The 112955-nt window shown below is 58.5% G+C and carries 113 protein-coding genes and 1 pseudogene; 42 read left to right on the top strand and 72 right to left on the bottom strand.

Going from position 1 to position 112955, the window contains the following annotated elements:
* On the top strand, positions 1-1390 hold a 1390-nt coding region (locus HA46_RS04380; protein ID WP_143807581.1), incomplete at its 5' end, for an EAL domain-containing protein.
* 284 nt (positions 1391-1674) lie between these two features.
* On the opposite strand, the gene HA46_RS04385 is transcribed toward HA46_RS04380, so the two are convergent.
* Positions 1675-3243 (bottom strand): TerC family protein, encoded by a 1569-nt coding sequence (locus HA46_RS04385; protein WP_084882291.1) that lies wholly within the window; start codon positions 3241-3243, stop codon positions 1675-1677.
* A 506-nt stretch (positions 3244-3749) separates the two neighbouring features.
* Here HA46_RS04385 and manX point away from each other — a divergent pair.
* The 4 genes from manX to HA46_RS04405 all read left to right on the top strand — a co-directional run bounded on the left by manX (position 3750) and on the right by HA46_RS04405 (position 6968).
* Positions 3750-4718: a PTS mannose transporter subunit IIAB gene (gene manX, locus HA46_RS04390; RefSeq protein WP_033791238.1), complete on the top strand. Its 969-nt coding sequence runs from the start codon at positions 3750-3752 to the stop codon at positions 4716-4718.
* Positions 4719-4778: 60 nt separating this feature from the next.
* Positions 4779-5579, top strand: coding sequence for a PTS mannose/fructose/sorbose transporter subunit IIC (locus tag HA46_RS04395; protein WP_033791404.1), 801 nt, complete (start codon positions 4779-4781; stop codon positions 5577-5579).
* Positions 5580-5594: 15 nt separating this feature from the next.
* Entirely contained in the window at positions 5595-6440 is an 846-nt protein-coding gene (locus tag HA46_RS04400; RefSeq protein ID WP_084882292.1) for a PTS mannose transporter subunit IID, read from the top strand.
* A 69-nt stretch (positions 6441-6509) separates the two neighbouring features.
* Entirely contained in the window at positions 6510-6968 is a 459-nt protein-coding gene (locus HA46_RS04405) for a DUF986 family protein (protein WP_084882293.1), read from the top strand.
* Here the strand turns inward: HA46_RS04405 and rlmA are convergent.
* From rlmA to HA46_RS04425, 5 genes and pseudogenes are all read right to left on the bottom strand, one after another.
* The gene (gene rlmA / locus HA46_RS04410; protein ID WP_084882294.1) at positions 6965-7762 is read right to left on the bottom strand and encodes a 23S rRNA (guanine(745)-N(1))-methyltransferase; all 798 of its coding nucleotides are present in this window, start codon (positions 7760-7762) and stop codon (positions 6965-6967) included. The genes HA46_RS04405 and rlmA overlap by 4 nt on opposite strands.
* Positions 7763-7900: 138 nt before the next feature.
* On the bottom strand, positions 7901-8110 hold the full coding sequence (gene cspE, locus HA46_RS04415) for a transcription antiterminator/RNA stability regulator CspE (RefSeq protein WP_003852684.1): 210 nt from the start codon (positions 8108-8110) through the stop codon (positions 7901-7903).
* 21 nt (positions 8111-8131) lie between these two features.
* Positions 8132-8265: pseudogene (locus HA46_RS20690) on the bottom strand (DUF2627 domain-containing protein).
* 522 nt (positions 8266-8787) lie between these two features.
* Positions 8788-9798 carry an MBL fold metallo-hydrolase gene (locus HA46_RS04420; protein WP_084882295.1) on the bottom strand — a complete coding sequence of 337 codons (1011 nt, stop codon included), beginning with the start codon at positions 9796-9798 and terminating at the stop codon, positions 8788-8790.
* A 27-nt stretch (positions 9799-9825) separates the two neighbouring features.
* On the bottom strand, positions 9826-10092 hold the full coding sequence (locus tag HA46_RS04425) for a YebO family protein (protein WP_033791243.1): 267 nt from the start codon (positions 10090-10092) through the stop codon (positions 9826-9828).
* Between the two features lie 209 nt (positions 10093-10301).
* On the opposite strand from HA46_RS04425, the gene HA46_RS04430 reads away from it, so the two are divergent.
* Positions 10302-10538, top strand: a complete 237-nt coding sequence (locus HA46_RS04430) for a YobH family protein (protein WP_033746584.1) — start codon at positions 10302-10304, stop codon at positions 10536-10538.
* 72 nt (positions 10539-10610) lie between these two features.
* Here HA46_RS04430 and kdgR read toward each other — a convergent pair whose 3' ends face one another.
* Entirely contained in the window at positions 10611-11402 is a 792-nt protein-coding gene (gene kdgR / locus HA46_RS04435; protein ID WP_033791244.1) for a DNA-binding transcriptional regulator KdgR, read from the bottom strand.
* 179 nt (positions 11403-11581) lie between these two features.
* Between kdgR and HA46_RS04440 the strand changes: the two genes are divergently transcribed.
* Positions 11582-12961, top strand: coding sequence for an MFS transporter (locus HA46_RS04440; RefSeq protein ID WP_033791245.1), 1380 nt, complete (start codon positions 11582-11584; stop codon positions 12959-12961).
* 51 nt (positions 12962-13012) lie between these two features.
* Here the strand turns inward: HA46_RS04440 and htpX are convergent, their stop codons facing one another.
* The 4 genes from htpX to HA46_RS04460 form a co-directional block, all read right to left on the bottom strand.
* Positions 13013-13894 carry a protease HtpX gene (gene htpX / locus HA46_RS04445; protein ID WP_033746579.1) on the bottom strand — a complete coding sequence of 294 codons (882 nt, stop codon included), beginning with the start codon at positions 13892-13894 and terminating at the stop codon, positions 13013-13015.
* A gap of 219 nt (positions 13895-14113) precedes the next feature.
* Positions 14114-16159 (bottom strand): carboxy terminal-processing peptidase, encoded by a 2046-nt coding sequence (gene prc / locus HA46_RS04450; RefSeq protein WP_033791246.1) that lies wholly within the window; start codon positions 16157-16159, stop codon positions 14114-14116.
* 19 nt (positions 16160-16178) lie between these two features.
* A complete protein-coding gene (proQ, locus tag HA46_RS04455; RefSeq protein WP_084882296.1) occupies positions 16179-16865 on the bottom strand; it encodes an RNA chaperone ProQ in 687 nt (228 codons plus the stop codon).
* 96 nt (positions 16866-16961) lie between these two features.
* Complete coding sequence (locus tag HA46_RS04460) at positions 16962-17462, bottom strand: GAF domain-containing protein (RefSeq protein WP_033791247.1); 501 nt, start codon at positions 17460-17462, stop codon at positions 16962-16964.
* A 233-nt stretch (positions 17463-17695) separates the two neighbouring features.
* On the opposite strand from HA46_RS04460, the gene yebS reads away from it, so the two are divergent.
* The 3 genes from yebS (at position 17696) to rsmF (ending at position 23108) form a co-directional block, all read left to right on the top strand.
* On the top strand, positions 17696-18940 hold the full coding sequence (gene yebS / locus HA46_RS04465) for a membrane integrity lipid transport subunit YebS (protein WP_033791248.1): 1245 nt from the start codon (positions 17696-17698) through the stop codon (positions 18938-18940).
* Positions 18909-21545, top strand: a complete 2637-nt coding sequence (locus tag HA46_RS04470; RefSeq protein WP_033791249.1) for a PqiB family protein — start codon at positions 18909-18911, stop codon at positions 21543-21545. The genes yebS and HA46_RS04470 overlap by 32 nt, the downstream gene beginning before the upstream one ends.
* Before the next feature lie 144 nt (positions 21546-21689).
* Positions 21690-23108, top strand: a complete 1419-nt coding sequence (gene rsmF, locus HA46_RS04475; protein WP_143807582.1) for a 16S rRNA (cytosine(1407)-C(5))-methyltransferase RsmF — start codon at positions 21690-21692, stop codon at positions 23106-23108.
* Between the two features lie 3 nt (positions 23109-23111).
* Here rsmF and HA46_RS04480 read toward each other — a convergent pair whose 3' ends face one another.
* Positions 23112-23759 (bottom strand): metallophosphoesterase, encoded by a 648-nt coding sequence (locus HA46_RS04480; protein WP_084882297.1) that lies wholly within the window; start codon positions 23757-23759, stop codon positions 23112-23114.
* A 395-nt stretch (positions 23760-24154) separates the two neighbouring features.
* Between HA46_RS04480 and HA46_RS04485 the strand changes: the two genes are divergently transcribed.
* Positions 24155-24361: a hypothetical protein gene (locus HA46_RS04485; protein WP_033746561.1), complete on the top strand. Its 207-nt coding sequence runs from the start codon at positions 24155-24157 to the stop codon at positions 24359-24361.
* A gap of 236 nt (positions 24362-24597) precedes the next feature.
* On the opposite strand, the gene HA46_RS04490 is transcribed toward HA46_RS04485, so the two are convergent.
* The 5 genes from HA46_RS04490 to copC all read right to left on the bottom strand — a co-directional run bounded on the left by HA46_RS04490 (position 24598) and on the right by copC (position 28918).
* Positions 24598-25455 carry a manganese catalase family protein gene (locus HA46_RS04490; RefSeq protein ID WP_033746559.1) on the bottom strand — a complete coding sequence of 286 codons (858 nt, stop codon included), beginning with the start codon at positions 25453-25455 and terminating at the stop codon, positions 24598-24600.
* A gap of 337 nt (positions 25456-25792) precedes the next feature.
* A complete protein-coding gene (locus tag HA46_RS04495; RefSeq protein WP_084882298.1) occupies positions 25793-26683 on the bottom strand; it encodes a glycosyltransferase family 17 protein in 891 nt (296 codons plus the stop codon).
* Between the two features lie 607 nt (positions 26684-27290).
* Positions 27291-27638 carry a YebY family protein gene (locus HA46_RS04500; RefSeq protein ID WP_033791264.1) on the bottom strand — a complete coding sequence of 116 codons (348 nt, stop codon included), beginning with the start codon at positions 27636-27638 and terminating at the stop codon, positions 27291-27293.
* A gap of 35 nt (positions 27639-27673) precedes the next feature.
* Positions 27674-28549, bottom strand: coding sequence for a copper homeostasis membrane protein CopD (gene copD, locus HA46_RS04505; protein ID WP_143807583.1), 876 nt, complete (start codon positions 28547-28549; stop codon positions 27674-27676).
* Positions 28550-28552: 3 nt separating this feature from the next.
* Positions 28553-28918: a copper homeostasis periplasmic binding protein CopC gene (gene copC, locus HA46_RS04510; RefSeq protein WP_084882299.1), complete on the bottom strand. Its 366-nt coding sequence runs from the start codon at positions 28916-28918 to the stop codon at positions 28553-28555.
* Positions 28919-29069: 151 nt separating this feature from the next.
* Here copC and HA46_RS04515 point away from each other — a divergent pair, with 151 nt between their 5' ends.
* Positions 29070-29300 carry a DNA polymerase III subunit theta gene (locus tag HA46_RS04515; protein ID WP_033791267.1) on the top strand — a complete coding sequence of 77 codons (231 nt, stop codon included), beginning with the start codon at positions 29070-29072 and terminating at the stop codon, positions 29298-29300.
* A gap of 3 nt (positions 29301-29303) precedes the next feature.
* Entirely contained in the window at positions 29304-29972 is a 669-nt protein-coding gene (exoX, locus tag HA46_RS04520) for an exodeoxyribonuclease X (protein ID WP_084882300.1), read from the top strand.
* On the opposite strand, the gene HA46_RS04525 is transcribed toward exoX, so the two are convergent.
* Together HA46_RS04525 and HA46_RS04530 are read right to left on the bottom strand one after the other, a co-directional pair.
* Entirely contained in the window at positions 29966-32029 is a 2064-nt protein-coding gene (locus HA46_RS04525; protein ID WP_084882301.1) for a prolyl oligopeptidase family serine peptidase, read from the bottom strand. The genes exoX and HA46_RS04525 overlap by 7 nt on opposite strands.
* 113 nt (positions 32030-32142) lie before the next feature.
* On the bottom strand, positions 32143-32796 hold the full coding sequence (locus tag HA46_RS04530) for a tellurite resistance TerB family protein (RefSeq protein ID WP_084882304.1): 654 nt from the start codon (positions 32794-32796) through the stop codon (positions 32143-32145).
* Positions 32797-32947: 151 nt separating this feature from the next.
* On the opposite strand from HA46_RS04530, the gene purT reads away from it, so the two are divergent.
* On the top strand, positions 32948-34126 hold the full coding sequence (gene purT, locus HA46_RS04535) for a formate-dependent phosphoribosylglycinamide formyltransferase (RefSeq protein ID WP_033791273.1): 1179 nt from the start codon (positions 32948-32950) through the stop codon (positions 34124-34126).
* A gap of 52 nt (positions 34127-34178) precedes the next feature.
* Here purT and HA46_RS04540 read toward each other — a convergent pair whose 3' ends face one another.
* Positions 34179-34817: a bifunctional 4-hydroxy-2-oxoglutarate aldolase/2-dehydro-3-deoxy-phosphogluconate aldolase gene (locus HA46_RS04540; protein WP_033747926.1), complete on the bottom strand. Its 639-nt coding sequence runs from the start codon at positions 34815-34817 to the stop codon at positions 34179-34181.
* A 176-nt stretch (positions 34818-34993) separates the two neighbouring features.
* Complete coding sequence (gene zwf / locus HA46_RS04545) at positions 34994-36469, bottom strand: glucose-6-phosphate dehydrogenase (RefSeq protein ID WP_033746536.1); 1476 nt, start codon at positions 36467-36469, stop codon at positions 34994-34996.
* Positions 36470-36838: 369 nt separating this feature from the next.
* Here zwf and hexR point away from each other — a divergent pair, with 369 nt between their 5' ends.
* The 3 genes from hexR (at position 36839) to HA46_RS04560 (ending at position 40581) form a co-directional block, all read left to right on the top strand.
* On the top strand, positions 36839-37717 hold the full coding sequence (gene hexR / locus HA46_RS04550; protein WP_084882485.1) for a transcriptional regulator HexR: 879 nt from the start codon (positions 36839-36841) through the stop codon (positions 37715-37717).
* Positions 37718-37823: 106 nt separating this feature from the next.
* Complete coding sequence (gene pyk / locus HA46_RS04555) at positions 37824-39266, top strand: pyruvate kinase (protein WP_033791280.1); 1443 nt, start codon at positions 37824-37826, stop codon at positions 39264-39266.
* Between the two features lie 79 nt (positions 39267-39345).
* The gene (locus tag HA46_RS04560; protein WP_084882307.1) at positions 39346-40581 is read left to right on the top strand and encodes an MFS transporter; all 1236 of its coding nucleotides are present in this window, start codon (positions 39346-39348) and stop codon (positions 40579-40581) included.
* Positions 40582-40773: 192 nt separating this feature from the next.
* Here the strand turns inward: HA46_RS04560 and lpxM are convergent, their stop codons facing one another.
* From lpxM to znuA, 3 genes are all read right to left on the bottom strand, one after another.
* Positions 40774-41760, bottom strand: coding sequence for a lauroyl-Kdo(2)-lipid IV(A) myristoyltransferase (gene lpxM / locus HA46_RS04565; RefSeq protein WP_084882310.1), 987 nt, complete (start codon positions 41758-41760; stop codon positions 40774-40776).
* Between the two features lie 106 nt (positions 41761-41866).
* The gene (mepM, locus tag HA46_RS04570; protein ID WP_084882312.1) at positions 41867-43198 is read right to left on the bottom strand and encodes a murein DD-endopeptidase MepM; all 1332 of its coding nucleotides are present in this window, start codon (positions 43196-43198) and stop codon (positions 41867-41869) included.
* Between the two features lie 13 nt (positions 43199-43211).
* Positions 43212-44171: a zinc ABC transporter substrate-binding protein ZnuA gene (gene znuA / locus HA46_RS04575; RefSeq protein ID WP_084882315.1), complete on the bottom strand. Its 960-nt coding sequence runs from the start codon at positions 44169-44171 to the stop codon at positions 43212-43214.
* A 77-nt stretch (positions 44172-44248) separates the two neighbouring features.
* Between znuA and znuC the strand changes: the two genes are divergently transcribed.
* Both znuC and znuB read left to right on the top strand, forming a co-directional pair.
* A complete protein-coding gene (gene znuC, locus HA46_RS04580; protein ID WP_033791287.1) occupies positions 44249-45004 on the top strand; it encodes a zinc ABC transporter ATP-binding protein ZnuC in 756 nt (251 codons plus the stop codon).
* Positions 45001-45786, top strand: a complete 786-nt coding sequence (znuB, locus tag HA46_RS04585) for a zinc ABC transporter permease subunit ZnuB (RefSeq protein WP_033746516.1) — start codon at positions 45001-45003, stop codon at positions 45784-45786. Before znuC ends, znuB begins: the two co-directional genes overlap by 4 nt.
* Here the strand turns inward: znuB and ruvB are convergent, their stop codons facing one another.
* The 6 genes from ruvB to aspS form a co-directional block, all read right to left on the bottom strand.
* Entirely contained in the window at positions 45787-46791 is a 1005-nt protein-coding gene (gene ruvB, locus HA46_RS04590; RefSeq protein ID WP_033791290.1) for a Holliday junction branch migration DNA helicase RuvB, read from the bottom strand.
* An 8-nt stretch (positions 46792-46799) separates the two neighbouring features.
* Entirely contained in the window at positions 46800-47414 is a 615-nt protein-coding gene (ruvA, locus tag HA46_RS04595) for a Holliday junction branch migration protein RuvA (RefSeq protein WP_033746510.1), read from the bottom strand.
* 94 nt (positions 47415-47508) lie between these two features.
* Positions 47509-48036: a crossover junction endodeoxyribonuclease RuvC gene (ruvC, locus tag HA46_RS04600; RefSeq protein ID WP_033746508.1), complete on the bottom strand. Its 528-nt coding sequence runs from the start codon at positions 48034-48036 to the stop codon at positions 47509-47511.
* Between the two features lie 37 nt (positions 48037-48073).
* Positions 48074-48817: a YebC/PmpR family DNA-binding transcriptional regulator gene (locus HA46_RS04605; RefSeq protein ID WP_033746507.1), complete on the bottom strand. Its 744-nt coding sequence runs from the start codon at positions 48815-48817 to the stop codon at positions 48074-48076.
* 231 nt (positions 48818-49048) lie between these two features.
* Positions 49049-49480: a dihydroneopterin triphosphate diphosphatase gene (gene nudB, locus HA46_RS04610; protein WP_084882318.1), complete on the bottom strand. Its 432-nt coding sequence runs from the start codon at positions 49478-49480 to the stop codon at positions 49049-49051.
* Positions 49477-51258: an aspartate--tRNA ligase gene (gene aspS / locus HA46_RS04615; RefSeq protein ID WP_084882321.1), complete on the bottom strand. Its 1782-nt coding sequence runs from the start codon at positions 51256-51258 to the stop codon at positions 49477-49479. The genes nudB and aspS overlap by 4 nt, the downstream gene beginning before the upstream one ends.
* 209 nt (positions 51259-51467) lie before the next feature.
* Here aspS and HA46_RS04620 point away from each other — a divergent pair, with 209 nt between their 5' ends.
* The 4 genes from HA46_RS04620 to cmoB all read left to right on the top strand — a co-directional run bounded on the left by HA46_RS04620 (position 51468) and on the right by cmoB (position 54481).
* Positions 51468-52289 carry a DUF72 domain-containing protein gene (locus HA46_RS04620; RefSeq protein WP_033791295.1) on the top strand — a complete coding sequence of 274 codons (822 nt, stop codon included), beginning with the start codon at positions 51468-51470 and terminating at the stop codon, positions 52287-52289.
* A 22-nt stretch (positions 52290-52311) separates the two neighbouring features.
* Positions 52312-52707 (top strand): MAPEG family protein, encoded by a 396-nt coding sequence (locus tag HA46_RS04625; RefSeq protein WP_084882323.1) that lies wholly within the window; start codon positions 52312-52314, stop codon positions 52705-52707.
* Positions 52708-52787: 80 nt separating this feature from the next.
* Positions 52788-53516 (top strand): carboxy-S-adenosyl-L-methionine synthase CmoA, encoded by a 729-nt coding sequence (gene cmoA, locus HA46_RS04630; protein WP_084882326.1) that lies wholly within the window; start codon positions 52788-52790, stop codon positions 53514-53516.
* Complete coding sequence (gene cmoB, locus HA46_RS04635) at positions 53513-54481, top strand: tRNA 5-methoxyuridine(34)/uridine 5-oxyacetic acid(34) synthase CmoB (protein ID WP_084882328.1); 969 nt, start codon at positions 53513-53515, stop codon at positions 54479-54481. The genes cmoA and cmoB overlap by 4 nt, the downstream gene beginning before the upstream one ends.
* 3 nt (positions 54482-54484) lie before the next feature.
* Here the strand turns inward: cmoB and HA46_RS04640 are convergent, their stop codons facing one another.
* From HA46_RS04640 to cutC, 3 genes are all read right to left on the bottom strand, one after another.
* Positions 54485-55111, bottom strand: a complete 627-nt coding sequence (locus HA46_RS04640) for a LysE family translocator (protein WP_084882330.1) — start codon at positions 55109-55111, stop codon at positions 54485-54487.
* 68 nt (positions 55112-55179) lie between these two features.
* A complete protein-coding gene (locus tag HA46_RS04645; RefSeq protein ID WP_033791303.1) occupies positions 55180-56025 on the bottom strand; it encodes an aliphatic sulfonate ABC transporter substrate-binding protein in 846 nt (281 codons plus the stop codon).
* 167 nt (positions 56026-56192) lie between these two features.
* Positions 56193-56945, bottom strand: coding sequence for a copper homeostasis protein CutC (gene cutC, locus HA46_RS04650; protein WP_033749711.1), 753 nt, complete (start codon positions 56943-56945; stop codon positions 56193-56195).
* Between the two features lie 85 nt (positions 56946-57030).
* Here cutC and HA46_RS04655 point away from each other — a divergent pair, with 85 nt between their 5' ends.
* A complete protein-coding gene (locus HA46_RS04655; RefSeq protein WP_084882333.1) occupies positions 57031-58176 on the top strand; it encodes a MalY/PatB family protein in 1146 nt (381 codons plus the stop codon).
* 5 nt (positions 58177-58181) lie between these two features.
* Here HA46_RS04655 and HA46_RS04660 read toward each other — a convergent pair whose 3' ends face one another.
* On the bottom strand, positions 58182-58748 hold the full coding sequence (locus tag HA46_RS04660; RefSeq protein ID WP_084882336.1) for a VOC family protein: 567 nt from the start codon (positions 58746-58748) through the stop codon (positions 58182-58184).
* Between the two features lie 308 nt (positions 58749-59056).
* On the opposite strand from HA46_RS04660, the gene HA46_RS21420 reads away from it, so the two are divergent.
* Entirely contained in the window at positions 59057-59179 is a 123-nt protein-coding gene (locus HA46_RS21420) for a hypothetical protein (protein ID WP_255351572.1), read from the top strand.
* Between the two features lie 199 nt (positions 59180-59378).
* Entirely contained in the window at positions 59379-61109 is a 1731-nt protein-coding gene (gene argS, locus HA46_RS04665; protein WP_033791307.1) for an arginine--tRNA ligase, read from the top strand.
* A gap of 133 nt (positions 61110-61242) precedes the next feature.
* Here the strand turns inward: argS and flhE are convergent, their stop codons facing one another.
* The 18 genes from flhE to otsB form a co-directional block, all read right to left on the bottom strand.
* Positions 61243-61647: a flagellar protein FlhE gene (gene flhE, locus HA46_RS04670; protein WP_033791308.1), complete on the bottom strand. Its 405-nt coding sequence runs from the start codon at positions 61645-61647 to the stop codon at positions 61243-61245.
* Entirely contained in the window at positions 61647-63740 is a 2094-nt protein-coding gene (flhA, locus tag HA46_RS04675; RefSeq protein WP_084882338.1) for a flagellar biosynthesis protein FlhA, read from the bottom strand. The genes flhE and flhA overlap by 1 nt, the downstream gene beginning before the upstream one ends.
* Positions 63733-64884 carry a flagellar biosynthesis protein FlhB gene (flhB, locus tag HA46_RS04680; protein WP_084882340.1) on the bottom strand — a complete coding sequence of 384 codons (1152 nt, stop codon included), beginning with the start codon at positions 64882-64884 and terminating at the stop codon, positions 63733-63735. Before flhB ends, flhA begins: the two co-directional genes overlap by 8 nt.
* A gap of 185 nt (positions 64885-65069) precedes the next feature.
* The gene (cheZ, locus tag HA46_RS04685; RefSeq protein ID WP_033791314.1) at positions 65070-65711 is read right to left on the bottom strand and encodes a protein phosphatase CheZ; all 642 of its coding nucleotides are present in this window, start codon (positions 65709-65711) and stop codon (positions 65070-65072) included.
* Positions 65712-65720: 9 nt separating this feature from the next.
* Entirely contained in the window at positions 65721-66110 is a 390-nt protein-coding gene (gene cheY / locus HA46_RS04690) for a chemotaxis response regulator CheY (protein WP_033749727.1), read from the bottom strand.
* Positions 66111-66149: 39 nt separating this feature from the next.
* Positions 66150-67199 (bottom strand): protein-glutamate methylesterase/protein-glutamine glutaminase, encoded by a 1050-nt coding sequence (locus HA46_RS04695; protein ID WP_033791315.1) that lies wholly within the window; start codon positions 67197-67199, stop codon positions 66150-66152.
* On the bottom strand, positions 67199-68071 hold the full coding sequence (cheR, locus tag HA46_RS04700) for a protein-glutamate O-methyltransferase CheR (RefSeq protein ID WP_084882343.1): 873 nt from the start codon (positions 68069-68071) through the stop codon (positions 67199-67201). The genes HA46_RS04695 and cheR overlap by 1 nt, the downstream gene beginning before the upstream one ends.
* A gap of 84 nt (positions 68072-68155) precedes the next feature.
* A complete protein-coding gene (locus HA46_RS04705) occupies positions 68156-69832 on the bottom strand; it encodes a methyl-accepting chemotaxis protein (protein ID WP_033791316.1) in 1677 nt (558 codons plus the stop codon).
* A 170-nt stretch (positions 69833-70002) separates the two neighbouring features.
* The gene (locus HA46_RS04710) at positions 70003-71661 is read right to left on the bottom strand and encodes a methyl-accepting chemotaxis protein (protein WP_084882346.1); all 1659 of its coding nucleotides are present in this window, start codon (positions 71659-71661) and stop codon (positions 70003-70005) included.
* A 169-nt stretch (positions 71662-71830) separates the two neighbouring features.
* A complete protein-coding gene (locus HA46_RS04715; RefSeq protein ID WP_084882348.1) occupies positions 71831-73510 on the bottom strand; it encodes a methyl-accepting chemotaxis protein in 1680 nt (559 codons plus the stop codon).
* Between the two features lie 156 nt (positions 73511-73666).
* On the bottom strand, positions 73667-74164 hold the full coding sequence (gene cheW / locus HA46_RS04720) for a chemotaxis protein CheW (RefSeq protein ID WP_033749739.1): 498 nt from the start codon (positions 74162-74164) through the stop codon (positions 73667-73669).
* A 22-nt stretch (positions 74165-74186) separates the two neighbouring features.
* A complete protein-coding gene (gene cheA / locus HA46_RS04725; protein ID WP_179944760.1) occupies positions 74187-76175 on the bottom strand; it encodes a chemotaxis protein CheA in 1989 nt (662 codons plus the stop codon).
* 10 nt (positions 76176-76185) lie between these two features.
* A complete protein-coding gene (gene motB, locus HA46_RS04730; protein WP_033791322.1) occupies positions 76186-77133 on the bottom strand; it encodes a flagellar motor protein MotB in 948 nt (315 codons plus the stop codon).
* Complete coding sequence (motA, locus tag HA46_RS04735) at positions 77130-78017, bottom strand: flagellar motor stator protein MotA (protein WP_033791324.1); 888 nt, start codon at positions 78015-78017, stop codon at positions 77130-77132. Before motA ends, motB begins: the two co-directional genes overlap by 4 nt.
* Before the next feature lie 133 nt (positions 78018-78150).
* The gene (gene flhC / locus HA46_RS04740) at positions 78151-78729 is read right to left on the bottom strand and encodes a flagellar transcriptional regulator FlhC (RefSeq protein WP_033791326.1); all 579 of its coding nucleotides are present in this window, start codon (positions 78727-78729) and stop codon (positions 78151-78153) included.
* Positions 78730-79080, bottom strand: coding sequence for a flagellar transcriptional regulator FlhD (gene flhD / locus HA46_RS04745; protein ID WP_033749748.1), 351 nt, complete (start codon positions 79078-79080; stop codon positions 78730-78732).
* Positions 79081-80049: 969 nt separating this feature from the next.
* Entirely contained in the window at positions 80050-81486 is a 1437-nt protein-coding gene (gene otsA / locus HA46_RS04750; RefSeq protein ID WP_084882351.1) for an alpha,alpha-trehalose-phosphate synthase, read from the bottom strand.
* Between the two features lie 5 nt (positions 81487-81491).
* A complete protein-coding gene (gene otsB, locus HA46_RS04755) occupies positions 81492-82271 on the bottom strand; it encodes a trehalose-phosphatase (RefSeq protein ID WP_033791328.1) in 780 nt (259 codons plus the stop codon).
* 470 nt (positions 82272-82741) lie between these two features.
* Between otsB and pdxK the strand changes: the two genes are divergently transcribed.
* Both pdxK and HA46_RS04765 read left to right on the top strand, forming a co-directional pair.
* A complete protein-coding gene (gene pdxK / locus HA46_RS04760; RefSeq protein WP_084882354.1) occupies positions 82742-83584 on the top strand; it encodes a pyridoxine/pyridoxal/pyridoxamine kinase in 843 nt (280 codons plus the stop codon).
* A gap of 60 nt (positions 83585-83644) precedes the next feature.
* Positions 83645-84463, top strand: a complete 819-nt coding sequence (locus tag HA46_RS04765; protein ID WP_084882356.1) for a substrate-binding domain-containing protein — start codon at positions 83645-83647, stop codon at positions 84461-84463.
* A 66-nt stretch (positions 84464-84529) separates the two neighbouring features.
* Here HA46_RS04765 and HA46_RS04770 read toward each other — a convergent pair whose 3' ends face one another.
* Both HA46_RS04770 and HA46_RS04775 read right to left on the bottom strand, forming a co-directional pair.
* Complete coding sequence (locus HA46_RS04770) at positions 84530-85090, bottom strand: NlpC/P60 family protein (RefSeq protein ID WP_033791411.1); 561 nt, start codon at positions 85088-85090, stop codon at positions 84530-84532.
* Between the two features lie 169 nt (positions 85091-85259).
* Complete coding sequence (locus tag HA46_RS04775) at positions 85260-86171, bottom strand: LysR family transcriptional regulator (RefSeq protein WP_033791331.1); 912 nt, start codon at positions 86169-86171, stop codon at positions 85260-85262.
* Between the two features lie 115 nt (positions 86172-86286).
* On the opposite strand from HA46_RS04775, the gene hpxD reads away from it, so the two are divergent.
* The 4 genes from hpxD to msrA all read left to right on the top strand — a co-directional run bounded on the left by hpxD (position 86287) and on the right by msrA (position 89531).
* Positions 86287-87318: a molybdenum cofactor-independent xanthine hydroxylase subunit HpxD gene (gene hpxD / locus HA46_RS04780; RefSeq protein WP_084882358.1), complete on the top strand. Its 1032-nt coding sequence runs from the start codon at positions 86287-86289 to the stop codon at positions 87316-87318.
* Between the two features lie 13 nt (positions 87319-87331).
* The gene (locus tag HA46_RS04785; RefSeq protein ID WP_084882361.1) at positions 87332-88297 is read left to right on the top strand and encodes a PDR/VanB family oxidoreductase; all 966 of its coding nucleotides are present in this window, start codon (positions 87332-87334) and stop codon (positions 88295-88297) included.
* A 41-nt stretch (positions 88298-88338) separates the two neighbouring features.
* Entirely contained in the window at positions 88339-88905 is a 567-nt protein-coding gene (locus HA46_RS04790; protein WP_033791335.1) for a flavin reductase family protein, read from the top strand.
* A gap of 92 nt (positions 88906-88997) precedes the next feature.
* Positions 88998-89531 carry a peptide-methionine (S)-S-oxide reductase MsrA gene (msrA, locus tag HA46_RS04795; RefSeq protein WP_084882364.1) on the top strand — a complete coding sequence of 178 codons (534 nt, stop codon included), beginning with the start codon at positions 88998-89000 and terminating at the stop codon, positions 89529-89531.
* A 65-nt stretch (positions 89532-89596) separates the two neighbouring features.
* Here msrA and HA46_RS04800 read toward each other — a convergent pair whose 3' ends face one another.
* The 10 genes from HA46_RS04800 to HA46_RS04845 form a co-directional block, all read right to left on the bottom strand.
* Entirely contained in the window at positions 89597-90679 is a 1083-nt protein-coding gene (locus HA46_RS04800) for an acyltransferase family protein (protein WP_033791337.1), read from the bottom strand.
* A 452-nt stretch (positions 90680-91131) separates the two neighbouring features.
* The gene (gene tcyN, locus HA46_RS04805; RefSeq protein WP_033791338.1) at positions 91132-91884 is read right to left on the bottom strand and encodes an L-cystine ABC transporter ATP-binding protein TcyN; all 753 of its coding nucleotides are present in this window, start codon (positions 91882-91884) and stop codon (positions 91132-91134) included.
* Positions 91881-92549: a cystine ABC transporter permease gene (gene tcyL / locus HA46_RS04810; protein ID WP_033749769.1), complete on the bottom strand. Its 669-nt coding sequence runs from the start codon at positions 92547-92549 to the stop codon at positions 91881-91883. Before tcyL ends, tcyN begins: the two co-directional genes overlap by 4 nt.
* Positions 92549-93349: a cystine ABC transporter substrate-binding protein gene (gene tcyJ / locus HA46_RS04815; RefSeq protein ID WP_033791339.1), complete on the bottom strand. Its 801-nt coding sequence runs from the start codon at positions 93347-93349 to the stop codon at positions 92549-92551. The genes tcyL and tcyJ overlap by 1 nt, the downstream gene beginning before the upstream one ends.
* A gap of 109 nt (positions 93350-93458) precedes the next feature.
* The gene (locus HA46_RS04820) at positions 93459-94445 is read right to left on the bottom strand and encodes a D-cysteine desulfhydrase (RefSeq protein WP_084882490.1); all 987 of its coding nucleotides are present in this window, start codon (positions 94443-94445) and stop codon (positions 93459-93461) included.
* A 265-nt stretch (positions 94446-94710) separates the two neighbouring features.
* On the bottom strand, positions 94711-95214 hold the full coding sequence (gene fliZ / locus HA46_RS04825; protein ID WP_033749773.1) for a flagella biosynthesis regulatory protein FliZ: 504 nt from the start codon (positions 95212-95214) through the stop codon (positions 94711-94713).
* Between the two features lie 49 nt (positions 95215-95263).
* Complete coding sequence (locus HA46_RS04830; protein WP_033749775.1) at positions 95264-95986, bottom strand: RNA polymerase sigma factor FliA; 723 nt, start codon at positions 95984-95986, stop codon at positions 95264-95266.
* A gap of 143 nt (positions 95987-96129) precedes the next feature.
* Positions 96130-97098: an HNH endonuclease signature motif containing protein gene (locus HA46_RS04835; protein WP_084882366.1), complete on the bottom strand. Its 969-nt coding sequence runs from the start codon at positions 97096-97098 to the stop codon at positions 96130-96132.
* A 164-nt stretch (positions 97099-97262) separates the two neighbouring features.
* Positions 97263-98465 (bottom strand): flagellin lysine-N-methylase, encoded by a 1203-nt coding sequence (gene fliB, locus HA46_RS04840; protein WP_084882368.1) that lies wholly within the window; start codon positions 98463-98465, stop codon positions 97263-97265.
* A gap of 168 nt (positions 98466-98633) precedes the next feature.
* The gene (locus tag HA46_RS04845; RefSeq protein WP_084882371.1) at positions 98634-99860 is read right to left on the bottom strand and encodes a FliC/FljB family flagellin; all 1227 of its coding nucleotides are present in this window, start codon (positions 99858-99860) and stop codon (positions 98634-98636) included.
* A gap of 338 nt (positions 99861-100198) precedes the next feature.
* Here HA46_RS04845 and fliD point away from each other — a divergent pair, with 338 nt between their 5' ends.
* The 4 genes from fliD (at position 100199) to amyA (ending at position 103999) form a co-directional block, all read left to right on the top strand.
* On the top strand, positions 100199-101620 hold the full coding sequence (gene fliD, locus HA46_RS04850) for a flagellar filament capping protein FliD (RefSeq protein ID WP_084882374.1): 1422 nt from the start codon (positions 100199-100201) through the stop codon (positions 101618-101620).
* Between the two features lie 18 nt (positions 101621-101638).
* Positions 101639-102049 carry a flagellar export chaperone FliS gene (gene fliS / locus HA46_RS04855; protein ID WP_084882376.1) on the top strand — a complete coding sequence of 137 codons (411 nt, stop codon included), beginning with the start codon at positions 101639-101641 and terminating at the stop codon, positions 102047-102049.
* Complete coding sequence (gene fliT / locus HA46_RS04860) at positions 102049-102417, top strand: flagella biosynthesis regulatory protein FliT (protein WP_084882379.1); 369 nt, start codon at positions 102049-102051, stop codon at positions 102415-102417. Before fliS ends, fliT begins: the two co-directional genes overlap by 1 nt.
* A gap of 100 nt (positions 102418-102517) precedes the next feature.
* The gene (gene amyA, locus HA46_RS04865) at positions 102518-103999 is read left to right on the top strand and encodes an alpha-amylase (protein ID WP_033791346.1); all 1482 of its coding nucleotides are present in this window, start codon (positions 102518-102520) and stop codon (positions 103997-103999) included.
* A gap of 49 nt (positions 104000-104048) precedes the next feature.
* Here amyA and yedD read toward each other — a convergent pair whose 3' ends face one another.
* The gene (gene yedD, locus HA46_RS04870) at positions 104049-104528 is read right to left on the bottom strand and encodes a lipoprotein YedD (RefSeq protein ID WP_033791347.1); all 480 of its coding nucleotides are present in this window, start codon (positions 104526-104528) and stop codon (positions 104049-104051) included.
* Positions 104529-104723: 195 nt separating this feature from the next.
* Here yedD and HA46_RS04875 point away from each other — a divergent pair, with 195 nt between their 5' ends.
* Together HA46_RS04875 and HA46_RS04880 are read left to right on the top strand one after the other, a co-directional pair.
* Complete coding sequence (locus HA46_RS04875; protein ID WP_033749791.1) at positions 104724-105047, top strand: DUF6388 family protein; 324 nt, start codon at positions 104724-104726, stop codon at positions 105045-105047.
* Between the two features lie 348 nt (positions 105048-105395).
* Positions 105396-105635 (top strand): DinI-like family protein, encoded by a 240-nt coding sequence (locus HA46_RS04880; protein WP_033749793.1) that lies wholly within the window; start codon positions 105396-105398, stop codon positions 105633-105635.
* 24 nt (positions 105636-105659) lie between these two features.
* On the opposite strand, the gene HA46_RS04885 is transcribed toward HA46_RS04880, so the two are convergent.
* The 4 genes from HA46_RS04885 to HA46_RS04900 form a co-directional block, all read right to left on the bottom strand.
* On the bottom strand, positions 105660-105926 hold the full coding sequence (locus tag HA46_RS04885) for a hypothetical protein (protein WP_033791348.1): 267 nt from the start codon (positions 105924-105926) through the stop codon (positions 105660-105662).
* 226 nt (positions 105927-106152) lie between these two features.
* Complete coding sequence (locus HA46_RS04890; RefSeq protein WP_143807584.1) at positions 106153-106884, bottom strand: hypothetical protein; 732 nt, start codon at positions 106882-106884, stop codon at positions 106153-106155.
* An 84-nt stretch (positions 106885-106968) separates the two neighbouring features.
* Positions 106969-107283 carry a hypothetical protein gene (locus tag HA46_RS04895; RefSeq protein WP_033791349.1) on the bottom strand — a complete coding sequence of 105 codons (315 nt, stop codon included), beginning with the start codon at positions 107281-107283 and terminating at the stop codon, positions 106969-106971.
* Positions 107264-107653, bottom strand: coding sequence for a hypothetical protein (locus tag HA46_RS04900; RefSeq protein WP_084882384.1), 390 nt, complete (start codon positions 107651-107653; stop codon positions 107264-107266). Before HA46_RS04900 ends, HA46_RS04895 begins: the two co-directional genes overlap by 20 nt.
* Positions 107654-107793: 140 nt before the next feature.
* On the opposite strand from HA46_RS04900, the gene HA46_RS04905 reads away from it, so the two are divergent.
* Positions 107794-108420: a helix-turn-helix domain-containing protein gene (locus tag HA46_RS04905; RefSeq protein WP_084882386.1), complete on the top strand. Its 627-nt coding sequence runs from the start codon at positions 107794-107796 to the stop codon at positions 108418-108420.
* 310 nt (positions 108421-108730) lie between these two features.
* On the opposite strand, the gene HA46_RS21125 is transcribed toward HA46_RS04905, so the two are convergent.
* The 3 genes from HA46_RS21125 to HA46_RS04920 all read right to left on the bottom strand — a co-directional run bounded on the left by HA46_RS21125 (position 108731) and on the right by HA46_RS04920 (position 110524).
* On the bottom strand, positions 108731-108895 hold the full coding sequence (locus tag HA46_RS21125) for a hypothetical protein (protein ID WP_167626698.1): 165 nt from the start codon (positions 108893-108895) through the stop codon (positions 108731-108733).
* 545 nt (positions 108896-109440) lie between these two features.
* Complete coding sequence (gene zinT / locus HA46_RS04915; RefSeq protein ID WP_084882392.1) at positions 109441-110085, bottom strand: metal-binding protein ZinT; 645 nt, start codon at positions 110083-110085, stop codon at positions 109441-109443.
* Between the two features lie 79 nt (positions 110086-110164).
* A complete protein-coding gene (locus HA46_RS04920; RefSeq protein WP_084882394.1) occupies positions 110165-110524 on the bottom strand; it encodes a hypothetical protein in 360 nt (119 codons plus the stop codon).
* Between the two features lie 371 nt (positions 110525-110895).
* Here HA46_RS04920 and HA46_RS04925 point away from each other — a divergent pair, with 371 nt between their 5' ends.
* From HA46_RS04925 to HA46_RS20695, 3 genes are all read left to right on the top strand, one after another.
* The gene (locus HA46_RS04925) at positions 110896-111255 is read left to right on the top strand and encodes a GtrA family protein (protein WP_084882493.1); all 360 of its coding nucleotides are present in this window, start codon (positions 110896-110898) and stop codon (positions 111253-111255) included.
* Positions 111252-112187, top strand: coding sequence for a glycosyltransferase family 2 protein (locus HA46_RS04930; RefSeq protein ID WP_084882396.1), 936 nt, complete (start codon positions 111252-111254; stop codon positions 112185-112187). The genes HA46_RS04925 and HA46_RS04930 overlap by 4 nt, the downstream gene beginning before the upstream one ends.
* A gap of 211 nt (positions 112188-112398) precedes the next feature.
* Positions 112399-112902, top strand: coding sequence for a hypothetical protein (locus tag HA46_RS20695; RefSeq protein WP_208857392.1), 504 nt, complete (start codon positions 112399-112401; stop codon positions 112900-112902).
* Positions 112903-112955: the final 53 nt, after the last annotated feature.

A 112955-nucleotide genomic window follows, 5' to 3' on the forward strand; every position in this document is an offset into this window, starting at 1 on the left:
CCGCATGTTTTCGCCGCTCGACGTTTCGGCGAACAATACGCTGGGGCTGGTCGGCGTGCCCTGCCAGGATGTGCGCTTTCCGCTTATTGAGAAAATTTCCGCGCTGCAGACCGTACGCGCCATTCTGCTGGTGGAAAACGACACCATCTACTGCTCCAGCATCTACGGCCCGCGCGCCATTCCTTTTAGCCAGACCTATCCCGAGCTGGCGATTAATAATCAGCGCATGATGCTGACCACCGACAACTACCTGCTTAAGGGCTCACCGATCCTGCTGCTGTGGACGCCTAAGTCCCTCGATAACCGCTCCGGCATTTTGCAGGCGATCAATATCGAGCTGATGAGCACCTATCTGCTGGAGCCGCAGCTTCCCTGGGTAGAGCGCGCCATCTTCAGCGTCGGCGGCGAGAGTCTGGAGTACGGCAATCCGCTGATTGAGCCGGCGATGCCATCAGAAGATGAGGTCAGCTACGATCAGGGTTCCCTGCGCTATCCTTTCGCCATTACGCTCTACGGTCCTTCGCCGGCACGCCTGGCGATGATGTCGCTGCCGTCGCAGCTGCCGCTGGCGCTGCTGCTGAGCCTGCTGATCGGCTATATCGTCTGGCTGGCGACGGCGAATCGCATGAGCCTGAGCTGGCAGATCAGCTACGGCATTACCGCGAATGAATTTATGGTCTACTGCCAGCCGCTGATTAACGCCCAGAGCGGCGAGTGCGACGGCATCGAGCTGCTGCTGCGCTGGCATAACGCGCGTCAGGGCTGGATCCCGCCGGACGTGTTTATTCCGCTGGCCGAGCGGCAGAATCTTATCGCGCCGCTAACGCGCTTCGTGATCGATAAAGCGGTGGCGCAGCTGCCGAATCTGCCGCGCTGTCCGTCGTTTCATATCGCCATTAACGTGGCCGCCAGCCACTTTCGCGATCGCGCCATCGTCGACGATCTGCAACAGCTGTGGTGGCCGGCGAATCCGCTGCCGAAGCTGGTGGTGGAGCTGACGGAACGCGACGCATTGCCGGTGGTGGATCAGAAGGTGATTTCGCAGCTGCACAGCATCGGCGTACGCCTGGCCATCGACGACTTTGGCACCGGACACAGCTCGCTCTCCTATCTGAAGGATTTGCAGCCGGACGTGCTGAAGATCGACAAGATTTTCACCGCGGCGATCGGCACCGATGCCATTAACGCCACGGTGACCGATATGGTGATTTCGCTGGCGCAGCGGTTGAATATCAGCCTGGTGGCCGAGGGGGTCGAAACCGCCGAGCAGGCCGCCTATCTGCGCGAGCGCGGCGTCGATCTGCTGCAGGGTTATTACTACGCGCGGCCGATGCCGATTGAGGATTTTCCCGCCTGGCTGACGCAGCATCAGGCGCAGCTGAGCCCGTAAAAAACGGCGCATATGCGCCGTTTAGCTTGCCTGTAAGAGCGGATGCCTGCGTGGATGAGAGGGCCCGATCGCAAAGTCGCTTTACGCATCCTTGCTCGCTCGGCCCGCAGATACGCACCTCTTCCCTGAGGTGCGCCCGTAAACGGGCCAACGCACCGCGTTGTTCAAAAACGCTCCCGGCGTTTTTGTCCCTGTTGCGGGACGCTTTGCTCTTCGGCCCCTCTCACCCACGCGTTGAACAGCATCATCGTCTGTTCGATAAACTCGCTACAGATTTAGATTGATTACGGCGCCTCTTCCTCATCCTCGTGCGGCTTATCTTTGGTGACGCGCACCAGATCGACGCGGTAGTCGGTCGCCTGAAGGATAGTAAAGTGCAGCGGCGGCAAATCGATCACCTCGCCCGGCAGCGGCAGCTGGCCTTTCTGACCAATCAGCAGACCCGCCAGCGAGGCGTGATCTTCATCCGGGTTAACCAGGTCGTTGACGTCGAACAGCTGCTGAAGCGAATGCAGGTCGGTGCCGCCTTTAACAATCCAGCCGTCGCCGTCGGCGATAATGTCCGGCGTTTCATCCTCGTCGGGGAATTCGCCGGCGATCGCTTCCAGCACGTCCAGCGGGGTTATCAGACCCTGCACGACGCCGAACTCGTTGGTGACGATAACGAAACTGCCTTTGGCGCGGCGCAGCACGCCCAGCAGATTAATCGGGTCCAGCGTTTCCGGCACGACGATAGCAGGTGACGCGGCGGCAAAGGTTGCCACATCCATCCCGTGTTCGATCGCCACCAGCAGCTCTTTGGCGCGCACCACGCCGATAATTTCATCCAGCTCGCCGCGGCACACCGGGAACAAACTGTGTGGCGTGTCGAGCAGCTGAATACGGATCTCGTCCATTGGACGCTCGGCGTCAACCCAGGAGATTTCGCCGCGCGGCGTCATTATGCTGCGGATAGAGCGCGACGCCAGCGTCAGCACGCCGTTGATCATATAGCGCTCTTCATCCTTAAAGGCCTCCTGCGGCATCGCCTGCGTCAGAGGCGACTCTTCGTTAACCGCAGGCTGGGCCGGACGCTGACGGCCGCCCATCAGGCGCAAAATCGCCTCGGCGGTGCGCTCGCGCATGGGGCGATGCGCCTGATGGCGCATAAAGTTGCGGCGCGCAATCTGGTTAAACAGCTCGATCAGAATAGAGAAGCCGATCGCCGCGTAGAGATACCCTTTCGGGATATGGAAGCCGAAACCTTCCGCCACCAGCGACAGGCCGATCATCAGCAGGAAGCTCAGGCAGAGCACCACCACGGTAGGATGCGCGTTGACGAAGTTGGTGAGCGGCTTCGAGGCCAGCAGCATTACGCCCATGGCGATCACTACCGCCGTCATCATAATCGGCAGATGGTTCACCATGCCGACTGCCGTGATCACCGCATCCAGCGAGAAGACCGCGTCCAGCACCACAATCTGCGTCACCACCGCCCAGAAGCTGGCGTAGCTGCGGTTCCCCTGATGCTCAAGCTGACGGTTCTCCAGCCGCTCATGCAGCTCCATCGTCGCTTTGAACAAGAGAAAGACCCCGCCCACCAGCAGAATCAAATCACGTCCTGCAAAGCTAAACTCGCCTACGCTAAATAACGGGCGCGTCAGCGTGACCATCCAGGAGATCAGCGACAGCAGGCCCAGACGCATCACCAGCGCCAGCGACAGGCCGATCAGACGCGCCTTATCGCGCTGCTTCGGCGGCAGCTTGTCGGCAAGAATGGCGATAAACACCAGGTTATCAATACCAAGCACGATTTCCAGTACGACAAGCGTGAGCAAACCGGCCCAGATTGAGGGGTCGAAGAGAAATTCCATCATTGACTCCTGAACGAGAGACAGACTGAACGATATCGTGCCAGCGTCGTGTGGTGACGTGACAGAAAGACAATCGGGTGAACTGCAGGTACGCCGTCAGGCGTGAAGGAAAGCGCGGATGCGCGCATCAAAGTGGTTAAGCGACGTCGGTGACGATCCATAAAGGTGGGCTGAAACCCGTTACTCCTGAGTAATAAACAGATCGTTAATGTAACAGGCCAGTAATTTACGTCAAAAAATTTTCTTTCATTTACAAATGATTCAGCGGTGATTCGCAGAAAAACATGGTTTAAGGCGAGTTCAGCCGTCTGATTACTGACGACCGTCACATAAATTATTTTTTCGCGCACTAAAATAAATCGCGACTCACCGACTCATTCAGGACGCCCGGAGAATGATGCATTAATTCAGATATTTTGACTACGTTTGTCGCCAGATAACCGTAGCGATAACTCATAACGATTCGTCGACTCCAGACGAATTTCTTTAGCGAACGGAGGTAGCAAGTGACCATTGCGATAGTAATTGGTACACACGGCTGGGCAGCCGAGCAACTGCTGAAAACCGCAGAGATGCTGTTAGGCGAACAGGAGAACGTCGGATGGATCGACTTTGTGCCCGGCGAAAATGCAGAAACGCTTATTGAAAAATATCAGGCGCAGCTGGCAAAGCTGGATACGTCGAAAGGGGCGCTGTTTTTAGTGGATACCTGGGGCGGAAGTCCCTTCAACGCCGCCAGCCGCGTGGTGCTGGATAAAGAAAATTACGATGTCATCGCCGGCGTCAATATTCCGATGCTGGTGGAAACGCTGATGGCGCGCGACGACGATCCCAGCTTTGCCGAACTGGTTGGCATCGCGGTAGAAACGGGTCGCGAAGGCGTTAAGGCGCAGAAAACCGAGCTTGCCGCGCCGCCTGCCCCAGCCGCCGCCCCTGCCGCTAAAGCGCCGCCTGCCCCAGCGCAGCCGCTGGCACCGGGCGAACATATGAAAATCGGGCTGGCGCGCATCGACGACCGCCTGATCCACGGTCAGGTGGCGACGCGCTGGACCAAAGAGACCAATGTCTCGCGCATTATCGTGGTTAGCGACGAAGTCGCAAAAGATCACGTCCGCAAAACCTTGCTGACGCAGGTGGCGCCGCCCGGCGTGACCGCGCACGTGGTGGACGTCGACAAGATGGTGCGCGTCTGGAATAACCCGAAATATGGTCGCGACCGCGTGATGCTGCTGTTTACTAATCCCACCGACGTGCTGCGCGTGGTCGAGCAAGGCGTGGAGATTAAGTCGGTCAATATCGGCGGCATGGCGTTTCGCCAGGGTAAAACTCAGGTCAATAACGCCGTCTCGGTCGATGACAAAGATATCGCCGCGTTCCGTAAGCTCAATGAACGCAATATCGAGCTGGAAGTCCGTAAGGTCTCCAGCGATCAAAAACTGAAAATGATGGACCTGATTGCGAAGGTCAATGCGTAAAACGCCGCCAGCTGCGCCTGCGGGCCAGTTAACGCTATCCTCCTGAGGAGAAGGGATATGATGGAAATAACCTCGCTACAAATCATCCTGATATTTGTCGTGGCCTGTATTGCGGGTATGGGTTCGATTCTGGATGAGTTTCAGTTTCACCGTCCGCTGGTGGCCTGTACCCTGATTGGGGCGGTGCTCGGCGATATGAAAACCGGCATTATCATCGGCGGCACGCTGGAGATGATCGCGCTGGGCTGGATGAACATCGGCGCCGCCGTGGCGCCCGATGCGGCTCTCGCCTCAATTATCTCCACCATTCTGGTTATCGCCGGCGGTCAGAGCGTCGGCGCGGGCATTGCGCTGGCGATTCCGCTGGCAGCGGCGGGCCAGGTGCTGACGATTATCGTGCGCACCATCACCGTGGCCTTCCAGCACGCGGCCGATAAGGCGGCGGAGAAAGGCAACCTGACGGCGATTTCGTGGATCCACGTTTCGGCGCTGGTGTTGCAGGCAATGCGTATCGCCATTCCGGCGCTGATCGTGGCGATTTCCGTCGGCACCAGCGCGGTTCACTCCCTGCTTAGCTCGATCCCTGAAGTGGTCACCAACGGCCTGAACATCGCCGGCGGCATGATCGTGGTGGTCGGTTACGCGATGGTCATCAATATGATGCGCGCAGGCTATCTGATGCCCTTCTTCTACCTCGGCTTCGTCACCGCGGCCTTCACCAGCTTCAACCTGGTCGCGCTGGGCGTCATCGGCGTGGTCATGGCAGTGCTCTATATCCAGCTGGCGCCGAAATATAACCGCGTGGCGGGCGCGCCTGCGGCGGGTCCGGCAAACAACGATCTCGATAACGAACTTGACTAAGGAACAGGTGACAACATGGTAGATACAACTACAACGCAAAAGAAACTCACCCCAGGCGACATCCGCGGCGTGTTTTTGCGGTCGAACCTGTTCCAGGGGTCGTGGAACTTCGAGCGTATGCAGGCGCTGGGCTTCTGTTTCTCGATGGTGCCGGTGATCCGCCGCCTCTATCCGGAAAATAACGAGGCGCGCCGTCAGGCGATCAAGCGCCATCTGGAGTTCTTCAACACCCATCCTTACGTCGCCGCGCCGGTATTGGGCGTGACCATGGCAATGGAAGAGCAGCGCGCAAACGGCGCAGCCATCGACGACGCCGCCATCAACGGCATTAAAGTCGGCCTGATGGGCCCGCTGGCGGGCGTCGGCGACCCGATTTTCTGGGGCACCGTGCGACCGGTCTTCGCCGCGCTCGGCGCAGGCATCGCCATGAGCGGCAGCCTGCTGGGCCCGCTGCTTTTCTTCGTGCTGTTCAATCTGGCGCGTCTGCTGACCCGCTATTACGGCGTGGCGTACGGCTACCGCAAAGGGATCGATATCGTCAGCGACATGGGCGGCGGTTTCCTGCAGAAGCTCACGGAGGGGGCGTCGATTCTCGGCCTGTTTGTCATGGGCGCGCTGGTGAACAAGTGGACGCACGTTAATATTCCGCTGGTGGTGTCGCGCGTTACCGACCAGACCGGAAAGACGACCGTCACCACGGTTCAGACCATCCTCGATCAGCTGATGCCGGGGATCGTGCCGCTGCTGCTGACCTTCGCCTGTATGTGGCTGCTGCGCCGCAAGGTCAACGCGCTGTGGATTATCGTCGGCTTCTTCGTTATCGGGATTTTCGGCTACTGGATCGGCCTGCTTGGCCTGTAGTACTCTCGCCGGGCGCGCCGCGCCCGGCCTCTTCCCCGCTTTTCCGCCGTATCGCCTCAGGAGAATGTGATGACACTAACGGACGGCCTCATCGCGCTCTGCATCGCCGCGCTGCTGCTTTTTTCTCTCTACAACGACCTTATTCTGCCGCGCCGCAAAGGCCCGACGCGCCTGAGCGTGGCGCTGCGGCGCAGGCACAAGATCGACAGCCTGATATTTATCGGGCTGCTGGCGATTTTACTCTGGAATAATGTGACGCATCAGGGGCCGCAGCTCACCACCACTCTGCTGATGGTGCTCCTCTTTCTCGCCTTCTGGCTCTTCTGGCTGCGCCGCCCAGCGCTGCTGATGAAACGCGACGGGCTGTTTTATGGCGGCCTCTGGATAGCCTATGAACGCATCCAGAGCATTAATCTCTCCGAAGACGGCATTCTGGTGATGCAGCTGGAGCAGCGTCGCCTGCTGATTGCCGTGCAGCAGCTCGACGATCTGGAACGCATCTACCATACGCTGGTGGAGGCGCGCTAATCGCGCCGCCATAGCGTCAGACGGAAGTCGGCGTCGCATTCGAAGGTTTTCGACGCCTGCAGTTCACCCCACACCGACGGCTTCGCGCGCCAGGCGAAAGGCGTCATCTGCAGCAGCGTGGCCGCCGCGTCGCCGCTCAGGTGCATCGCGTAGCGCAGCGACTGCTGGCTCTCTTCGCTAAAGCCGCTGTAGCACTTCTCTTCGGGCGCATGGAGCTGCACTTCGCGATAGATCAGCGCCTTGAACTGTTGCAGATGATGCGCCCCGGGCGTAACGGTCAGCAGCACGCCGCCAGGCCTGACGACTCGCGTCAGCTCCGCCTCGTTGCAGGGCGCGTAGATACGCACGACGCCATCCAGCGAAGCGTCGGCGAAGGGCAGACGCTGGCTAGAAGCGACGCAGAACTGCACGTCAGGGTAGCGCTTCGCCGCCAGACGAATGGCGTTTTTGGCGATATCCAGCCCGTATACCTTGCCGCCCAGCGCGCTGAGCGCGGAGGTGTAATAGCCTTCTCCGCAGCCGATGTCGAGCAGCGCGCCCGCGTCCTGCAGCTTTTCGCGCAGCAGCGCCACCACGCCGTCGCGCAGCGGCTGATAGTAGCCCGCCTGCAGAAACTCGCGCCGCGCCTGCATCATCTCCGGGCTGTCGCCAGGCTCGCGCGAGCCTTTATGCTGAACGGGCAGCAAATTGAGGTAGCCCTCTTTCGCCTGGTCGAACTGATGGCGGTTTTCACAGCGCCAGCTGCGGTTTTCAGGCTGCAAAGGGAGATGACAGAGGGGGCAAATCAGCAACATACGAACTCCATTAACAAGAGCGCCGCAGTGTACTCTGTTCGCTGGCGTATCGAAAGCGCAAAGAAAAAGCCCCGGCCAGATGGCCAGGGCTTTACAGGATTCGTTTTCAGTGGTGCATGGCACCGAGCTGGCACGAAATCAGATAGCGGTTACGTTGACTGCAGCCGGGCCTTTCTGGCCGTCCTGAATTTCGAACTCAACGCTTTGGCCTTCAGCCAGGGTTTTAAAACCGTTGCCCTGGATAGCGGAGAAGTGTACGAACACGTCTTTGCTACCGTCAGCAGGAGTAATAAAACCAAAACCTTTAGACTCGTTGAACCACTTAACCTGACCTTTAATCTTTGCCATTTTGCAAATTCCTTAGAGTGTTTATTTTGCCCGAAGGCAGACCTACAGAGAAACCAGAGACGTTACTGAATGAGGCACTAATAAGGTTCGGCAAGGAAGCGGTATTCAACGTCAACGTTTTTACTCGTAACTTCTTTACTGAAGATGCCATACATAAACAGAACTGTACCTCGTTTGACCCAAGAATTGTTATCACATATCCGCAAATTAATGGCAAGGCATTTTTAATCGACCGTGGACGCGTCGCACAAAATTTGCAAAGCAGCGACTCGCTTTGTTCATTTTGGTACATAACTCATCCAGAGGTAGCTGAAAAAGCGCTATCCATCAACCCGCCGAAGATGCGAATAACTTTAGCGGACAACCGCGTCTTCGTCCAACCTTGTTCACCGTAACGGATTAATTTACGGATAGATTATTGCAGTATTATGGCATTCGTTCTTCTTAAGCGAAACCGTAAAACTAAAATGCGCCGCCTTTTTCGTCTTTAACGATAGCGGGCTCTCATTTTTGCTGGCGCAGATAATAAATGCTTTTGCACCAAAATCAGGAAAATAAAAATGAGCGCTGCCCCAATAAAAAGCAGAGCACCACTTATTTCTTATTACCATTTATTCTTTGATCCTGAATAATTCTTCTCTTGAACCCAATACCCGCATGGGGATAAACGTCGTTATTTAGGAATTTTCCTGGTTTATATTTTCCAGGCTGCGGCTCTCCCCTATTCTCCACGGTGCAAAGCGGCCATTATCCTCTCCGCTGCGCTGAATGGCGCGCAGTAATTCCGCCGGAGGCTCATCCAGCGATTCGTCAGCCAGTTCAAAGACGCCCCAGTGGATCGGCAGGGCCAGCGGCTCACCCGTTAGCCGCCATAATGAAACCGCCTGATCGGGATCCATATGGCTGCTCTGCATGAACCATTTCGGTGCATAGGCGCCGACCGGCAACGCTGCCAGATTAAAAGGACCGAGCCGTCGCGGGATTTCCGCCAGATGCTCAGAAAAACCGCTGTCGCCGGAAAACCAGAAATTAAGCGTCTTGCTGCGCACGACCCAGCCACACCAGAGCGAGCGGTTGCGATCGTAGGGCGTGCGCATGCTCCAGTGACGCGCCGGCACGGCGGTCAGAGTAAGATCCTCTTCCTGACGGCTCTGCCACCAGTCGAGCTGGCGCACGTGGCGCGCGCCGCGCCGTTTAAACCAGCCTTCCAGCCCCAGCGGCATCAGAAAGGTGGCCTCAGGGAAACGGCGGAGAATGCGCCTGATGGTGGCAGAGTCGAGATGATCGTAGTGATTGTGGGATATCAGCACGTAGTCGAGGCGCGGCAGATCCTGAATGCGCAGCGGCGGCGGGGTTTTGCGTTTCGGTCCGGCAAAGGGCAGCGGCGAGGCGCGCGTCGAGAGCGCCGGATCGATCAGCAGATAGCGCTGATTAAGGCGCAGCAACATCGCCGCGTGGCCTAACCACCAGACGCGATCGTCCTCCCCAGCGAGATCGGCGGGCTGCCACCAGCGCATTCTGAACTGGTCATAGCCCGCCTGCGGGGGCAATGGCAGTCCTGCCGCCTTGCGCTCTTTGCGCCAGCGATCAAGATCGCCAGGCTGGCGCGGATCCGGCTCGGGATTGCGGAAGCCTTCAGGCGTATGGTGCGCTTTGCTGGCGTCGTACCAGGGATTTTGCCAGGGCATTTCGCCTCCTTGCCAGATTCAGGAACCTTAGCGTTCCGGGATCATGCGGATAAATTCGCGCGGCTCTTCCGTCTCCGGCTTTTCCTGCTCCACGCGCTGACTTTCCACCAGGCGCCGTAGCAGCGCATTCTGTTTTTTCTGCTCTTCCAGCAGCTGGCTCAGCAGCTGGATCTGTTCGCTGGCGCGCACGCTGGCCCGGTTAACGAAAAACCAGGCAATAAACGCCACAATGATAGTGACCGCCAGTACGCCATAGCTAAACAGCGGATCGGTGGTTGCGCCTAATTCGTTCATAACTGCCTCAAAAACGGAAAAATATCGATGACGCCGATTCTACCTGCTGCGCGCGCAGCTGACCAGGCTATGCGCCTTAATGCAGAATTGCCTGACGCCTCGCTTTCAGCAATCTCCGATCGCTTCGGCAGACAAAGCGAGGCAAGCTGTTAATATTACGGGCGGCGGCGCAAGGTGGACAGCTGCCTTATGTATCACAAGGAGAAAAAATGAAACTCTTTATTCGGGCGATCGTTCTGCTCGCCGTTATCTGGGTCGCCATGCTGTTTACCGGCTATGGCGTGCTGACCGGCAGCGCTAAAAACGCAGCGGGTCTGGGCCTGCAGTGCAACTACCTTACCGCGCGCGGTCTGATTACCGCCCAGTATCTGCATACCGATAGCGGCGTTATCGGCGTAAGCGACTGCCCGCTGCTGAAAAAGAGCGGAGAGGTGATCGACAATTAAGCGGCACGCGGCCAGCTGAGCCGCGCTGACTATTCACTGGAAGATCAAGCGGGCGTTCGCCCGCTTTTTTTATCAGAAATCGTAGTGGTGATAGCCCATCTCGGCGGAGAGCGTGCGCGCCGCGCGGTGCAGCATGGCGACATAGTCGCTTTTCGCCTCTTCCGAGAAGCGGATCGTCGGGAAAGAGATGCTCAGACCGGCGATAACCACGCCGAAACGGTCGAAAACCGGCACGGCGATACAGCGCAGCCCTTCTTCCTGCTCCTCGTTATCTTCGCCGAAGCCCTGCGCCTTCACCTGATCGAGCACTTCGAGCAGCGCTTCGCGCGTGACGATGGTGTTGGCGGTGCTGCGCTTGAACTCCACCTCTTTCAGGATCTCGTTTACTTCGGCGCGGTCGCGCCATGCGAGCAGCACTTTGCCGATCGCCGTGGTGTGCAGCGGATTGCGCCGTCCAATGCGCGAATACATACGCAAATTATAAAGCGAGTCGATTTTATGGATGTAGACGATGCTGTCCTCTTCCAGCGCCCCAAGATGAATTGTCTCTTTGGTCAGTCGAGAAAGCTCGCGCATTTGCACATCTGCGCTGCGGATAAGATCGACATTCTGCAACGCCTTCGCGCCCAGTTCGAACAGTTTCAGCGTCAGAGAATATTTTTCGCTCTCGCCTTCCTGCGTCACATAACCCAGCGTCTTCATGGTCTGCAGGAAGCGGTAAACGGTGCTCTTCGACATCATCACGCGCTGCGCCAGTTCGGTAATGCCGTGATCGCGCTCTTCGCCCAGCGCCTGCAGGATGCCAAACACCTTCATAACGGAGGAAACGGCGTCGGGTTGTTTATCGTTTTCACTGGCGGCCATCGCGCATCCTTTTTTAAAATTGTTTTAATAAAATCGGAACAGATGACCAATATAGCGCGCCACTCCCCCACCTGTCACCGCACGACATAGCATAACCCCGCTTTTTGCGCTAAAGACGGTGCGTTTCAGCAGCAAATTCATTAGCATGATGATATTCACCCACTTCATTTTTTTACTCTATGTCCCCGACACCTTTTCAGGATGGCCTGCCCGCTCCACAGCGGTACGGCGCTATTTTTACTATTGCGCTGGGTATTATGATGGCGGTGCTGGATGGCGCTATCGCCAACGTGGCGCTGCCGACCATCGCGCGCGACCTGCACGCCAGCCCGGCGCAGTCGGTCTGGATCGTCAACGCCTATCAAATCGCTATCGTCGCCTCGCTGCTGTCGCTCTCTTTTCTCGGCGATATGCTGGGCTATCGCCGGGTCTATCAGGTCGGGCTCGGCCTGTTTATCCTGACCTCGGCCTTCTGCGCCCTCTCCTCGTCGCTTTCGATGCTGACGCTGGCGCGCGTGCTGCAGGGCTTTGGCGGCGCGGCGCTGATGAGCGTCAACACCGCGCTGATCCGCATTATCTATCCGCAGCGTCACCTGGGTCGCGGCATGGCGATCAACTCGCTGGTGGTTGCGGTCTCCAGCGCTGCCGGGCCGACGGTGGCGGCGGCAATCCTGTCGTTCGCCAGCTGGAAGTGGCTGTTCCTGATTAACGTGCCGCTGGGCGTGATTGCGCTGTGGCTGGCGCTACGCTTCCTGCCGGAGAACGCCCAGAAAGCGAAGGCGCAGAAATTCGACGTGCCGAGCGCGCTGATGAACGCGCTGTTTTTCGGCCTTCTCATCTATGCGCTGACCGGTTTCGCCCAGGGCGGCAACCGGGCGCTGGCGCTGGTTGAGGTGGCGGTGCTGGCGGTGCTCGGCTGGTTCTTCGTGCGTCGGCAGCAGCGTCTGACAGTGCCACTGCTGCCGGTGGATCTGCTGCGCATTCCGCTGTTCAGCCTCTCAATATGCACCTCTGTCTGCTCTTTCTGCGCTCAGATGCTGGCGATGGTATCGCTGCCTTTTTTCCTGCAGAACGTGCTGGGACGCGACGAGGTCGCAACCGGCCTGCTGCTGACGCCCTGGCCGCTGGCGACTATGGTGCTGGCGCCGATTGCCGGACGCCTGATTGAGCATATTCACGCCGGGCTGCTGGGGGGCATCGGCCTGGCGCTGTTCGCGGCGGGATTGTTTCTGCTGGCGCTGCTGCCTGCGCAGCCGCAGGACTGGGATATTATCTGGCGTATGGCGCTGTGCGGCGCAGGTTTCGGCCTGTTCCAGTCGCCGAATAACCACACCATTATCTCTTCCGCTCCGCGCAACCGCAGCGGCGGCGCCAGCGGCATGCTGGGCACCGCGCGTCTGTTGGGTCAGAGCAGCGGCGCAGCGCTAGTGGCGCTGATGTTCACCCTGTTCGATCAGGGCGGCACGCACGCTTCGCTGATCCTCGCCGGGTTCTTCTCCAGCGTCGCTGCGCTCTTCAGCCTGTCGCGACTGTCGCAAAAGCGTGCCGCGGCGCAGTGACGTCCATAAAAAAGGCGACTCCAGGGAGTCGCCTTTTTATTACATGAGCGGTTACTTCAGATACTGACCGCTGCGCAGCGCTTCGATACGCTTATCCAGCGGCGGGTGCGACATAAAGAGCTCGCTCAGCGACTTGTTTTTGCCGTTAATGCAGAACGCCATCATGCTGCTCGGCTCCTGCGGTTCGTAGCTGGTTTTCAGACGCTGCAGCGCGGCGATCATTTTCTCGCGCCCTACCAGCTTCGCAGAACCGGCATCGGCGTGAAATTCGCGGTGGCGCGAGAACCACATGGTGATGATGCTGGCCAGAATGCCGAACACCAGCTCCAGCACCGTCGCCACGGCAAAGTAGACCAGCGGATTGCCGTTGCTGCTCTCTTCGCCGTCACGGTTGCCGGAGAGGAAGCCCGACGCCACCTGCGCGATAATGCGCGAGATGAAGATCACGAAGGTGTTCACGATGCCCTGAATCAGCGTCATGGTCACCATGTCGCCGTTGGCGATATGCGCGATCTCGTGCGCCAGCACCGCTTCCGCTTCGTCGCGGCTCATGTTCTGCAACAGTCCGGTCGAGACGGCGACCAGCGAGGCGTCGCGGCGCGCGCCGGTGGCGAATGCGTTGATGTCGGGCGCGTGGTAGATAGCGACCTGCGGCATCGCGATGCCCGCCTGCTGCGCCTGACGCCCAACGGTCTGCATCAGCCAGCGCTCCGTTTCGTTCCGGGGTTGTTCAATCACCTCACCGCCGACCGAACGCAACGCCATCCACTTCGACATCAGCAGTGAAACAAACGCACCGCCAAAGCCAAACAGGCCTGCCATAATCATCAGGCCCTGAACACTGCTTGACTGGATCCCTGTAAGGCTGAGGATCAGCCCAAAGACCAACATCACAGCTAAGTTGGTCACCAGGAAAAGAGCAATACGCATCATAAAAGTTAATCTTCCTCAGTTGTTCATGCGCTGACTGCGCGGATCCTTATCCTAGGGTCATCGCAGCGCATTTCAAGCGACCTTAACCTTTAAGTGCCTAAAAAGACATAACTTTACATTTAGTCACGCTTTCGCCGCATGGCCGGGTTTGCGCGGGTCGTTCCCTGTTTCCAGGCAAAAAAAAAGCACCGCTACGCGGTGCTTTTCACTACCCTGCGCTTACTGCGCGGCGGGGGTCGACGAGGCGGGCTGGGACTTATCCAGCTGCGCCAGGTCGTTGGCGATTCTTACCGTCTCGTCGAGATAAGGATCGGGCTCTTTATAATCTTTCGGCAGATCGTCCAGGCTCTTCAGCGGCTTTTTGCCTTCCGCCTGATAGCGCGCGTTAATCCTCTCCAGACGCAGCGCATCCTCTTCATGGTTCTCTTTTTCGCGCTGGGCGAGATTGAGCGACACGATATTGCGCTTGTCCTTCATCGCATTGAAGCGGGCGATATCTTTCATGATGTACTGGAACTCGCGATCCTCGGCGATACGCGCTTCGTGCTGTTTGGTCAGCTGCGCCACCAGCGGCTTGACGTCGCCGGTTTTGGTGTAGGTCGCCGCGTTGATGCTGTCCCACGGCAGCGCGTTATCTTCAAACTTCTCGCCGGTTTCCGCCGCTTCCACGCCGGTCGGCATCAGCAGATCCGGCGTGACGCCTTTACGCTGGGTGCTGCCGCCGTTGATGCGGTAGAACTTCTGGATGGTGTACTGCACGGAACCGAGCGCAGGCCACTCCGGACGCAGCATCTGATCGTAGATGCGGTTCAGCGAGCGATACTGCTGCACGGTGCCTTTTCCGAAGGTCGGTTCGCCGACGATCAGCGCACGACCGTAGTCCTGCATCGCCGCCGCGAAGATTTCCGACGCCGAGGCGCTGAAGCGGTCCACCAGCACCACCAGCGGGCCTTTGTAGTAGACGACGCCGTCGTTGTCGCTGTCTTCACGCACGCGGCCGTTGTTGTCGCGCACCTGCACCACCGGACCGCTGGGGATAAACAGACCGGAAAGCGAAACCGCTTCGGTGAGCGCGCCGCCGCCGTTGGTGCGCAGATCGATCACCACGCTGTCGACGTTCTGCTTCTGCAGTTTCTGCAGCTGCACCTTCACGTCGTCGGTCAGACCGACATAGAAGCCCGGAATATCCAGCACGCCGACTTTCTGTTTGCCGACGTTGTGCACGCTCATCTTCACCGCGCGATCTTCAAGGCGGATCTTCTCGCGCGTCAGGGTCACGGTGCGGGTTTTGGTGCCCTTGCCTGCAGGCAGCACTTCAAGACGCACTTTGCTGCCTTTCGGCCCCTTGATTTTTGCTACCACGTCGTCGAGACGCCAGCCGATCACATCTTCCATCGGCTTGCCCGGCTGACCGACGCCGACGATGCGGTCGCCGACGCTGATCGCTTTGCTCTTCGCCGCAGGACCGCCCGCGACCATCGAGTTGATCACCGTGTAGTCGTCATCCATTTGCAGCACCGCGCCGATGCCTTCCAGCGACAGGCTCATTTCGGTGTTGAACTGTTCGGTATTGCGCGGCGACAAATAGTTGGTGTGCGGATCGATTTCGTGCGCGAAGGCGTTCATCGCCAGCTGGAACACATCTTCGCTGTTGCTCTGCGCCAGGCGGCGAATAGCGAAGTTATAGCGTTTGGTCAGCACATCGCGAATTTCTTTTTCATCTTTGCCAGTCAGCTTCAGGCTGAGCTGGTCATACTTTACCTTGGCATCCCATAACGCGTTCAGCTCCGCCTGATCTTTCGGCCAGGGCGCTTTAGCGCGATCGATATCGATGGTGTCGTTGCCGGTAAAGTTCATCGGGCGCTTCAGCACGTCGAGCGCGTACTGATAGCGCTCGAAGCGGCGTTTCTGCGCCAGATTATAGAGATCGTAGAAGACATCCAGCTTGCCGCTGCGCAGCTCGTCGCCGAGCGTGCTTTTCTTGTCGGCGAACTGCGCCACGTCCGAAGCCAGCAACACGTTGTGGTTGTAGTCGAGCATGTTCAGGTAGCGGTCGAAAATCTTCGCCGAAAAGGCCTGATCGAGATCGAACTGGCGATAGTGAGAGCGGGTAAAGCGCGAGGTCACTCGTTCACTGACGGTAGGATCCTGCGGATCTTCGTGAAGCTGGGGGATCTGATCGACGCGGGTAATATTCTCGGCGCCAAATGAAGGGCCTGCCAGTAGCAGGCCCGCAATCATACCGATTTTTAACAGGGTGTTCATGCCGGGGTCAGCCTCCGTTTCAGAACTGCAAGTGTTCTGCGCGCACAATCATTGCCATGCCGGAAGCGAGCTGTACCCGAACGCCGTCTTTTGACACTTCGAGAACGGTGGCGTCCATCGCACTTTTGCCTGCTTTGACTTTGATATTCTGGCCAGGTTGCAAAGTTGAGGTATCGGTGATGGGTTTCGCCTGCGCTGCAGGGCGCTGAGCCGGTTTGCGATCCTGAGCGGCCGGACGCGGCGACTGAGGACGCGCTTTACGCGGCGCTTCGCCTTCGGCTGGCTTGCGTGCGGCCGGACGACGCGGACGACGGGGTTCTGCGCCCTCTTCGCCTGCTTCGCGCTTCGCGGCTTTCTGCTGCTCGCGCTGCGCCTGAACGCGCGCTTTCGCCTCTTCCAGCTGCTGACGCGCATGCTGCACGTGCTGCTCGTCCAGCACGCCGCAGGCGTTGCCGTCGAGATCGACGCGCGTCGCGCCGGCTTTGATGCCGTAGAGATAACGCCAGCTGGAGGTATAGAGACGCAGCGCCGAACGCAGCTGAGTCTTGCTCAGACCCATTTCGCCCTGAACGCGCTCGACCAGATCCTGAAAGATGCCGATTTTGAGCGGACGCGCCTCACCTTCGGCGCTAAAGCAGTTTGGAAAACGTTCCGCCAGAAAGGCGATCACTTCTTTACTGCTATTCAACTTAGGTTGATTTTCCATGAAATTTCCTGATTACAACGGATTTGCCGACCAGAGCAGGCATGAACAGGCGACATTATAATGACAACATCGCCAAATACCATGCGATCCAGTCGATTAGCTACGCGTCAGCTGCAAAAATTTTTCGATATCGCTGTCCGCCAGCACGTCGCAAAGCCCATCAGTCAGTGCAACCAGCCCTGTCTCATCCTCGCTGTCGAAGCGATTGAACACCGTGCTGTCGATATCCAGAACGCCTACCAGCGCGCCGTTTACTTTCAGAGGAATCACGATCTCGGCGTTGCTGGCGGCGTCGCAGGCGATATGGCCGGGAAAGGCGTGCACGTCGTCGACGCGCTGCACTTTATCCTGCGCTACCGCCGTGCCGCAGACGCCTTTGCCTACCGGGATGCGCACGCAGGCGATTTTGCCCTGGAAAGGCCCCAGCACCAGCGTGTCGGCTTCCGTCAGCAGGTAGAAGCCCGCCCAGTTGACGCCCTCAAGGCGTTCATACAGCAGCGCGCTGAAATTGCCCAGCGCGGCGAGAAACGATCTCTCCCCCGCAAGCAACGCGCGCATGTCGCGATTCAAGTCATCGTAAAAGGCAGTTTTGTTCATTCTTTAACCATTAACATTAACAACAGAGCGGCTTTAATTAACCGCCCGTTAAAATAAGCACTAAATATCCACCGCCACAAGGTGAATCATAGCGTTAGTTGCTATAACCTTAGATTTTTGTGGATCGAAACGTGGGCCCCTTGCGGGGATGCCGGAAACGTAAAAACGTTTTTTTGCCCCACGACCGCATCCGGTCACAGCGACAAATATCTGGGCGAAACCTGCATCACCCTATGAAAATTCACGCTATCAGCCAGCCATTGCCCCACGCACGTTATCAGCGTTGTCCGCAATGCGATACCCTTTTTTCCTTACCGGATGTGAAATCGCATCAGTCTGCCTATTGTCCACGCTGCCATGCGCAAATTATCAGCGGGCGCGACTGGTCGATGACGCGGCTGACGGTCATGGCCGCGATGATTATGGTGCTGATGCCTTTCGCCTTTACCCTGCCGCTGGTGGATATCCGCCTGCTCGGCATGCGCATTAACGCCAGCCTGCTAGGCGGCGTAATCCAGATGGCGGAACAGGGGAACGTGCTGACGGCCTCGATGGTGGCGTTCTGCACCATCGGCGCGCCGGTCGCGCTGGTGGCCGGCATCGGCTATCTGACCCTCGGCCATCGTCTGGGGATGAACCTGCGTCCGGTATTGCTGATGCTGGAGAAAGTGAAAGAGTGGGTGATGCTCGACATCTACCTGGTGGGTATCGCGGTGGCGTCGATTAAAGTGCAGGACTACGCCTCGCTGGAGGTCGGCTACGGGCTGGCCGCCTACCTGACGCTGACGCTGCTGAGCCTGCTGACCCTGATCCACCTTAACGTCGAGCAGCTGTGGGAACATTTCTATCCGCAGAAGCAGAATACGATCGCACGCGACAGGCTGCAGGTCTGCCTCAACTGCCACAATACCGGTGAGCCGGACGCGCGCGGCCGCTGCCCGCGCTGCCATACGCCGCTCGACTTCCGGCGTCGCCACAGCCTGCAAAAATCCTGGGCGGCGCTGATCGCCTCGATCGTGCTGCTGATCCCCGCCAACCTGTTGCCGATCTCTGTGGTCTACCTGAACGGTTCGCGGCGCGAGGACACCATCTTTTCCGGCATCCTCGGCCTGGCCTCCGGCAATATTCCGGTCGCGGCGGTGGTGTTTATCGCCAGTATCCTGGTGCCTTTCACCAAAGTGCTGGTGATGCTGACGCTGTTGCTCAGCATTCACTTCCGCTGCGAACAGGGACTGAAAACCCGCATTCGCCTGCTGCGGGTCGTCACCTGGGTAGGCCGCTGGTCCATGCTGGACCTCTTTGTGATTTCATTAACCATGTCGCTGGTCAATCGCGATCAGCTGCTGGCTTTTACCATGGGACCCGCCGCGTTTTACTTCGGCGCGGCGGTGATCCTGACCATTATGGCCGTTGAGTGGCTCGACAGCCGCCTGCTTTGGGATGCACATGCAACAGGAAACGCCGACTACATCGACTAACGCGACGCTGCGCAGCAAACGTAAGGTTTCTCCATTCTGGCTTCTGCCGATCATCGCCATGCTGATCGCCGGCTGGCTGCTCTGGACCAACTATGAAGAGCGCGGCACGGTGATCACCATTAACTTCCAGTCGGCGGACGGCATCGTGCCGGGCCGCACGCCTATTCGCTATCAGGGCGTGGAGGTCGGCACCGTGCAGGGCATCAATCTGAGCGACGACTACCGCACCATCCAGATTAAGGCGAGCATCAAGAGCGACATGAAAGAGGCGCTGCGCGAAAATACCCAGTTCTGGCTGGTGACGCCGAAAGCGTCGCTGGCGGGCGTCTCGGGCCTCGACGCGCTGGTGGGCGGCAACTATATCGGCATGATGCCGGGCAGCGGCAAGCCGCGCGAAAACTTCGTCGCGCAGGATACCCAGCCGAAGTATCGCGTGAACACCGGCGAGCTGCTGGTCCATCTGCACGCGCCCGATCTCGGCGCGCTCAACTCAGGATCGCTGGTTTACTACCGCAAGATCCCGGTGGGCCGCGTCTATGACTACAGCATCAACAGCAAGACGGATGGCGTCACCATCGACGTGCTGATCGAACGCCGCTTCAATAATCTGGTCAAGACCAACAGCCGCTTCTGGAACGTGTCAGGGCTGAGCGCCGACGTCAGCCTGAGCGGCGCGAAGGTGGAACTGGAGAGCCTGGCGGCGCTGGTCAACGGCGCTATCGCCTTTGACTCGCCGGAAGATTCGCCGCAGGCGAAAACTGACCAGAACTACAAACTCTACCCCGATCTGGCGCGCAGCCAGCGCGGCGTGGTGGTCACGCTCGATCTGCCCGACGGCAACAACCTGAAAGCGGGCCGCACGCCGCTGATCTATCAGGGGCTGGAGGTCGGCAGCCTGACCAAACTTAACCTGCTGAACGGCGGCAAAGTCACGGGCGAGCTGACCCTCGACCCGTCCGTGGTGAGCCTGATGCGCAGCGGCACGCGCATTGAGATGCGCAGTCCGAAAGTGAGCCTTACCGATACCAACCTCAGCAGCCTGCTGACCGGCAATACGCTGGAGCTGGTGCCGGGCGACGGCGAGCCGCAAAGCCACTTTACCGTGCTGCCCGCCAACGAGTCGCTGCTGCAGAAGCCCGACGTGCTGACGGTGAAGCTCAGCGCGCCGGAGAGTTACGGCATCGACGCCGGTCAGCCGGTAATGCTGCACGGCATGAAGATAGGCCAGGTGATTTCGCGCGAGCTGAATGAGAAAGGCATTCAGTTCGTGGCGGCGATTGAGCCGGCCTATCGCAACCTGGTGCACGGCGACAGCAAGTTTATCGTCAACAGCCGACTCGACGTGAAGTTCGGTCTCGACGGCATGAAGGTACTGGGCGCCAGCGCGCGCGAATGGGTCGACGGCGGCATCCGCCTGGAGCCCGGCAAGCAGGGCGAGGTGAAATCCGCCTATCCGCTGTTTGCCGACGCCGAAAAGGCGGAGGAAGGCATTGTCGGCAATCGCCCTTCGACAACGCTAACGCTAACCGCCAACAGCCTGCCGGACGTGCAGGCCGGTTCGGTGGTGCTTTATCGCAAATATGAAGTGGGCGAAATCGTCGACGTCACGCCGCGCGCCAGCGCCTTCGATATTGCCGTGCATATCAAGCCGGAGTATCGCAAGCTGTTGACCAGCGAGAGCGTGTTCTGGGCGGAAGGCGGCGCCCGCGTCCAGCTTAACGGCAGCGGCCTGACCGTCCAGGCGTCGCCGCTGAACCGCGCGCTGCGCGGTGCCATCAGCTTCGATAATATGAGCGGCGCGGCGAACGCCAGGGGCAGCAAGCGCACGCTCTATCCATCCGAGACGGCTGCGCGTGCGGTCGGCAGCCAGATTACGCTGCATACCTATGACGCCAGCAAGCTGTCGGAAGGCATGCCGATTCGCTATCTGGGCATCAATATCGGCCAGGTCGAGTCGCTGTCGCTCAGCCAGGATAACAACCAGGTGGTAGCGAAGGCGGTGCTCTATCCAGAGTATGTGCAGGACTTCGCGCGCAGCGGCAGTCACTTCTCGGTGGTATCGCCTGAAATCTCTCCGGCTGGCGTCAACCATCTGGAAACGCTGCTGCAGCCTTACGTCAACGTCGATCCCGGCAAGGGGCGTCCGGCGCGGATTTTTGAGCTGCAGGAGAGCACCATTACCGATTCCCGCTACCTGAACGGGCTGACGATTTATGTCGATGCCGCCGAGGCGGGCTCGCTCTCTGTCGGCACGCCGGTGCTGTTCCGCGGCGTCGAGGTGGGCACCGTCACCGGGACCTCGCTGGGCAATATGGCGGATCGCGTGCAGATTGCGCTGCGCATCAGCAAGAAGTATCAGCATCTGGTGCGCAACAACTCGGTGTTCTGGCTGGCGTCAGGCTATAACCTCGACTTCGGACTGATCGGCGGCGTGGTGAAAACCGGCACCTTCCAGCAGTTTATTCGCGGCGGGATTCAGTTCGCTACCCCGCCGACGGTGCCGCTGGCGCCGCAGGCGGGCGCGGACAAGCACTTCCTGCTGCAGGATGAAGCGCCGAAAAACTGGCGCAGCTGGGGGACGGCGATCCCTGAGCCGCAGCCCTGATCTCGTCAGCCGTCTGAAAACCCTTTCAGACGGCTGAAATATCAAAGCGTGGGCGTTACCGACCGACGCGCGAAGCGTCCCGCATTCATTTTCGTGCTACACTGCCGCCCTGTTTTTGACCTCAATGCCTATCTGGAACCTGCCGTGGCCGACCTTTTCCCCTCTGACTTCCTTGATCTGATGCGCGACGCCCTGCCCGACGATGCTGAACTGCAGCGCTTTATCGCCATCAGCCAACAGCCGCTGCGCCGCTCTATCCGCATCAATACGCTTAAAATCAGCGTCGCCGATTTTCTCGCTCAGACGGCGAGCTATGGCTGGCGTCTGGCGCCGGTGCCCTGGTGCGCGGAAGGCTTCTGGATTGAGCGAGACGACGAGAGCCTGCCGCTCGGCAGCGTGGCGGAGCATCTCAGCGGCCTGTTTTACATTCAGGAGGCGAGCTCGATGCTGCCGGTCAGCGCGCTGTTCGATGCCGCGCCTCAGGCGCAAACGGTGATGGATATGGCGGCGGCGCCGGGTTCGAAAACTACGCAGATAGCGGCGCATATGAACAACCGCGGCGCCATCCTCGCTAACGAGTTCTCCTCCAGCCGCGTTAAGGTACTGCACGCCAACGTCAGTCGCTGCGGCGTCAGCAACGTGGCGCTGACGCATTTTGACGCGCGCGTCTTCGGCCCGGCGCTGCCGGAGCGTTTCGACGCCGTGCTGCTGGACGCGCCCTGCTCAGGCGAAGGGGTCATCCGCAAAGATGCCGACGCGCTGAAAAACTGGTCGCTGAGCAGCACCGAGGCTATCGCTGCCACTCAGCGCGACCTGCTGGAGAGCGCGTTTCATGCTCTGAAGCCTGGCGGCACGCTGGTCTATTCCACCTGCACCCTGAACCAGATTGAAAACCAGCAGGTTATTGCCTGGCTGCTGGCGCGCTATCCGCAGGCGGTAGAGGTCGTTCCGCTCGACGCGCTCTTCGCGGACGCCGGGCAGGCGTTGACGCCAGAAGGGTATCTGCACGTTTTTCCGCAGCTGTTCGACAGCGAAGGCTTCTTCGTGGCGCGCCTGCGTAAAACCGACTCGGTGCCGCCGCTGCCGCAGCCCGGTTACAAGCTGGGCAAACTGCCTTTTACGCCGCTGAATAAAAAGGTGGCGGCGGAGGTGACTCAGGCCGCGGCATCGGTTGGCCTGCAGTGGGGCGAGGACCTGACGCTGTGGCAGCGCGACAAAGAGATTTGGCTGTTTCCCGAGGCGATTACGCCGCTGCTCGGCAGCGTTCGCTTCTCTCGCATCGGTATCAAGCTGGCCGAAACCTTTGCCAAAGGCTATCGCTGGCAGCATGAAGCGGTGATCGCACTGGCGCAGCCGGACGCAGATCGGGCGTTTGAGCTGAGCGCCGACGAGGCGCTGGAGTGGTATCGCGGCCGGGATATTTTTCCTGATGCGCCGCCGCAGCGTGATGAAGTGATTGTGACCTACCAGCAGCAGCCGATTGGCCTGGCTAAACGCGTCGGCAGCCGCATTAAGAACAGCTACCCGCGCGAGCTGGTGCGTGACGGCCGCCTGTTCCACTGACCCCTACTGCAGCTGCATCAGCGTCAGCGGGTTACCGAACACCGCACCAGTATCGATATAGTGCAGGTTGCCCGATTCCAGCGGATGCTGCAGCGGCGTATGGCCGAAGTAAAAAGCGTCTGCGCCCGCGATTTGTCCCGCATCGCCCGCTTGCAGTCGGGCGATGCGCTCGCGATTCCATACCACTTTCTCCCAGTCCAGCGGCTGCTCCCACGCGTAGCACTCCGCCGGATAGTCCGCGTGCGCCACGACAACAATGCGATCCGCCAGCTGCAGGTGCAGGATCAGCGGCAGGCTCTCTAGCTTTCTGAGCGCATGACGCGCCGCGATGAGCCTGGCGCCCCTCAGCTTATAGAACCAGTCGCCGCCGTTCATTATCCAGCTAAGTGAATCGTGACACTGTAACGCATGCAGCGCCATCTCTTCATGATTTCCCCGTACGCAGCGGAACCATGGCGCGTCGAGCAGCTCTAAACAGCCAGGACTGTCGGGCCCGCGATCGATGAGATCGCCGACGGAAATCAGCAAATCGTTTCGCTTATCAAACGCTTTTTCCAGCAGCAGAGCGTCCAGCTGACGTCGACAGCCGTGCAGATCGCCGACAATCCAGATATTTTGCCAGTTTTCACCGTTGAGATACTGGTAATGCATCTTGATTCCGCTTGTTAACAACAGGTTTACTTATTGCGGGTTAAAGTATAACCGGTCACATCTTCAGGGAGGCGTGATGAATAGCCGGAAACAATTTATCAGCGTATTAGTGCTTATTTTCCTCGGCAGCCTGCTGCTGCTGGAATCGCTGGCGCGCCTTGTGCATCTGCTGTTTGTCGGCTGACAGGCCGCACGCGATGCTTTCTGCCCTCTACTCAGATTTTCCGTACGCTTCGCCGGTAAAAGCGCCAGCAAATGGCGATTACTGTTCAGATATCAGGATGTTTCCGACAGACGAAACTGCGTTAGTGTGACATCTCAGCCCGTCCACGATGTGGAGCAGATACACACAGCAAAGGAGGGATGGCTGATTACCTCCGGTCAGGAGAATAAGAATGGTCGCTGAAACGCTTGATAACGTAAGTTTTAACCTTGATTCTCTCGAAAACGCAGCACTAGAAATCTGTAAAACCAAAGGAATGCTGGGCATGCTGTTGGCGTCGGTTTCAACCGATATTCAGCAATCCTATTTCCAGCTGTTACGCGAGTCCGGTTTCGATGACGAACTGGTCTGGCTGCAGCAGGTTCTGGATACCAAATAAGTGATTCAGTTAACCCCGGCGCAGGCCGGGGTTTTTTCATTTTTGGCGCCGCGGCGAGCTAAATACGGCTTTTTGAGTGCCGTCGGAAAAAAATATTTTTTGGCGCTCTGATTTAGACTGGTACGAGAGTAGCTGTCGCTGCTGAGACAATAGTTCATTTTTTGGCAAGCATTAGACGGCGCGTCTGACGCGCCGTATCAACCTGATGCCTGTATCCCTCCCTGGACAGCGTGCGGTTAGGGTTTTAACGCTGGTGGAACGGTGCCCGAGAGCTCCTGCTCGCTTTGCGCGCCGGAGCCCGGACGGGCATGGCCCAGCAGAGGCTCATCGCCCAGCAGCTCAGGTTTCTCTTTCGCGGTGAACTGGGCTTTGCCGTCAAATGACGGCCCTTCGCACCAGCGGCCTTTCGGCAGCGGTTTATCCAGCGAGGTGTTGAGCACATAGTAAGAATGCTCGCTGGCTTCTTCGCTTTGCGGGAAGCTGTTCGGTATCGGCAGCGAAGCGTTAAGTCCGCCCATCTCTTCGATCACCGCCAGCCACTGCTGTTGATGCATGGTGTCGCGGGCGATCAGGAAAGAGAGAAAATCCTTCATGCCGGTATCTTCAGTGAGATTATAGAGGCGGGTCGCCAGTACGCGTCCTGTCGCTTCCGCCGTGACGTTGGCCAGCATATCTGCCGCCACGTTGCCAGACGCGTAGATATGGCTCATATCGAAAGGCACGCCGTTGGCGTTGACCGGCAGCGCCGCCAGGCCTGATGAGAGAATATGGCGCGGGTTCATACCGCCCAGTACCGCATTCACCACCGGATCTTTCGCCGACGCTTCCTGATAGGAGAGCGGCGCGCCTTCCAGGTTGAGCGCAACGGCATGCGCCAGCATTTCGATATGCGCCAGCTCTTCGGTTGCGGTAGAGATCAGCAAATCGCGGATTCGCGCATCGCCGCGCGCGCCCATCGCCTGGAAGAAGTACTGCATCGCCACGCGGATCTCCCCTTCCACGCCGCCGATCGCCTGCTGCAACAGCATGGCGAATTCCGGATCTGCTTTGTCGACGCGTACTGGATATTGAAGCTTTGAAGAATGGTGAAACATAATTATCTCCTGGCTTGTTGTAAAGAATAAGCCAGACAAGCCTGGAAGAGGTTGGCGAAAAATGAAAGCGTGCCCGTAAAGATTAGCGGGAAATATAAGCGGCAGACACGCGTAGCCTTGAGGAATATTAGCAAGTTAGAAAAAAGAAAATATTATCGCTCACTTGCCGGTGGGCTTTAGCGCCATGGCAATAAGCCTGTTAACAATAAGGTTAAAAAAATAAATTTAACTGTCTCATAAGCGAGCCTGCAGCTTGTTTCTATATCGACATTTACTTATCGCACTGATAGCTTCACTCGAATAAAGAGTAAAAAACGAGCCGCACAGCGGCGCGCGATTAAACTGATTTAATATAGTCCGCAAAACGATGTTGATTTTCCACCAGCCACGCAGGCATATATTCTTTCGTCATCGGACGGATCACCATCTTACGCGGTCGATTCCAGATATCGACGTTCTGCTCGACGCAACGTCGTATATGATCGGGGTTGTTGAACTCTGGCAAGTTATGCTCGGTATGCGAAATCGTTGCCATTTTCTCGCTAATCCGCGCGTCGTCCATTACCCATGAAAAATGCCATCCGGCATTCTCAACGGTTCGCGTGCGCAGTTTTAGCAGTTTCCAGCGCCACCAGCAGTCCCGGATAGGGGTTCCTTTACGCTTCACGTTGCGCAGCAGTTCTGGCTGCCCACGGAAGAAGCCTTTCAGGTGTTTAAAGGTGGTCATTTTAGGCAGCCTGCATAGCCGCGGTGAGCCATCCTCATTTAATACCTGAACGTTGAATTTGAAGTTATAAAAGTTCTGGTAAAGCGTGGTGCATAAATGCGCGGCGCTAAACTGCCGGAGCGCTTCAGGCCGGGGGATTTCGTCAACATCCGACACCATAATAATATCGCTGTCCTGAGCACCCGTTAAGCCGCGCATAATGGCGTTGCGCGCGATGGTTTCATTTTCCCAGGGGTCCGACTCGCCCGCCTTAACCAGCGAACTGTTAGAGTTAAAGCTATGAGAATAAATTTTCGGAACGGCGTCGTTAACCACGTAAATGATTTTATCCCGAAATGGCGCGAACTTTTCTATATCAAAATTAAGTTTTTCGCGGCGCTTCCCGGTAAAGGTATAGAGGGACTCCACAATGACAAATCTATCAACGTGCTCGTAAAGGGTATTCAGGCGTAATTCCAGAAGCATGTCTTCGTCGTAGTATAAAAAGCAGTCGTATATCATTGAGTTAGCAACCTGAGCTCGTTTCGAACCCGGTTACGTTATCAGATCCGCATCAGCGCAAAAAGTTAAATTGTCACTGAATCTTACTTTTTTTAACGTAAAACAAACTTTTTACAGACTCCGTTCCTTCACTTTTTTAGTGCCAGACAGCGCCGGACCCTGCCCCATGCCGCGCCCCCCTGGTCAGACAAAGAGATAATGGGATCGCTTTTTCGATGCGATGCCTTGGGCAAGAGGTCATAGCGGCATTGTCGCGACTAAAATAATATCGCAGCCTGAAATGGCGAAGCGCTCACCGAAATGAAGTTTGAAGTGAGGGTCTGTCGGGGGTAAGCAGAGGCTGCTTATTTAAATCTGCATTAAAAAATAATCAATAAAAAAAGACCGAACACGATTCCTGTATTCGGTCCAGGGAAATGGCTCTTTGAGAGCCGTGCGCTAAAAGTTGGCATTAATGCAGGCGATGACGCCTTGCAATTTAAGGTTAGCCCACGTCTGTGGAAATGCCAGCGAACGGCCGGACAGAGGAGATCCGCAGGATCAGATTGTGATCCTGACGGCAGAATCGGCGAAACCAGGCGCGAAAAGCACTCGCGCCTCGGCAGGATTATTTATCGCACAGCGCCTGAGTACGCTCGATGATCGGCTGAAGGCTCATCATCTGCCCAGGGTGGGCTTTATCTTCCGCCTGAATCACGGAGATGGGCTGCGCTTTTACCTGCCCGGCCTTCACGCGCGCTTCAGCTTTATCGTTAAGCGGATACTGCATGAGCGTGCTGGGATTAATGGCGAACAGCGAACCATCTTTTTCGCAGCTCAGCATCACCTCTTCACGGCTAAAGGGCCACGCAGCCTTGCCTACCTCGAAACGGCTGACGGTAATAATTTCCGACGCCAGCGCCTGGCCACCGACAGATAACAACAGCATTGCGGGGATCACTTTCTTCAGCAAAATAGCCTACCTTTTCACTCAGTCAAAACGGGTCACACTCAGGCTGGCGCCAGCGTAGCGAAGACGCTGACCAGACCAACCACTGCGCATGCCAGCAGCAGCTCAAGCTGCGTCATGCGAATAAATTTTTGCTGCGCGCCCTTGCCCGCCAGGCGAAAGCGCGGCACCAGCACGTAACGATTGACCAGCGCGATAGCGACCATAAGCGCCACCAGCGCCGCCTTAGCCACTAATAATTCGCTATACAGGCTGCCATGCCACTGGCGAGGCCAGCCGGCGATCAGCAGCCCATTCACTATGCCGGTGCATAATGTTACCGCGACGGCCAGATGTCCGTAGCGCGAAAAGCGCATCATGGCGCGAATGGCGTCGCTGCGGCGATCGATCTGCCGCGCCTCGTCCATCAGGATCAGCAGCGGCAACAAACCGCCCGCCCAGAAAGCCGCGCCGAGAAGGTGCAGCGCGTGGTTTATCTGCTGCAGCGCGCCCGTAACCCCTTCGCGCATCGCTGCATGTCCGATCAACGCCATACAGCCCAGCTGCAGCAAGGCGCCGATCAGCCACGCCTGCTGTCGCGGTCTGTTTCTCAACAGGCTCGCCAGCAGCGTAACGCCAGCCAGCCCGGTTTCCCACTGCCACACCGTGCCGAAACGCGTGCTCAGCACCGCGCGCCAGATCTCAATGTCGGCCAGGTTGCGCCAGTCGCCGCTCATCAGCGCCAGCTGGGTCGCCAGCATCAGCAATGCAGTGACGAACGCCAGCCAGACGCAACCGCGCATCAATGCGTCAAGACGCTGCCCCAGCGCACAGCGATAGCGCGTCGGCGCTAACAGCACGGTGTAAAACGCGCTGCCCGCCAGCAGCATTACCGCGGCGAAGTGAAGCGCGCGCAGCAGGATCCACAACGCGGTCACGACTTACTTCACGCTAAAGCGGTAGCTGCCCTGGGTCTTATGGCCGTCAACCGAAAGCACATGCCAGTTAACCTGATAGTCGCCCGCCGTCAGCGGCCTCTTCAGCGGCAGGATCAGGCGGCTATGCGCCTTCGCATCCTGCTGCACTTTCTCGCCGGCGACAGGCTTTTGGCTGGCGTCAAGCAGGGTTACGCCGCTAAACGCGGGCTCGATATCTTCGGTAAAGCTCAGGGTCAGCGCCTGCGGCGAGGCGGCGAGCACGGCGTCGGCGGCCGGTTGGGACGATTTGAGGTGGGCATGCGCCAGCGCCGCCTGGCTCACCAACAACAGCGAGACGGCAACGCCTGACAAGATCGTTCTTTTCTGCATGAGATCATCCTTTTAGCCATCGCATCAGCGGCAAACGTGGGCAAGGATACGCTGAGGCTTTTCAGGTGTCGAGGGCCAGCAATGCTATCCTTTGCCCTTGATTCAGACCGGGATAAGCATTATTTTTGCCCCCTGTCTTCAGGAGATCCCCATGAGTCAAAACCTCGCCCTGCTTTCTCAGGAAGAGAAAGATAAAGTCAACGTGGAACTGGCCGCAGCGGGCGTGGCGTTCAAAGAGCGCTACAATATGCCGGTCGTGGCCGAAATGGTTGAATATGAGCAGCCGCCTGCGCTGCGCGACTGGTTTCGGCAGCGTCTGATGCACTATCGCCAGGCGTCGCTGAACTTCTCGCGCCTGCCCTACGAACCCAAACTGAAGTAAATCATGTTACGCGTAATTGATACCGAAACCTGCGGGCTTCAGGGCGGCGTAGTGGAAGTGGCGTCGGTCGACGTGATCAACGGAGAGATCGTTAATCCGATGAGCGATCTGATCCTGCCGGATCGCCCCATCAGCCGCCAGGCGATGGCCGTACACCGCATCACCGAAGCGATGGTGATGGGCAAACCCACGATCGAAGAGGCCATTGGCCGCTATCACGGCAGCCCTTTCTATGTCGCCCATAATGCCAGCTTCGATCGCCGCATGCTGCCGGAGATGCACGGCGACTGGATCTGCACCATGACGCTGGCGCGCAAGCTGTGGCCTGGCATTAAGTACGGCAACCAGGCGCTGCGCCATAGCCTTAAGCTGGAGGTGACACCTCCCGCCGATCTGCACGCGCACCGCGCGCTGTACGACTGCTACGTGACCGCCGCGCTGCTGATCCGCATTATGGAGATTTCCGGATGGGATGCCGGGCAGATGGCGCAGCACTGCCAGCCCGTCAGCGTGACGGGTGACGTGCTGCCCTTCGGCAAATATCGCGGCCAGAGCGTCGCCGCTATCGCGCGGAAAGATCCGCGCTATCTGCGCTGGGTGCTGGAAAACGTGCGCGATCTGCGCCCGCCGCTGCGGCAGGCGCTGCGTAAATACCTGAGCGACGATCAGTAATCGCGCTGCGGCGGCAGGCTGCCCTGCGCCAGCGCGATCAGGAACGTCAGCTCCAGCGCGATGCCCTCATAGGATTTATAGCGCCCCGACTTGCCGCCGTGACCGGCATCCATATCCGTACAGAGCATCAGCAGATGGTTGTCGGTCTTCAGCGCGCGCAGTTTCGCCACCCACTTCGCCGGCTCCCAGTACTGCACCTGCGAGTCATGCAGCCCGGTCGTCACCAGCATATGCGGGTAGTCCTTCGCCTCGACATTGTCGTAGGGGCTGTACTGACGCATATAACCATAATAGTCGGCGTCGTTTGGGTTGCCCCACTCGTCATACTCGCCGGTGGTGAGCGGAATCGACTCATCCAGCATCGTGGTGAGCACATCGACAAAGGGCACCTGCGCTACCACGCCGTTGAACAACGCCGGTGCCATATTAATCACTCCGCCCATTAGCAGCCCGCCTGCGCTGCCGCCCATGGCATAGAGCTGTCCAGGCTGGCCGAATCCCTTTTTCACCAGCGCCTGGGTAACGTCGATAAAATCGGTGAAGCTATTCATCTTGTTAAACAGGCGGCCGCCGTCATACCAGCTTTGTCCCAGCTCGCCGCCGCCGCGCACGTTGATCAACGCGTAGACGAAACCGCGATCGAGCAGGCTAAGCCGGCTGACGCTGAAGTCCGCCTCCATATTGCTGCCGTAGGCGCCATAACCGTAAACCAGCAGCGGATTTTTGCCCGGCTGATAGTGTTTGCGGTGATAGACCAGCGACACCGGCACTTCAGTGCCGTCGCGCGCCGTGATCCAGTGGTGCTCGCTTTTGTAGTTGTCGGGATCGAAGTTGCCGACCGCGCTCTGCTTGAGGATGCGCCGCTCGCCGGTGTCCATATCGAGTTCGAACAGCGTGGTCGGCGTGGTCATCGAGCCGTAGCCGTAGCGCAGCTTGCTGGTTTCCGGCGAAGGGTTGAACGCCAGCCAGGTAACATAGGTCGGATCGTCGAAGGCGATGCCGGTCACCTCGCCGGTTTCCCAGTGGATCTGACGCAGGCTGGTCAGGCCGCGCTGCCGCTCCTCAACCACCAGCCAGTCGCGGAACAGCTGAAAATCTTCCATCACCACATGATCGCGCGGCTTAATCAGGGTTTCCCAGCGCGACTCGTCGAGCCAGCGCGTGCGGTAGAGGCCGAAGTTTTTCCCCTCGCGGTTAGAGCGGATATAAAACTGATGATCATAGTGGTCCAGACTGTATTCATGATCTTTGCGGCGCGGCAGGAAGATCTGCGGCGCGGCGTCGGGAAAGCCGGCGTCGATTAGCTGGATCTCGCTGCTGTTGGTGCTGAACAGCGCGATCAGGATAAAGTGATCGGAAGTGGTTTTATGCACGCTGAGATGGTAGGTGTCATCCTGCTCTTCATACACCAGCCGATCGTCGCTTTGCGGCGTGCCGAGCTCATGACGCCAGACCTGATAAGGCAACAGCGTTTGTTCATGCTTGCGCACGTAATAGAGCGTGCGTGAGTCGTTCGCCCAGGCGAAGCTGGAGGAGGCGTTGTTCAGCACCTCCGGATACCAGCTCCCCTTCTCGAGGCAGCGAAAGCGAATGCCATACTGTCGCCGGGAGAGAAAATCTTCCGCCAGCGCCATCACCTTGTTGTCAGGGCTGATGTTGAGCGATCCCATGGTGTAGAACTCGCTGTGCGAGGCGCGCTGATTAGCGTCCAGCAGCAGCGTCCACTCATCGGTCACGGCGCACTCGGCAGGCTGGCGGTAGTAGGCGGCATATTCGTTACCGCTCTCATAGCGACTCTGGTAGCGATAGCCGTTATGCACATAGGGAACGGAATGATCCTGCGGCGGCAGGCGATCGACGATCTCTTTTAAGATACGGTTCTGCAGCGGCTGCTGCGTCGCCATGATCTGCTTGCCGTAGTTGTTTTCGGCGCGCAGATAATCCAGCACCTCTTCATTCTCGCGCTTGTCGTCGCGCAGCCAGTAGTAATCATCCACGCGCGTTTCGCCGTGGAGGGTCATTTCATGAGGAATTTTTTTTGCGATGGGGGCCTGCATGCTCTCTCTCCCTGTTATTAATATCCTTTAAGGGTGGCATCAGGTGGCGGGGAAGCCAAATTTTTGTCGCTAACGCGTTGTTATTGCGGCCGCGCAGCGCGGCCGCAGCGGAGTTATTCTGCCGGGATGCGCGCTTTTTGTTCGCGCAGGTCGTTTTCAATGCCGTCGCGCACGTCCTGCGGGATCTTCAGCGCGTCGCCGAGCGCAGTGAGATAGCTGCGCTCCATAAAGTGATCCACGTCGATAGCGGCGCAGCTGAGGAAGTAGAGCTCCAGCGCTTCATCCTCGTTTTTCACGTCGGCGGCCAGCCAGGCGGGATCGAGCGGCCGATTGATCGCTTTCTGGATTAATGCTTCCGCCTCCTGACCATAGCCCGACTCATGGATGCTGCGTTCGATGGCGGCGCGCTCGCGATTGTCGATATGGCCGTCGCTTTTCGCGGCGAAAACCAGCGCCGTCACCAGGCGCTCGGCGCGCTGATCGGCGGGCGTCTGCAGCTCGCCAAAGCCGGGATCGGCCTGGTGCGTCTCGCGCACGCGCTGTTTATATTTGTTCCACAATACCGCGCCGGCCGCCGCGCCGCCGCCGATAATCAGCGCTTTGCCGCCATACTCGGTTAACAGCTTGCGCGACTTTTTGCTGGCGATCAGCAAGCCCGCCAGGCCGCCCAGCGCGCCGGGCGCCAGCATATCGTTCAAACCTCCGTTGCCGCCGCTGTGCCCTTTCTTTGCCAGCAGCGACTGAAGCTGTTGCAACAGGTTGTTCATCATCCACTCCTTTTCAGCGATAAGGGCTCTACTCTGCCCGACCGGGCGTCAGTTAACGTCAAGGTGAGAAAAGAGAGGCAAAGCAGCGAGAGATGAGAACGCAAACGTTTTCGTTTATACTGCGCGCGCGTTTTGACTCACAGGTGAAATTATGACGACTCTTGGAACTGCGCTGCGTCCGGCTGCGACGCGTGTCATGCTGTTAGGCTCGGGTGAACTGGGTAAAGAAGTGGCGCTGGAGTGCCAGCGACTGGGTGTGGAAGTGATTGCCGTAGATCGCTATGCCGACGCGCCCGCGATGCATGTGGCGCATCGCAGCCACGTGGTGAACATGCTGGACGGCGAGGCGCTGGCCGCGCTGATTGCACAGGAAAAGCCCGATTATGTGGTGCCTGAAATCGAAGCGATCGCCACGGATAAGCTGCTTGAGCTCGAGCAGCAGGGGCAGCGCGTGGTGCCGACCGCGCGCGCCGCGCGCCTGACCATGAACCGCGAAGGTATTCGCCGCCTGGCGGCGGAAGAGCTGTCGCTGCCGACTTCCAGCTACCGTTTCGCCGACAGCCAGGCGAGCTTTGAGGCAGCAGCGGCGGAGATCGGCTTCCCCTGCATCGTCAAGCCCGTGATGAGTTCGTCAGGCAAAGGCCAGAGCTTTATCCGCGAAGCCAGCCAGCTCAGCAGCGCCTGGGAGTACGCGCAGCAGGGCGGACGCGCCGGCGCAGGCCGCGTGATTGTCGAGGGCGTGGTTAAATTCGATTTTGAAATTACGCTGCTGACCGTGAGCGCGGTCGACGGCCTTCACTTCTGCGCGCCTATCGGCCATCGCCAGGAAGATGGCGACTACCGCGAATCCTGGCAGCCGCAGCAGATGAGCGATGTCGCACTACAGCGCGCGCAGGCGATCGCCGGCGACGTGGTGAAAGCGCTGGGCGGCTACGGCCTGTTCGGCGTCGAGCTGTTTGTCTGCGGCGACGAGGTCATCTTCAGCGAAGTGTCGCCGCGCCCGCACGACACCGGCATGGTGACGCTGATTTCGCAGGATCTTTCGGAGTTCGCCCTGCACGTGCGCGCCTTTCTCGGCCTGCCCATCGGCGGCGTGCGCCAGTACGGCCCGTCGGCGTCGGCGGTGATCCTGCCGCAGCTGCACAGCCAGAACGTACGGTTCGTTAACGTGGAAGCGGCGCTGGGCGCGGGTCTGCAGCTGCGCCTGTTCGGCAAGCCGGAAATCGCGGGTTCGCGCCGCCTTGGCGTTGCGCTGGCCAGCGGCGAGAGCGTCGATGACGCCGTCGCGCGGGCGATTGCCAGCGCAGCGGCGGTGAAAGTCGAAGAGTAATAAAACCGCGGGTGGTTCATGATGCGGTGAGCGCCCTGCTCACCGCTAATGCTTATTTCGCGCCTTCCACCGCTTCGCGCGCCAGACGCGTAATGCGATCCCAGTCGCCCGACTCCAGCGCGTCATTCGGCACCAGCCAGGAACCGCCGATGCAGAGCACGCTTTTCAGCGCCAGATAGTCGCGATAGTTGGCTGGCGAAATGCCGCCGGTAGGACAGAAGCGTACCTGCGGAAACGGACCGCCAATCGCCTGCAGCGCCTTAACGCCGCCGTTTGCTTCCGCCGGAAAGAATTTAAACTCGCGCAGGCCGTAATCCATGCCGGTCATTAGTTCGGAAACGGTGCTGATGCCGGGAATCAGCGGCACCGGACCTTCTACTGCGGCCTTCAACAGCGGCTCGGTAATGCCTGGGCTGATAACGAACTGCGCGCCCGCTTCGGTGACTTCCTGCAGCTGCTGAGTGTTGATGACCGTGCCTGCGCCAACGATGGCGTCCGGCACCTCTTTAATCATCAGGCGCAGCGCCTCCATCGCCACCGGCGTGCGCAACGTGACTTCCAGCACCCGAACGCCGCCGGCCACCAGCGCTTTCGCCATCGGCACTGCATGTTCCAGCTTGTTCACTACGATCACCGGCACCACAGGCCCAGTGGTCAGGATCTTTTCCGCACTCGTCTTCCAGTTCTTCATCAGTTCCCCTTGCTTATCCATACCGGCGTCAGCCGCGCGGCGCGCCATCAATGCGTCACTACCATACAGGATCGCGTTCCGCATCGTCTATCCGCCCAACGCTCTTTTTGAAACTGCGGTTCACTTTCCTGCGGCAAGGCACAAAAAAGCCCGCACGCGGCGGGCTACTTTCAGGATTATTCGAACTCGTTCCAGGAACGGCCGTCTCGCGTGATCATCGCCACGGAGGCCACCGGTCCCCAGGTGCCTGCCTGATAGGGCTTGGAAGAGTCGCCGTCGGCGGCCCAGGCGTCGATAATGGAGTCGACGTAGGTCCATGCCGCTTCCACTTCGTCGCGACGCACGAACAGCGCCTGAATGCCGCGCATGCTCTCCAGCAACAGACGCTCGTAGGCGTCAGCCAGGTGCGACTGATTAAAGGTCTCGGAGTAGCTCAGATCCAGCTTCGTGGTCTGCAGCTTGTGCTTGTGATCGAGGCCCGGCACTTTGTTCAGGATCTCGATATCGACGCCCTCATCCGGCTGCAGACGAATAGTGAGCTTGTTCTGCGGCAGCTCCGAGTAGGAATCTTTAAAGAGGTTCATCTCCGGGTTCTTGAAGTAGACCACCACTTCGGAGCATTTGGTCGGCAGACGCTTGCCGGTACGCAGATAGAACGGCACGCCCGCCCAGCGCCAGTTGTCGATATCGACGCGAATGGCGACAAAGGTTTCCGTCGAGCTGGACTTGTTGGCGCCCTCTTCTTCCAGATAGCCCGGCACTTTTTTACCCTGCACGAAGCCAGCGGTATACTGGCCGCGCACCGTTTTTTCGCGCACGTTGGTCTGATCGATACGACGCAGCGAGCGCAGCACCTTAACTTTTTCGTCGCGAATGGCGTCTGCGCTGAGGTCGGACGGCGGCGCCATGGCGATCATGGTCAGTACCTGCAGCAGGTGGTTCTGGATCATGTCGCGCATCTGGCCAGCCTGGTCGAAATAGCCCCAGCGTCCTTCGATGCCTACCTCTTCGGCCACGGTGATCTGCACGTGATCGATGGTGCGGTTGTCCCAGTTGTTGACGAAGATAGAGTTGGCGAAGCGCAGCGCCAGCAGGTTCAGCACCGTCTCTTTGCCGAGGTAATGGTCGATGCGGAACACCTGGCTTTCGTCAAAGAACTCGCCTACCGCGTCGTTGATCTCTTTTGAGGTCTCCAGCGAGGTGCCGAGCGGCTTCTCCATCACCACGCGCGCCGGTTTAGCGTTCAGCTTCGCCGCGCCCAGGCCTTTGCAGATGGCGCCGAAGGTGCTTGGCGGCATCGCGAAATAGTTGATGGTGGTGCGTTTTGCCTGATCGAGCATTTTGCCCAGCTTGGGAAAATGGGTGGTGTCGTTGACGTCGAGGTTGCAGAAGTCGAGACGGCTGCTGAGTTTATCCCACAGCGCTTCGTCGATCTTCTCCTTCATAAAGGTTTCCAGCGCTTCACGCACCACTTTGGTATAGGCTGCTTTGTCCCAGTCAGCGCGTCCCACGCCGATGATGCGGGTTTCCTCGTGGATCTGTCCCGCTTTTTCCAGCTGATACAGTGAAGGCAACAGTTTCCGGCGCGCAAGATCGCCTTTGGCACCGAATATCACCAGATCGCATGCCTGGGCTGTTTGTGTTACCGCCATTTTCCTCTCCTCGTTGCAGGATGATCCCGTTGGCTTTCGCATCCTCGTCCACCGGGTCCATGTTGTAATTTTCTTTCAGCACAATGTACTTATTTCAGGGGGTCAGGTAAACCGACTCTATGCTGGTCCGCAGAGTTCACTCTGAACGGAATAAGGCGTGCCGATGTGATAGTGCGTGCGCTTTAGCCCACTTTAGCGCGGCGGCCGATGGGCGGCAAAATCGACTCCGGGTCAAATTATGACAAAAATTTTCCACGCAGACTTATCCGTACTTGCGCGCAGCCATAGCGAACAGGGTATATTCACGCTTTTATGCCCTCTCTGCCAGCCATTGCTGGCATCGATAAAAGCGATAACGGTCATCAGGTTATGAATACTCTGGAAAAAATCGAGGCGCAGCTGGCGACGCTCAGCAAATCGGAACGCAAAGTCGCCGCGCAGATCCTGGCCGCTCCGCATGAGGCGATCCATTCCAGCATCGCCAGGCTGGCGCGCGCCGCCGAGGTCAGCGAACCCACCGTTAACCGCTTTTGCCATCGTCTCGGCACGCGCGGCTTCCCCGACTTCAAGCTGCAGCTGGCGCAGAGCCTGGCGCAAGGGCCAAGCTGGGTCAGTCACGACGTCAATGAAGGTGACGATACGCGCGGCTACAGCCATAAGATTTTCGACTCGGCGCTGGCCGGGCTGCAGCGCGTGCGCGATCGGCTCGATCTCGCCGTCGTGCAGCAGGCGGTGACGGCGCTATCGCGCGCGCAGAAGGTGGCGTTCTTTGGTTTGGGCGCCTCGGCGGCGGTGGCGCACGACGCCTTTAATAAATTTTTGCGCTTCGATCTCCCGGTGGTCTGGTCAGAGGATATTGTGATCCAGCGCATGAGTTGTATAAATAGTCGCGCGGAGGACGTTTTTGTTTTGATTTCGCATACTGGCCGCACGAAAAATATGGTAGAACTGGCTCGCCTCGCCGGTGTAAACGGTTCCACAGTGATAGCCGTCACGTCTCCCGCTTCGCCGCTGGCAGAGGTCGCCACGCTGGCGCTCACGCTTGATGTACCGGAAGATACCGATGTCTATCTGCCAATGGTTTCCCGCCTGACGCAACTCACCGTTATCGACGTGCTGGCGACCGGATTTATCCTCGAACGCGGCGCCGCGTTTCGGGAAAACCTGAAGCGAGTGAAAGAGGTCTTAAAAGAGTCGCGTTTCGACAAGCCTTTCGCCATGGAAAACGCAGCGCAACAAAAAAATTAACATCACATTCACAATGTGAGTCGTATCACAGGCTCTCCTTCAGTTAGAATAATGATCACGCCCTGTCCACTTTAGGGGATACGCAAATTTGTCAACGGAGTCCTTCATGTCAAGACGTCTCAGAAGAACCAAGATCGTTACAACCCTCGGCCCGGCAACAGACCGCGATAATAATCTGGAAAAGATCATCGCCGCAGGCGCAAACGTTGTGCGACTCAACTTCTCTCACGGCACCCCGGAAGATCATCAGCTACGCGCAAATAAAGTGCGCGAAATTGCCGCGAAGCTGGGTCGTCACGTCGCGATTCTGGGCGACCTGCAGGGACCGAAAATTCGCGTTTCGACTTTTAAAGAGGGCAAAGTATTCCTTAACGTCGGCGACCGCTTCCTGCTCGACGCCAGCCTGAGCAAAGGCGAAGGCGATAAAGAGAAAGTCGGCATCGACTATAAAGGCCTGCCGGAAGATGTGGTGCCGGGCGATATTCTGCTGCTCGACGATGGGCGCGTGCAGCTGAAAGTGCTGGAAGTTCAGGGCATGAAGGTGTTCACCGAAGTTACCGTCGGCGGCCCGCTCTCCAACAACAAAGGCATCAACAAGCTTGGCGGCGGCCTCTCGGCGGAAGCGCTGACCGAGAAAGACAAAGCGGACATTATTACCGCCGCGAAAATCGGCGTCGATTATCTGGCCGTCTCGTTTCCACGCAGCGGCGAGGATATGAACTACGCGCGTCGCCTTGCGCGCGAAGCGGGCTGCGAGGCGCAGCTGGTGGCGAAAGTCGAACGCGCCGAAGCGGTTGCGACGCAGGAGGCGATGGACGATATTATTCTCGCCTCCGACGTGGTGATGGTGGCGCGCGGCGACCTGGGCGTTGAAATCGGCGATCCCGAACTGGTCGGCATTCAGAAAGCGCTGATCCGTCGCGCGCGCCAGCTGAACCGCACCATCATTACCGCGACGCAGATGATGGAGTCGATGATCACCAACCCGATGCCGACGCGTGCCGAAGTGATGGACGTCGCGAACGCCGTGCTCGACGGCACCGACGCCGTGATGCTGTCGGCGGAAACCGCTGCCGGCCAGTATCCTGCTGAAACCGTTTCCGCGATGGCGAAGGTCTGCCTGGGCGCAGAGAAGATCCCAAGCGTCAACGTCTCCAAGCATCGTCTGGAAGTCACCTTCGACAATATCGAAGAGGCGATCGCCATGTCGGCGATGTATGCGGCGAACCACCTGCAGGGCGTCACGGCGATCATTACCATGACCGAGTCCGGCCGTACGCCGCTGATGACCTCGCGCATTACCTCCGGCCTGCCGATTTTCGCTATGTCCCGTCATGAGCGCACCCTGAACCTGACCGCGCTCTATCGCGGCGTGACGCCGGTCTTTTTCAACAGCGACAACGACGGCGTGGTCGCGGCGCACGATGCGATCAATCTGCTGCGCGACAAAGGCTTCCTGGTCTCCGGCGATCTGGTTATCGTCACCCAGGGCGACGTGATGGGCGCGACCGGCACCACCAATACCAGCCGGGTGCTGCGCGTCGACTAACTGCGCGCCCGCTGTAGTAACGCTGTAAACAACGCGACGGCCTGGCTGTCGCGTTTTATTTTTCTTAAAAGGAGTCTGGATGCCCCGCTATCAACCCGTCAGCAAACTGACAGCAGGCTTACTGCTGTTTCCGCTGGCGCTGGTGCTGTTTGAATTCGCCACCTATATCGCGCACGACATGATCCAGCCCGGCATGCTGCTGGTGACGCAGGAGTTCAGCGTCGGCCCGGAGTGGGTCTCGACGTCGCTGACCGCCTATCTGCTGGGCGGCGTGGTGCTGCAATGGCTGCTCGGTCCGCTCTCCGATAAATTCGGACGTCGTCCGGTGATGCTGGGCGGCATTCTCTTTTTTATTCTGGCCTGCGTGCTGACCACCTGGGTCGGCTCGATAAAAGAGTTCGTCGCGCTGCGCTTTATTCAGGGCATTAGCCTCTGCTTTATCGGCGCAGTCAGCTATGCCGCGATTCAGGAAGCTTTTGACGAGGCGCTGGCGGTGCGCGTGATGGCGCTGATGGCGAACGTCGCGCTGCTGGCGCCGCTGGCGGGTCCGCTGGCGGGCGCCGCCTGGCTGACGGTGGCGAGCTGGCGCAGCATGTTCTGGCTGTTCGCCCTGCTGAGCGCCCTCGCCTTTATCATTTTATGGCGCGTGATGCCTGAAACCGCCGGCGACCGCAGCCACTCCATCGCGCTGCCGCAGCTGGCGCGCACCTATCGCAAGCTGGCGCGCGACCGAATGGTGATGCTGGGCTCATTCGCCATCGGTCTGGTGTTTATTCCCATCCTGACCTGGGTAGCGCTCTCGCCGGTTATCCTGATGCATGAGGAGCAGCTGTCGCGCATGCACTATGCGCTGCTGCAGCTGCCGGTATTTCTGGCGATGATCGCCGGAAATATTACGCTGGGCAAGCTGGCCGGACGCGTGCCTATCGAGCAGCCGGTGAAGTTCGCCGCCTGGCCGATTCTCTCCGGTCTGGGCATTGCGCTGCTGGCGAACCTGCTGGACAGCCACAGCTATCTCTTTCTGACCGCCGGGCTAAGCCTTTACGCTTTCGGCGCGGGCATGGTCAACGCCGGGCTCTATCGCCTGACGCTTTACGCCAGCGACGCCGGCAAAGGCAGCGTCGCGGCGATGCTGGGGATGATCAGCATCCTGACGCTGGCGATCGGCATCGAACTGGCGAAAAGCGGCTATTTTAACGGCGGCACGCCCTGGTTTAGCCTGATCAACTTCATCAGCGGCGTGCTCTGGTTTGTGCTGGTGACGCTGTTTCTGCGCGAGCGCAAGCGCCGTGCGCAGGTGACGGCGTTATCCTGAGCATTAAGGTCTTACTCACAAGCTGCTGCGGAAGCTGAAATGCGGGGGCGGTATGGCACGAAGAGCAAAGCGTCCCGCGACAGGAATGTCGCGGGCCGAGCGCGCATGGATGCAATGGACTTTGCGATCGGGCCATACCGTCCCTGCGTCAGCACATTATCAATAAAAAGGGCCGCGATTGTGGCCCTTTTGCTATTTACGCGGATAAAGCTCTTTGCGCTTATAGGGCTCGATATCCCCCTCTTTGCGCGTCTTCAGCAGCTTTAAAATCCAGGTGTACTGCTCGGGGTGGGGACGCACGAACACTTCAACCTCTTCGTTCATGCGGCGCGCCAGCGTGCGATCGTCAGCGTCCAGCAGATCGTCCATCGGCGGACGGACGAAAATCTCCAGCCGGTGCGTCTCGCTGTTGTAGACCGGAAACAGCGGCACCACGCGCGCGCGGCACACCTTCATCAGGCGGCCAAGCGCCGGCAGCGTCGCTTTGTAGGTCGCGAAGAAATCGACAAACTCGCTGTGTTCGGCGCCGTGATCCTGATCGGGCAGATAGTAGCCCCAGTAGCCCTGGCGCACCGAGCTGATAAACGGCTTGATGCCGTCGTTGCGGGCGTGCATCCGGCCGCCGAAGCGACGACGCACGCTGTTCCAGACGTAGTCGAGCAGCGGATCGCTCTGGTTATGAAACATCGCCGCCATCATCTGCCCTTCCGAGGCGAGCAGCATCGCGGGGATATCCACCGCCCAGCCGTGGGGCACGAGGAAAATAACGTTCTGCTTCTCCGCCTGCAGCCGATCGATAATGTCGCGGCCGTGCCAGTCGACGCGCTGGCGCACGCGCGCCGGATCGCGCATGCCCAGTTCGGCCATCATCGCCATCGCCTGCGGCGCGGTGGCGAACATCTCATCGACGATATGGCTGCGCTGCGTTTCGCTCAGCTCAGGCAGGCAGTAGTAAAGATTGATTAGCGCACGGCGGCGAGCGCCTTTAGCCAGTTTCCCCGCCATTCTCCCCAGCCGGCCGAGCAGCGGATCGCGTACTTTCGCCGGCAGCAGCGCCATGCCTGCCAGCGCGCCGATCGCCAGCCAGCTGCCCCAGTATTTTGGTTTCAGGAAAGAACGTTCAAAAACGGGAATAAATTCAATATTCTTTTTTTCGGGGTTTCCATGCGCTCGCCTCAATCAATGACGCGCTAATGATAGTGGCGACAGGTAAATTTGCAATCCCCGGCGCGGCATGAAAAAAAACCGACGCGTAAGGCGTCGGTCTTGTGGCGCGTCGCGCAGATTACTCGAAGCGCAGCAGCGGCAGGTTGGTTTTCACCTGCGCCATATAATCGCTGCGCTCTTTGCCGGTCAACCCTTCCATACGCGGCAGCTTCGCCGTCAGCGGGTTGACAGCCTGGTTATTAATCCAGATTTCAAAGTGCAGATGCGGCCCGGTGGAGCGGCCGGTGTTGCCCGACAGCGCGATGCGATCGCCGCGCTTCACCTTCTCGCCCGGTTTCACCAGCACTTTCTTCAGGTGCATATAGCGCGTCATATACTGGCGACCGTGTCGGATGGCCACATAGTTGCCCGCCGCGCCGCCGTTTTTCGCCATCACCACTTCGCCATCGCCGACCGCCAGCACCGGCGTGCCGACTGGCAGCGCGAAATCGACGCCTTTATGCGGCGCGATGCGGCCCGTTACCGGGTTCAGACGACGCGGATTGAAGTTGGAGGAGACGCGATACTGCTTCACGGTCGGGAAGCGCATAAAGCCGCGCGCCAGACCCGACCCGTTGCGATCGTAGAACTTGCCATCTTCGGCGCGGAACGCGTAGTAGTCCTTACCGCCGGAGCGCAGGCGCACGCCAAGCAGTTGGCTCTGCGCGCTTTTGCCGTCGAGCATTTCGCGCGACATCAGCACGCTAAACTGGTCACCCGCGCGCAGCTTACGGAAATCCATCTGCCACTGCAGCGCTTTGATCACCGCGCTCGCTTCGCTGCCGTTCAGGCCGGCGCGCTGCGCGCTGGCGGCGAAACTGCCGCGCACTTCGCCCTTCAGCACGCGGTTCTGCCACTCGCCCTTTTGCATCTCGGACTGCATGGTGAACGCGCCGTTGTTGCCGCGCTGATAGGTGCGTGTTTCTCGGCGGTTTATCTCCCAGGTGAGAGACTGCAGGCTGCCATCGTCGGTCAGCGTCCAGCTCAGCTGCTGGCCGACCTGCAGGTTGCGTAGCGCTTTATCGCTGTTGACCAGCGCATTGATATCGCCCAGCTCGATGCCGTACTGATTCAGGGCGCTGCTCAGCGTATCGCCGGACGAGACGGTGTATTCATGCGTTCCCGTTGCGTCCGGCACATCGCTGTCGATGTCGTCGGCGGGGAGTTCTTCTTCCGGTTCGGAAGTGGTTTGATCGATGGGTTCGCTGGCCTCTGGCAGCAGCGTACGCAGCTGATTTTTATCGAGTTCGATGCTTTTGACTATCGGCATCGCATCATCGGTGGGATGGTAAACGTAGGGCCGCCAGACGGCGACGGCCAGCGTCACAACGGTTAAAGACCCCAGCATAACGCGGTGGGGGCGCGGCAAATTATTAAATGCGAGGGCGACAGAGCGGGCTATCTGCTGCACTTTTACCTATTCCTCATGCTCCATTCAGGCAGCTCGCATACTGGCCTGACAGCTGTGAAAGGAACTTCACGTAGCTGTCCTGACTAAGGCTGATATTCGTCCCCAGCGGATCCAGTGTGCCTTTACGCACGTTGGTTCCGCGGGCAACCGCATCGATGACGGCTGGCCTGAATTGTGGCTCAGCAAAGACGCAAACGGCCTTCTGCTCAACCAACTGTGTTCGTATTTGATGTAGACGCTGTGCGCCCGGCTGAATTTCAGGGTTTACGGTAAAATGCCCGCTGGGCGAGAGGCCGTAGTGTTTTTCAAAATAGGTGTAAGCGTCATGAAAAACGAAATACCCTTTGTTGCTGACCGGGGCGAGCTGCGCGCTAATGTCCTTGTCGGTAACCGCCAGTTCGCTTTCGAATTGCTGGAGATTAGCGTCAAGTTTGGCTTTGCTTTCGGGCATAAGTTCCAATAATTTTCCGTGGATTGCAACCGCCGCTAGCCTGGAGATTTGCGGCGACAACCACAGATGCATATTAAATTCGCCATGATGGTGATGATGTTCCGCTTCGTCATCTCCGCTATCGCCCTGTTGAGCAGCCTCTTCGCTATGGCGATCGTCGTCGTCTCCGCCCTTCAGCAGCAGGGGTTTAACCGCCTGCATATCGGCAATCTGAAGATTTTTAGCGGCCGGCAATTCAGCCGCTGGCTTCGTCATGAAGGCTTCCATCTCGGGGCCGACCCAAACCACTAAGTCTGCGTTTTTTATACGTTTTACGTCAGACGGACGCAGCGCGTAATCATGCTCCGACGCCCCATCGGGCAGCAGTACATCCACCGGCGTCACGCCGTCGGCGATGGCGGCAGCGATAAAACCGAGCGGCTTCACCGAGGCGACGACATTCGCCTGCGCGGGAAGCGTCAGCGAGGCGGAGAATGCCAGCGCAGAAAGGGTGAAAATAGTACTCTTTTTAATGTGTAACATAATGCATCATTCCATCGTGACCTGGGGATGGGATGTGATATTATAACATTCGAAATTCTGTGCAACCTGTAAATAACATGACCTCACTCGTCACGCTTGAAAATATCTCCGTGCAATTTGCACGACGTCCCGTGCTCTCAGGCATTAGCCTGAAGCTGATGCCTGGACGCATACTTACGCTGCTCGGCCCCAACGGCGCGGGCAAATCCACGCTGGTGCGCGTCGTGCTGGGGCTGCTGGCGCCGGCCTCCGGTCAGATACAACGCGCTCCGGGCTTGCGCATCGGTTACGTGCCGCAAAAACTGCATATCGACCCGACGCTGCCGGTCACCGTCGAGCGTTTTATGCTGCTGACGCGCGGCGCGAAGCACGCCGATGTGCTGCCGGCGCTGAAGCGCGTGCAGGCCGGTCATCTGCTCAACGCGCCGCTGCAGAAGCTTTCGGGCGGCGAAACGCAGCGCGTGCTGCTGGCGCGCGCGCTGCTCAATCAGCCGCAGCTGCTGGTGCTGGACGAACCGACGCAGGGCGTCGACGTGAACGGCCAGGTGGCGCTCTACGATCTGATCGACCAGCTGCGCCACGAGCTTAACTGCGGCGTGCTGATGGTTTCGCACGACCTGCATCTGGTGATGGCGAAAACCGATGAGGTGCTTTGCCTTAATCACCATATCTGCTGCTCCGGCACGCCGGAAGCAGTGTCGCAGCATCCGGAATTTATCGCCATGTTCGGCCCGCGCGGCGCGCAGCAGCTGGCGATCTACCGCCATAACCATAATCATCGTCACGACCTTCAGGGACGTATCGTATTACGCAGAGGACAGGGTCCATCATGATTGAGTTGTTACTACCGGGCTGGTTGGGCGGCGTGATGCTGGCGCTGGCGGCCGGTCCGCTGGGTTCGTTCGTGGTCTGGCGCAAAATGTCCTACTTCGGCGATACGCTGGCGCACGCCTCGCTGCTGGGCGTCGCCTTCGGCCTGCTGCTGAACGTCAATCCTTACTACGCCGTTATTCTGGTCACCGTCTGCCTGGCGCTGGGGCTGGTGTTTCTCGAACGCCGCCCGCATCTGGCGATCGATACCCTGCTGGGCATTATGGCGCACAGCGCGCTGTCGCTCGGTCTGGTGGTGGTCAGCCTGATGTCGGGCGTGCGCGTCGATCTGATGGCCTATCTGTTCGGCGACCTGCTGGCGGTGACGCCAGAGGATTTATGGGTGATGGGCGCGGGCGTGGCGGTGGTGCTGGCGGTGATGGCGTGGCAGTGGCGCGCGCTGCTGTCGATGACCATCAGCCCGGAGCTGGCGCAGGTGGACGGCGTGAATATTCAGCGCACCCGCCTGATCCTGATGCTGGTGACGGCGCTGACCATTGGCGTGGCGATGAAATTCGTCGGCGCGCTGATTATCACCTCGCTGCTGATCATCCCCGCCGCGACGGCGCGCCGCTTTTCCCGTTCGCCGGAGCAGATGGCGAGCCTGGCGGTGGTCGTGGGCATTATCGCCGTCTCTGGCGGCCTGACCTTCTCCGCTTTCTACGATACCCCGGCCGGCCCGTCGGTGGTGCTGTGCGCCGCGCTGCTGTTTATTCTCAGCATGGCGCGCAAGCCCGCCGTCTGATTACTCGTCGCGCGCCATGCCGAAGTGACGATAAGCGTGCTGCGTGGCCATACGGCCGCGCGGCGTGCGCTGAATAAAGCCCTGCTGGATCAGGAAGGGCTCAATCACATCTTCAATGGTTTCCCGCTCTTCGCCGATTGCCGCCGCGAGGTTATCCAGCCCTACCGGCCCGCCGGTGAACTTGTCGATAATCGCCAGCAGCAGCTTGCGATCCATATAGTCAAAGCCTTCGCTGTCGACGTTAAGCATATCCAGCGCGCTGGCCGCGACGTTGCCGCTCATTTCGCCGTTGGCGCGCACCTCTGCGAAGTCGCGCACGCGGCGCAGCAGGCGGTTAGCGATACGCGGCGTGCCGCGCGCGCGCTGCGCGACTTCCCGCGCGCCCTCTTCGCTCAGCGACAGCCCCAGGCAGGCGGCGCTTCGGCTGACGATGTGCTGCAGATCCGCCACGTTATAGAACTCCAGGCGCTGCACGATGCCGAAGCGGTCGCGCAGCGGCGAAGTCAGCGAGCCGGCGCGCGTGGTGGCGCCGATCAGCGTAAACGGCGGCAGGTCGAGCTTGATGGAGCGCGCGGCCGGGCCTTCGCCGATCATAATATCCAGCTGATAATCTTCCATCGCCGGATAGAGCACCTCTTCCACCACCGGCGAGAGACGGTGGATCTCATCGATAAACAGCACGTCGTGCGGTTCGAGATTGGTCAGCATCGCCGCCAGATCGCCCGCCTTCTCCAGCACCGGGCCGGAGGTGGTGCGCAGATTGACGCCCATCTCATTGGCGACGATATTGGCCAGCGTGGTTTTCCCCAGCCCCGGCGGGCCGAAAATCAGCAGGTGGTCCAGCGCATCGCCGCGCAGTTTCGCCGCCTTGATGAAAATTTCCATCTGCTCGCGCACCTGCGGCTGGCCCACATACTCCGAGAGCAGCTTAGGGCGGATAGCGCGGTCGAGATTCTCTTCTTCGTTATAGCTGGCGGAGGAGACCAGACGGTCAGCTTCGATCATGACTTACCTCAAATGGCGGCGCGCAGAGCTTCTCGGATCAGGGTTTCGCAGTCTGCGTCAGGCTTGCCAACCTTGCTTATCATACGGCTGGCTTCCTGCGGTTTATAACCCAGCGATACCAGCGCCGCAACCGCTTCGGCCTCGGCGTCGTTGCTTTCCGGCTCGGCGTGCGGCGCAGTGAGCGTAAAGGCGGATTCGCCGGAGAAGAGGTCGCCATGCAAGCCTTTGAAGCGATCTTTCATCTCCACCACCAGACGCTCGGCCGTTTTCTTGCCGACGCCCGGCAGTTTAATCAGCGCGGCGATCTCCTCTTTCTCCACCGCCGTCACGAACTGCTGCGCCGACATGCCGGAAAGGATCGCCAGCGCCAGCTTAGGTCCGACGCCGTTGGTTTTAATCAGCTCGCGGAACAGCGCGCGCTCTTGTTTGTTGTTGAAGCCGAACAGCAGCTGCGCATCTTCGCGCACCACGAAGTGGGTAAAGATCACCGCTTCGTGGTTCAGTTCAGGCAGCTCATAAAAACAGGTCATTGGCATATGCACTTCATAACCCACGCCGTGCGCTTCAATCAGCACCAGCGGCGGCTGCTTTTCCAGAATATTGCCCCGTAAACGACCTATCACCTGAACGCTTCCTTAATAAACGAATGTGGCGGGATTTATAACATAAAAAAGGCTGGATGAATATCCAGCCTGATACGGAGCGCTGCCCGGACCGCTAGCCTGAACGCAAACGTCCGCGCGTCAGCAGCAGTTTGCTGTCGCTGATGCGCGTCGCGTTCTGACTGACGTGGCAGTGCGTAATGGCGATCGCCAGCGCGTCGGCGGCGTCCGCCTGCGGGTTGGCGGGCAGCTTAAGCAGCGTGCGCACCATATGCTGCACCTGACTCTTCTCCGCGCCGCCGGTGCCGGTGACGGTCTGCTTCACCTGACGGGCAGCGTACTCAAAGACCGGCAGGTCAAGGTTGACGGCTGCGACGATCGCCGCGCCGCGCGCCTGCCCTAGCTTAAGCGCCGAATCAGCGTTCTTCGCCATAAAGACCTGTTCGATGGCGAAGTAGTCCGGCGAAAACTGGGTAATGATTTCAGTCACGCCCGCATAGATCAGCTTCAGCCGCGCCGGCAGCTCGGTGGTATTGGTGCGGATGCAGCCGCTGCCCAGATAGCTGAGCTGGCGGCCGGTTTGACGGATCACACCGTAGCCGGTAATGCGCGAGCCGGGATCGATGCCCAGAATTATCGCCATGCCGACGCTCCGGTGTGCGAGCTATAGAGGAACGCCATTACAGCGTTTCCGCGACCTCATCGGAGATCTCGCCGTTATGGTAGACTTCCTGCACATCGTCGCAATCTTCCAGCATGTCGATCAGGCGCAGCAGCTTCGGCGCCGTTTCAGCATCAAGTTCCGCTTTGGTCGACGGGATCATCGAGACTTCGGCGGTGTCCGCTTTCAGGCCGGTGGCTTCCAGCGCGTCGCGCACTGCGCCCAGCTCTTCCCATGCGGTAAAGACGTCGATCGCGCCGTCGTCGTAGCTCACCACATCTTCCGCGCCCGCTTCCAGAGCCGCTTCCATCACGCTGTCTTCATCCTGGCCCGGCGCGAAGGAGATCACGCCCTTCTTGCTGAACAGGTAAGAAACGGAGCCGTCGGTGCCGAGGTTGCCGCCGGTTTTGGTGAAGGCGTGGCGCACTTCGCCTACGGTGCGGTTGCGGTTGTCGCTCAGGCACTCCACCATCACGGCAGAGCCGCCAGGGCCGTAGCCTTCATAGATGATGGTTTCCATATTGGAATCATCTTCGCCGCCCACGCCGCGCGCGATAGCGCGGTTCATGGTGTCGCGCGTCATGTTGTTGGACAGCGCTTTGTCCATTGCGGCGCGCAGACGCGGGTTGGACGCGGCGTCGCCGCCGCCCAGCTTCGCGGCGGTGACCAGTTCACGAATAATTTTGGTGAAGATTTTACCGCGCTTGGCGTCCTGCGCCGCCTTGCGGTGCTTGGTATTCGCCCATTTACTATGACCAGCCATCTTGCATATTCTCCGATCTTTGACATCGCACGGGCTATCTTGCTGGCGATCTCGCCTTCCGGCAGTGCTCGCAATCCTCACGTACAAGCGTACGCTCCGGTTGCTGCGCGCTGGCGGCAGTCGACCTCGCTGCGCCGATAACGCCCGACGCTTTAAGTTTTGCGGTGCGGTTCTGTGGGAGCCGCACCCATTTTCTTCAATTCAGACTGCCACCAAAACGACGGCGAGCAGCTAAATAAATTCTTCAATCGCCTGGCGATTGCTCCAGGACTTAGTCAACGCTGCGGCGGCGGCGGGATCGAGCCAGCGCGCGGCGAGATGCTCGCTGAGCGTCGGCTGCCGCTCGGCGGGCAGCGCCAGCCGGAACCAGTGTTCTCGGTTGTGCGTCACGCCGGGCGCGTAGCGATGGCGATAGTGCGGAAAGATTTCGAATTCGATCTCTTTGCCGCAGTCCTCCAGCGCCAGCTTCTCGCCCGCGACGTCGATGGCCAGTTCTTCCAGCACTTCGCGCCGCGCCGCCTGAAGCGGGGTTTCGCCCGCTTCCAGGCTGCCGGTGACCGACTGCCAGAAATCGCTGTCGTCGCATCGCTGCAGCATCAACACCCGGCCGGTATCCTGCGCAAAAATCACTACCAGCACCGATACCGGATGTTTATACATTATTTATTCTCTGACTTTTCTTTCTTGGGCGCGATCTGAATGCCGAGATCCGCCAGCGCCGCCGGGTTGGCTTCGCTTGGCGCTTCGGTCATCAGACAGGCCGCCGCGGTGGTTTTCGGGAAGGCGATAACGTCGCGGATATTCTCGGTGCCGGTCAGCAGCATGGTGAGACGATCCAGACCGAAGGCCAGGCCCGCGTGCGGCGGCGTACCATATTTCAGCGCGTCGAGCAGGAAGCCGAATTTCTCACGCTGCTCGTGCTCGTCAATGCCCAGAATAGTGAATACCGCCTGCTGCATTTTACCGCTGTGAATACGCACGGAGCCGCCGCCCACTTCATAGCCGTTGATCACCATATCGTAGGCGTTCGCCACCGCGCTCAGCGGATCGGCCGCCAGCTCTTCCGCCGACATCTCTTTCGGCGCGGTAAACGGATGGTGCATCGCCGCCAGACCGCCTTCGTCGTCCTCTTCAAACATCGGGAAGTCGATCACCCACAGCGGCGCCCAGGCGCTTTCGTTAGTGATCTGCAGATCGCGGCCCACTTTCAGGCGCAGCGCGCCCAGCGCGTCCGCCACCACTTTGGCGCGATCGGCGCCGAAGAAGATCAGGTCGCCGTCGGCAGCGTTAGTACGGCTGAGAATCGCTTCGACAATCTCTTCGTTAAGGAATTTCGCTACCGGGCTCTGTACGCCGCTGAAGCCGTCGGCGCGCGCGTTGACTTTCATCCACGCCAGACCTTTCGCGCCATAAATCTCGACGAACTTGCCGTATTCGTCAATCTGCTTGCGGCTCAACTGTGCGCCGCCCGGCACGCGCAGCGCGGCGACGCGGCCTTTGGCGTCGTTGGCCGGACCGGCGAACACCTGGAACTCGACGTTTTTCAGCAGATCGGCGACGTCCACCAGTTCCATCGGGTTACGCAGGTCGGGCTTGTCGGAGCCATAGCGGCGCATCGCTTCGGCAAAGGTCATCTGCGGGAACTCGCCGAGATCGACGCCCTTCACTTCCTGCCACAGCTGGCGAATCATACGCTCGTTAATCTCGCGCACCTGCGGCGCGGTCAGGAACGACGTTTCGATATCGATCTGGGTAAACTCCGGCTGGCGGTCGGCGCGCAGATCTTCATCGCGGAAACACTTCACGATCTGATAGTAGCGATCGAAGCCGGACATCATCAGCAGCTGTTTGAACAGCTGGGGCGACTGCGGCAGCGCATAGAACTTGCCTTTGTGCACGCGGCTCGGCACCAGATAGTCGCGCGCGCCTTCCGGCGTCGCCTTGGTCAGCATCGGCGTTTCGATATCGAGGAAGCCTTCGCCGTCCATAAAGCGGCGCACGAAGCTGGAGATTTTCGCGCGGGTCTTCAGGCGCTGCGCCATTTCAGGACGGCGCAGGTCGAGATAGCGGTACTTCAGACGCGCTTCCTCGCTGTTGACCTGGTTGGAGTCGAGCGGCAGCGGCTCGGCGCGGTTGATAATGGTCAGCGCCTGCGCGAACACTTCGACTTCGCCCGTGGCCATCTCGGCGTTTTTGTTCTTCTCGTCGCGCGCGCGAACGGTGCCGGTAATCTGGATGCAGAATTCGTTGCGCAGCTCAGACGCCAGCTGGAAAGCCTCCTGACGATCGGGATCGAAGAAGACCTGCACGATGCCTTCGCGGTCGCGCATGTCGATAAAAATCAGGCTCCCCAGATCGCGACGGCGGTTGACCCAGCCGCAAAGAGTGACTTGCTGACCTACATGAGACAGATTGAGCTGTCCGCAATATTCTGTACGCATAACGTATCCTTTTAACTTCGCCGCTGCTGCCTGCAGCATCAGGCCGCGTAACCTTTTGAGATGCTGCCGCAAAAAAGGCGGCCATTATAATGGAAAAAGGCAGGCAGGATAAGTAGAGCCGCGCCAAACCGCGCATTTCATCGCCGGTTTTTCCTCCCCAGGACAACCAGGCTAGTCTATAGGGCAAAACCAGCAGGAAAGGAGAGGCCGTGACGCTTCGTATTGGGCTGCCGCAGTGGCAGCATTCGCACTGGAAACGCTGGGGCATTGAAAGTCTGGCTGATTATGCGCGTCTGTTCCACTGCGTTGAGGGCAACACCACGCTTTATGCGCTACCCGCGCCCGACACCGTTCAGCGCTGGCGCGATATGACACATGACGACTTTCGCTTTTGCTTCAAGTTTCCGCAGACCATCAGTCATCAGGCGCAGCTGCAGCACACCGACGATCTGCTGAGCGATTTTCTGCGGCTGCTCGATCCGCTGGCCGACCGTATCGGACAGTACTGGCTGCAGCTGCCCGCGACTTTTGCGCCTGCGCAGCTCGCCGATCTGTGGCGCTTTCTCGACGGGCTGCCGCGCCGCTTCAGCTATGGCGTCGAAGTGCGCCACGCCGCCTTTTTCGCCAAGGGCGAGGCGGAGCGCGCCCTGAACCAGGGCCTGCAGGCGCGCGGCGTCAACCGGGTGATTTTAGACAGCCGTCCGACGCACGCCTCGACCTCGCAAAGTCCCGCCGCCCTGCACGCGCGCCAGCAAAAGCCGCGCGTGCCGCCTCACGCCGTGCGCACCGGCGAGCGGCCCATGGTGCGCTTTATCGGCAGCGACGACGTAGACGAGAGCGATCGATTTTTTCAGGTCTGGCGCGAAAAACTGGCACAATGGCAGACGGAGAGCGACCCGCTGTTTTTTATTCATACGCCCGATATGGGCGAGGTGTTTCCGCTGGTGCAGCGTTTATGGCCGCAGCTGCAGGCGATCGACGCCGGTATCGGCAGCGGCCCCGCCTGGCCGCAGCAGGCGTCGCTGTTCTGAGGTCTGATGAAAGAGGATAAGCATGGTAAGCGCGTTATATGTGGTACTGGGCGTGTTGATGGTGATGAAGTTCGCGCTGGACGTGGTGCGCTACCGCCGCCACTACCGCGTCGCCTTCGGCGACGGCGGTTTTCACGATCTGCGCGTGGCGATACGCATTCACGGCAACGCGTTCGAAACCATTCCGCTAGCGCTGTTGCTGCTGGTGATGATGGAGATGAACGGCGCCGATATGTGGATGATGCATCTGACCGCCCTGCTTTTTTTCGCCGGCCGGGTGCTGCATGCGCAGGGGATGCGGCGCAGCGCGCTCGCCGGGCGCAAATACGGCATGGTGCTGACGCTGTTCTCCCTGTGCGGCATGGCGGTATTCAACCTTATCTATCTGCCCTGGGAGCTGGTGCTGACGCTGCATTGAGCGGCCGCGGGGGTAAAGGGTGCAGCCCGCCGCACTTTCTGCCAGAATAGCGCCCTTTCCGTTGTCTTTCCGGATTTATTATGTCTGACCGCGATACGCTATTTTCCGCGCCCATCGACAAGCTGGGCGACTGGACCTTTGACGAGCGCGTGGCTGAAGTCTTCCCCGATATGATTCAGCGCTCCGTGCCCGGCTACTCAAATATCATCTCCATGATCGGCATGCTGGCCGAGCGCTTCGTCACGCCCGACAGCCAGGTTTACGATCTGGGCTGCTCCCTTGGCGCCGCCACGCTCTCGGTTCGCCGCAATATCAAGGCGCCCGGCTGCGCGATTATTGCCGTGGATAATTCACCGGCAATGGTCGAACGCTGCCGCCGCCATATCGACGCCTTCCGCGCCGAGACCCCGGTGAACGTCATTGAAGCCGATATACGCGATATCGCCATTGAAAACGCCTCGATGGTGGTGCTGAACTTCACGCTGCAGTTTCTCGATCCCCCTGCGCGGCTGCAGCTGCTGGAGAAGATCTGGCGAGGGCTGAAGCCCGGCGGCGCGCTGGTGCTGTCGGAAAAGTTCAGCTTCGAGGACGCCGAGGTCGGCGAACTGCTGTTCAATATGCACCACGACTTCAAACGCGCTAACGGCTACAGCGAGCTGGAGATCAGCCAGAAACGCAGCATGCTGGAGAATGTGATGCTGACCGACAGCGTTGAGACGCACAAGGCGCGCCTGAAACAGGCGGGCTTTTCTCACGCGGAACTCTGGTTCCAGTGCTTTAACTTTGGTTCGCTGGTGGCGTTGAAATGATTGAGTTTGGCCGTTTTTATCAGCAAATCGCCACCGGTCCGCTCGCCAGCTGGCTGGAGGTGCTGCCGGCGCAGATCGCCGCCTGGCAGAAAGAGAATCTGCATGGCCTGTTTCGCAACTGGGAAAAGTCGGTTGAGCATCTGCCGCTGCTGCAGCCGCAGCAGCTCGACCTGCTGCACAGCGTCAGCGCAGAGCGCGACGATCTCAGCGAGCGTCAGCGTCAGGGCATCGAGAAACTACTGCGCAATCTGATGCCCTGGCGTAAAGGCCCCTACTCGCTCTACGGCACCGATATCGATACCGAATGGCGTTCCGACTGGAAGTGGCAGCGCGTCGCGCCGCATATCTCCTCGCTGGCCGGTCGAACCGTGCTGGACGTGGGCTGCGGCAGCGGCTATCACATGTGGCGCATGGTCGGCGCCGGCGCGCAGCTGGTGGTCGGCATCGATCCCATGCAGCTCTTTCTCTGCCAGTTCGAAGCGGTGCGCAAGCTGCTGGGTGATGACCGACGCGCCCATCTGCTGCCGCTCGGCATCGAACAGCTGCCGACGCTACAGGCGTTCGACACCGTTTTCTCTATGGGCGTGCTTTACCATCGCCGTTCGCCGCTCGATCATCTGCTGCAGCTGAAAAACCAGCTGGTGAGCGGCGGCGAACTGGTGCTGGAAACGCTGGTCATCGAGGGAGATGAACGGGATGTGCTGGTGCCGGGCGAGCGCTACGCGCAGATGCGCAACGTCTATTTTATCCCTTCGGCCGCGGCGCTGAAAAGCTGGCTGGAGAAGTGCGGCTTCGTCGACGTGAAAATTGTCGACTATGCGGTGACCTCTACCGACGAGCAGCGCCGCACCAGCTGGATGACCAGCGAATCGCTGGCCGAGTTTCTCGACCCGCAAGACGCCAGCAAAACGGTGGAAGGCTACCCGGCACCGCTGCGCGCGGTGCTGGTGGCCACCAAACCCTGACGCCTAGCGGCGCGAGAGCGCCAGCTTCGCCGCGAAGCCGATAAACACCATGCCCGTCAGGCGGTCCATCACCTTGAGCACCGCCGGACGGCGCAGGTGCGCGGCGAAATAGTGGCTGCCGCCAATCAGGACGGCGTTCCAGAACAGCCCAATCGCAATATGTATCAGCGCCAGCAGGCTACACCAGAGCGGCACCGACGCCCCCGCCGGAATAAACTGCGGCAGAAAAGTGACGTAAAACACGCCCATTTTGGGATTGAGCAGGTTGCCGAACAGGCCGCGGTTAAAACAGCTCAGATAGCTTTGCGGCGCGATTTCCGCAGCCGATTCATGCAGTGGCTGCGTGCGCGGGCTGAGCAGTAGCCTGACGCCAAGATAGAGCAAATAGGCCGCGCCGACCCACTTCAACAGGTTATAGGCCATTTCCGACGCCATCAGCAGCGCGCCCAGACCAAATCCCACCGCGACGCCCCATACCAGACACCCGAGATTGATGCCCAGCGCCGTCGCGCTGCCGCGTCGCCAGCCCTGCGCGGCGGCGGTGCGCAGCACCAGCGCGGTATCAAAACCGGGCGTCAGCGTCAAAATAGTAATAGCGAATAAAAACGAAAACAGCAGCGTGACGGTCATAACTCTCTCCCTAAAATGGCGCCGCTCACTTTAACAAACTTTTAACGCGGACGCGCTATTTCTGCGCGCTACTCCGTCTCTGCAGGCCGATCCCAGTACTGATATTTATAGGCGGCGCTGAGATGGCGCTCAATAGTGCCTTTATCGAATACTTCGGTTTCGTGCAGATAGCTTAACGTGCAGTTGCCGACCTCGTCCCAGAGCTGGCACTCGTCGACCGAACGCAGCGAACTGACCGGCGTGGTCGCGGTGCCGTGCAGCTGCCATTCGCGAAAATCTTTATCGTAGGTATAGAGATCTTTGCTGCGCGCCGTGATGGCGCTGACCACCTGCCCTTGCGGATTCCAGCGCCAGCTGCTTTCGCCGTTGGTCAGGGCATCGGTGCCGCGCGAGACGCTTTTCGTCAGCCGCAGCTGCGCGTCGTAACGGTAGGTGGTGTCGGTAAAGCCGCTTTTGCCCATGCTGGTGAATTTATCGGAAGCGGTGACGATATTGCCGTGCTGGCCGGTGAGCCAGCTAATGGTGCCCTGACGATTATCGACCACCTGCTCTTTGCCCTCTTTCAGCACCTTCACCAGGTAAGCATACTCCGCTACCCAGCCGCCCTGCACGCGCGCAATATGCTGCTCCATGCTCAGCACGACGTTGTGCTCTTTTTTATCGAAGGTGACGTCAGCCACCTGCAGGATGCCGCAGGGATCGAACTGCCCAAGCACGCGCTTTTGCGAATCGACATCTTTGCCGAACTCGCCGGCAATCACCTGTCGCACTGCGCCTTTTGCGCTGCCGCCCAGCATAATCCAGCTGTTGCTGCTGGCCACGGCTTTACTGTGCGGAGCGCAGGCGGCGGCCCACAGCGCGGGAGAGGCGAACAGCGAACCCAGCGCAAGCGCCGCAGTCAGAGAGCGTTTCATGGTGTAACCCCCAGAGATCTCAATAACCTGAGTGTAACCCTATTGGCGGCATCTGGCGCGGCCGGGTAAAATCCTGCGGATAAAAAGAACCCCAGCAAGATAACTGGGGTTTGGTACTTGCAAACATCACGTCATAAGGCGTGCTGCGCGGCAAAATCTGTGGTGATTCAGGCTACCCTGACGGTATTAAGCTGCATCACGCTTTTCATGGCTTCCACCACATCGCTATCCACGCAGTAACGGCTGAACTCATCCATTTCGGCTTCGGAACACATGGAGACACCGGCTTTACGATAACGCATCGGTGAGGTCACGAGGCGGCTGGCGGAGCTGTGAACCTCGCTAAGTCCGCTGTCCAGGAACTTTTGCAGGTTGCTCAGGCGTACGCCAGCACCAGCCATAATGATTGGACCTTCGCTCTGTTCATTAAGTTCCCTTAATAATGCAATTCCGTTTTCCGCACTCTGCTGCTGGCCGGATGTCAGGATACGCGCCACGCCCAGCGCGGTTAACTCGTCCAGCGCGCGGTTGGGACTGTGGCAAAGATCGAAGGCGCGATGAAAGGTCACCTGCATGCCGTCGCACAGCGCCATAATCTGCCGCATACGCGAGCGGTCGATATGCGCCTCCTCATCCAGCATGCCGATTACCAGGCCGGGAAAACCCATTTCGCGAATTTTCGCCACATCGGACTTCATAATCTCGAATTCGCGCGCGGTGTAGCAGAAGTCGCCGCCCCGCGGCCGGACGATAGGATGAACCGGAATCGATATTTCACGGCGTGCTGCTTCCAGCGAGCCGGACGACGGGGTCAGGCCGCCTTCACGCGGTCCGGCGCACAGCTCAACGCGGTCGGCGCCGGCCTGCTGCGCCGTCATAGCGCAATCCACGCCGTAGCAGCAAATTTCCAGTGTGGTCATCTATTCCTCCTTTACATGACGTCTGGCTCGACACAGTGCGATAAGTTAGTCTGACTACCCAATGAGTTTACGTGGAAACCAGCGCATGGCATTCAATTTTGACCAACGGATAGACCGTCGTCACACCGATAGCCTCAAATGGAACAAATATAGTGACCGCGACGTCCTTCCTTTGTGGGTCGCGGACACCGATTTTCGCTCGCCCGATTGCGTGATCGACGCGATAAAAACCCGCGCCGAGCATGGCGTTTTTGGTTACGGCGACCGCCCGACAGGATTGATTGACGCCGCCATCGCGCGCTTCGAACAGCGCTACCAGTGGAAAGTAGAGCCAGAGTGGATCGTCGTGCTGCCCGGCGTGGTGAGCGGACTCAATCTGGCGGTGCGCGCGCTCACCGCGCCCGACGAGCGCTCAGTCTCTCCTTTACCCATCTATCCCCCTTTCCGCGGCGCGGCGAAGCTGGCGGCGCGCGAGCAGATTACCCTGCCGTTGAGGCTCCAGTCGGGACGCTGGGTAGTCGACCTGAACGAGGCCGCGGCTCTGCTTAGCGGCAAAGAGAAGCTGTTGATGCTCTGCAACCCGCAAAATCCTGGCGGCACCGTCTATCGCCGCGACGAGCTGGAAGCGCAGCTGGCCTTTGCCCGCCAGCACGATTTGATCGTCTGTTCCGATGAGATCCACTGCGATCTGCTGCTCGAGCCTGGCGTTCGGCATATTCCCTTTGCCAGCCTGAGCGAAGATGCCGCCCAGCGCAGCGTCACCCTGATTTCGCCGTCCAAAACTTTCAACATCGCCGGACTCGGCGCGTCGCTGGCGATTATCCCCAACGCGGAGCTGCGGGCGCGCTTTAAGCAGGCGCGCTACGGTATCGTGCCTGAGGTCGATATTCTGGCGCTGGTCGCCGCCGAAGCGGCCTGGCGCGGCGGCGACGCGTGGCTGGAAGGGCTGCTCGCCTATCTGCGCGCCGGCCGCGATCGTCTGCACGCCGCCGTTAACGCGCTGCCGGGCCTGTCGATGGCCAGTCCGGAAGCGACTTACCTGGGCTGGATAGACTGCAGCGGGCTGGATGTCGCCAGCCCGGCACGCTATTTTGAAAATCGTGGATTAGGCTTTTCGCCCGGACGCGATTTCGGCGACGATCGCTTCGTGCGCTTTAATTTCGGCTGCACCCACGCCACGCTGGAAGAGGCGCTCGACCGGCTGCGCGCCGCCGTCGCCGCACGCGCTTAGCGCGCTTAGCCCGCCTCGCTGGCGACGATCTCCTCCAGTCGCCACGGATGAAATTTTATCGTGGTCTGCCCGTCGGTCACTGCCAGCGTCGGATTGGGCAGCCGCTCGTTTGCGCCCTGCGGCGAGCTGGTTTTGAATGAAATGCCCGGCTGCGCCAGCGCGTCGTCGCTGAGCAGCGCCATGGCGCGCACGCCCAGCGTCTGATGATCGCCGCGCAGCACGATTTCCACATGCTCGAAACCCTCATGGCGGTAGCGCTTTTCTCCTGGCCAGGGAAGTTCGATAACGTCCAGCTCCCAGCCGTTGAGCCGCAGAGGCTGATGCAGCTTAAACAGACAGATGGGACGCCCGTTGATGATCGCTTCGGAGAACAGCGTGCCGATTTCCGTCAGTCCCCGCTTCCAGCGCTCTGCCGTGCTGTTCTGATGACAGCGCACCGCGATATGGTCCGCCTCAAGCGCCGCTAAGTTTAATCCGAGGCGATCGGCGAATTGTTGCAACGACGCGCTGAAGCGCGTCAGATCGCTCTCTAAGTCCTCTAATTCAGAGGGAAATATCGGGTCAGAAGTCATAAAACATCTCAGTTAGTTTAAGCTTTTTAATAGATGGAAAGCCCCGCCAGCACTGCTTGAGGCGCGATAAAATGTTAGGAATCATCCGATTTGGCCGCAATTTTGCCGCAAAACCACGTAAATTACCCTTTTAATTCGGATTTATCCCCTCTTCAGGTCCAGCAGTTGCTGGATGAAAGTTAGTTAAAATCATGAAAAATATGGCATTCATTTATACAATAAGATAACTCTTATTTGGCGGCCAAACAATTGCAGCCAAACCGCCTTTCTTATAAATTTGACCTAACACAACTACAAGGAATGGCTCTATGTTCATGCTCATTGTTGTCGCAGTCCTGATCGCACTGATGGGATTTGCAATTTCCCGCCACTGGAAGGTGCGTGAAGACAAAAGCGTCAAAAATCCTCGTCGCCCTCTTCGCCGTCGCTGATCGCTCTATTTCGGGAAACCGGCCTGACGCCGTTTCCCTGCACGCTCTCTTGCGCGGCGGCTGCTGACGCAACGTGACATTTCACGTATACTTCCCCTCTTCTTTTTTCCATTCTGCGCGGCCTGAGGGCGCGTCGGCAGAGTGAGGACAACGGCTCTCTGCGCGGCAGACGAGCCTTTTAGCACATGAAGGTAATGCGGTGAATATTCAGGCTCTTCTTTCCGAAAAAGTCAGTCAGGCGATGATTTTAGCCGGTGCGCCGGCCGACTGCGAACCCCAGGTTCGCCAGTCCGCCAAGGTTCAGTTTGGGGATTATCAGGCGAACGGCATTATGGCCGTCGCGAAAAAACTGGGTCAGGCGCCGCGACAGCTGGCTGAAAGCGTGATTACGCATCTTGACCTGAAAGGTATCGCCAGCAAAGTGGAGATCGCCGGGCCAGGCTTCATCAATATCTTTCTCGATCGTGACTGGCTGGCCGCGCAGGCGAAGCAGGCGCTGACGCAGCCGCGTCTGGGCGTCGCCGCCGTTGAGCCGCAAACCATCGTCGTCGACTACTCCGCGCCGAACGTGGCGAAAGAGATGCATGTCGGCCACGTCCGCTCCACCATTATCGGCGATGCCGCAGTGCGTACCCTGTCGTTTCTGGGTCATAACGTGATCCGCGCCAACCATGTGGGCGACTGGGGCACGCAGTTCGGCATGCTGATCGCCTATCTTGAAAAGCAACAGAACGAGCATCATGAAGCGATCGCGCTCGCCGACCTCGAAGCGTTCTACCGCGAAGCGAAACGCACCTACGACGAAGACGAAGCCTTCGCCGAGCGCGCGCGCGCCTATGTGGTCAAGCTGCAGGGCGGCGACGAATATTGCCGTGCCATGTGGAAGAAGCTGGTCGATATCACCATGGGCCAGAATCAGCTGATTTATGACCGCCTCAACGTGACCCTGACGCGCAAAGATGTGATGGGCGAAAGCCTCTATAACGATATGCTGCCGGGCATCGTCGAAGATTTGCGCGCCAAAGGGCTGGCGGTGACCAGCGAAGGCGCGACCGTCGTCTTCCTCGACGAGTTCAAAAATAAAGAAGGCGAACCGATGGGGGTCATCATTCAGAAGAAAGATGGCGGCTACCTCTACACCACCACCGATATCGCCTGCGCCAAATATCGTTATGAGACGCTGAAGGCCGATCGCGTGCTCTACTACATCGATTCGCGCCAGCATCAGCATCTGCAGCAGGCGTGGACTATCGTGCGCAAAGCGGGCTATGTGCCGGAATCCGTTCCGCTGGAGCATCACGCTTTCGGCATGATGCTGGGCAAAGACGGCCGTCCATTCAAAACCCGCAGCGGCGGCACCATCAAGCTCGCCGATCTGCTGGAAGAGGCGCACGATCGCGCGCTGGCGCTGGTGCGGGAGAAGAACCCGGAGATGAGCGAAGCGGAGCTGCAGCAGCTGGCGGAAGTCGTCGGCATCGGCGCGGTGAAGTATGCCGATCTGTCGAAGAGCCGCACCACCGATTACATTTTCGACTGGGACAATATGCTGGCGTTCGAGGGTAATACGGCGCCCTACATGCAGTACGCTTACACCCGCGTGCTCTCCGTGTTCCGTAAAGCGGGCGTCGACGTCGACAGCATCGACGCGCCGCTGGCGATTACTGAGGATCGCGAAGCGCAGCTGGCGACGCGCCTGCTGCAGTTCGAAGAGACCATTACCCAGGTGGCGCGCGACGGCACGCCGCACGTGATGTGCGCCTATCTCTACGATCTGGCGGGTCTCTTCTCCAGCTTCTATGAGCACTGCCCGATCCTCAGCGCAGAGGACGAGGCGACGCGCCAGAGCCGCCTGCAGCTGGCCGCGCTGACGGCGAAGACGCTCAAGCAGGGGCTGGATACCCTCGGCATCAAAACCGTCGAGCGTATGTAATAAACGGCTAGCGGACGTGACGAGTGGATAGCGCGGGCCGAGCGCGCAGGGATGCCCTGAGCGACTTTGCGATCGGATCACGCTATCCGCGTTTGCACCTTAGCCACAAAAAACCCCGCCGCGGCGGGGTTTTTTAATTCTGGTAATTCACCATCACTTCGCTGCTCAGCACCTGCAAACCCGGCGGTAGCGCTCCCCTGCCCGCCACGCCGAACACCATATAGAGCGTTTCGCTGGCATCCAGCGAGGCCAGCTCGCGCGTCGCGCCGCTGCCGCCCTCCAGCGAAGCGCAGCGCTGCGCGCCGCAGAGCTTCACCTGCAATCCCGACGGCGCCGCCCCGGTGAGCTGATAGCGCCAGTTAATCAGATTCACCGTGCCGGAAACGCCCGGCGGCGCATGCAGCGGCTTTGACTTCACCCAGGCGCCGCGGTTGCTCAGCGGCGGGCCGCTAACGCTGGCGTGCCACGCGCCCGACGCGGCGTAAAGCGGCAGCGCCGTCAGCGACAGCAGCGCCACTCCCCACAGTCCATAACGCATTACTTGCCTCCGATGGTCGCGGTCATACGGATATGGCGATTGTCGGTCAGCTCCATATTGGAGAGCACCACCAGCTGCGGCAAATTGCGGCGCAGGAAACGCGCCAGCAGCGCGCGCAGCGGATGGTTGACCAGCAGCACCGGCGGCGCGCCCAGCATCTCCTGACGCTGGAGCGCGGCCTGCGCCTGCTCCAGCAGTCGGTCGGCCAGGCCCGGCTCCAGCCCGCCGCCGCCCTGCAGCGCCTGCAGCAGCAGACGCTCCAGCGTGGTATCGAGGCCGATCACCTGCACTTCGTCATTTCCTGGGAACCACTGCTGGGTAATGGCGCGGCCCAGCGCCACGCGCACCACGCTGGTCAGCTCCTGCGGATCGTTCTGCACCGGCGCGTGCTCCGCCAGCGTTTCAATAATGGTGCGCATATCGCGAATCGAGACGCGCTCGGTAAGCAGGTTTTGCAGCACCTTGTGCAGCGTTGTCAGGGTGATAACGCCCGGCACCAGATCTTCTGTCAGCTTCGGCATCTCCTGAGTAACGCGATCGAGCAGCTGCTGCGCCTCCTGACGACCAAACAGCTCGCTGGCGTGCTGGCCAATCAGATGGTTCAGATGCGTCGCCACCACGGTGCTCGCTTCCACCACGGTAAAGCCCTGAATCTGCGCCTGCTCTTTCAGCGCGCTGTCGATCCAGATGGCCGCCAGGCCGAACGCCGGATCGATCGTCGCCTCGCCCGGCAGCGTGCCCGCCGCCGTGCCTGGGTTAATCGCCATCCAGCGCCCAGGATAGGCATCGCCGCTGCCGATCTCGACCCCTTTCATCAGAATACGGTAGCGCGCAGGCGGCAGCTCCATGTTGTCGCGGATATGCACCACCGGCGGCAGAAAGCCGACATCCTGCGCCACCTTTTTACGGATGCTGCGGATACGGCCCAGCAGCTCGCCGTTTTGCGTGCTGTCCACCATCGGGATCAGGCGATAGCCGACCTCCATGCCCAGCGTGTCCTCCAGCTGCACGTCGGTCCACGAGGCTTCGGTACTGGCGGGCGTATCGGCCGCTTTCATCACGGCGCTGCTGGCGGCTTCCGGGTTCTTCTTCGCCTCCATCTCGCGGCCGCGCATCCACCAGGCCAGACCGAGCAGCGCGCCGGTAAACAGCAGAAACACGAAGTTCGGCATGCCGGGCACCATGCCAAGCAGGCCGAGCACGCCGGCGCTGAGCAGCATGACGCGCGGGTTATTGAACAGCTGCCCCACCATCTGCTCGCCGACATCCTGATCGGTGCCGACGCGGGTGACGATCACGCCCGCCGCGGTCGAGATCACCAGCGCCGGGATCTGCGCCACCAGGCCGTCGCCGATGGTCAGCAGCGTATAGGTCTCGGCGGCGTGGCCAATGTCCATGCCGTGCTGCACCACGCCGACCAGCAGTCCGCCGATCACGTTAATCACCATAATGAGAATGCCGGCGATGGCGTCGCCGCGCACGAACTTACTGGCGCCGTCCATCGAGCCGTAGAAGTCCGCTTCCTGCGTCACTTCGCTACGGCGCGTTTTCGCCTCCTGTTCGCCGATCAGGCCGGCGTTCAGGTCGGCGTCGATCGCCATCTGTTTGCCCGGCATGCCGTCAAGCACGAAGCGCGCGCCCACTTCCGCGATACGCCCTGCGCCTTTGGTGATAACCATGAAGTTGATCACCACCAGGATAACGAACACCACGATGCCGATGGCGAAGTTGCCGCCGACGAGGAAGTGGCCGAACGCCTCGACCACCCGTCCCGCCGCGCCCGCGCCGGTATGCCCTTCCATCAAAATGATACGCGTCGAGGCGACGTTCAGCGCCAGGCGCAGCAGCGTCGAGAAGAGCAGAATGGTCGGGAAGGCGGCGAACTCCAGCGTACGCTGGGTGAACATCGCCACCAGCAGCACCATAATCGAGAGCGCGATGTTAAAGGTGAACAGCAGATCGAGGATGAAGGCGGGCAACGGCAGTACCATCATCGACAGGATCATCATGATCAACACGGGACCGGCAAGCACCTGCCACTGTGTATCTTTCAGGTTGTTCGGTAAACGCAGTTTTGCGGCCAGGTTAGCCATCGTTTCGCTTCTCTCCTGCAAAGTCCATCTCTGCCGGGACCGGCAGGTTTTTCGGTTTGTTTGGGATCAGGCCGCCTTCGCGCTTCCAGCGACGCAGCTGCCAGACCCAGGCCAGCACTTCCGCCACCGCCGCGTAAAGCGCGCCGGGGATCTGCTGGCCGATTTCAGTGTGCCGGTAGAGGGCGCGCGCCAGCGGCGGCGCCTCCAGCAGCGGAATGCGATGCTCTGCGGCGATTTCCCGGATCTTCAACGCCACCTCGCCTGCGCCTTTCGCCACCACTTTCGGCGCGCTCATCTTGTTCTCGTTGTACTGCAGCGCCACCGAGTAGTGCGTCGGGTTGGTCACGATCACGTCCGCTTTAGGCACATCGGCCATCATGCGGCGGCGCGCGGCGGCGCGCATCGCCTGGCGAATGCGCCCTTTGACGTGCGGGTCGCCCTCCTGCTGTTTGAATTCGTCGCGGATCTCCTGGCGCGACATGCGCAGCTTTTTGTAGTAGCTGTAGAGCTGCCAGAACACGTCGTAGCCCACCATCGGGATAAGGCCGAGGATCACCAGCGCGCAGCAGGCGGCGATCATCCCCAGCCCGTGCATCAGCGCATTGGTGGGGGACTGGCTGATCAGCCGCAGCATCTCCGGCCAGTGCGACCAGATGTACCAGCCGCCGACGCTGCCCACCAGAATCGCCTTCAGGATGCCCTTAAAGAGTTCGGTCCAGGCCTGCGCGGCGAACATACGGGCGAAGCCGGGCAGCGGATTGAGCTTTTTGAAGTCCATCTTGATCGATTTGCCGCTGATCACGATGCCGCCAAGCAGCATCGGCGCGGCGATCGCCACCAGCACCAGCCCGCCCATTAGCGGCAGCAGCGCCATGACCGCCTGGCCGATCAGGCTGCTGATATGGCCGACAATCAGCTTGCTGTCGTTCACCATGCTGTGATCGAAGCGCAGCCCGGAGGCGACCATCGCCGCCAGCTGGCGCGCCATCAGCGTGCCGCCCAGCCAGAGGATCATGAGTCCCGCCAGCAGCATCAGCACCGACGTCAGCTCGCGCGAACGCGGAATCTGCCCCTCTTCACGCGCTTTTTCAAGTCGGTGGGGTGTGGGCGATTCTGTTTTGTCCTCGTCGCTCTCTTCAGCCACGACAAACCTCTGTGGGTAGGAATTCTGAGCATAGAATGCCAAATTTGGCTTTGGTTAAAGCGCAAATAAGACGGGGAAAAGAGGCGTTCTTTGGCGGATGAGTTTGGGAATGAGGAACGGGACCGCCTGGAAGGCGGTCCCGCTTATGGCGAGTCGTGGCCAGTCTGAAAGCTGGCCACGCAGGGTTAAAACCCTAAGCTGTCCAGCAGGTCGTCGACCTGATCCTGGTTCGCCACCACGCCCGGTGCATCGGCGTGGATCTGCGGACCGTTCAGCAGGCTGGTGCCCTCCTGACGCTTCTCGGCGCTGACTTCCGGCATGTTCTCCAGCAGCACCATCAACAGCTGGCGCTCAATCTCCTGGATCACGTCCATCATGCGCTTGATAACCTGACCGGTCAGATCCTGGAAATCCTGCGCCATCATGATTTCAAGCAGCTGCTTGTTGGTAAAGGCGGTATGATCTGGCACTTCACTGAGGAATTCGCGCGTATCCGTCACCAACTCCCGCGCATCGGCCAGTTCAATCGGGTTCTCAAACCATTGGTCCCAACGCCCTTTCAGCTGGGTTGCCCCGGCTTCCATTTTATCCTGATGCGGTTGCGCCGCTTCGACGCAGTTCAGCGCACGGTCGGCGGCCTGCGCCGTCATCTGTACCACATAATCCAGACGATCGCGGGCATCGGGAATGGCTTCAGCCGCATCGGCGATGGCTTTATCCAGCCCCAGCTCGCGCAGACTGTCGCGCAGCATGCGCGTCAGAGAACCGATGCGAGCAATGATGTCGTGTGCCGAGGCATCCTCAGTTGGTTTCGGAAGGTCGCTCATCACATCTCCTTACATGCCCAGTTTTTCGAAGATCTTACCTAACTTCTCTTCCAGCGTAGCGGCGGTAAAAGGCTTCACCACGTAGCCGCTGGCGCCAGCCTGTGCGGCCGCAATAATGTTCTCTTTCTTCGCTTCCGCGGTCACCATCAGCACCGGCAGCTTGCCCAGCGCCGCGTCGGCGCGAATGGTCTGCAGCAGCTGCAGGCCATCCATGTTCGGCATGTTCCAGTCGGAGATCACGAAGTCGAAACCGCCCGCTTTAAGCTTGCCGAGGGCGTCTACGCCATCTTCCGCTTCTTCGACGTTATTGAAGCCAAGCTCTTTCAGCAGGTTACGCACAATACGACGCATCGTGTTGAAGTCGTCCACCACCAAAAAGCGCATGTTTTTATCAGCCATAATTACTCCTGTGTTATCTCGCCCGGCAGGACGGGCCTGTTAAATACGCAGTGCCTGTCCGGCGCTAATTTTTGCCAGCATATGCTGGCTGATGTTGCCTAAATCCACGACTTCGCTTACACCGCCGCTGGCGATGGCTTCTCGCGGCATTCCAAAGACCACGCAGGAGGCTTCGCTCTGCGCGATGGTCCAGGCGCCGGCGCGATGCATTTCCAGCATGCCCGCCGCGCCGTCGTTGCCCATGCCGGTGAGGATGACGCCCACCGCGTTACGTCCGGCGTTGATGGCCACCGATTTGAACAGCACGTCCACAGAAGGTTTGTGCCGGTTCACCGGCGGCCCTTCATTCAGTTTCACTACATAGTTGGCGCCGCTGCGCGCCAGCTCCATATGCATCGCGCCAGGGGCGATATAGGCGTGCCCAGGCAGGATGCGCTCGCCGTCCTCTGCCTCTTTCACGGTGATTTGGCAGAGCTTGTTCAGGCGATCGGCAAACGATTTGGTAAAGCCCGGCGGCATATGCTGGGTGATCATCAGCGCCGGACTGGTCGGCGGCAGCGGCTGCAGCACGTGGCGAATCGCTTCGGTGCCGCCGGTGGAAGAGCCGATGGCGATCAGCTTTTCGCTGCTCAGCAGCGGCCCGGCCTTTAAGGTTATCGGCGCCGGCATCATCGGACGGGCGTGCAGCTGCGCGCGCGCCGCCGCACGGATCTTGTCGGCGATCATCTGGCTGTAGGCCAGCATCCCTTCGCGGATGCCGAGCTGCGGCTTGGTAACGAAATCCACCGCCCCGAGCTCCAGCGCGCGCAGGGTGATCTCCGAGCCTTTGCCGGTCAGCGACGACACCATCACCACCGGCATCGGGCGCAGACGCATCAGCTTCTCGAGAAAGTCGAGGCCGTCCATGCGCGGCATCTCTACGTCCAGCGTCAGCACCTGCGGGTTGTACTGCTTGATTAAATCACGGGCGACCAGCGGATCGGGCGCTGTCGCCACCATCTCCATATCGGGATGACTGTTGATGATTTCGGTCATCAACTGGCGCATCAGCGCGGAGTCGTCCACGCACATTACGGTGATTTTGCTCATCATCTTTCCTTCGTCAGTCCATAGACGGTTTGTCCACGCAGCCAGAACTCTTTGCTGATCTGACTAAAGTTCTCTGAATGACCGGCAAACAGCAGTCCGCCCGGCTTCAGCAGGGGAACAAAACGGCGCAGAATCTTTTCCTGCGTCTCTTTATCGAAATAGATCATTACGTTGCGGCAGAAGATCGCATCGAAAGGCCCCGGCAGCGCCCACTCGTTCGCCAGCAGGTTAAGCTGGGCGAAGTTAACGCTGTTCGCCAGTTCCGGACGCACCCGCACCATGCCGCTATGCGGGCCGGTGCCGCGCAGGAAAAAGCGCTGCATTTGCTGCTGCGACAGCGTGCGCAGCTCTTCCTGCCGATAGACGCCGGAAATCGCCTTCTCCAGCACCTGAGTATCGATATCGCTGGCGTGCACCTGGAACTTGCCCGGACCGGCGCCCAGCGTTTCCGCCAGCGTCATGGCGATCGAGTAAGGCTCTTCGCCGGTCGAGGCGGCGGCGCACCAGACGTTAAAGCTGCCCGCGCGCTTGCGCGCGTGTTCCGCCAGAATGGGGAAGTGGTGCGCCTCGCGGAAAAACGCCGTCAGGTTGGTGGTCAACGCGTTGATGAAAGCCTGCCACTCTGCGCTGTTGACGTCGTTCTCCAGCAGCGCCAGATAGCGGCCGAAGTCGTCGATGTTCAGCGTGCGCAGACGACGCACCAGACGGTTGTAGACCATCTCGCGCTTGTGGTCGGCCAGCACAATGCCAGCGCGCTGATAGATCAGCTGGCTGATACGACGAAAGTGTGTATCCGAAAGCGGCAGGCGCTGCACCATCTGCGAGAGCAGCGTTGTCGCTTCGGTTTGATCCAGTAACGTCGATTTCTTCATTTCAGATCACCTGGCACTGTACTTAATTCATTAAATTCTGCTGCTATGTCGGGCGGCGTTGCCGCCCCCCGACCATCCAGGCGGTTAAAAGGTTTCCCAGTTGTCGTCGCTGCGAACAGCCGGCGCGCGGGAGGCCGCAGCCGGCGCGTCCAGCCGTAAACTTTTCGACGCCGTAGTTCTGTTAACGGCCTGGGCGACAAATTCTTTACCAATATTGAACACAGAAACTGCCTGTTTCAGTCGGCTGGCCTGATCTTCCAGCGAGGCGGCCGCCGAAGCGGACTCTTCCACCAGCGCGGCGTTCTGCTGGGTGACGCGATCCATCTCCGTCACCGCGAGGCCGACCTGATCGATGCCGCGGCTCTGCTCGTCCGACGCCGAGGCGATCTCGCCCATGATGTCGGTGACGCGCGTTACCGCACTGACGATGTCATGCATGGTCTCGCCTGCGCTCTCTACCAGCACCGAGCCGGTATCGACGCGCGCCACCGAGTCCTCGATCAGCGCTTTAATCTCTTTCGCCGCCTGCGCGCTGCGCTGCGCCAGGCTGCGCACTTCGCCCGCCACCACCGCGAAGCCACGGCCCTGCTCGCCCGCGCGCGCCGCTTCCACCGCGGCGTTCAGCGCCAGAATGTTGGTCTGGAAGGCGATGCCGTCGATGACGCTGGTGATATCGGCGATCTTCTTCGAGCTGCCCGCGATGTCGCTCATGGTTTTCACCACGCCGTCCACCACTTTGCCGCCCTTCTGCGCGGTTTCCGAGGCGCTCAGCGCCAGCTGCGACGCCTGACGGGCGTTCTCGGCGTTCTGCTTCACGGTGGCAGTAAGCTGCTCCATGCTGGCCGCGGTCTGCTCCAGCGACGCCGCCTGCTCTTCGGTGCGGGATGAAAGATCGTTATTGCCGATGGCGATTTCGCTGGCGCCGGTATAGATGGCGTCCGCGCCGTCGCGCACGGTGGAGACGGTGCGCGCCAGCTCCTGCTGCATCTCCTGCAGGGCCGCAAGCAGGTCGCCCAGCTCGTTGCGTACGCTACAGGTAATCGGCTGCGTCAGGTCGCCGCGCGCGATATGGCGGATATGCTCGATGCTCAGCTTCAGCGGGCCTATCAGCGCGCTGCGCATAACCGTCCAGACCAGCAGGCTGATCAGCAACGAGGCGATCACCAGGCCGATCGCCATGAGAATGGCGTGATTGTAAGCGGTGTTATTGGCGTCAACGCCCTGCTTCGCCAGCAGCTGGTTATGGCTCTGCCAGGCGTTGTAATCGTTTTCAAACTTATCCTGAAAACCCTGAGTCGGCTGGTCGACAAAGCCCTTAAAGTTACCGGCCGCGAGGAAGCCCGTCAGCTCGGTCAGCGCGTCGCGGTAGGCTTTATAGTTCGCCTGCAGCGTCAGCACGTTCTCGGCGGTTTTACCCTTTTCCGACAGGTTGGCGTTAAAGTCGGCAAAGCCCTGATCGGCAACCTTCAGCTCCTGGTTGGCCAGCGCGACCAGATCCTGCACCGTCGCGCCGGAACCAGCCTGCTGGCTGTCCAGCAGATAGCGGATGCCGGCCCGGTTCAGGGTATTGCGCGCCTGTACCAGGGAAACCCATGAGGTGCCCATCGCCTGCTGTAGCGTCGCGAGACGCTGGTTATAAGCAAAATTCTCTTTGTCGGCTTTTACCGTATTGAAAAAAGCGCTTCCGGAAACCAGCTGGAGCAGAACAAACAGCGCCAGCACACCCAGCAGCCCGGAGATAACGCGTACTCGATTAAACATAAACACCTCATTGGTTGGCGGATCTCACCTGTTATCGGCCTCAGCGTGGGGATCTTTATGCAGTAAGCGCGGGTTGGACCAGCAGGAGTGAAAATGAAAAACGCGCTTCATCGGCGCGGCAACGGGCGGGATTGAAAAAGCCCGCTTCCCTGCGGGCCGTGCGTTGCGGGTTAAAAGGTTTCCCAGTTATCGCCGCCCGCCGGCGCGGCCAGCGCCTTGCGTACCGGCGCAGCCGGCACCGCACGCGATGCCGCGCGAACCGCCTGTGCGGCGCGTGGGATGTTAAACACCGCCACCGACTGGCTGAGACGGCTCGCCTGATCTTCCAGCGAGGCGGCCGCCGAGGCGGACTCCTCGACCAGCGAGGCGTTCTGCTGGGTGACGCGATCCATCTCCGTCACCGCCTGGCCGACCTGGTCGATGCCGCGGCTCTGCTCGTCCGACGCCGAGGCGATCTCGCCCATGATGTCGGTGACGCGCGTTACCGCGCTGACGATCTCGCTCATGGTCTCGCCCGCGGTGCCCACCAGCTGCGAGCCGGTATTAACGCGATTCACCGAGTCTTCGATCAGCGCTTTAATCTCTTTCGCCGCCTGCGCGCTGCGCTGCGCCAGGCTGCGCACTTCGCCCGCCACCACGGCGAAGCCGCGGCCCTGCTCGCCCGCGCGCGCCGCTTCCACCGCGGCGTTCAGCGCCAGGATATTGGTCTGGAAGGCGATGCCGTCGATGACGCCGGTAATGTCGGCGATCTTCTTCGAGCTGCCCGCGATGTCGCTCATGGTTTTCACCACGCCGTCGACTACGCTGCCGCCCTTCTGCGCGGTTTCCGAGGCGCTCAGCGCCAGCTGCGACGCCTGACGGGCATTTTCGGCGTTCTGTTTCACCGTGGCGGTGAGCTGCTCCATGCTGGCCGCGGTCTGCTCCAGCGACGCCGCCTGCTCTTCGGTGCGGGCGGAGAGATCGTTGTTGCCCGCCGCGATTTCGCTGGCGCCGCTCAGAATGGCGTCGGAGCCGTCGCGCACGTTGCTGACGGTGCTGACCAGCGCCTGCTGCATCTCCTGCAGGCCGTTCGCCAGCTGGCTCATCTCGTTACGCCCTTCCACCACGATCGGCTGGGTAAGATCGCCCGCCGCAATGGTACGGATATGGCTCAGCAGCTCGCGCAGCGGCTGGATCAGCACGTGACGCAGCCCGAACCAGCAGGCGACCACCACGCCGATCACCAGCAGCGCTACCGCCGCCAGCAGCCACATCATCTGGGTGAAGGCGCGCTGGTTCTGCTCTGCGCCCTGCGCGGCGAGCGTGGTCTGCTTCGCGCGCCAGTCGCCGTAGGCTTCTTGCATCGTGTTCTGGGTTTGCTCGATATTGAAGCGGAACATGCCCTGCAGATCGCGCGCCTTCAGGCGCTCCAGCATTCCGGCCAGGCCGTCGTGATAGCTGGCATACTGCGCCTCAAGGCGGTCGCGCAGCGCCACTTCAAGGCCCGGCGTCGAAGGGAGATCGTAATAGACTTTGAAGTGGCGATCGGCCTGCGCCAGCTGCTGCTCTGTCTGCTTCACCAGTTCGTCTAACGCCCCGCCGTTCATCTGCGCCGCCGTGCTGCTCTGCAGCCGCAGCATGGCGCGGTTAAGGGTGATGCGCGTCTGGTTCAGCGCGATCCAGGCGTCGGTCATCGCCGTGACGTTGCTGGTGGAGACCTGCGCCAGCGCGAAGGCCTCTTTATCTTTCTGCAGCGCGGACCAGAAGAGTCCGCCCGACGTCAGCTGAAGCAGGCTAAAGATAGCCAGCACGGCAATCAGGCTGGTCACCACTTTGATTCGTTTCAACATATATTTTCCCGGGAGTCATAAAAAAACGTGCAGGCTCTCTATCGGCGCGCGGCCGCCAGATCTGAGCCGGTTTAACGGTTTTTAGAGTTATGTAGGTTTTTAAAGCGCGGTTTGACGCTGGAGGGTGAAAAGCCGGGCGGCTGCCCGGCAGAGTAAAGAGTGAAGCCGATCAGAAGGTTTCCCAGTTGGCGTCGCTGCCTGCCGCGGCCAGCGCCTTGCGCGGCGCGGCGGAGGCCGGGCTGAGCGCAGGCGCCGCGATCTGGGCGTGTCGGGTGCCGACAGCCGCTGCCGCAGCGCGCGGGATCTTGAAGACTGCCACCGACTGGCTCAGACGGCTCGCCTGCGACTCCAGCGAGGCGGCCGCCGCGGCGGACTCCTCGACCAGCGAGGCGTTCTGCTGGGTGACGCGATCCATCTCCGTCACCGCCTGGCCAACCTGGTCGATGCCGCGGCTCTGCTCGTCCGACGCCGAGGCGATTTCGCCCATGATGTCGGTGACGCGCGTCACGGCGTTAACGATATCGCTCATGGTCTCGCCCGCGGTGCCCACCAGCTGCGAGCCGGCATTGACGCGATTCACCGAGTCTTCGATCAGCGCTTTAATCTCTTTCGCCGCCTGCGCGCTGCGCTGCGCCAGGCTGCGCACTTCGCCCGCCACCACGGCAAAGCCGCGTCCCTGTTCGCCCGCGCGCGCCGCTTCCACCGCCGCGTTGAGCGCCAGAATGTTGGTCTGGAAGGCGATGCCGTCGATGACGCTGGTGATATCGGCGATCTTCTTCGAGCTGCCCGCGATGTCGCTCATGGTTTTCACCACGCCGTCGACTACGCTGCCGCCCTTCTGCGCGGTTTCCGAGGCGCTCAGCGCCAGCTGCGACGCCTGGCGGGCGTTTTCGGCGTTCTGTTTCACCGTGGCGGTGAGCTGCTCCATGCTGGCCGCGGTCTGCTCCAGCGACGCCGCCTGCTCTTCGGTGCGGGCGGAGAGGTCGTTGTTGCCTGCGGAGATTTCGCTGGCGCCGGTAAAGATGGCGTCCGAGCCGTCGCGCACGTTGCTGACGGTATGCACCAGCGCCTGCTGCATCTGGTGCAGGCTGGCGGCCAGCTGGCTCATCTCATTGCGCCCTTCCGCGTGGATCCGCTGCGTCAGGTCGCCCTGCGCAATCTGCTGGATGTGGGCGATATTGGCGTTCAGCGGGTTGATCAGCACGCGACGCAGGCCAACCCAGCATAGCGCGATAACCACCACCACCAGCGCCATGATGGTGCCGAGGATCCAGAGCATGCGCGTATAGGCGCTGGCGTTTTTCTCCACGCCCATCTCTGAAAGGTGCGCCTGGTTGGCGCGCCAGTCGGTATAGATCTTCAGGAAGGCGCTCTGGCTCGGCGCCACCGGCGCCTTGCCCGCCTCGGCGAGATTGCTCGACTGCAGCGCGGTTTGCAGCTGGGTCAACGCGGTCGCATAGACGCCATAGGCGTCCATCAGACGGTTGTTGAGCGCGGCGTCCTGTCCCGGGGTGTCCGGCGTGGTTTTAAACAGGTCGAAATTGGTCGCCGCAACCTGCTGGAAATGCTGGCTGTCGGTAAACAGCGAGGCGATATCCGGCGTGCTGCCATCCACTTTGCTGTTCGCAATGCGCAGCTGGATGCGCGTCAGCACGACGCGGCTCTGGTTAAGGCTCATATAGGCGTCGTTAAGCGCCTGCAGATTTTTACTGGCGAGCTGCGATACGTTGAAGCTGGTTTTATCATCGCTCAATGCAGAGAAGAACACTGCCCCTGAAAACGCCTGGAACAGGCCGAACATCAATAACACCAGCAGCAAGCTGGTGACGACACGAATTTTGGTTAGCATAAGGAAGCCCTGGAGAAGTAGGAGATCAAGCAGTAGAGGTATCGGCAGAACACGGGATATATTTAGCGCAAGGGGGGATAAATAAAATACGCTTGTTCTTGTTTTTAAAGGAAATAATAACGAGCCGGGTTAATCCCGGCTCGTGAAAAACAGGGCTTACGCGCTGCGCAGCGTATCCATCAGCGCCATCTCTTCGCTGCTCAGCAGCTTCTCGATGTCCACCAGAATCAGCATGCGCTCGCCGAGCGCGCCGAGACCGGTCAGGTACTCGGTCGACATGGTCACGGCGAATTCCGGCGAAGGACGGATCTGATCCTGCGTCAGCGACAGCACGTCAGAGACGCCGTCCACCACGATGCCGACCACGCGATGCTCCAGATTCAGCACGATCACCACGGTGTTGTCGTTGTACTCGACATCCGGCTGGGAAAACTTCACGCGCAGATCGATAATCGGCACGATGACGCCGCGCAGATTGGTGACGCCCTTGATAAACTCCGGCGTGTTGGCGATGCGCGTGACCTGATCGTAGCCGCGGATCTCCTGCACCTTAAGAATATCGATACCGTACTCTTCGTCTCCCAGCGTAAATACCAGGAACTCCTGGCCGACGGTTTCGCCGGCGATTTTGGTCACGGTTGCCATTCCAGTCATGTTTCTACCCTTTTGTTATCAGTCAGGCGGCCGCGCCGGCCACACGTTTTTCACGGTTGAGCGATTGCAGCGCCGACACGTCAACGATCAGCGCGACGCTGCCGTCGCCGAGGATGGTGGCGGCGGAGATGCCAGGCACCTTGCGATAGTTGCTCTCGAGGTTTTTCACTACCACCTGATGCTGGCCAATGAGCTGATCGACCAGCAGCGCATAGCGTTTGCCCGCGCTCTGCAGGATCACCACGATGCCCTGCGTCGCCTCGGTTTTCGCGCCCTGCACGTCAAACACGTTCCACAGCTCCACCAGCGGCAGGTATTCGCCGCGCACTTCCAGCACGCATTCGCCGCCTGCCAGCGGCTTCAGCTCTTCGCCGCGCGGCTGCAGGGATTCCATTACCGCGTTGAGCGGCAGGATAAAGACTTCGTCCGCCACGCGCACCGACATGCCGTCGAGGATCGCCAGCGTCAGCGGCAGCAGAATACGGATGGTGGTGCCTTTGCCCTGCTTCGAGGCGATCTCCACATGGCCGCCCATCTCCTGGATATTTCGCTTAACCACGTCCATACCGACGCCGCGGCCCGACACGTCGGTGACCTGCTCAGCGGTAGAGAAGCCCGGTGCGAAGATCAGCATGCCGACCTCTTCGTCGCTCATGTTTTCGCTGACCGGCAGGCCGGATGAAAGCGCTTTGGCGAGAATGCGCTCGCGGTTCAGGCCGGCGCCGTCGTCAGAGACTTCGATGCAGATGTTGCCGCCCTGATGTTCCGCCGACAGCGTCAGGTTGCCGGTGGCGACCTTGCCCGCCGCCAGGCGTTTTTCCGGCGCTTCGATGCCGTGATCCAGGCTATTGCGCACCAGATGCGTTAACGGATCGATAATGCGTTCGATCAGGCTCTTGTCGAGTTCGGTAGAGCTGCCGAGCAGCGTCAGCTCCACCTCTTTGCCCAGCTTGCTCGCCAGGTCGCGCACCAGGCGCGGGAAGCGGCTGAAGACATACTCCATCGGCATCATACGGATCGACATCACCGATTCCTGCAGATCGCGCGCGTTGCGCTCAAGCTGGCCCATGCTGTTCAGCAGATCGCCGTGCGCCACCGGATCGAGTTCGCCCGAGCGCTGCGCCAGCATCGACTGGGTAATCACCAGTTCGCCGACCAGGTTGATCAGCTGATCGACCTTCTCTACCGCGACGCGGATGCTGCTGGATTCGCTGGTTTTCGCGGGCGCGGCGGCGCGTTTGCCTTCGCGCTTCGCCACCGGCAGTTCGCTGACGCTGGCGCTCTGCACCGGCGCGGCCTCGGCGACCGGCGCAGGGGCGGCGACCGGCACTGCCTCCGCAACCGGCGCGGCGTCAGCGTCCGGGAAGCGGATCTGCGCCTCTTCGATCACGAAGCAGAGCACCGCCACGATGTCGTCTTTGCTGACGCCGTCGATGCTCGCCTCAAGGAAATCGCTGCCCTTAACCACGTTGCTCAGGCTGCCGAGATTGCCCAGCTCCTCCAGCATCAGATCGACCTCTTTCTCTTTCAGGTCGACCAGCTTCACGCGCAGGCCGCTGCTGGCTGGCGCGCTCTGCACGGCTGGCGCGGCGGCGACCGCGACCGGCGCGGCGACCGGCAGGCCTTTCGCCTCTAACGCCAGCTGGCGCAGCGCTTCGCAGATGTAGTTAAAGCTTTCCGCGTTCGGCTCCTGCGCGGTTTTATAGGCATCGAGCTGTTCCTGCATAATATCTTTGGTTTCCAAAAACAGGTTGATGATGTCGGTGCTGAGCTGCATCTCGCCGCGACGAGCACCATCCAGAATATTTTCCAGAATGTGGGTTGTTTCCTGCAAAACCGTAAAACCAAAGGTTCCGGCTCCGCCTTTTATCGAATGGGCGGCGCGGAAAATGGCATTTAGCTGCTCGGAGTCCGGCTCCTGGGGATCGAGCCCCAGCAGATGCTGCTCCATATCAGCTAACAGCTCATCGGCCTCATCGAAAAACGTCTGGTAAAAATCGCTGATGTCCATGCTCACGGGATCACCTCGGCTGTGAGGGGGCTGTTGTGGTTACCGGGCTGCTGCCTTGCGGCACAGGCGGCGCGGTAATCTTTTCTATGGCCGCCGGATCGCTCACCTGTACGGCGTCGCTCTCGGCGTTCTCTTTTTCAATCGCCGCTTCGGTGTCATGGTTCAACACCAGCAGGCTAATGCGGCGGTTAACGGCATCGTTACCGACGCGATTTTTCAGTTTCATGGTGTCGGCCATGCCGACCACGCGCAGTATTTTGCCGCCGTCGAGTCCGCCCATGACCAGCTCGCGACGCGAGGCGTTGGCGCGATCGGCGGAAAGCTCCCAGTTGCTGTAGCCGCGATCGCCATTCGCGTACTGGAAGTCGTCGGTATGGCCCGCCAGGCTGATGCGGTTTGGAATATCGTTAAGCAGCGGCGCAATGCCGCGCAGGATATCGCGCATATAGGGCTCGACTTCGGCGCTGCCGGTTTTAAACATCGGCCGGTTCTGGCTGTCGATAATCTGGATGCGCAACCCCTCTTCCACCATGTTGATGATCAGATGCGGACGCAGCGTTTTCAGACGCGGATCCGCTTCGATCAGCTGGTCCAGCTTTTCGCGCAGGCGATTCAGGCGAATGTCGTCGAGCTTGCGCTTCTGCTCATCCATATCCACGACCTTTTTCACTTCGCCCTTGATGCGCGTCGCGTCGTCGCCGCCGCCCGGAATCGGGCTTTCGCTGTCGCTGCTGCGTTTGCCGCCGGTCATCGCGACCTTCAGCGGCGTTTTAAAATATTCGGCAATCTGCACCAGCTCCTGCGGGCTGGAGATTGAGATCAGCCACATCACCATAAAAAAGGCCATCATCGCCGTCATAAAGTCGGCATAGGCGATCTTCCAGGAGCCGTGGCCGCCTTCGTGTCCTTTATGCTTGCGCTTTTTGACGACGATGATGGGACGGTTGCTGTTCTTCATGCAGTTTCGTCCGAAGTCTGTTTCGCCGGGTTCTTCGCGTTACGTACGTGCTCCTCCAGTTCGCTGAACGAGGGGCGCTCGGTGGAGTAAAGCGTCTTACGGCCAAACTCCACCGCGATCTGCGGCGCATAGCCGTTCAGGCTGGAGAGCAGCGTGACCTTGATGCACTGCATCATCTTGGTGGTTTCAGAGCACTTCTGGCGCAGCACCGACGCCAGCGGCGAGATAAAGCCGTACGCCAGCAGGATGCCGAGGAAGGTTCCCACCATCGCGTGCGCCACCAGCGCGCCCAGCTCCGCGGCCGGACGGTCCGCTGACGCCAGCGCGTGCACCACGCCCATTACCGCCGCCACGATGCCGAAGGCCGGCAGGCCGTCGCCGACGGCGGATAAACTTTGCGCTGGCACTTCGCATTCATGCTCGTAGGTTTCGATCTCTTCATCCATCAGCGCCTCGATCTCAAAGGCGTTCATGTTGCCGCTGACCATCAGACGCAGATAATCGGTAATAAAATCCACCAGCTGTTTATCGGCGAGAATACGCGGATAATTAGCAAAAATTTCGCTCTGTGCCGGATCTTCAATATCGCGCTCCAGCGACAGCATGCCCTGCTGGCGCGATTTGGCCATCAGGCGATAGAGCAGCGCCATTAAATCCATATAAAGGGCTTTATTATATTTCGAGCCGCGCATCAGCTTCGGCAGCGCTTTCAAGGTTTTTTTAATCGACTTGCCGTTGTTGCCGACGAAAAAAGCGCCAAGGGCGGCGCCGCCGATAATTAACAGCTCTGACGGCTGGTAAAGGGCACCCAGGTGACCCCCCACCAGCGCATATCCGCCCAACACGGATGCGACAACAATGATATAACCCAATAAGATCAGCACTAGAACATCCTTACGTCCGTAACGTGTTGGTGGAAGTTAAGCCAGAGAGCCGCAGGCGTTATTCAAATCGTGGGCAAAAAAAAAGCAGCGGGGGATACCCGCTGCTGGATGACTTTCCACGATGCGAACAAACTTAAACGGCGTGTTTAACCTGTTCATCCAGCAGTTGTGGAAAGGTATCGGCAGAATCTGCAGAAAGTTTACGTCTTTTTACCGCGCGCGACGGCGGCTGGCACAGGCTGCAGACAAAGCTGCCGACCGGCTGATGCGCATGGTTGATGAAACTGCCGCTGCAGCTTTTGCAGTCGGCCAGTTCGAGCATATTACTTTCAACGAATCGCACCAGGGTCCAGGCGCGCGTCAGCGCCAACAGCGGGCCCTCGTCCGATTGCGGACACTGTTCGAGATAGAGGCGGTAAGCTTTGATTACCGCGTCAACGCCGGTCGCCATGCCGGTTTTCAGCATAAACTGCCAGGCGTTGCAGAACATAGAAGCGTGAATATTCTGCTCCCACGTCATAAACCAGTCGGTCGAAAAAGGCAGCATGCCCTTCGGCGGCGGACTGCCGCGCAGCTCTTTATAAAGCTTAATTAAGCGGCCGCGACTTAACTGGGTTTCGCTTTCCAGCATTTGCAAACGTGCGCCGAGCGTAATTAATTCCATCGCGAGTTGAATATCGCGCGCTTCCTGAACAATGCTCTTTTCCGACATTTACATCGCCCTCTTCTTCGCCGGCGTCTCATCTTTAGAAACATTACGCAGTAAACGGCTTGATAATAAAATTCCGGTGTGGATTTGTTGTAAATCATCCACGCGAGATTCTTGCGTCAGGCGATTAATAATAGCGTGATCGTTAAAGCGAAACTGGCAAACCAACTGATTGGTTTCCGCTAACTTTACCATTTCCGGCAGAGTTAATTGCGACAATGCGTTAGCCATCTCTTCATCAATTCCGAGGCGAAACATTGCAGAAGCTTTTTCCTGGTTAATTAATCGCTGTGCAAGCAGTAAATACGACAGATTGATATCATAAATATGTTTTAGTAAATCAGATGTACCCATTTTTTCCATCCTGACAGACGCGACGTGAGAGCATCGCAGAAAAACCCTCTGCGTTACGGGTTGCTGGTTGTTAAATCTAAAGATGGCAAAAATTTACAGCCAAAAACCAAACGTACTCTGAAGCCTGCCTCATGTCCTGAACGACATATTTACAGTGTTAGTCAAAACCCCAGGGCCATTCTTTTTTAAATTATTGCGCTCTTCCGTGACGTCTTTTTACATTTTTTTAAGACTATTCCTAAAACAACGCAAATCTATCCCGTCTGATTTACACATACAACGACAGGACCGTGAAATTTTAGATAAAGTGTGATCTGCGTCACACTTTTAAGGCAAATTTTTTTCCTGAACCTTCAGTGACGCTTTTATTTTGTCTATTTTTTGCACAAAACAGCTTTGTTTCATTTATATTTCGTCCTAACAAAGGGCTTATTCCCCTTATGGACCCGATATATCTTTCATCGCGCATTCCGAGCGATCGATTATTTTTAACATTGCTTTTAACACCCTACAAGGCGCTACCCAAAACCCATAAGCCAGCATAATATGCTAAAAAGGCACATTGTTAATCGCTGGAAAATTAATTACTTAGGGCAAATATTTCCTGGAGTGCGTAAGCGAAGCGTAAAGAGAGATGGCGCGCATTCGTCGCGTTTTAACAACGAATCGTTAACCTTTAACAGTGGGCGTAAAGCAGAGAGAAGCAGATGTAACAATGTGTTACATTAGAAATATGAATGAATTGGGCATTTGACACTTTGATGAGTCACAACTATCGGCATTTCGCTGCCAGACTTTAGGCCTGCGTGCAGAAAAAAAGCGTTTTTCTTCTCGGCTGTGTGTTAAATCGGCAAATCGAATCCGCCGACATGGTCAGGTGATAACCCAAATCTTTAGCGGGACTGGACAGAGGAGAAGTGGAAAGGAACAAGATAAGCGGCGGCCCCTAAAAGCGGGCCGCCGTGAAAATCAGGCGAGTTTCGGGAAGGTCGCCACTTTATTTACCGTGCTGTGATCTTCGCTACGCGGCGGGAGAGCCCACAAATCCTTCAGGAAGCTCTCGCGCCAGTGAGTGATGTCATTCTTGCGCAGCACTGCCATCATGTCGTTGTAGCGCGAAATACGCTCGGTGCGCGGCATGGTCAGCGCCTTATTCAACGCCGCCGCCACTTCGTCGCGATCGTAAGGGTTAACAATCAGCGCCGAGGTCAGCTCGTTGGCGGCGCCCGCAAAGCGCGACAGCACCAGCACGCCCGGATCGTCCGGGTCCTGCGCAGCGATATACTCTTTCGCCACCAGGTTCATGCCGTCCCGCAGCGGCGTCACCAGTCCGACGTCAGTCAGACGGAAGATTTTCATCAGCAGACGGCGGTCAAAATGCTGGTTCAGGTAGTAGAGCGGCGTCCAGCCCAGCGTGCCGTACTTGCCGTTGATGCGGCCAGCTTCGGTTTCAAGCTGATGACGAATATCCTGGTAGGCCTGCACGTCCCCGCGCGAGGTCGGCGCAATCTGCGAATAGCGAATTTTGCCGCGATGCTCGGGGAAGTTTTCCAGCAGCGCTTCATAGGCCAGGAATCGCTCCGGCAGCCCTTTGGAATAGTCGAGGCGCTCGCAGGCGATAATGTTCTTCGCATCGCCCAGCTCGCGTTTCATCGCCGCCATTTTCGGCGGCAGCGGACCTTCAGCCATCTCTTTGATGCTGTCCGGCTCGATGCCGATGGGATAGACCTCGGTCATAAAGGTATTGCCGAACGCACGGTGCTTTTTATCGCCCATGTTCTGCAGCTGCGTAAGCTGGCTGATGCACTCCAGGAAGGCGAGGCGATCCGATTCGGTCTGGAAGCCCAGCAGATCGTATTCGCACAGCATCTCCAGCAGTTCCTGATGCGGCGGCAGCGCGTTGAAAATCTCCGGCGTCGGGAACGGGATATGCAGGAAGAAGCCGATGCGGTTATTAACGCCCTGCTTGCGCAGCTCGGCGGCAAACGGCAGCAGATGATAATCGTGGATCCACAGGGTGTCGTCCGGCTTAATCAGCGGCTTCAGGCGCTGCGCCAGCATCTCGTTGACGCGGCAGTAGCCGTCCCAGGCTTCGCGCTGGAACTGAACCAGATCGAGACGGTAGTGGAACGCGGGCCAGATAACGGTATTAGAGAACTGGCAGTAATACAGATCGTAATCGTTCTGGCTCAGCGGCAGCGCGGCATAGGAGATGCCGTCATGCTCTACCTGTACCAGTTCGTCTTCCTCTTCTCCGGAAAATTCGCTGATCTCCCCGTTCCAGCCAAACCACAGGCCGCCGGTGCTTTTCAGCGCGTCGAGAATGCCGACGGCGAGGCCGCCTGCGCTGGCTTTTTTCCCATCAGGAATGGCGATTCGGTTAGATACGACCACTAAACGACTCATAACCTTTACTCCTTACCGACATTGTCTTGTTTTATTTGTAATAGTAATCGCTCCAGCCACGCGTGAACCGCCTCGACGTCTGGCAGTCGATAGCGCGCCTGACTGGAACCTTGTCCAACCTTAACGGAAATGCCCTGCATGGCGTTTACGGCGATAAATCCTTTCTCATCCGTCAGATCGTCTCCGACAAATACCGGGATACGACCGGCAAAGGGCGCTTCGCGCATAAAGGCGCGCACAGCTTCGCCTTTATCGACTCCCTGCGGTTTGATCTCCACAACGCATTTCCCAGGCTGAAGCGCCAGCGCCGGAAAGCGTTTCACGGCCTGTTCGGCCAGATTAAGCACATCCTGTTCATGCTGCATCGCCTGACGGTAATGCAGCGCAAAGGCCATGCCTTTGGCCTCGAGTAGCGTGCCTGGCCAGCGCGCCATCGCCTCTTGCAGCTGCTGCTGCAATGCTTCGGCGACCGTTGGATCCAGGCGGATAAGATGCTGTTCGCCCTGCGCGTCGCGACGCTCTGCGCCGTGAACGCCCGCAGCGGGCGCGATTAACGGCGCGGCCAGCGCGTCGAGCTGTGAAACAGGTCGCCCCGACACCAGCGCCAGTGCGCCGTGACAGAGAGAGGCAAGCTGTTGCAGCTGCTGACGTACCTTTTCCGGGATGAAAACGGCGTCGGGCTGCGGTTGAATAGCGGCAAGGGTGCCGTCTACGTCAAAAAAGAAGGCATAAAGACCGCCGCTTAGCGCAGGAAGCGAGGCATGTTCATTCGCCGCTTGGGTCACGTGTCTTCTCCTGTAGTTGATTCGGGCGCGTACGATTCGCGGCTTGTCAGGTCAGAGGCCTGGCTCGTCAACGCGCCATTGCAGGATGTTTTAGCGAGGGTAAATGTCTGCGGGAGCAACAGCCGGAACGGCTGAGCGTGGGGTAAAGTGCAGGGCAAAAACTGCGGATACCAGCAAGTCACTTCAGATAAGACGCCACTACGTTTTAGAACCTTCACAGACATATCAACCTGACTGAAAACATCGTCGCGATTAAGTGTAGACGGCCTGGTCATATTTGCCAGTCGACACGGCATTATTTGTCTATTGTTAGCAGAATATCCTGCTTTTAACGCTTCGCTTAGCTTTGCGCCGTCCTTTGTCCGGCAAGGGCTGGAGGGGGTTAAGGGACACGACGCGACGAAGAGCCGCCTGCCGCTGGCCGTCTCGCACGCGTATACTGGCGAAAGAGTACTAACAAGGAGCGCAATATGTTTCAGGTTTCCGACGCCTCAGACGGCGAGATCATCGACGTCATCTCTGTTCAGTCTCAAGTGGTTTACGGCAGCGTAGGCAACAGTATCGCCGTCCCCGCGCTGCGACGTCATGGATTGCAGGTCGTTGCGGTGCCTACGGTGCTGTTGAGCAATACGCCCCACTATGCCAGCTGCTACGGCGGCGAAATCCCCCAGCCCTGGTTTGACGGCTATCTGACCGCGCTGGCCGAGCGGAACCTGGATAGCGCCGCGCGCGCCGTGGTGATGGGCTATCTGAAATCCACCGATAAGGCGGCGTCGCTGGCGCGCTGGCTGCGGCTGATGCGCGAGAAAAACCCGCAGATGCCGGTGATTATCGATCCGGTACTGGGCGATGACGACAGCGGTTTCTATGTCGATCCGCAGCTGGCGGTTCACTATCGGCAACAGCTTGCGCCGCTGGCTACCGGCCTGACGCCGAACCGCTTTGAGCTGGGCTGCCTGTGCGACGCGCCGCTGGAGAGCGACGCCGAGATTATCGACGCTGCGCGCTCGCTGCTCGGCGCGCAAACCCAATGGGTGGTGGTAACCAGCGCCACGCACGACGAGACGCGTCACAGCATGCAGGTGTTTTGCGTGACCGCGAAAGAGACCTTCGTCACCGAGCACCCGCGCTACGATAATCCGCCCAAAGGCACCGGCGATCTTTTTACCGCCGAGCTGACCGCCCGCCTGCTGCGCGGAGCGCCGCTGAGCCAGGCCGTCGAGCAGGCGAGCCTGTTCGCCCAGCAGTCGGTGCTGGCGACCCGCACGCTGGGCAGGCGCGAACTGCAGCTGGCGGCCGCAGAGCCATTGTGAAACAGGGGCCCTATCCTTTATGGTACAGAGACCTCTACTCACTTCAACAGGGTCTTCTGAATGTATAACAACACCTGTAAAACCATTGGCGTGCTGAGCCATGATTTCAGCCGTCCGCAGACGGCGGCGCTGCTGCAGGAAGTGAACCGGCAGCTTAATGCGCGCGGCTGCGCGGCGCTGCTGGTCGACGCCGCCGATGAGCGCGCGCGTCAGCTGGCGCCGCTGCTGAGCGGCGCACTGCACCTTTCCGGTCAGTTTAGCGACGCGTTTCGCGCCGCTGCCGGGCCGATTCCGCTGCTGGCGCTGGATGCGCTGAATCTGGATGGCTTTGCCGCCGGCGCGGAGATGGGTCGGCTGCTGCTGGCGCAGGGCCACCAGCGTTTCGGCTATCTGCAACCGTCGCGCTGCGCCGATCCCGCCCGCATCGACGGCTTCTGCAGCGTTCTAGCGGCGGCGGACAAACGCCTGGATCAGTCGCTCATCGCCGCCGACGCGAGCGATGAGCGCGACAGCGGCTATCAGGCGATGTTTGCCTATCTGAAGCGCGCCCGTGCCTCGGAGCGCATTCAGGCGCTGTTTTGCGACAGCGACCGGCTGGCATTCGGCGCGCTACAGGCGGTGCGGGACTTTGGTCAGGGGGCGCATGTCGCCGTGGTGGGATTCGGTGACTGTATTGAGGCAGGCGCCACGACCTGGCATTTGACGAGCTGGGCGCAGCCGCACGCGCTCCGGGTAACGGAAGCGCTAAACCGTCTGCTGCTCAATCGCGCGGAAGAGGACGGCGCCTGGCGTCGCGGCGAACTGCGGGTGCGCCACTCCCATCAGGGCAAAGCGGCGCTGGGCGAAATGGGCCAGTGCGGCTGCGCCGTTCGGCACTGATCAAAAAGCCCGCCGTGAGGCGGGCTTGAGGCGTTGGTCAGGCGGGCTGGCGTGCCGCAGATACGATTACTTACGCGCCAGCGTCATGCCGCTGCCTTTATTGAGGGTGATCTGCGCGTTGTACTCTTTCGGCAGGCGCCGCGCCTGATAGAAGACTTTTTGCCAGTAAGGATTATTCAGCTCGGAGCGCACCACGCCCTGGCTGACCGAGGCGTGGAAAAAGTGCTGGTCGGTATCATAGAAGCCGACGTGCATGCCGCCTTTGATGCGGAAAAAGACCAGGTCGCCCGGCTGCAGATCGCGCGGGGCGATGCGCTTGCCCATCTTCAGCAGTTCGGTGGTGGTGACGCGATCCATCGGCAGGTTAAAGCGATCTTTCAGCGTGCGCCAGACAAAGCCGGAGCAGTCGACGCCGGAAAGTTCGGTGCCGCCCCACTGATATTGCGTGCCGTGCCAGGTATGCATTTGATCGTGCAGCGCGGCAACAACCGGAATGAGATCGCCCTGATCCCCCTGGCCCTCATCGCTGACCTGCGTATCGTTCTGTGCGGATGGTTCAGTAGAATGGCGCGAGCAGCCGCCAAGCAGAAAAGCGGAAGCTAACACAAGCGTCAGCAGAGGTCGCAGAGTCATCATCGTGTAAGGTGTAACCCTAAGCAGTAAGCAGGTTGGCGTGGTAGAGGACTTATAGCCTAATAACGCTTTCCGCTAAACCTGGCTGGCTTCCGCTTTACGTTAATTTACAAAAAGTGCGACCTGCGCGCGCTATCCGCTGATTTTAAGGCAAATATTCCCCTTAACGCGACGCGTTGAGCGACTCGATCACGCCGGTCAAATGTTGAATTACCTGCTGAGCGGCGCGCGACAGCTGCCGCGCCGGCGCGCAGCATAATGCCAGCGTCAGCGGCCGCACGTTAGGGTCGCGCAGCGGCACAAAGCTTAGCGTCCCCCGCCCCACCTCGTCCATCACGTCGAGCAGGCTCAACATGCTGATGCCGCTGCCCTGCTTAATCAGCGACTTAATCAGGCGAATGTCGTTACAGGTAATGACGTTCTCCGGCTGCAGGCTGTGCCTCCTGTAGAGCATTTCGACCCGCTCATGCACCACCAGCGGCGCGCCGGGAATGATATGCCGCTCCGCGCTGAGCTGGCCGGTGGAGAGCGTCGCGTGCGCGCCAAGCGGGTGGCCGGCGGGCAGCACCACGCCAATCGGCAGCTCGGCGAAGGCCATCACGCTCAGCCCGGCCTGCGCCTGTGGCTCGAGCACCAGTCCGGCATCCAGCTCCGCCAGCCGCACCTGCTCGCCGATCTGCGCGCTGTCATGCACGCTGAGATCGAGCCGCAGCCAGGGGTGCGTCTGCGCAATCTGCGACAGTGCATCGGCAATCGCCCCTTCGTTCAGCGCCTGAATCAGCCCGAGACTGACATGGCCGCGCCGCAGCCCCTGAATCTCATCGAAGCGCTGGCGGGTGCGCTGGTACTCGCGCTGCCAGCGACGCAGGTCGTCCAGCAGCAGCTCGCCGGCGCTGGTCAGGCGCATGCCGTCAGGCAACCGTTCGAACAGCCGCATGCCCAGCTCCTCTTCCGCCTGCAGGATTTGCCGGTTGATCGCCGAGGCGGAAACATGCAGCCGTTCCGCCGCCTTACGCAGGCTGCCGCTGCGCGCCAGTTCGAGAAAGTAGTGAGAGAAGCGTGAAAAAGGGAGCATGAGCGACCTGTACTGTTTAACGCAACACCTTAGTGAAAAAACGATGATGGATCGTTGCACCCGCCTCTGTCCACAATGTTCGTAACTTCCCTTGCGCCTCAGACAGGTAATCGCCATGAAACAACCCTCGCCTCCCGCCCATTGCACCTTTGAACCTGACGACTGGCTGCGGCTGGCGCGCTGCTGGCATCCCGTAGCGCGTCTGTGCGACGTGGGCCCCGCGCCGATGAAAGCGGTGCTGCTTGACGAGCAGCTGGTGATCTACCGCATTAATGAGCAGATCGTCGCCGCGAAAGATGTCTGCCCGCACCGCGGCGTGCCGCTGACGCTCGGCTTTCACGACGAGCACGGCATTATCTGCCCCTACCATGGACTGCGTTTCGGCGAGGATGGCCGCTGTAACCGCATTCCCTCCAGCCCCAACCAGCCGGTACCCGCCAAGCTCAATCTCATTAACTTTCCCGTGGAAGTACGCTTTGGGCTGGTATGGGTCTGCCTCGCGCCGGATGCGGATAACCCCGCCGCGCTGCCGCAGATGCCGCACTGGGAGGACGCCGGCTTTCAGCAGATCACCTGTCCTCCTTTCGACGTCGCCGGCTTTGCCGGACGCCAGGTAGAAGGATTTCTCGACGTCGCCCATTTCGCCTGGGTGCACAGCGAAACCTTCGCCGATCCCGGCAATCAGGAGGTGCCGCCCTACAACCCGGTCGAGACGGAGTATGGCTTTACGGTGGATTACTGGAGCTCGGTTTCCAACTTCGCGGCGGGCTCCGATCGGCAGGCGCCGGAGGGCTTCCAGTGGCTGCGCCATTTTGAGATGCATCTTCCCTTTACCGCCACGCTGACGGTGCATTTCCCCGATGCCGCGCGCTTAGTGATTATGAACGCCGCCTCGCCGGTCTCGGCGCGTAAAACGCGGATGTTCGCGCCCATCGCGCGTAACTTCGACCTGCATATTCCGGTCGAGGAGGTGCACGCCTTTAACCATCGGGTGTTCGAGGAAGATCGGCTGATGGTGGAGACGCAGATGCCGGAACGCCTGCCGCTCGATCTGACGCTGGAGGCGCATATTCCCGCCGACCGCAGCTCTATCGCCTACCGTCGCGGACTGAAAAAGCAGGGCTACGGCGACTTCTTCCTGGTGTAGCGAGGAGAATAAGATGACGACTTTTACGGTAACTATCGATGGTTTGTCGCGTCAGGGACGCCACGCCGTGGCGCTGAGCCTGGTGCGCGACGACGGCCAACCGCTGCCGCGCTGGGAAGCGGGCGCGCATATCGATCTGCACCTGGGCAACGGCATGATGCGGCAGTATTCGCTGACCGGTTCGCCGCTGCGCCAGGATCGCTATCTGATCTGCGTCGGGCTGGCCGCCGACTCGCGCGGCGGCTCGCGCTATATCCATCAGCAGCTGCGGTTAGGCCAGCAGCTGACTATTTCCGCGCCGCGCAACCTGTTTCCGCTGGTGGCAGCGCAGCGCGTGGTGCTTATCGCCGCCGGTATCGGTTTAACGCCGCTGCTGGCGATGGCGGCGCAGCTTGAGGCGGACGCCGTGCCCTTTTCGCTGCACTATTATGTGAAGCAGCGTCAGGATGCCGCCCTGACGCGCCAGCTGCTGCAGCCGTTCCGCCACGGCTACGGCGAGATCCTCTGTAGCGCCGAAGGGCAGAGCCCGCGCCGGCATCTGCCCGAGGCGCTGCGCAAGCCTGAGCCGGGAACGCATCTCTACCTCTGCGGGCCGCAGGGCTTTATGGCACACCTGCAGCAGCAGGCGCAGGCGCTCGGCTTCAGTGCTGAGCAGCTGCATACGGAAGCCTTTAGCGCCGCGGCGCCGACGGCGGCGCAGGGTGACGATGAGAGCTTTACCGTCACTCTGGCCTCTTCCGGCGCCAGCTGGCCGGTGCCTGCGGATAAAACCATCGCCCGCGTGCTGCTGGAGAACGGCGTCGAGGTGCCGCTCTCCTGCGAGATGGGGCTGTGCGGCGCCTGCCTTACGCCGGTGGTATCCGGCGAGCCGGACCATCGCGACACCGTTCAGACTGAGACGGAAAAGTCTGCGCCGCTTCAACAAATCGCGCTCTGCTGCTCGCGCAGCCGCAGTAAAGCGCTGGTGATCGACCTGTAGCTTCTACACTTAAAGGCATCGCCCCGAAACAAGGAGATGCCATGAGTCAACGTCTGCACAAAACCGCCTTTCCGGTCAGCAAGGCGCGTAAATATCTCGAGCCCGGCCCGGTGCTGCTGCTCAGCTCGCAGTTCGAAGCCCACAGCGACATCATGACGCTTGGCTGGCATACGGTGCTGGAGTTTTCGCCGTCGCTTGTCGGCTGCATGATTTCCAGCATGAACCACAGTCACGCGCTGATCCGCGACAGCGGGCAGTGCGTGCTGAACGTTCCCTCGGCAGATTTGATCGATAAGGTCGTGGCTATTGGCAACAGCCACGGCGACAAGCTGGATAAGTTCGACGCGTTTGGCCTCACCGCAGAGCCGGCCAGCGTAGTAAACGCTCCGCTGATTAACGAGTGCTTCGCCAGCTTTGAGTGCCAGCTCTATGACGATTCGATGGTGGATAACTACAACCTGTTTATTTTCGAGATCGTTAAAGCCCACGTCGCCGACGAGCCGGAATTTCCGCCGACGCTGCACTACACCGGCGAAGGCCGCTTTACCATTATGGGCGACCGGGTGCTGGATCGCAGCGGTCAGTTTAAACCTGAGATGCTGATTTAGCCTCTCATCGGCCATTCTTGCCCTGCGCGGGTTGAAAAGGCGCGCAGCCGTCCCTACTCTCTCATACTCGACCTCGACAGGAGTTAAGCATTATGGCAATCGAATACGCAGTGATCGCAGGCGGCTGTTTCTGGTGTACCGAAGCGGTTTTTAAAGATGTGATCGGCGTGGAGTCGGTTGAAAGCGGCTATACCGGCGGCGCGCGTCCGAATCCGACCTATGAGCAGGTCTGCAGCGGCGCAACCGGTCATGCGGAAGCGATTCGCATCGGATTCGATCCGGAAAAAGTGAGCTACGGCGATCTGCTGGATATCAGCTTCGCCACCCACGATCCGACGCAGCTTAACCGCCAGGGCAACGACATCGGCACGCAGTACCGCTCCGCCATCTTCCCGGCCACCCCGGAGCAGGAAGCAGAGGCGGTCGCCGCTATTGCGCGCGCGCAGCAGGACCATCAGGATCCGGTGGTCACCACCATTGAGCCGCTGAAAGAGTGGTATCCCGCCGAGGCCTATCATCAGGATTACTGGGAAGGCGCAGGCCAGCGCAACGGCTACTGCATGGCGGTCATTCCGCCGAAGCTGCAGAAGCTGCGTAAAAGCTTCGCCAGTCGCGTGAAAAACTAAGCCAGCAGCGGGTTTACCGCCCGCTGCCGCGCATTGGATCAGCCCCGCCTGCGCGGGGCTTTTTTTCAGGCGGCGGAACGGGCGCGTTTCAGGCCGATCAGCGTCGGGAAGATAAACAGCGACTGCCCCAGACCGCGATTGGTCACCGACCACACCGCCACCGAGCAGAGCGAACAGAGACCCACTATCGCCACCGGATAGAGGCAGGCCCACAGAAACGAGAACCAGGCGTGCTCGAACAGGTGATGCCGCTGAGCGAACAGAATCGCCGACATGCCGAAGAACTCGATAAAGATACGGTGGATCACGTAAATCTGCAGCGTGTTGCGCCCTATCCAGTTCATGTAGCTCATGCTGAAATGCTGATTGAGCCAGCGGCAGGCCGCCACGCTTCCCAGCACCGCGATAATGCACATAAACAGGCTCTTATCGAGGCCGAAAATAACGTGGATGCCCGCCAGCGCCGCCAGTATCGCCCAGGGCACCATATTTTCACGGCGCCATTCGCTCAGCCGCAGCATCATCGGGCTCCAGAATACGCCCAGCAGGAAGAACAGGAAATATTGCGCCACGCTCTGCGGGCCCCAGAAGGGAATAATCTTCTCTACCGCAAGGTAATTCAGCAGCACGGCGACCGCCAGCAGGGCCACTTTATGCTGGCGAAATATTTTGGCGCAAAGGAAATATAAGCCAAGCCCGTAGAGATACCAGGAGGTGCTCATCGCCAGAAAAGTCAGCTTTAAAAATTCAAGCAGCGACCCGGCATAGGCGGCGTTAAGATTTTGAGAAATACGCTGGCCGGTGATTTCAGTCGAGATGCCGACAATCGACCACCACTGAATAAAGCCCCACAGAATGTAGAGATAAAAGAGATTAGTAATACGGCTGGTGAAAACCTGTTTCCAGGGGCGATTAAGAATGCCGTTAGTGGCCAGCAGGCCGGAGACAAAGAAAAAGGCGGGCATACGCAACGGCGACAGCACGGTATTAAACTGCACCCACATTTCCGCCGGGATCCAGCCTGCGGAGAGATATTTCAGCGTGCCTTCAAAGCCCGGCAGCACGGTGTGATACAGCACGACCAGCAATATGCAGGCCCCCTTAAGGGTATTGACCCACGATATTTCATCTGACTTAGCGTTGTTCATGATTTGACTCCTGCTGTGTAGGTCAGAAACTAAAGAGGAAAAGAGAAAAAACGACATGATACTTTTAGGATTATCTGGCGATTATTCGCCATTCCCCTGCCGCTGACTCTAGCGAAAGTCTTAAAAGTATTAAGCTGGCCCTGAATTAACAAGGCTTTACGCGTTTCGTTTTTTCTTTACATTCCTCTCGGGCAGGGCTTTTTTGTTAGCTGTTAACGACTAAGCGGAAAAAGCGTGTCAGGCCGGCAACCGTTATTTGCTCAGGTAAATAGGAGTAAACCTGAAGCGGTAAAACCAGAGAATGTTTGATGCGCGTGAAAATATTAAAATATTTTGCCCCAAATTGTTTAAGCATAAATAATTAGCTGTGGTAGGGCGAATAAGATAATAGATTGCTTGTGCGGCTCGCGCGCAGCAGAAAAAGGGAATACGCCTCCGAAGAGGCGTATTTATTACTGGTTGAGGAATTTATCGAGGAACTGCCGGGTACGCGCCTGCTGGGGATTGCTGAACAGCGCTTTCGCCGCGCCCTGCTCCACGATGCGCCCCTGATCCATAAAAATCGCCCGATCCGCTACGTCGCGGGCAAAGCTCATCTCATGGGTAACGATGACCATGGTGCGCTTCTCCTGAGCCAGCGCGCGAATGGTGTTGAGCACCTCGCCCACCAGCTCGGGATCGAGCGCCGACGTCGGCTCGTCAAACAGGATGACCTGCGGACGCATCGCCAGCGCACGCGCGATAGCAACGCGCTGCTGCTGGCCGCCGGAGAGCCGACGCGGGAAACTGCTCTCTCTGCCCTGCAGCCCCACTTTCTCCAGCAGCGCACGCGCACGCGCTTCGGCTTCCCCTTTCGGTTCGCCTTTGACGATCACCGGCCCTTCAATAATGTTTTCCAGCACCGAGCGGTGGGGAAACAGATTGAAGTTCTGGAACACAAAGCCGACCTGCTGGCGCAGCTGGCGCACCTGCTCTTTCTGCCTGGTCTGCGCCAGCCTGGCGTCGATAGCGATCTCGCCTACCTTGATGGTGCCGCTGTCCGGCGTTTCCAGCAGGTTGATGCAGCGCAGCAGCGTGGTTTTACCCGAGCCGCTGGGGCCGATAATCGCCACCACTTCGCCGGAAGCCACCTCAAGGTCGATGCCGTGCAGCACCGTCTGGCCATTGAAGGTTTTCACCAGCTTGCTGATTTCGATGGCGCTCATTTCGCCTCCTCATCCTGACGATTAACCCGTTTTTCCAGCCGGTTTTGCAGCGCCGACAGCAGGGTCGCCATGACCCAGTAGATCAGCGACGCCGCCAGGTACATGGTGAAGACCTCCAGCGTGCGAGAGGTAATCAGCTGCGCCTGACGGAACAGCTCCGGCACCTGAATGGTTGCCGCCAGCGAGGTATCTTTCACCAGGCTGATAAAGCTGTTGCCGAGCGGCGGCAGCGCCGTGCGCGCCGCCTGAGGCAAAATGACGCGGCGCAGCGTCTGCCAGCGGGTCATGCCGATACTCGCCGCCGCTTCCCACTGCCCGCGCTCAATAGCCGCAATCGCGCCGCGCAGCGACTCCGACGCGTAGGCGGCGGTATTCAGCGACAGTCCAATCATGGCGGAGGGAATGGGATCGAGCTCGATACCGAACTGCGGCAGGCCGTAGTAAATCATAAACAGCTGCGCAATCAGCGGCGTGCCGCGAAACACCGACACGTAAAAGCGGGAAAGCAGGCTAACGGGCCAGAAACGCGACAGCCGCATCAGCGCCAGCACAAAGCCCAGCACCAGCCCGAAAAACATGCCGCCGATACTGAGCTGTAGCGTAAAGAGCGCGCCTTTTAATAAAAAAGGTGCTGAATCCAGCACCAGTTGAAGACTTTCCTGCATTACTTAGTCACATCCGCGCCGAACCATTTTTCGGAGAGTTTGGCCAGCGAACCATCTTTCTGCATGGCGGCGATCGCCTGATTGACGGCGTTAAGCAGATCGTCGTTGCCTTTGCGCAGCGCGACGCCTGACTCAAGACGTGAGAACGGCGCGCCTGCCACAGCCATGGTATTGCCGGTTTTCTTCACCAGATCCAGCGCGGCCAGACGATCCACCAGAATCGCATCAAGACGGCCAGAGCGCAGGTCCTGATATTTGGTCGGGTCGTCGTCATAGGTACGGATATCGACACCTTTAACATTGTCGCGCAGCCACTGCTCGTAGTTCGAGCCCAGGCCGACGCCGACTTTTTTGCCTGCCAGATCTTCCGGCTTGCTGATGGTGCCCGCTTTCGCTTTCATCGTCAGCGCCTGCACGCCAGAGATGGTGTACGGCGTAGAGAAGTCATACTTCTTCTTGCGCTCGTCGGAGATGGTCACCTGATTGATCACCACGTCGATGCGTTTTGAGTCCAGCGACGCCAGCATGCCGTCCCATTTGGTCGGCTGCAGTTTGGCCTTCACGCCCAGGTGCTGCGCCAGCTGCTGCGCGAACTCCACTTCGAATCCTGTCAGCTTGCCGCTCTCATCCTGAAAGCTGAACGGCGGATAGGTGCCTTCCAGGCCGACGCGCAGCTCGCCCTTGTCTTTGACCTGCGCCAGCAGGTTTTCCGCCGCGTGCGTTTTCAGGTTAACGCCGGCAATCAGCGCCGCCGCCATCACGCCCATCGCCAGATGGCGACCAACACGAGAAAAAATCATATCTACCCCATTTATTAGTATGTGATGTGTGTGTTGTCAGGCCGCGCCTGCGCGCCGCCCAGTACTGCTCTAATAACCCGCGAAGTATAAACGTTTTTTTGCCAGCTGCTCAGACCGAAGGATGATAAGCAAATAACGCTGGCGCACCGCCGGTGTGGACGAACAGCAGCGGCCCTTCGCGGCGGAAACGGTTCTGGCTGATGCCGTCGAGCAGGCCCGCCATCGCTTTGCCGGTGTAAACCGGATCGAGCAGGATGCCTTCCAGCCGCGCCAGCAGCTTCACCGCCTCCATTCCCTCCTGGTTCGGCTCGCCGTAGCGCGGGCCGAAGTAATCGTCCCACAGGGTCACGGGGGCCGTGCTGGTCAACTCCAGTTTAGCGATCAGCTGCTGCCGCAGGCTATCCACCACCGGCAGCTGCTGCTCCGCATGGCGCGAGACGGTGACGCCGATCACCTCTGTTTCCGGCAGCAGCTGCTCAAGGCCGACCGCCAGTCCGGCATGGGTGCCGGCGCTGCCGGATGCGACCACGACCGCGGCGTAGTCAACCACGCCTTCGCTCTGGTGCGCAATCTCCTGCGCGCAGTCGATATAGCCGAGCGCGCCGAGCCAGTTCGAACCGCCGATCGGCACCACATAGGGACGAAAGCCCTGCGCCTCCAGGCGTTCCGCCTGCACCGCAAGCTGCGCCGCCGGATTGTCCAGCGCGTCCACCAGCTCGATTTCGCAGTCGAACAGATCCAGCAGCAGCCGGTTGCCGTTGCTGAGGTAATTTTCCGCCTGGGTGTGAATCGGGTTTTCCAGCAGCGCAATGCACTTTATGCCGAGCTTCGCGGCAACGGCGGCGGTCTGACGCACGTGGTTGGACTGGATGGCGCCCGCCGTCAGCAGGACATCGGCGCCTTCGCGCAGCGCATCCGCCGCCAGGAACTCCAGCTTGCGCAGTTTGTTGCCGCCCAGGGCGATGGGCGTGACATCGTCACGTTTGATAAAGATATCGCGGCCAACGTAGTCGGAGAGGCGCGGCAGATGCTCAAGCGGCGTGGGCGCGCCGAGCAGTTCCAGACGGGGATACTGATGAATGAGATATAAAGACAATGCGGCCTCCAGGGCAGTCACGGTAATCTTTACAGTGTTGCAGAAGTTGCGCCAAGGATCATCCAGCATCGCGCGTAAAAAAGGCGGTCGAGCAGCCTGATGTAAAATCGCCCGCTCACAGGCGCAGACCCTGCAGCTCTTAGCGCCCTGCATAGCAATCCGCCGCCTGACGAGCGCGCGGCGGCGGATTGCTTAACGCGCTGCTGGCGTTATCTGGCTCGCTTCCGCCTCAGCGGAAAGATTCAGAGTGCCAGCGCTTCGGCAGCTAGCTGCGCTGCCACCCCAAAAACTGGTCATATTTGCGCAGCGCGATGCGGTAGTTATTATTTCCCGCATCGGGCAGATCGTTCTCCAGGCACGCGTGCCAGCTGTTGCCGCTTAAACGGTCAGCCGGAAAATTTTTGGCCTTAAGCATATCGTCCAGACGACGCAGCCTTACCACATATTCGCGGATAGTGCTGTGGCTCATTTCCGTCTGCTCAAACAGGTACTGTTTGAATGCCATAATGTCGAAGTAATTAGGATGCGTATTGCAAAAAATATCACTACAAAAACGGCACAGCGCGGTCAGTTCTGGCTGTAATTTCAGCCACAGCTGCTCATCAATCATTTGGTCCATGCGCGCGATGGCCTCTTTATTGATGATCTGCCCGCGAAAGACCAACGCCATGCGGTCCAGTACTTTGCCACAGTGTGAACAGTGGCTCTGGCTGTGTTTGTAGTCTTTAAGATAACGGCTTAAAGGTCTGGCCTTGGATTTGGCTCCCATTGCTGAGTCCCCGGTTTTATTATTTTTAGATCGCCAGGAACTGAGGCCGTCAGCGCGCTCCCGTAAGTCGGGCACGCAGGCGTTTGATCGCCTGACTGTGCAGTTGGCTGACGCGTGATTCTCCCACGTCGAGTACCGCTCCAATCTCTTTCAGGTTCAGTTCTTCCTGGTAGTACAGTGTCAGCACCATTTTTTCGCGATCGGGTAAGGCTTCGATCGCTTCAATGACGCGTTCACGCAGATTCCCTTCAAGCAGCTGATGCAACGGGTTGGCTTCTTCATGCCCTTCCGTGACCAGCTCCGCGCTGTCGCCGTGTTCTTCCCGATACTCGTCGTAGGAGAAAAGCTGGCTATTGTTGGTATCCAGCAGGATCTGCCGGTACTCTTCCATCGAAACATTCAGCCGATCGGCTACCTCCTGCTCGGTGGCGGCACGCCCCATCGTCTGCTCGACCTGGTGCATCGCGCCCGCCACTTCGCGCGCGTTGCGCCGCACGCTGCGTGGCGCCCAGTCCCGGCTGCGAAGCTCATCCAGCATTGCGCCCCGGATGCGCTGCACGGCGTAGGTGGTGAATGCCGTTCCCTGCAGCGCGTCGTAACGCTCTACAGCGTTCAGCAAGCCAATGCCACCGGCCTGCAGCAGATCGTCAAGCTCAACGCTGGCTGGCAGGCGAACCTGCAGACGCAACGCTTCATGGCGCACCAGCGGCACGTAGCGCTGCCAGAGCGAATGTTTATCCATCACGCCTTCGGCGGTATAGAAATCGTTCACGTTGACTACCCTGCGTTAATGAAGTTATCGGCAGGATTATCCAATTCTGTAGGGGGATCGATTGGCTGAATAGGCGGGCAAAAGCGAGGTTATTTCATTTTTGTTATGTCAGAGAGCGGATCGCTCCGCTCTTATTACGCCGCTTAATCTGACGCGCACAGGCGCTGCCGCGTGGCGGGCGGCACCGCGTCCCATAACGCGCACACCTGACCTTCAAGGGCCTGATAACAGGGGCTTATGCTTTGCCGGTTTTCCACGTCGGGATGAAAGCGTATCTTGCCGGATTCACCATCGATGCTTATCAGTTTGTTAAGAAACAGACGCTGCAGATCGCTGCGCAAAAACAGTCCGTTATCGACGCTGTTATCCGCAAGGCCGCCTTCGCTGTTTTCCCGCGTATCGATATGACAGGCCTCTACCCAGGGCCAGACTGGGCGATCGGTCAGGCGCGTGCCGGTGATAACGCAGCCGCCGTAGCGCGCTTTTACGGCCGTCAAAAACGCCTCCTGGCTGGCGCGCTGAAACAGGCCTTCTTTGACCCGTCGTCCGACCTCCATGCCCGGCATGACCGCCGTGGGCGCCTTATGCCGCGGCGTGCTCAGCACCACGATGAACTGGACAGGACGCGAGAGCGGAAAACAGGGGCGCGCCTGGGGATCGAAGAGCTGCCACCAGGCGTCATTTTCATCCTCGCGCATCAGCGCCAGCTGATAGCCGCGGCTGGCGAGCAGGTTCTGCGCGGCGGCGGAATGGGGATCGAGCATGGCGTAGACGCGGCTTTCGCCCATCACCTGCCAGAGGTTGTCGCGCGACGCCTCGCCGCTGCGGCGAAAATAGGCAAAGGGCTGCTGCGACTTCAGGTAATGCTCGAACCGGCGCAGGTAGTTTTTGCGCTCGTTGTCGTCGGAGATAAACAGCAGATCCTCCAGCGGGCTGTTGCTCTCTTCGCCGGCGAACACCGCGCGAATACGCAAGGCGCGATAGCTGGTGGACGGGCTCAACAACCCGCGGACGGTCAGCGCCTTTTCGTCGGGATGCTGCCGCGCGTAACGCAGCGCGATCTCGTCGAAGGTGAGCTGCTCGCCAGGTAACAAGTCATAATTGAAGCGCATAGACACTCCAGAAAAAAATCAAACCAGATGCGTGTGTTGTTCTGTAGGGAGTTATCGGCAGGCGCGCGGGGATCTGTAACGCAACAGGCAACGTGCAGGCGTCAGGAGAGAGGATCGGCGAAGGTCAGGCGTACCGTTTTAGCGAATCAGTACGCCTGCCTCACTTAGCGCAGCAGATGAAGCAGCGAGAGATCGTCGTTAACTTTGCTTTTTTCAATTTCACGCATAAAAGCTTTATCGGAAATCTGATCGTGTTTCGTCACGGAGTGGTAGCTGTAAATAATATTAATAACGTCTTTTTCACCGATCGTGCCCACCAGCTCCAGGCTGGCTGAGAGTAGCGATCTCAGCAGGAACCATTCCGCCGTCAGCAGATAGAGATTAGCGAGCGCGCTCTGCCCGCTTTGGGAAGGAAAGCCGTCGTGATACATACGGTACTGCAAATAATTGCCCATAATATGCGGGCGCTCCGCCAGCCAGGGTTTCAGCTTATCCTGCCAGACGGCCGCCAGACGCTTCATCGATACCGTGACGTCATTGCCCTCAGCAAGATCGCTCTGGATGTAAATCAGCTTATTCACATAGTGGACAAGCGTCGCCGACCCGCGAATCGCCTTATGGCTGCCCAGGTAGGCCTGTAGACGCAGCAGCAGCGCCCACTGCAGCTGGTAGTCAGGCTTGATGCTGTCGATATTCGCTGCCATTTCTCCCTGCTCGATCAGGTTCAGCACCGAGAAAAAGTACTCTTCAAGCCGGGTGTATTTATCCGCGCTGTCGCCTGTTTTCTCGGCAAAAAGAAAAAGCATCGCAATGCCGTAAAGCCCCTGCTCAATGTTAGCGCCGCTGGCCAGCAGCAGGTTGCTGCACATCAGATTGATAAATCGCGACGCCTGATCGACATCCGGCGCGTCCAGCGCTGAAATACGCAAAGTTTTCTTTTCATTAAGCAGCATGGCCTCAGGGCTGGCCAGCAGGCCTTTTACCGCTTCCGGGCAGGAGAGCGTCAGGCTGTTCCTGATCTCATATTTAGTTTTCTTCTGCGAGCGTGGATAGCTGGAACAGGTGGGGCTCAGCGCTTTTTCACCCATTTTTTTGTGGATGCTGCACAGGCTGTTCTCATCGAGAAAACCGCAGTTACCACTGGCGGAGAACTTCATGGTGCCCCAGTTATCAAAACTCTTTTTGGTTTTGATAATATTTTCTTCCGCAAGCTGGCGCACCGTAATGTCACCGCTCTTCAAATAGCGGTTGACCGTAGGCTTATCTAAATAGATATCCCAGCCTTTACAGCAGTGGTCCAGGCACGCGCTGCCGGCGCATTTAAATTCGCTGAAAAATAGCGGTTCAACTACCGAAATCTCTTTCATGATCTTACCTGCTGATGGCGTTAAAACGGCAAAAACACAATGACAGCGACCAGCCTATCAACAGTTCAGGGACCGCAATGCAGATAACATCGGGCCTTTTTTGTCTTTTTCCCAGGCATAAAAAAACCCCGCCGAAGCGGGGTTTACAGGTATTTCACCAGAGGGTGATTAGCCCTGCAGCAGAGACAGAACCTGCTGCGGAACCTGGTTAGCTTTCGCCAACACGGAGTTACCCGCCTGCTGGATGATCTGCGCTTTAGACATGTTTGAAACTTCGGTCGCGTAGTCAGCATCCTGAATACGAGACTGTGCTTCAGACAGGTTAGTGGTGGTGTTGTTCAGGTTAGTGACCGCTGAATCCAGACGGTTCTGAATCGCACCCAGTGAAGAACGGAATTTGTCTACGCTGGCGATTGCTTCGTCCAGCTTGGCCAGTGGGTCAGTAGTTGAACCAGAAACCATATTACTCAGATTCAGCTTAGAGGTATCCAGATTAAATGCTGCTGTGGTTGGAGTAGTAGTCGTGTCAGCATCTTTAGGATCTAAAGCAATATAATAATCTTTTGCGACACCAGTTGAAGACGCTGAGTCATATTCACTTTCGAAGCCATTTGCTTTAAGGCTGTTCACCTCTGAAGCGCTACCTGGCGTGATGGTGACTTTGGCAAACAGGTTGCCATTATCATCCGCAACGGCGGTGCTACCAATTGAAATGCTGCCAGCAGCAACACCAAGACGGGTTGCAAGATCGTCACCAGTCGCAGCTTCAGTTACTGAAGTTGTCGTGATCTTTGTAGTATCGCCATAGTAGGACTTCAGGTTAGCGGCAGAAGGCCCAGTCATGGTTCCTGTTTTACTTACTGGTCCGGTAACGTTGAAAGTATTCAGACCTAAAGTTGATGAATCAATTTTCTTCAAATCGATTGAAATGGTTTCACCATCATTTGCACCGACCTGAATCTTCATTGAACCGTCTTTCGCCAGTACGTTTACGCCGTTGAACTGGGTTGTGCCAGAAACACGGTCAATTTCGTCCAGACGTGATTTGATTTCGTCCTGAATTGAAGATTTGTCAGAATCGGAGTTGGTGCCGTTCTGCGCCTGTACGGTCAGTTCACGGATACGCTGCAAGTTGTTGTTGATTTCTGACAGCGCGCCTTCAGTGGTCTGCGCAGCAGAGATACCGTCGTTGGCGTTACGTGCCGCCTGAGTCAGGCCCTTGATGTTAGAGGTGAAACGGTTGGCAATTGCCTGACCCGCAGCGTCATCTTTCGCGCTGTTGATACGAAGACCAGAAGACAGACGCTCGATAGAGGTAGACAGAGCGGACTGGTTCTTGTTGATGTTGTTCTGAGTGATCAGCGAGAGGCTGTTGGTATTAATGACTTGGGCCATGATAAATATTCCTGTTAATCAAGTCTTTCGGTTAAGGTGTGGGCTTCAACCCGCCGGCTTCAGCGCCGTCAAAGTTGTTATCGTCTGCCCTTAAACAACCTTTAGAATTTTTTTAGTACCAGGTGAAATTTTTTTCCTTCAACCTGTCACGCTTATCTTTATCGCCCTCGCCCGCCACTTCTTTAGCAGAAAATCACTTCCTTTCTAGCCGTTGAAATACCCTTCTCTATATACGCTATTCGCTTTATCGCGCAGTGATGAATAACTTTAAACTTTCCCTATTCGCAGCCGATAACCCCGGTATTCACTCTCCGTGTCGACATGATAAGGAAACAAACATGGCAAGTATCACTAACCTGGGTGTCGGTTCAGGCCTTAACTTAAGCGATATCTTAGACAGTATGCAGACGGCGGAAAAAGCCGCGCTGACCCCGATTTCTAAACAGCAGTCCTCCTATACCGCTAAACTGAGCGCCTACGCGACGCTGAAAAGCGCGCTGACCACCTTTCAGACAGCGAACACCACGCTGAATAACGCCAGCCTGTTTAGCGCCACGACGGCCACCAGCTCCTCCAGCGCCTTTAGCGCGACCACATCTGGCAGCACCGTCGCGGCAGGCAAGTACACTATTAGCGTGACGCAGCTGGCGCAGGCGCAAACCCTGACCTCGGCGGTACAGAGCAGCAACACCGCCGCGCTGGGCGACAGCTCGGCCAGCAGCCGCACGCTGAGCATCGCGCTGGCGGACGGATCCAGCAAAGATATTACGCTGACCAGCGCGCAGACCTCGCTGACCGGCATGCGCGACGCGATCAACGGCGCCAGCGCAGGCGTTACCGCCAGCATTATCAAGGTTGGGGATGGCAGCTACCGTCTTTCGGTGAGCGCGAATGAGAGTGGTTCAGGCAAAGCGGTCAGCACCATTAAAGTCACCGGCGACGATACGCTTGCGGGCATCGTCGGCTACGACGCCAGCGCCACCAGTAATGGGATGACCGAAAGCGTCACGGCGCAGAATGCCAAGCTGACGGTCAATAACGTCGCTATCGAGAGCAGCAGCAACACCATCAGCGACGCGCTGGAAGGCATTACGCTGAATCTCAGCGACGTCACCAGCGGCACCCAGACGCTGACGATCGCCTCCGATACCACCAAAGCCAACGCCGCTATCACCGGCTGGGTCTCCGCCTACAACACCCTGCAGGACACCTTTTCCAGCCTGACCAAATATACCGCGGTGGATGTGGGCGCGGACTCGCAGGACAGCAGCAACGGCGCGCTGCTGGGCGACAGCACCTTGCGCACCATTCAGAACCAGCTGAAGAGCCTGCTGACCAATGCCGCCAGCTCCTCGACCTTCAAAACCATGGCGCAGATCGGCGTGACCTCCAACCCGACCACCGGGCAGCTGGAAGTCGACTCTGACAAGCTGAGCAAAAGCCTGAAAAACAATATGTCGGACGTGAAAGAGATGATTATCGGCGACGGCAAAACCACCGGCATCGCCACCACCGTCTCCAGCAACCTGACCAGCTGGCTCTCCAGCACCGGCATTGTGCAGTCGGCCACCGACGGCGTCAGCAAGACGCTTAACGCCCTGACCGTCCAGTACAACTCGGTCAACGATCGTATCAACGACACCATTACGCGTCTGAAAACCCAGTTTACCCAGCTCGACGTGGTGATGAGTTCGCTTAACCAGACCAGCAGCTACCTGACGCAGCAGTTCGACACCTCGAACTCCAGCTCCAAAAGCTGATTTTAAAAAGGAGTGATCATGTACACCGCAAACGGCACGCAGGCCTATGCAAAAATCGGCGTCGAGAGCGCCGTCATGAGCGCGAATCCGCATCAGCTGGTCAACATGCTGTTCGAGGGCGCGCTGAGCGCGCTGGTGCGCGCCCGCCTGTTTATGCAGGACGGCAATATTGAGGGAAAAGGTCTTTCCCTTTCGAAGGCCATTAATATTATTGAAAACGGGCTTAAGCAGGGTCTCGAAGAAGAGAGCGGCGACGAGCTCACCACCAACTTGATTTCGCTTTACGCCTACATGGTGCGGCGACTCCTGCAGGCGAATTTACGCAACGACGTGGAGGCCATTGTTGAGGTCGAAGCGCTGCTGCGCAATATCGCTGACGCATGGAAGGAAATCGCCCAGCCTCAACCTCTGATTCAGGACGCCGTTTAATGATACTAGCACCGCAACTGATTACCATTTACCAGCAGTTACTCGATCTCAGCCAGCAAATGCTGCGACTTGCGGCCGAGGGCGAATGGGATGATTTGATCAAAAAGGAAGTTGATTACGTCAGCGCGGTGCAACGGCTGGCGCGATCGACCGAAGCCGCCTCGCCTTCCGTACAGGCGCAGGAGCAGCTGCGTCCGGTACTGCGCCATATTCTTGATAACGAAAGCGAAGTGAAGCGCCTGCTGCAGGAACGCATGAACGAGCTTTCCACGATGGTTAATCAGAACACCCGTCAGAAATCGGTGCTTAACGCCTACGGCAAACAGGGCAGCGTGATGGTGCCGATGGAGAACCAGCCGCTCTCCTGATTCTGAAACGCACCGCGACAGAGAAAATAACTCTTCTGCCGGTGCGTCTTTTTTTCGCCGTGCTCCATACTTGCTTTTCCTTCCCGCTGGAGCACAGCCAATGCACAACCCGACGTTATTGCAATTCTTTCACTGGTATTACCCGGATGGCGGCCAGCTTTGGCCTGAAGTCGCTGAAAAAGCGGCCTGGCTGAGCGAGATCGGCATTACTATGACCTGGCTGCCGCCTGCTTATAAAGGCGAATCAGGCGGCTATTCGGTGGGATACGACAGCTACGATCTCTTTGACCTGGGCGAATTCGATCAGAAAGGCAGCGTCGCCACCAAATATGGCGACAAGCAACAGCTGCAGGCCGCCGTGGACGCATTGCGCGCCCACAATCTCGGCGTGCTGCTGGACGTGGTGGTGAACCATAAGATGGGCGCCGACGAGAAAGAGCGCGTGCGCGTTAACCGCGTCAACCCCGACAACCGCGACGACATCAGCGACGAAGTGATTGAATGCGAAGCCTGGACGCGCTTTAGCTTCCCGGCGCGCGCGGGCGAATATTCCAAATTCGTCTGGGACTATAAATGCTTTAGCGGCGTCGACCATATCGAAAATCCGGATGAGAACGGCGTCTTCAAGATCGTTAACGACTACACCGCCGACGGCTGGAACGATCAGGTCGACAGCGAGCTGGGCAATTTCGATTACCTGATGGGCGCCAATATCGACTTCCGCAATAACGCCGTGCGCGAAGAGCTGAAATACTGGGCGCGCTGGGTCAGGGAGCAGCTGCCCTGCACCGGCTTCCGCCTTGATGCGGTGAAGCATATTCCCGCCTGGTTCTACAAAGAGTGGATCGATCACGTTCAGGAAGTGGCCGACGAGCCGATGTTTATCGTCGCTGAGTACTGGTCGTTCGAGACCGACAAGCTGCTGGAGTATATCCAGCAGGTCGAGGGCAAAACCCTGCTGTTCGACGCGCCGCTGCATATGAATTTTCATCAGGCTTCCACCCAGGGCAGCGACTACGATCTCAGCCAGATCTTCGCTAATTCGCTGGTGCAGGCCGATCCCTGGCATGCGGTTACCATTGTCGCCAACCATGACACGCAGCCGCTGCAGTCGCTGGAGGCGCCGGTCGAGGCCTGGTTCAAGCCGCTCGCCTACGCGTTGATTCTGCTGCGCGAGCAAGGCGTGCCGACGGTGTTTTATCCCGACCTGTTCGGCGCCAGCTACGAAGATGAAGGCGGCGACGGCGAAACCCACCGCGTCGAGATGCCCGCCATTCCGGAACTGGAAGCGCTGATCCGCGCTCGTCAGGCTTACGGCTGGGGGGCGCAGACGGACTATTTCGATCATCCCAACTGCGTCGCGTTCAGCCGCAGCGGCACCGCTGAGCAGCCGGGCTGCATCGTGATTATGTCGAACGGCGAAGAAGGTGAAAAAAGCGTGGCGATGGGCGACGGCTTTGCCGGTAAAGCGTGGCGCGACTATTTAGGTCATCGCGACGAGATCCTCACCGCGGATGAACAGGGCACGGTAGTGGTGCGCTGTAACGGCGGCAGCGTCAGCGTCTGGGTGCTGGCGGAGTAACGTAACGCGCCTTATTCTGTCGCAGCTGACGGAATAAGGCGCGGCGGGATCACTGCTTGTTTTCGTTCGCCTGAGTGATGGCGGACTTCAGGATTTCTGGTTCGATATTCTGAATAACGGCCGCGTCTGGCTGTTTCGCCACTTCATCCAGCGCCTGCTGGCACTCTACCGTCGGACGCTCGACCTTACGCAGCGTCAGCCCGTCATAGCGCAGCTCGCCGCCATCCAGCTCTAAAGGCATGACGCGCGACTGGCGATTGACGTTAACGTAATCGCCGCTGAGCAGCGTCAGCTTGCCTGGCTTGGCGATAACGCGCATCCACTGGCGGCAGTCAAGCGTACTGCCGTCCGCGTTGACGATCAGACTGCCCAGCGCGCGATCGCTGCGCAACCCGCTCTGCGGGCCGACCGTTTGCCAGATGCCCTGCAGGCTGGCGGGCGCCGGCGTCTGCACCGCGTCCTGATAGCTGTTGATTTGCGCACAGCCGGCCAGCGCCAGCGCGGCCGTCGTCAGCATCCACTTTTTCATCGTTAATCCCTGAGATCGCTTCAATGGCGGCTAAGTTATAATTTTTCGCCTGCTTTCCGCAAGCTATCTGCGCCCTGCTTCGCCTCGCGCGGCCACTTTTTTTCCTCCGCTTCGCTGTTTAACGGCGTCCTGACAAGGGCTGGAGGGTGAGTTACACTGGCGCGCTGCACCGCAATTAATCTTTCAGGAAACCTTATGAAAACGCCAGAAGCCTACTACGCGCAGGCGCGCGAGATGTTTTTTACCGCCCATGCCGATTTTCAGGCCGCGCTCGATGAACTGACGGAGAGCGACGCGCGCCATGCCAATATGTCGCTGCGCCAGCTGCGCGAATGGCATGCGGAACGTATTTACGCCGCTTTCCTGCGCCAGAAAAATCTCGACGGCATGATCTTCTCTATTCAGCTAGCCGAGCCTGATAAAGCGGTGGCTGCCGAAGCCATTGAAAACTATCTTAAATCGCATGCAGAATCGCTGGGAATGACCTGGGAAGAGTTCTGCATCAAGAACGAGCTTTAACCGGTCGAAAGGGGCAACACCTCCAACCAGTAAAATAAATCGGGATTAAATTGTACAAGAAGACAAAACTTGTATAAGTTTACTGCACGACTTCGGTCGTGATTGTCCTTGAACGAATGGTGCGCTTGCACCGCCTCTGGAGGTGTTGCTGGATTTCCACCTCCAGAGGTTTGATTTTTTTCCTCTGTTACCCTTCTTACCTCCCGTTAATCTTCCCGGTTTTGCTATCAGAGACGAATTTGCGCACCACGCCGAAAAAAAAGCGTTCAATGCGCCTGAGAGGCTTGTCACTGGTTGGATTTACAGTATGATGTGCCAGCGAATTTCTTCCCTGTATGGAATACCAGTATGTTTGTGGAATTGATTTACGATAAGCGTAACGTAGCCGGCCTGCCAGGCGCGCGTGAGATGATTTTACGGGAGCTGGAAAAGCGCGTTCAACGCGTCTTCCCGGAGATTGAGGTGCGCGTAAAGCCAATGGAGCGCAACGCCATCGAAACCGACCTGAGCAAGAACGATAAGGCCACGGTGGCGCGCATTGTCGAAGAGATGTTTGACGAGGCGGAAATGTGGCTGGTGGCCGACTAAGCGTCGACCACCGCCGGAGCAGGACTACTTCTCCTGCTCGCTGTGGTTAATGGCGATTTCGATATCCTGAATCACAGCGTCTAAGTCATCCAGCAGCGTGCCCTGTTTGTTCAGCAGCGCATCAATGCGTGCGGCAAATTCCGGATCTTTATATTCGCCGGCATCGAACGCGAGCCAGTGGCTGGAGAGGGTTTCTGTATTGGTCTGCGCATAGTGGCGCATCTCTTTCAGCTGCGAGGTCACATCGCGCAGGTAGTCAGTTTTGCTTTTCGTTTCCACTGAATCACTCATGCTGTTTTTCCTTTTGCTGTTTTAACCAATAAATATCTCGCGTGAATGATTAAAGGTAGTGGAATATAACGAAGCCGCCTTAAGAATATTCGGAAGTGGCCCCTGACCCTCTCGATTTCTGGCTCAGGCGCCTGCTCTTCTTTAGCCCAGCCTTATCGCCAGAAGCGCCCTCTTGATAAAAAAACAGGGGACGCATTGTCCCCTTTGGTGCCTTACCGCTCAGTTATTAGAGATATTTACGCGCCAGTTCGAATAACTCCTTTCTGGCCGCCGTGCCCAGATGCTCAATCCCTTGCTGCACAAAATCAAAAGCGGCGCCGAAATCTTTTACCCCTGCGCTGAAGTCGCTTTGCTCCTCTTTCCCGGCAGGCTGAGCAGACGACAACACAGCAGGCGCAGCGCTGGTGGAAGCGGCTACGGGCGCCGTTTCCTGAACAGCAGCGTTAACAGCCTGCGCGCTGGCCTGCTGGGCAGCGGCATCCGCCACGGGTGTCTGCGCCTGGGGTTGCGCATCGGCGGCAGCGTCTGTCGCAGCTGGCTGATCGACGGCCTGAGCGGTCGCATCGGAGGGCGCGCCCTGCTCTGCGGGCTGGGGCGCTGCTGCTGCGGCCTCTGGGGCCGCAGACTGTGCGGCAGCAGCGTCGGGCGTTGCAGCCTGCTCCGCAGCCTGTGCCGCAGCAGCGTCGGGCGCAGCAGCCTGACCCGCAGCCTGTGAGGCTGAAGCGTCGGGCCCAGCGTTCTGATCCGCCGATGGCGACGGCGTATGCTGCGCCGTCGCATCCGGCGCCACATGGGTTTCGCCCGGCGTCTCTTCAGAGGTGGCAGGCGCCACCGTTGAGGGAGAGGATAAACGCTGCAGCTGCGGATCGGTCGGCACATTGGCGTCCGGTATGGCAAACTGCGGCAGCTCGGCATCGCTTGCTGGCGTGGTTGAGTTAATGATGCTGGTATCGGTCATGGCAGACTCCTTAGTGATGATGAACGATCGGAGGGCATGAAAGCCTTCACCAATCAGGTTAAAAATTCGCATTAGACTCTCCCGTTAAGGCTTCGTAGCATTTTCATCCTGTATGACGACCCGCTTCACCTTGTCGACCGTCTGATCGGGTAGCGTATCCAGCTTTTTCTGAAGCACGTTCACCTGCTTCGAAAGCTCATCCACCTTGGCTTCACGTCGCGCGGCGGACTCGCGCGCTTCGCGCCGGATATCCTCAACGCGCTGATTAGCCGTGCTGCTGACGTATAAGAAAAGGATGGTCATCACAATGCATACCAACGACATGCCCAGCATCAGCACGCCGAGCATGACTTTGCGCTTGTGGCTCACCGGTCTTATTTCACTGTGTATCTCGGCCATCGCTATGCTCCTTTAATGTAGAAATCAGCCTGTCGATTTCATTACGGAACTTGCTGTTTTGATCGGCATCGGTCATGACGACCAGTATGCCGAGCGCGTTTTTGATTAAGCGAAGATCGGTCTCCAGGGTAGATATCCGTCGTAAATTGGTATCATGACGTATGCGTAAATCGTCATTCTCCTGACGGAGCAGCGCATTGCTCTCCTTCAGCAGCAAGACTTGCTCCTTGTAGCTGGTAATGATTTCTCCACCGGCACGATTGCTGGTGACGATAGAAGCAATGCCTGCAATAAGCGGCTTCCAGAAAAGCGCGGCCGCTCCGCCCCCAAGAACTAACGCGCCAACACTGGTTATCAAACTACTTTCCATGCCTCACCTCTGTACCTTGACGGGTAACGGCTGCTGACGTCAGGCGTAAAACGCAAAGCGCCTCCCTCGCCGCAACTTAAGATTGCTTAAATTCACAGCTTAAGTATACTTAAGTCTGGCTCTCAGGAGATGTCAAGAAGATGGAAAAAGAAACCACGGGCGATCGCATTCGCTTTCGACGTAAAGCACTGAATTTGACGCAAAAAGCAGTTGCGGAAAAAATCTCGGTTTCCCATGTGGCGATATCGCAGTGGGAAAAAGAGGAAACGCTGCCGCGCGGAGAAAACCTGCTGCGACTCGCGGAGGTGCTGGGCTGCGCGCCGGCATGGCTGGTAGACGGGGATGGACCGGTGTTTACTATACAAACGCAGGCGCAAGCCGGCCTGCCTTTTCTGGAAAGAGAACAGATTGGCGACTGGCTGGCGGAGGCGTCGCAGGTTGAGATCATCAGGCGGATCCCTGCCGATCGCAGCTACTCTGTCACCAGCTTTGCATTGACGCTGTGGGACAATGCGCTGGCGCCGCAGTGCCTGCGTGGCGATCTGCTGCTTATCGATCCGGAATTGCCGCCCCAGCCAGGGGATCTGGTGCTGGCGCTTAATGGAGAGAATGAGTATGTGCTGCGGAAATATCGCGCGCGCAGTCATAACAGCTTTGAGCTAACGCCGCTGAACGAGGATTATCCGCTGTTGCGCTCATCTGAACAGGCGCTGTCTGTGCTGGGCACGCTGGTAGAGTGGCGACGCTATCGCGATACGGCGCAGTAAGCAGCTAAAATCTTCCGCTTCGCTCGAACTTTCGCCGCGAAGCAGCGTCCTACTAAGCATGTGGATAATTCCATGTAACGATTTCACCCGCCTTGAGCGGGCTTTTTTTTGCCCATAAGAATTTCCTGTGACGAATGCCTGCTCCTGCGTTTCTTTATCGTAGCGCCGGTGAGAAGATAATCTGGCGCTATGCGCATACCCTTTACGTAATGCAATCGAGAGTTCTGCTTGACTGGACTTGCCCGCTGACCTGTGCGGGCAATTTTTTGCGCGCTTTGATGATAAAGCCGTCCGCAGACGGCTTTTACCTTCAGGGATTCAGATTTTCATCCTCATCCTCATCCTCAATGTCATCTTCTACATACTCATCATCTTCTGGCATCTCATCCCCCTCTCCGCCGGGGATATCTTCTACGCCGCCTGGGATCTGGCCGTCGCCGGGAATGGGATCGATATCATCGGGACGTTCTGACATACGCACCTCCAGTTACCCCTATTGGGTATATTTAGTTTAGTGCTGTGACTATCAGCTATGCGCCCTCGCTTGCTGAAACGTGAACGAAGCGTAAAAGATGAAACATTACGTCGCTGCCGTTTGGCTTATTGGCCCGGCTGTGTTCCACGAACGCTTTCACAAAGGCGCCGTCGTCAACCCAGATAAATTTAATTCTGTTTATTGACGGATCGCCTTATAGCTTCTTCAATAAAATAAGAGTCTGCACTGGAGGAAAAGCTCATGACTGAACTGTTACATATTATCTCTGTCAGCGCGATTGTCGCCGGAATATATCTGATTCAGTAAAAGAATGGTCACGCGCAGGTAATATTGTGGTGATAACCTTCTCTGATGGGGCCCTTGTGCTTGAGAGACGCTTCAGCGCAAGAGCCGATGCAGCAAGACCTGCGGCGAGGCTGCTGGTTGAAAACCGTCGTCGACAAGATTTCTCATACCGTCTGAATAATATATCGTTTTTCAGGCAATACGCCTGACTAAAATATATTTACCCAATTTCAGTAATATTAATGATGCAGCATTTCATCAACCACCTGTTCCTGTGTTAACTGCCAGGGATAATAAGTTGGCCAGTTATCCATTTCTTCCAGCAGCGCCTGCTGAGAGATATTGCCGCTAAAAAGGTGAAAATGGCTCGATTTGCGCGGTGCGATAATATGATCGCTAAACTGCACATATTTCGGCGCCTGGCTGTTCCTGTCATGACACTCAAACAGATAGCGAACGCCTTTTTTCCCGGAGGCGTAGGTCAGGATTTTATGTCCGGCATAGCTGTAGCGGCAGGAGGCGACACTGTCGCCGCGGTGAAATTCGATGACGTCATCTTCAATGCCCAGCCGCTCGATTTGCGTGGCGTAGCCTTTGCGGTAGTAAGCTTTAACCTGTTCTGCCGTTTTATGCCCATCTTTTTGCGCTTTCTGCGCGAAAACCGGGTCCAGCTTTCCCTGCTCCAGCAGCGGATAGACGGACTCCCATACGCCATCCCAGTCTGACAGCGGGCGATCCTTTACATCTTTGTCGTCAAACACCCCTTCGGCCGCTTTTTGCTCTGTTTGCGACAGCGCTGGGCCGTGCGCGTGATGGCCATGGGCCATAGCCTGCCCGCTAAGCAGCAGACTCAATGCGATGACTTTCCCTTTACCTGCCAACATAGTTACCCTCCATCAGTGAAAGAGTGTAAAATGTTATGATATAACGTTTCTAAAAACAAGCTTTGCGTGTGCTCTTCCGCTAGCTGGAAGGGAAAAGCCCTTTCGCCTCTGATTTTGAATCTGTTGCCGTCATGCACTTCACATCACGCAGCGCCTGTAGCTCGGCGAGGCGCGATTTGGCTTTTTCGCTGGCGTTGTGGCGAGCGAGGCCGTTGCCGATGCCGAGATCGCCCATAAAACCCAGTACGGTACGATAGTCGAAGCTGCCGGTCTCCGTGATCTCCTGCTGGATATGGCGCGTTTTAACGATTTCCTGTTCCAGCGCCTGGCAATTTAGCGTTACCGCTTCTTCATCAGTTACCGCGGAAGCCTGGGGGTACTGCTTGGTCGCGCAGGCGGAGAGCAGCAGCATGGCTGCGATTAACCATAGTGTTTTCATTGGGGTGTTTGTTACGCCGTGCTGATTGTGGGGGGTAGACCTGCATATCCATAATTTCACTTTGCAGTTTTGCAGGAGTACGTTGATTCAGGCTGATTCAAGGTTTATCAGAAGCATACCGCAAGGCACGTTTTGCCCATTGGGTGAATACGAGGTGTTTTGCGGTTTTTTTTGTGCTTCATGTGTGCTACAGCACTTGATGTGCTCTAGTCTCCTCCCTCCCTGCCTCCCTCCCGTAGCCAGCGAAGACCTGCATGGTATATCTCTGCCACATCGCCTAGGCTTTTTTGCCTTACACATTCTGACGAATCCTTGCCATAGGTCTAATCTGATGCCAAGATCCGCACCTTCTGCTAATGGGGATTTTCTTAATGGTTAAGCTTTTTGCGCGGTATGCCTCTGTCGGCGTCATCAACACGCTAATTCACTGGGTGGTCTTTACCATCCTCTATACAGAGGGCCAGACGCAATCCATTTCAAACTTTGCTGCTTTCTGCTTTGCGGTAACATTTTCTTTCTTTGCTAATGCAAAATGGACCTTTAGCACAGAAGCTACCACGATGCGTTATCTGCTTTACCTCATCTTCATGGGCGGAATGGCAACTGCCATCGGCTTGTATGCAGACAAAATTCACGCCAACCCCATTGTGACACTTATCGTTTTCTCAGCCGTCAGCTTAATATGCGGTTTCGTCTATTCCAGGTTTGTTGTTTTCAAGGATCGGAAATGAAAATTTCTCTTGTCGTACCCGTATTTAATGAAGAGGATGCTATCCCACTTTTTTATCAAGAAGTTCGCAGATTTCCAGCCTTCGCAGAACATGAGGTCGAAATTGTCTTTGTGAACGATGGAAGCACGGACAGTACCGAAGCGGTCATCCTCCACTTAGATAAACAAGATGTGCTTGTGAAGCATGTGTCCTTTACTCGCAACTTTGGCAAAGAACCTGCTTTGTTTGCAGGCCTCGAATGTGCCACCGGAGACGTCATTATCCCCATTGACGTCGACCTGCAAGACCCAATAAAGGTCATTCCCGAACTCATTGAGAAATGGAAGAAGGGTGCGGATGTTGTGCTGGCAAAGCGTGTAGATCGTAGTTCGGACAGTCGCATGAAGCGAGTAACCGCCGAGTGGTTCTATAAGCTTCACAACAAAATCAGCTCTCCTAAGATTGAGGAGAACGTCGGTGACTTCAGGCTAATGTCACGTGACGTAGTTGAAAATATTAAACTGCTCCAGGAGCGCAATCTTTTCATGAAGGGCATACTCAGTTGGGTCGGCGGAAAAACTGAAGTTGTCGAATACATCCGCGCTGATCGCATTGCTGGTAAAACAAAATTCAATGGCTGGAAACTATGGAATCTGGCGCTTGAGGGAATTACTTCATTTTCAACATTCCCTTTGCGGATGTGGACATACATAGGCCTGTTTGTTGCAAGTCTGTCATTCTGCTATGGCGCTTACATGATTCTCGACACGCTATTTTTCGGAAATCCGGTTCATGGATATCCGTCAATCCTTGTATCAATTCTTTTTCTCGGGGGCATTCAGTTAATAGGAATTGGAGTGCTTGGCGAATATATTGGAAGAATATATATCGAGACGAAAGAAAGGCCTAGATATGTAATGAAAAACATAAAGAAAGATGCCAACCACAAATAGCCATGAATCTTTTAAACTATCAAACCAACATTACCATTGTTATTTACATAAATAATTATTCGAGCCAGTTTATGTAATAGAGAGTACAAACAGAGCATTACCGAAATTTACCTTGATCAGCCAGTGCAGGACGGACTACATTAAGAAATTTTTTCCCAATAGATGCTCCACGGTTGAAATTCAGGCAACATATGTATTGAGAGAGGTTAGGATGTTGAAGGAAAAAGGCTGGCTTAGCGCTGCCTCGATTGCAGGGCTGATGGCCCTGGCATTTGTGCTTCTGGTTTTAAGGCGACCAGATATCGTTACGCATGCCCAGCCATGGGCTGAAGATGGCAGAGTTTGGATGGCGGGGATATATAATAATGGATTCTGGTCTTCTCTTTTCCTTCCACAGAATGGATATTTCCAGACCATATCGAGAATAACTTACGGCGTAGCGCTGTGGTTTGGTTTATCTCACGCTGCTTTGGTTGCTAACATTCTGGCAATCTTAATAAGATGCTTCTTTGTAGGACTTGTACTTTCGAGTCGAATGAACTTTATCGGCATCTGGTACAGAATGGCATTGGTTATTTATTTTATATTTATGCCAAACGTGGCTGAAGGTTTCGTAAACATTACGAACGTGAGATGGTGTAGAAAAACGTCCGAGTTACTTCGGGTAAGAGCAAGAACAAACAGAGCATTGCCGCAATTGAACCTGATCTGTTAGTGCAGAGCGGGCTACATTGCGGCAATTTTTTGCCCCACACATGCCCCATGGTT

It is taken from the genome of Pantoea septica (genome assembly GCF_002095575.1).
Taxonomy (GTDB): domain Bacteria; phylum Pseudomonadota; class Gammaproteobacteria; order Enterobacterales; family Enterobacteriaceae; genus Pantoea; species Pantoea septica.

Coding starts and splice junctions, on each gene's coding strand:
- HA46_RS04480 (WP_084882297.1), bottom strand. CDS start 23,759: ATGCATTACCAGTATCTCAACGGTGAAAACTGGCAAAATATCTGGATT.
- cheA (WP_179944760.1), bottom strand. CDS start 76,175: ATGGACATCAGCGATTTTTACCAGACGTTTTTCGATGAGGCCGATGAG.
- HA46_RS04625 (WP_084882323.1), top strand. CDS start 52,312: ATGGTAAGCGCGTTATATGTGGTACTGGGCGTGTTGATGGTGATGAAG.
- HA46_RS04765 (WP_084882356.1), top strand. CDS start 83,645: ATGTATAACAACACCTGTAAAACCATTGGCGTGCTGAGCCATGATTTC.
- cheW (WP_033749739.1), bottom strand. CDS start 74,164: ATGACTGGAATGGCAACCGTGACCAAAATCGCCGGCGAAACCGTCGGC.
- HA46_RS04900 (WP_084882384.1), bottom strand. CDS start 107,653: ATGGAAAGTAGTTTGATAACCAGTGTTGGCGCGTTAGTTCTTGGGGGC.
- cmoA (WP_084882326.1), top strand. CDS start 52,788: ATGTCTGACCGCGATACGCTATTTTCCGCGCCCATCGACAAGCTGGGC.
- HA46_RS04715 (WP_084882348.1), bottom strand. CDS start 73,510: ATGCTAACCAAAATTCGTGTCGTCACCAGCTTGCTGCTGGTGTTATTG.
- tcyL (WP_033749769.1), bottom strand. CDS start 92,549: ATGCAGGAAAGTCTTCAACTGGTGCTGGATTCAGCACCTTTTTTATTA.
- znuB (WP_033746516.1), top strand. CDS start 45,001: ATGATTGAGTTGTTACTACCGGGCTGGTTGGGCGGCGTGATGCTGGCG.
- HA46_RS04525 (WP_084882301.1), bottom strand. CDS start 32,029: ATGCAGGCCCCCATCGCAAAAAAAATTCCTCATGAAATGACCCTCCAC.
- HA46_RS04405 (WP_084882293.1), top strand. CDS start 6,510: ATGACACTAACGGACGGCCTCATCGCGCTCTGCATCGCCGCGCTGCTG.
- HA46_RS04930 (WP_084882396.1), top strand. CDS start 111,252: ATGAAAATTTCTCTTGTCGTACCCGTATTTAATGAAGAGGATGCTATC.
- otsA (WP_084882351.1), bottom strand. CDS start 81,486: ATGAGTCGTTTAGTGGTCGTATCTAACCGAATCGCCATTCCTGATGGG.
- HA46_RS04705 (WP_033791316.1), bottom strand. CDS start 69,832: ATGTTTAATCGAGTACGCGTTATCTCCGGGCTGCTGGGTGTGCTGGCG.
- cheY (WP_033749727.1), bottom strand. CDS start 66,110: ATGGCTGATAAAAACATGCGCTTTTTGGTGGTGGACGACTTCAACACG.
- zinT (WP_084882392.1), bottom strand. CDS start 110,085: ATGTTGGCAGGTAAAGGGAAAGTCATCGCATTGAGTCTGCTGCTTAGC.
- HA46_RS04470 (WP_033791249.1), top strand. CDS start 18,909: ATGCAACAGGAAACGCCGACTACATCGACTAACGCGACGCTGCGCAGC.
- hexR (WP_084882485.1), top strand. CDS start 36,839: ATGAATACTCTGGAAAAAATCGAGGCGCAGCTGGCGACGCTCAGCAAA.
- zwf (WP_033746536.1), bottom strand. CDS start 36,469: ATGGCGGTAACACAAACAGCCCAGGCATGCGATCTGGTGATATTCGGT.
- htpX (WP_033746579.1), bottom strand. CDS start 13,894: ATGATGCGTATTGCTCTTTTCCTGGTGACCAACTTAGCTGTGATGTTG.
- HA46_RS04775 (WP_033791331.1), bottom strand. CDS start 86,171: ATGCTCCCTTTTTCACGCTTCTCTCACTACTTTCTCGAACTGGCGCGC.
- HA46_RS20695 (WP_208857392.1), top strand. CDS start 112,399: ATGTTGAAGGAAAAAGGCTGGCTTAGCGCTGCCTCGATTGCAGGGCTG.
- HA46_RS04710 (WP_084882346.1), bottom strand. CDS start 71,661: ATGTTGAAACGAATCAAAGTGGTGACCAGCCTGATTGCCGTGCTGGCT.
- znuA (WP_084882315.1), bottom strand. CDS start 44,171: ATGTTACACATTAAAAAGAGTACTATTTTCACCCTTTCTGCGCTGGCA.
- HA46_RS04490 (WP_033746559.1), bottom strand. CDS start 25,455: ATGTTTCACCATTCTTCAAAGCTTCAATATCCAGTACGCGTCGACAAA.
- flhD (WP_033749748.1), bottom strand. CDS start 79,080: ATGGGTACATCTGATTTACTAAAACATATTTATGATATCAATCTGTCG.
- HA46_RS04460 (WP_033791247.1), bottom strand. CDS start 17,462: ATGAACAAAACTGCCTTTTACGATGACTTGAATCGCGACATGCGCGCG.
- rlmA (WP_084882294.1), bottom strand. CDS start 7,762: ATGTTGCTGATTTGCCCCCTCTGTCATCTCCCTTTGCAGCCTGAAAAC.
- aspS (WP_084882321.1), bottom strand. CDS start 51,258: ATGCGTACAGAATATTGCGGACAGCTCAATCTGTCTCATGTAGGTCAG.
- HA46_RS04440 (WP_033791245.1), top strand. CDS start 11,582: ATGTCCCCGACACCTTTTCAGGATGGCCTGCCCGCTCCACAGCGGTAC.
- msrA (WP_084882364.1), top strand. CDS start 88,998: ATGGCAATCGAATACGCAGTGATCGCAGGCGGCTGTTTCTGGTGTACC.
- proQ (WP_084882296.1), bottom strand. CDS start 16,865: ATGGAAAATCAACCTAAGTTGAATAGCAGTAAAGAAGTGATCGCCTTT.
- HA46_RS04395 (WP_033791404.1), top strand. CDS start 4,779: ATGGAAATAACCTCGCTACAAATCATCCTGATATTTGTCGTGGCCTGT.
- HA46_RS21420 (WP_255351572.1), top strand. CDS start 59,057: ATGTTCATGCTCATTGTTGTCGCAGTCCTGATCGCACTGATGGGATTT.
- HA46_RS04890 (WP_143807584.1), bottom strand. CDS start 106,884: ATGACCGATACCAGCATCATTAACTCAACCACGCCAGCAAGCGATGCC.
- HA46_RS04560 (WP_084882307.1), top strand. CDS start 39,346: ATGCCCCGCTATCAACCCGTCAGCAAACTGACAGCAGGCTTACTGCTG.
- flhC (WP_033791326.1), bottom strand. CDS start 78,729: ATGTCGGAAAAGAGCATTGTTCAGGAAGCGCGCGATATTCAACTCGCG.
- ruvC (WP_033746508.1), bottom strand. CDS start 48,036: ATGGCGATAATTCTGGGCATCGATCCCGGCTCGCGCATTACCGGCTAC.
- fliS (WP_084882376.1), top strand. CDS start 101,639: ATGTACACCGCAAACGGCACGCAGGCCTATGCAAAAATCGGCGTCGAG.
- cspE (WP_003852684.1), bottom strand. CDS start 8,110: ATGGCAAAGATTAAAGGTCAGGTTAAGTGGTTCAACGAGTCTAAAGGT.
- HA46_RS04385 (WP_084882291.1), bottom strand. CDS start 3,243: ATGGAATTTCTCTTCGACCCCTCAATCTGGGCCGGTTTGCTCACGCTT.
- HA46_RS04515 (WP_033791267.1), top strand. CDS start 29,070: ATGAGTCAAAACCTCGCCCTGCTTTCTCAGGAAGAGAAAGATAAAGTC.
- HA46_RS04695 (WP_033791315.1), bottom strand. CDS start 67,199: ATGAGCAAAATCACCGTAATGTGCGTGGACGACTCCGCGCTGATGCGC.
- HA46_RS04845 (WP_084882371.1), bottom strand. CDS start 99,860: ATGGCCCAAGTCATTAATACCAACAGCCTCTCGCTGATCACTCAGAAC.
- motB (WP_033791322.1), bottom strand. CDS start 77,133: ATGAAGAACAGCAACCGTCCCATCATCGTCGTCAAAAAGCGCAAGCAT.
- copC (WP_084882299.1), bottom strand. CDS start 28,918: ATGCAGAAAAGAACGATCTTGTCAGGCGTTGCCGTCTCGCTGTTGTTG.
- exoX (WP_084882300.1), top strand. CDS start 29,304: ATGTTACGCGTAATTGATACCGAAACCTGCGGGCTTCAGGGCGGCGTA.
- cmoB (WP_084882328.1), top strand. CDS start 53,513: ATGATTGAGTTTGGCCGTTTTTATCAGCAAATCGCCACCGGTCCGCTC.
- fliB (WP_084882368.1), bottom strand. CDS start 98,465: ATGAAAGAGATTTCGGTAGTTGAACCGCTATTTTTCAGCGAATTTAAA.
- HA46_RS04655 (WP_084882333.1), top strand. CDS start 57,031: ATGGCATTCAATTTTGACCAACGGATAGACCGTCGTCACACCGATAGC.
- fliD (WP_084882374.1), top strand. CDS start 100,199: ATGGCAAGTATCACTAACCTGGGTGTCGGTTCAGGCCTTAACTTAAGC.
- prc (WP_033791246.1), bottom strand. CDS start 16,159: ATGAACACCCTGTTAAAAATCGGTATGATTGCGGGCCTGCTACTGGCA.
- HA46_RS04790 (WP_033791335.1), top strand. CDS start 88,339: ATGAGTCAACGTCTGCACAAAACCGCCTTTCCGGTCAGCAAGGCGCGT.
- pyk (WP_033791280.1), top strand. CDS start 37,824: ATGTCAAGACGTCTCAGAAGAACCAAGATCGTTACAACCCTCGGCCCG.
- HA46_RS04660 (WP_084882336.1), bottom strand. CDS start 58,748: ATGACTTCTGACCCGATATTTCCCTCTGAATTAGAGGACTTAGAGAGC.
- HA46_RS04920 (WP_084882394.1), bottom strand. CDS start 110,524: ATGAAAACACTATGGTTAATCGCAGCCATGCTGCTGCTCTCCGCCTGC.
- HA46_RS04785 (WP_084882361.1), top strand. CDS start 87,332: ATGACGACTTTTACGGTAACTATCGATGGTTTGTCGCGTCAGGGACGC.
- cheZ (WP_033791314.1), bottom strand. CDS start 65,711: ATGAGCGACCTTCCGAAACCAACTGAGGATGCCTCGGCACACGACATC.
- tcyN (WP_033791338.1), bottom strand. CDS start 91,884: ATGAGCGCCATCGAAATCAGCAAGCTGGTGAAAACCTTCAATGGCCAG.
- ruvB (WP_033791290.1), bottom strand. CDS start 46,791: ATGATCGAAGCTGACCGTCTGGTCTCCTCCGCCAGCTATAACGAAGAA.
- HA46_RS04530 (WP_084882304.1), bottom strand. CDS start 32,796: ATGAACAACCTGTTGCAACAGCTTCAGTCGCTGCTGGCAAAGAAAGGG.
- HA46_RS04485 (WP_033746561.1), top strand. CDS start 24,155: ATGGTCGCTGAAACGCTTGATAACGTAAGTTTTAACCTTGATTCTCTC.
- HA46_RS04640 (WP_084882330.1), bottom strand. CDS start 55,111: ATGACCGTCACGCTGCTGTTTTCGTTTTTATTCGCTATTACTATTTTG.
- flhE (WP_033791308.1), bottom strand. CDS start 61,647: ATGCGTTATGGACTGTGGGGAGTGGCGCTGCTGTCGCTGACGGCGCTG.
- cheR (WP_084882343.1), bottom strand. CDS start 68,071: ATGAAGAAATCGACGTTACTGGATCAAACCGAAGCGACAACGCTGCTC.
- HA46_RS04605 (WP_033746507.1), bottom strand. CDS start 48,817: ATGGCTGGTCATAGTAAATGGGCGAATACCAAGCACCGCAAGGCGGCG.
- HA46_RS04800 (WP_033791337.1), bottom strand. CDS start 90,679: ATGAACAACGCTAAGTCAGATGAAATATCGTGGGTCAATACCCTTAAG.
- tcyJ (WP_033791339.1), bottom strand. CDS start 93,349: ATGATTTTTTCTCGTGTTGGTCGCCATCTGGCGATGGGCGTGATGGCG.
- HA46_RS04645 (WP_033791303.1), bottom strand. CDS start 56,025: ATGAAACGCTCTCTGACTGCGGCGCTTGCGCTGGGTTCGCTGTTCGCC.
- kdgR (WP_033791244.1), bottom strand. CDS start 11,402: ATGGCCGCCAGTGAAAACGATAAACAACCCGACGCCGTTTCCTCCGTT.
- HA46_RS04925 (WP_084882493.1), top strand. CDS start 110,896: ATGGTTAAGCTTTTTGCGCGGTATGCCTCTGTCGGCGTCATCAACACG.
- HA46_RS21125 (WP_167626698.1), bottom strand. CDS start 108,895: ATGTCAGAACGTCCCGATGATATCGATCCCATTCCCGGCGACGGCCAG.
- HA46_RS04425 (WP_033791243.1), bottom strand. CDS start 10,092: ATGAACGAATTAGGCGCAACCACCGATCCGCTGTTTAGCTATGGCGTA.
- fliT (WP_084882379.1), top strand. CDS start 102,049: ATGATACTAGCACCGCAACTGATTACCATTTACCAGCAGTTACTCGAT.
- HA46_RS04835 (WP_084882366.1), bottom strand. CDS start 97,098: ATGCGCTTCAATTATGACTTGTTACCTGGCGAGCAGCTCACCTTCGAC.
- hpxD (WP_084882358.1), top strand. CDS start 86,287: ATGAAACAACCCTCGCCTCCCGCCCATTGCACCTTTGAACCTGACGAC.
- HA46_RS04895 (WP_033791349.1), bottom strand. CDS start 107,283: ATGGCCGAGATACACAGTGAAATAAGACCGGTGAGCCACAAGCGCAAA.
- HA46_RS04400 (WP_084882292.1), top strand. CDS start 5,595: ATGGTAGATACAACTACAACGCAAAAGAAACTCACCCCAGGCGACATC.
- HA46_RS04540 (WP_033747926.1), bottom strand. CDS start 34,817: ATGAAGAACTGGAAGACGAGTGCGGAAAAGATCCTGACCACTGGGCCT.
- HA46_RS04905 (WP_084882386.1), top strand. CDS start 107,794: ATGGAAAAAGAAACCACGGGCGATCGCATTCGCTTTCGACGTAAAGCA.
- HA46_RS04430 (WP_033746584.1), top strand. CDS start 10,302: ATGAAACTCTTTATTCGGGCGATCGTTCTGCTCGCCGTTATCTGGGTC.
- yedD (WP_033791347.1), bottom strand. CDS start 104,528: ATGAAAAAGTGGATGCTGACGACGGCCGCGCTGGCGCTGGCCGGCTGT.
- znuC (WP_033791287.1), top strand. CDS start 44,249: ATGACCTCACTCGTCACGCTTGAAAATATCTCCGTGCAATTTGCACGA.
- flhA (WP_084882338.1), bottom strand. CDS start 63,740: ATGGCTAACCTGGCCGCAAAACTGCGTTTACCGAACAACCTGAAAGAT.
- yebS (WP_033791248.1), top strand. CDS start 17,696: ATGAAAATTCACGCTATCAGCCAGCCATTGCCCCACGCACGTTATCAG.
- HA46_RS04495 (WP_084882298.1), bottom strand. CDS start 26,683: ATGATATACGACTGCTTTTTATACTACGACGAAGACATGCTTCTGGAA.
- pdxK (WP_084882354.1), top strand. CDS start 82,742: ATGTTTCAGGTTTCCGACGCCTCAGACGGCGAGATCATCGACGTCATC.
- HA46_RS04420 (WP_084882295.1), bottom strand. CDS start 9,798: ATGCCCTGGCAAAATCCCTGGTACGACGCCAGCAAAGCGCACCATACG.
- HA46_RS04885 (WP_033791348.1), bottom strand. CDS start 105,926: ATGAGTGATTCAGTGGAAACGAAAAGCAAAACTGACTACCTGCGCGAT.
- fliZ (WP_033749773.1), bottom strand. CDS start 95,214: ATGGGAGCCAAATCCAAGGCCAGACCTTTAAGCCGTTATCTTAAAGAC.
- purT (WP_033791273.1), top strand. CDS start 32,948: ATGACGACTCTTGGAACTGCGCTGCGTCCGGCTGCGACGCGTGTCATG.
- amyA (WP_033791346.1), top strand. CDS start 102,518: ATGCACAACCCGACGTTATTGCAATTCTTTCACTGGTATTACCCGGAT.
- HA46_RS04880 (WP_033749793.1), top strand. CDS start 105,396: ATGTTTGTGGAATTGATTTACGATAAGCGTAACGTAGCCGGCCTGCCA.
- HA46_RS04875 (WP_033749791.1), top strand. CDS start 104,724: ATGAAAACGCCAGAAGCCTACTACGCGCAGGCGCGCGAGATGTTTTTT.
- cutC (WP_033749711.1), bottom strand. CDS start 56,945: ATGACCACACTGGAAATTTGCTGCTACGGCGTGGATTGCGCTATGACG.